The sequence below is a fragment of the Pseudomonas sp. F3-2 genome (assembly GCF_038804275.1).
Lineage (GTDB): Bacteria > Pseudomonadota > Gammaproteobacteria > Pseudomonadales > Pseudomonadaceae > Aquipseudomonas.
Window position 1 is genome coordinate 2,737,133 of the sequence record NZ_CP152388.1, and the last position, 115,343, is coordinate 2,852,475.

The following is a 115,343-nucleotide window of genomic DNA, read 5'->3' on the forward strand; positions in this document are numbered from 1 at the left end:
GTCGCGATCATCCAGCGGTGCCGGCCCATGCGGCCGATGAAGTGTTCGCTGGCGCTGCGCAGAATGTCGTGGGCCGGTTCATGCCACGCGACGTATTCGGGCAGCGTCTCCATTTCCAGCAATGCCGCCTTCGCCGCCAGGTCTTCGGCTTCCTCGCTGACGGGCAGGGCGACGAAACGCAGAAACGCATGAAGATGATGCGCTTCACGGCTGACTTGCTTGAGCCGTCGATGCAACTCGCTGCCGAGTTTGTCACCCGCCAGCATCGCGGTGCGGTCACCGTGACTGACGCGCCAGAGCACTTCATACAGCAAGCTCCAGCGCTGATCGCCGCAATATTGCCCGGCGTTCTGCAGCAGCTCCAGCAGCGCCAGGGGAATGCGCGCCTGAAACGGTCCGGCTTGCTCGGGATAATGCGTGTCGCTGGCGAACAGATCGGCATCCTGCGCCACGCTCCAACTGACCTGATCCGGATCGATCTGATGACTGAGCAACCAGCGCGCCTGCTGACGCCAGGTGTCGAAGCGGTCCTCGCAATCGAGAATGATCATGCCCAGAGCGCCATTTGCTGAGGTTGCGGACGGTCGCGCAACTGTTCGCGCAGAGCCACGCTGGAAGTCTCTGCCTGACGCGGGTGGTAGTCGCTGGTGATGATGAACGGGCGAGCCTTGGCCAGCACGCAGCGCAGGCGCGTCAGGTCTTCATAACGAATGCGCCGCTGACGGCGCAGTTCGATCAGGCGTTTGGTGGTGCGGATGCCGATCCCCGGAATGCGCGCGATCATTGCCGGTTCCGCGCGATTGAGGTCCAGCGGGAAAACCTCTCGATGCTCCAGCGCCCAGGCCAGTTTCGGATCGATGTCCAGCGCCAGATCGCCAGGACCTTGAAGCAGTTCGGTTGCGCGATAGCCATACCCGCGCAGGAGAAAGTCTGCCTGATACAGGCGATGCTCGCGCAGCAGCGGCGGGGCGGCGAGTGGCACGCTTTTCGGACTATTGGGAATGGGGCTGAACGCCGAGTAGTAAACCCGCTTCAGGCGAAAGTCGCCGTACAGCGACTCGGCAGTGTGCAACAGCGTGCTGTCGTCGGTGGCATCGGCGCCGACGATCATCTGCGTACTTTGCCCGGCAGGGGTGAAGCGCGGCGCTTTCGGCTCATTGAGAATGGTCTGCTGACCGGTGTAGATGGTTTGCATGGCCTGTCTGATCGAACCCATTTCCTTCTCGGGGGCCAGGGTCTGCAAGCCAGCCTGAGTGGGCAGTTCGATATTGACGCTGAGCCGGTCGGCGTATCGGCCGGCTTCCTCGATGAGCGCCGGGTCGGCTTCGGGAATGGTCTTGAGGTGAATGTAGCCGCGAAATTCGTGCTCTTCGCGCAGCAATCGGGCGACGCGCACCAATTGTTCCATGGTGTAGTCAGCCGAACGGATGATGCCGGAGCTCAGGAAAAGCCCGCTGACGCAGTTTCGGCGGTAGAAATCCAGGGTCAGCGTGACCACTTCTTCAGGACTGAAACGCGCTCGCGGCACATCGCTGGAGCGTCGGTTGACGCAATATTGGCAGTCGTACAGACAGAAGTTGGTGAGCAGGATTTTCAGTAACGACACGCAGCGGCCGTCCGGCGTGTAACTGTGGCAGATGCCCATGCCGTTGCTCGAGCCGATGCCGGACTTGCCCTCGGAGCTGCGTTTAGGCGCTGCGCTGCTGGCGCAGGAGGCGTCATACTTGGCCGCGTCGGCGAGGATGCTCAGCTTGTCGATCAGCTGCATGGATTTTCTCGATACTGTTTTTATGTACAGTATCGAGTTCCGGGGCGGCGAACAAGCGCCGTATGAGTGGAAGTTCGCGCGCGGTCATGCCAGATGCGCGGAATGACGACCGGAACCAAGAAGATCCGGCGATCAGCCCGGTCAGGTGCTCAACTGATGCGCTGCACCAGATCCTTCAGCTCACCGAAATCCTTCACGGGATGAAAGTTGGCGTGATCGAGAAACGCCGAAAAGTCGGTGTCGCCATAACCTGCCACCTGTGCGCCCGCGCCCAGCCCGGCCTGTACGCCCGGAATGCTGTCTTCCACCAGCAGGCACTCCGCCGCGCAGAGCCCGAGCAGTCCGGCGGCGTGCTCGATGAGAACGGGCGAGGGCTTCCACGCCTCGACCTCGTAAGCACTGACGATCAAGCCATGGAACACGTCCAGCAGGCCCACGGTGCTCAAGCAGGTTTCAATTTTACTGCGCGGACCGTTGGAGGCCACGCACTTGGGCAGCGTCAGTCCGCGCACGAAATCCACGGCGCCCGGCATCTCTTCGAGTTGGTCCTGCAGCAGCGGCAGGGTGCGGGCGCGGAAGGCGTTGACGATTTCGATGTTGGGCAGCCACGGATAATCGCGGCACAGGCCTTCCATGCACAACGCGAACTGCACGCCACGAAAGCGTTGCAGCACTTCGTCCAGGGTCAGGGAGACTTCATGCTCCAGCAGAATGTCGCGCAGAAGCCCGGCCGCGAGGCGTTCGCTGTCCACCAGGGTTCCGTCGCAGTCGAAAATGACGCCGGCAATATTCAAACAGGGCTCTCCCGTGAAGCGTGATCGTGTTCGGGGCGGTTGGACCGGCATTATCCAGAAAAGTTGAGAAAGGGGTGTGAAGACTGACCTGCGGTCGTGTGACAAAAGGCCGTCATGAACGCGACTGACCAATGTGAAATCCAGTCGGTCTGCCGAACGGCAACGATGCGCGCACCGTTGCCGTCGACAGTCAGACTCGTTGCAAGGTGGCTTACAGCGAAACGGGTGTCACCAGCGAGCCATCGGCGAAGAAGGCGCTGATGTTGGCAAACACCAGATCAGCCATGGCCTGGCGTGTTTCGTAAGTGCCCGAACCGATGTGCGGGGTCAGCACCACGCTGTCCAGCGAGAGCAGTTCGGCGGGCACGTTCGGTTCGTCTTCGAACACGTCCAGGCCCGCGCCGGCGATTTCCGACTCCAGCAGCGACGCCACCAACGCCTGCTCATCGACCACCGAACCCCGTGCGACGTTGATCAGGTAGGACGACGGGCCGAGCGCCTTGAGAACGTCGCGGTTGATCAGATGCTGGGTGTCCGGGCCGCCCGGCACGATCACGATGAGATAGTCCGACGCCTTCGCCAGCGCTTGCAGGTCGGCATAATGGGTGTAGGAAACGTCGGGATACGCTTCGCCGCGGCGGTAGTAGGCGATGTTCATCTCGAACGCTGCCGCGCGCTTGGCGATGGTCTTGCCGATCTTGCCCAGGCCGACGATGCCGCAGGTCTTGCCGCACAGGTCATTGCCCAGCGGGAACTTGCCGGTCGGCCATTTGCCCGCCCGCACGAAACGTTCGGCTTCGCTGATGCGCCGCGACACGCACAGCATCAGCGCCATGGCGGTTTCGGCGACGGCGTTGTTCAGCACGTCCGGCGTGTTGCTCAACTGAATGCCGCGGCGCGCCAGATAGTCGGTGTCGACGGCGTCGTAGCCCACGCCGAAGCTGTTGACCACTTGCAGATGGGGTAAGCGGTCCAGGATCGCGTTGTCGGTTCCGTACACACCGCTGGTGATCACGCCGCGCACCTTATCGCCATGCTCGGCCGCCCAGGCGTCGAGATCCTTGATCTCCCAGCGGTTGTGCACCGTGAAATCGCGATCCAGATTTTGCGTCAATGCCGCATGCATCGGGCCCCAGACCAGGACATCGGCTTTCTTGTCGCTCATTGTTTCCTCCTTGCGCTGCGGCTCCGTCTACCGGCCGCAGCCTGATTGCATGTGCGAATGGCGTTTTCAGCCGTTCTTGTTTAACACAGGTTGCGCCTCGGAGCGGCCCGACTTGAGCAGCTCGGCGATGGCCATGGTCAGCAGTGGCGCGAACAGGGCGAAGTACGAACTGTCGATGCCGTAAGGGTTGCCGGCCAGGAACCAGCCGATCGTCGAGATCACCGACAGGATCACGCCCGCCAGCGCGCCGCGTCCGGTGCCGAATTTCGGCGCGTAGAAGCACATCAGCACGATCACCGCGAGGGTGGCGCGCAAGGCTTTGCCGAGGAAAGCGATCAGCAGGATCTTGTCAGCGTACAGCGCCAGGATCAGCGGCAGGAAGCCGATCACCACGATCGCCAGGCGGATGAAAATCACCGATTTCTGATCGCTCTTTTCCTTGTTGAAGAAGGGGTCGTAGAAGTCTTTCATCGCCAGGGTGGCAGACGCGAGGGTGTTAGCCGAGATGCCGCCGAACAGCGCGCCGGCCAGGCCGATCACCACAAGGCTGGCCGAGAAGGTCGGCATGTGGGCGATCAGGGCAGGGAAGGCGTCAATGGATTTGATTCCCGGATACAGGTAGGCGCTGCACATGCCGATGCCAGCGGCCATGATGCCAAATGGAATCATCAGCGAGCACACATAGAAGCAGGCGCGCTTGGCGGTTTTCTCGTCCTTGGTGCTGACCAGCGCCTGAATCACATATTGGGTCGCGAAGATCGAGCCGACGCCGCCGATCATCCACGCGAAGATCTGGCCCCAGCCCACGCCCGTGAAGTCGAACATGGTTGCCGGAAGTTTTGCTTGCAGTGCCCCGATGCCGCCGCTGGCGTTGAGCGCGAAAGCAAGGGCCAGGACGATGCCGATGTACTTGATCACCGCGTGCACGAAGTTGGTGTAGACCACCGAGCGCATGCCGCCGACGCTGACGTAAAAGACCGTGATGACGCCGACCAGCAGGATCGCCAGGGTCTTGTCGATATTGAGTACGGCTGCGAGGACCGCGCCGCCGCTGGCGTATAAAGCCACCGAAACGATGCTCAGCGCGCAGATGGTGAGCACCGATGCGGCGTAGCGGGTGCCTTGGCCGTAGTTCTGCGCCAGGATCCCGGAAATGGTGTTGAGGCCGGTGTCGCGGTATTTCTTGGCCAGCACCAGAGCGAGCAACAGGAAGCCCAACGACAGCGCCACCAGGTTCCAGGCCGCGGAGATTCCGGCTTCGAAACCTTTCTGTGCGGTGCCGATGCTGACCGAACTGCCGATGAACTCCGACAGCAGCAGGGCGCCGATCAGAAAGGGAGGAAAACTGCGTCCGCCGCCGGTGAAGCCATCGCTGCTTTTGGCGTGTTTGCGCACGCTGTAGCCGATGTAGGACATGACGATGAAGTAGCCGGCGGTCAGGCAAAGGATGATTGTTATTCTTGGGTCCATGGTCTCTCCGTCCCCTGATGGCAGGGTGCGTGAAATGGTGGCGCGAGCGCGAAGGCCCGAACGTGGGACTGAGTTGTCAGACGACGTTTGAGATCAGACAGTGGCGAGGCACAGGAATAGGCTGCCAGGCATCACGATCTCGTCGTGCGAAGGTGTCTCAAAGCGGCTGGAAAATCGGGAGGGGTTGAGGCAAAGGCATGTACAGCGCGGGGGAGTGTGTGTCTTTTCATTTTTATTAGAGGCTCGTGATGAATGTTGAAAGGCAACTCAATACGAAGCATTTGTTATACGTCATCGTACAACATCACGCAATCGTACTCTTCCAGTAGGACGAATCAAGGGCCGCTGATCGTGATTGAAGGTGTCTCGGCAGCGCTGCACAGGAATCAGGGCGACGCTGTTGAAGCCGTTCATCCTGCTGTCGGAGGCAGTCAGTCTCGCTGCGGAACGGATGAGGCGGTCCGTTTTGCGGGCTGCCTGGGCTGTCACGCCGTATCAGACTCAGTCCTCGACTTCGCCGAAAATGAGTCACTCATCGTGCCACGCTGTCCATATTCCGCCACCCACTTGAGCGAACAGCGAGGATTCATGCCCGCGAAAGGATTCATCCGACACATTCCCGCCGCGATCAGCCTGATCCTGGTCACACTGCTGGCGGGCTGCAGCTCGCGGCCCGATCAGGCGCCGCCGCCAGCGCCCGAGGTGGTACGCAACGAAATCGTCCGGTTGTTGCCCGCCAGCGTGCCCGACCGCCAAGGCTGGGCCACCGATATCTATCGAGCGTTCGAAGCGCAGAAAATCAATCCCACCGTCGAAAACCTGTGTTCGGTGCTGGCCGTGACCGAGCAGGAGTCCAACTTTCAGGTCGACCCTGCGGTGCCTGGCATGGGCAAGATCGCGCAGGACGAGATCGATCGCCGGGCGAGCAAGCTGCACATTCCCAACCTGATCGTGCGCAGTGCGCTGGACATTCGCTCATCCAGTGGCAAGACCTACAACCAGCGCCTGGCGGCGGCCCGCACCGAAAAAGACCTGAGCATGATTTTCGACGATTTCATCGGGCTGGTGCCGTTGGGCCGCACGCTGTTCGGCAACCTCAATCCGGTGCACACCGCAGGGCCGATGCAGGTCAGCATCGAATTCGCCGAGCATCAGGCACAGGAATATCCATACCCCGTCGAAAGCTCGATCCGCCATGAAGTGTTCAGCCGTCGCGGCGGGATGTACTTCGGCATCGCTCATTTGCTGGGCTACCCGGTGAGTTACGACAAACCGCTTTATCGCTTCGCCGACTTCAATGCCGGCTGGTACGCCAGTCGCAACGCTGCCTTTCAAAGCGCGGTGGCCCGGCTTTCGGGCAAGCGCCTGGCACTGGACGGCGACCTGATCAGCTACGGCTTCAGCCCGTCGCTGGGACAAACGGAACTGGCGGTGCGCAGCCTCCATGAGCAGTTGAACATGCGCAACCCGACCATTCGCAGCCAGTTGGAGAAGGGTGAAACGCTGGCGTTCGAGGAGACCGAGCTGTATCGCAAGGTCTTCGCGCTGGCCGACAAGGCCGCTGGCAAGCCGCTGCCGCGGGCGATCCTGCCGGGAATCGTGCTTGAGAGCCCGAAAATCACTCGCAAATTGACCACCGCCTGGTTCGCCCAGCGCGTCGAGGAACGTCGGGTGCGGTGCATGGGGCGCGCCTCCGGAACCCTGAAATAAAAGGATCTGGACGCCGTCCGTCCATTTTTTGGCACCCCTGCGCTTCAAGTGCCTCAAACCTGCAACGCCCGGATGCTCCGGGTTCGTCCCGAGGAGGTACTTATGCCAGTCGATCCTGCCATGCCTGTCGATGTTCCACCGGTTACGCCATCGTCACCGGCCGAAGCCGACCTGGATCCGGACGCGCTTGAAGACGAGGATTACCGCGAGGAACTCAGGGAGCACGAACAGCAAAAAGAGCAGCGGCCTGATGACTGGAACGAGCCACCGTCGGCGCAGGCGCCCAAGCCTGATCAGCCGACACCGCTGTCGGACGATCTGCGTTGAGTTGCACCGCTATCGCGCCGGGCCGGGAATAACATCCGGTCCGGCGCTGCTTATTTACCGTTCAGGAGCTTCAGGTTTTGATTGGCGAGTCCCCTACATCCAGCATCATCACGAGCAGTACTCCCGTTTCCGACAGCCAGGCCGCTGATGCGCTGTTGTTCGGCTCGCCGAAAGACCGGCTGGATTTCTACCGCAAGGAAATCCAGTACGAAACCGCCATCCTGTCCAATCGCACCAACGCCTATCTGTCAGCCCAATCGTTTCTGGTCATCGCCTTCGCGTCATCGATGGCGAACCTGAACCCCGAGTGGGGCAAACTGTTCACCCTGGTGGTCCCGCCGTTTCTGACCTTGCTCGGGCTGATCAGCTCGATGCATGCCTGGCCCGGCATCCGCGCGGCCTATGAGATCATCGATCACTGGCACTTCAAGCAGAGTCAGTTGCTGCGCAGCCAGCCGGCCATGGGGCTGGCGTACGACGATTCGCCATTGTTTTCGGAGCACGAGTCAAGCGAGAAGGGCTATCGCAAGTCGCTGCTGTTCTCCATGCGTACACCCTGGCTGTTCAGTGCGTTCTGGTTCCTGCTTGGTGCGTTCTCGATTTACGCCCAGGTGACAGACAGCCTTTTGTGACGCAGCGCACAGCCTGATTGTGTGGCCGTCCCGACTGTTCACTGCGCATCTACACTCAGCCATCGGTCTGTACACCGTGATGGGTGGCCGATTTCGATCAACAAGGAGGTGGTTCGATGCTCTTTACCCCGGAACTGCGCAGGACGCTGGAAAGCAGTTTTTTGCCGTTGGCCTGTGAGTGCACGGTCAAACCCAACGGCGCATTGATGGTGAAAATCTTCGACCAGAGCACCGGGGCTGTGGCGATGCAGGTCGACGATCTGTCCATCGCCAACCTGACGACCGTGCGCGCCGTCGCTGAACTGGTTGCCGAGTTGCGTTACGACCTGCGCACTTGCGTCACGCCATTCGGCAGTCGCGCCTTCCCTAGCGCCGCCTCGCTCTGACGCCTGCCGATCTACGAAGCGCCGTTCTGCCGAGGACGGCGGGCTTTTTCAATCTCGACTGGATCCCCGACTATAGTTCTCGCGAACAGCCATCAGCGTCATAGCCGCCACGGCCTGAAAATGTTGCGTTGATCGAAAGGAATAATGGAACCATTCCTCTCGGGTGATGTTACCTTGACACCAAATCTGCGACAGCGTATTTCGTCACGCCTGTTCGCGCACGCAAAAGCGCTTTGCATTTAATAAGTTAGAACTCGATCGGGATGACTCCAGATCGGATCCCCAGCACTTTTTCGTAGGTCCGCAGTTGTCGATCAGAGCCATCGACGCGCAACCCTCAGGAGCCAACCTCATGGCAGCACTGCAACAAACCACCGTGGACTCTCTCAGACGCTCCGAGTCGCAGTTGGCGTCTCACTGGCAGGCGGACCTGGAAGCGAGCGGTGCAACGCGCAACCTCAAAGCGGACGACATCCGTCAGCAGACTGCCGAGTTCCTGCGCCTGCTCATTTCCGTGCTGGAAAAACGCAGCACGCACAACATCACCACCGCCGAGTGGGATGAAATCCGTCAGTTCCTGGAGAAGCTTTCGCACCAGCGCGCCATCGCGGGTCAGGACTCCCAGCAGACCGCCAGCTTCATCTTTGCCCTCAAAGGTCCGGTGTTTGCCCAGTTGCAGGCGCAATACGCCGACCAGCCTGCGGTGCTCGCCGAGCAGCTGTGGGAAATCTCGCAACTGCTGGACGTGCTCGGCATGCACACCATCCGCACGTATCAGAAATCCCGTGAAGCGGTGATCAAGCGCCAACAGGAAGAGCTGCTGGAGCTGTCCACCCCGGTGGTGAAGCTGTGGGAAGGCGTGCTGGCTCTGCCGATGATCGGCACCCTGGACTCCCAGCGCACCCAAGTGGTGATGGAGTCGCTGTTGCAGCGCATCGTCGACACCGGCTCGGAAATCGCCATCATCGACATCACCGGCGTGCCGACCGTCGACACCCTGGTCGCTCAGCACCTGCTCAAGACCGTGACGGCAATCCGCCTGATGGGTGCCGATTGCATCATCAGCGGCGTGCGCCCACAGATCGCCCAGACCATCGTCCATCTGGGCCTGGATCTGCAAGGCGTGGTCACTAAAGCCAACCTGGCCGATGCGCTTGCACTGGCCTTGCGCCGTCTGGGCGTGACCGTCACCAAGGCGGTATGAGCCAATGGAGCGAATTCCTATTCTGCAGATGGGTGACTTTCTGCTGGTCACTATCCAGGTCGACATGCATGACCAGCTGGCGCTGACGCTGCAGGACGACCTGTCCGAACGCATCAGCCGGACCTCGGCGCGCGGCGTGCTGATCGACATTTCCGCACTGGACATGGTCGACTCGTTCATCGGGCGCATGATCGGCATGATATCGGGGCTTTCCCGGATCATGGACGCCGAAACCGTATTGGTCGGGATGCAGCCGGCGGTGGCGATCACCCTGGTGGAACTGGGCATGACGCTGCCCGGTGTCAGCACCGCGCTGAACGTCGAACGCGGCATGAAACTGCTGCGCGAGCGGGCCTATTCCCAATGAACGTGCGCAGCAGCGGCACTCAGAGCATTCAGATCGAACAGGACGTCGTGCTTGCCCGGCAGACGGCTCGCAAGCTGGCGCAAGACTGTGGCATGCGCCTGATCGACCTGACCAAGCTAGTGACAGCGGTCAGCGAGCTGGCGCGTAACACGATGGTCTACGGCGGCGGCGGTGACATGGACTGGCAGATCGTCGAGGAGGGCACGCGCACGGGCCTGCGCCTGACCTTTCGCGACGAAGGTCCCGGCATTCCCGATCTCAAGCTGGCCATGACCGATGGCTGGACGTCGGGCGGCGGTCTGGGCCTGGGTCTGACCGGCGCCAAGCGCCTGGTCGATGACTTTGAACTGGACACGGCGCCGGGCGCGGGCACTCGTGTGACGATCTGTAAATGGACTTGAACCTGCACAGCAGCCTGACGCTTGTATTGCCGATCGAAGACAGCAGCCAGGTAGGACACGCACGGCGAACCGCGCAAAAGCTGGCCGAGCAGCAGGGTTTCGATGCCACCGACGCCGGTCGCGTGGCATTAGTCGTCACCGAACTCGCCAGCAATATTCTCAAGCATGCCAGCAACGGCGAGCTGCACTTGCGTACGCTGCCGGGTTCAGCCCCGGGCGTCGAAGTCATTGCCATTGACCGGGGCCAGGGTTTCGATCTGCAGGATTGCCTGGCCGATGGCTTTTCGACCCGTGGGACGCAAGGTATCGGCCTGGGCTCGATACTGCGTCAGGCGCAGGTGTTCGACGTGCACACCGACAACCGCGGAACCGTCCTGCTCACCCGGTTCTATCCCCGCGCCGCGCACTTCAATGACCTGCGCCTGGGCATCACCCAGCATTCGCTGCATGACGATCCTGCCTGCGGCGATGTGTGGGAAGTGGCCATTGTCGGTCAGCGTGTCAGCGTGCTGATGATCGACGGCCTGGGGCACGGCCCTGAAGCCGAAGATGCGGCAATGGCGGGCGCCAGGGCATTCAACCGGGAGCCGTTCGCCGATCCCGCTGTGCTGCTCGACGAGATTCACCACGACATGCGCGGCAGCCGCGGCGGCGCCGTTGCACTGGCGCAGTTCGACGCTGAGGCGGACAAATTGCGCTTCACCGGTATCGGCAATATCGGCGCGACGCTGCTCGGCGAGGAGCGTCCGCGCGGCTTGCCGTCGCATCCGGGCATCGTCGGTCTGCAATACCGAAAAGTGGCGGCGGTGGACTATCCTCAATGCGCGGGGCAGCTGTTGATCATGTACAGCGATGGCCTGCAATCGCGTTGGAATCTTCGCGAGTATCCGGGTCTGATGTACCGACACCCGGCGATTATCGCGGCAGTGCTGCACCGCGATTACTGTCGGGGCAAGGATGATGTAACGGTATTGGTGATGGTTCTGGAGACGCTCGATGACTGACAACCCCGCCCGCAACGCGCCCGAAGCGTCAGCCGAGCTTTCACGGCTGCGTGAAGAGGCTGACGCGCTGCGCGCCGAGCTGGACGAAACCAATCAGGGCGTTCTGGCGTTGTATGCCGAACTGGACATGCAGGCCGATCAGTTGCGTCAGGCCTCGGACCTGAAGAGCCGTTTCCTGTCTTACATGAGCCACGAATTCCGCACGCCGCTGGGCTCGATCCTCAGCATCGCCAGCCTGTTGTCGGATGAACTCGACGGCCCGCTGAGTCCTGAGCAGCACAAGCAGGTGTCGTTCGTCAGCACCGCGGCGCGCGAGCTGAGCGACATGGTCGACGACCTGCTGGATCTGGCCAAGATCGAAGCCGGGCGCATCAGCATTTCCCCCGCCTGGTTCGACATGTTCGACCTGTTCTCGGCGTTGCGTGGCATGTTCAGGCCCATCGTCGACACCTCCGCCGTGGACCTGATTTTCGAAGAGCCGGTCGGCCTGCCGAGGCTGTACACCGACGACAAGAAGCTCGCGCAGATCCTGCGCAATTTCATTTCCAACTCCCTGAAGTTCACCCAACGTGGGGAGGTGCGGGTTTCCGCGCGACTGGAAAACGAGCAGGCGGTCAGATTTGCGGTGAGTGACACCGGCATCGGCATTCCGGAAGAACTGCACGGGGCGTTGTTCGAAGACTTCATTCAGGTCGATTCGCCGCTGCAGAAACGCCTGCGCGGAACCGGGCTGGGCCTGTCACTGTGCAAGCGCTTCGGCGAACTGTTGGGCGGCCGCGTGGGCGTCGAGAGTCAGCCTGGCGTCGGTTCGACGTTCTACGTGGTCATCCCGCTGGCGCTGGCTCAGGAGCAGGTTGATGAAAGCTGAGACCCGGCTGCTGATCGTCGATGACAACGCTGCAACCCGCTACGCGCTGCGAAGGCGCATGGAGCGTCAGGGTTTCATCGTGCTGGAAGCGGGAACAGGCACCGAGGGGCTTGCGCTGATCGCGGCGCGGATTCCCGATGCGTTGATCCTGGACGTCAATCTGCCGGACATGAGCGGCTTCGACATCGTGCGCCAGTTGCGTACCGAACCGCGCACCGCGCTGCTGCCGGTGGTGCACGTCTCGGCAGCATCGATTCAGACCGGCGACATCGTTACCGGGCTGGAAGCCGGCGCCGATGCCTATCTGGTTCATCCGGTCGATCCCGACGTGCTGTTGGCAACGCTGCGCACACTGCTGCGCGTGCGCGACACCGAATTCGCATTACGCGAAAGCGAGGAGCGGTTTCGCGAGATTTTCGTCAATGTCTCCGCGCCGATCGCGGTCATGGACGGCGATCTTGCGGTCCACGAATGCAACCACGCGTTCGCGCAACTGATCAGCCAGGGCCCGGAAGAAGACAGCCTGATGCAGTGCTTCAGCGAGGATCAGGAAGCGATTCTCGACGGTCTTCGCGAGGCGCTGGCCGCTGGCGAACGCTGGAAAGGCACGCTGAGCATGCGCGTCAAGGGCGATGTGCGGGAAACCGAGTGGCAAGTGTCGCCTTACCGCGCCACCGGGCTGAGCCTGGTGTTCATCGAGGACGTCACCGAGCATCGGCGTCGCGAACAGTCGCACCTGCGTCAGCTCGATTCGGTCAACAGTCGGCTGGCCCATGAAGTCGCCGAGCGCGCCAGGACCGAAGAACAGCTGCTGCAGGCGCAGAAAATGGACGCCATCGGCAAGTTGACCGGCGGCATCGCTCACGACTTCAACAACTTGCTGACCGGCATCGTCACCGGGCTGGAGCTGATCAAGAAACGCACCGAAGACGCCCGCCCGGAAAAAGTCCTGACCTATGCCGATGCCGCGCTGGCGTCGGCCAGAAGCGCCTCGGCGTTGACTCACCGGTTACTGGCGTTCGCCCGCCAACAGCCGCTGGACACCCGACCCACCGACATCAATCAGCATGTCCGCTCGCTGGAGGATCTGCTGAGCCGGACCATCGGCAAGCGTATCGGCCTGACCCTCGAACTGACCTCGCGCAGCGCCATTGCGATGGTCGATTCCGGGCAACTGGAAAGTGCCGTGCTCAACCTGGTGATCAACGCACGCGACGCACTGCCTGAGGGCGGCAATATCTGGATCAGCACGTTCGAGGCGTATTCCCAGGGCCACTCGCGCATGGAAGACGGCGCCTACATCGCCCTCACAGTGCGCGACGACGGCGTGGGCATCGAACATCATCTGATCGACAAGGTGTTCGATCCGTTCTTCACCACCAAGCCGATTGGCGAAGGCACCGGGCTTGGGCTGTCGACCATCTACGGGTTCGCCCGTCAGTCCGGCGGCGACGTGAACATTCGCAGCGTCGTCGGCCATGGCACCGAAGTGACCCTGATGCTGCCGGCCGCCATCGAGCAGAGCGTGCCGCCGCAGTTGGCGCCCATTGCGGCCGAGCTGGGCGCCGGGGAGCATATCCTGATCGTCGAGGACACGGCCTCGGTGCGCATGTTCGTCAACGAAGTGCTCACCGATGCCGGGTATCGCTGCACGCAGGCCGCGGACGTCAACACCGCGCTGTCGATCATGGAGCAGGACCGGTCGATCGACCTGTTGCTGACCGACGTCGGCATGCCGCAGATGAATGGCCGCGAGATGGCCCGCCTGGTGCGCGGCTGGCGCCCGGAACTGCCTGTGCTGTTCATGACCGGCTACGCCGAAAACGCCCTGAACCGCCAGCACTTTCTCGGCGAGGGGATGGACATGATCATCAAGCCTTTCCAGCTGGTCGAGTTCCTGTGCAAGGTGCGGGCGATGCTCGACGGTGGAGCCGCTCACTAGAAATTTCTCCCGCCAACGCGCATCCGGGTGTACTGGTACGCGCCTGTTTTTGTTACCGTATATGCCAATTCATTCAGTGCCAGCCCCTTGGGCACACACCGCTGATGCCTGAAGACGCAGAAAAGGCGCGGTGAAGGAGATCTAGTTTTGACCCTCAGCCAGGAACTCCATCAGAGCGCGATCGACAATTGCGCACGAGAGCCGATTCAGATTCCCGGCAGTATTCAGCCGCAGGGTTTCCTGCTGGTCATCGATGAGGCGGCGATGCGCGTCGTTCAGGTCAGCGCCAACGTTCAGAGCTGGCTGGGCCTTGACCCGCAGGCATTGATCGGTGCGGCATTGAACACCGTGTTCGCCGACTGCGAGCAGCTGTTCAAACGTTTGCAGGCACTGCCCGAGGACGACCAGAACCCGTTCCACGTGGGCGACGTGCGCTTCCTCGAAGGTTCGCGGGCCGGCCTGCCGATGGCGATGATGGTGCACCGTCACGACAAGGTGCTGATTGCCGAATTCGAACCGGCCAGTGACATGAGCTCGGCGTACGGCAACGTGTACCCGCTCATGCGCGGGTTCATTAGTCAGATGAACGAGCACGAAACCATCGAGGCGCTGTGCCAGCGCTCGGCGGCGGAGGTCAAGCGCATCACCGGTTTCGGTCGGGTCAAAGCCTATCAGTTCGATGCCGACGGCAACGGGCTGGTCAACGCTGAAGTGGCCGATGAGGGCTATGCGAGTTTCCTCGGCCTGAGCTTTCCGGCCGCCGACATTCCCCGGCAGGCGCGTGCGCTGTATGTCGCCAACCGTATCCGCGTCATCGAAGACGCCAACTATCAGCCTTCGCCGCTGGTGCCGGTCAACAATCCGCTGACGGGCGCGCCACTGGACCTGAGTTTCGCCACCCTGCGCAGCGTCTCCCCGGTGCACCTGCAATACATGCGCAACATGCAGACGCTGGGATCGATGTCGATCTCGATCGTGGTGCGCGGCCAGCTGTGGGGCTTGATCTCCTGCCACCATGCCTCGCCAAGGCCCGTCAGTTTCCAGACCCGTACCGCCTGCGAACTGCTGGGCAGCGTGCTGTCCCTGCAGATCGAGACCAAGGAGGCGCAGGTCAAGACCCAACGCATGCTCAGCCTGCGTCGGCAGATCGTGCAGATGCTCGCGGCGATGGCGGATCTGGACAGCGTGGTGGGCGGGTTGCGTTCGATGCCAGACGTGTTGCTGGCGTTCGTCGGAGCCAGCGGCGCGGCGGTGATCTCTGAATCCACCATCGACACCTACGGCGACACGCCGGATCGCGAGCAGATCAAGGCGCTGACGCAGTGGCTCAGCCAGCGTGGCAGCCACGAGGTTTTCCAGTCCGATAACGTCGGCCGGGACATCGCGCAATTGCCCGAGCTGGCCGCATCGGTCAGTGGCGTGCTGGCGATGGCGATTTCCGAATTGCATTCGAACTACATCATCTGGTTCCGCCCCGAGCAGACCCGCGTGGTGAAGTGGGCAGGCAAGCCGGATAAAAGCGTGGGCGAGGCCGGTGCGCTGAATCCGCGCAACAGCTTCGAAATGTGGCAGCAGACCGTTCGCGGCTTCTCGCGCCCATGGGACGAGCTCGATTGCGAAGGCGTCATCGAGCTGCGCGCGGCCGTGTTGGGCATCGTCCTGCGCAAGGCCGAAGAGATGGCGTCGCTGGCCGAAGAGCTGAAGAAGTCCAACAAGGAACTCGAAGCCTTCTCCTACAGTGTCTCTCACGACCTGCGTGCGCCGTTGCGGCACATCGCCGGGTACGCTGAATTGCTCAGCGACATCGAGGGCAGCAAACTGTCCGATCGCGGCGTGCGCTTTCTGGAAAACATCGGTGAGTCGGCGCGCTTCGCCGGCACGCTGGTGGACAATCTGCTGAGCTTCTCGCAGATGGGGCGCTCGGCCATGCGTTATTCGGAAGTCGACCTCAATGCCATGGTCGAGGCAATCCGCCGGGAAATGCTCCCCGATTATGAAGGTCGTGACCTGCAGTGGCGCATCTCCGAACCGTTACCGGTGGTGATCGCCGACGCGGCGTTTCTGCATCTGGCGATGCGCAACCTGCTGTCCAACGCCATCAAATACAGCCGCACGCAAAGCGCTGCGGTGATCGAAATCGGCAGCTATGAAGAAGACGGCAAGGTCGTGGTGTACATCCGCGACAACGGCGTGGGCTTCGACATGGACTACGCCGGCAAGCTGTTTGGCGTGTTCCAGCGCTTGCATCGCATGGAGGAATTCGAAGGAACGGGGATCGGCCTTGCCAGCGTGCGCCGGATCATCGAGCGGCATGACGGCTCGGTCTGGGCGCAGAGCCAACTGGGGCAGGGCGCCACATTTTATTTTGCGCTTCCCAAGCGCAGTCTGACAGTAACCATTTGAGTGTCCGAGGAGACGCCCAATGCTCAAACCCATTCTTCTGGTGGAAGACAATCCGAACGACCTCGAACTGACACTGGTCGCGCTGGAGCGTAGCCAGTTGGCCAACGAGGTGATCGTGCTGCGCGATGGCGCCGAAGCGCTGGATTACCTGCTGCGGCGCAATCAGTTCCACGACCGGGCCGCAGGCAATCCGGCGGTGTTGTTGCTGGACCTGAAACTGCCGAAACTCGACGGTCTGGAAGTGCTCAAAGTCATTCGCGAGACGGATGAATTGCGCAGCATTCCAGTGGTCATGCTGACGTCGTCCCGCGAGGAACCGGATCTTCAACGCGCCTACGCCCTCGGAGTGAACGCTTACGTGGTCAAACCGGTCGAATTCAAGGAATTCGTCTCGGCAATCTCCGATCTGGGGATTTTCTGGGCCGTACTCAACGAGCCGCCACCAGGTTCATTGCGACTGTCACGCCGTCCGGGCTCCTGACCCTTACGACTTTCGGCCTGCGTCGTCATGCACACTGCTGGCGGCACAGGCCTTCGAAACAATCGACGATTATTCATGCCCGTATCGCTGCTCAAGTTGCTCCTGGTTGAAGACAGTTCGCACGACGCCGAACTGACCCTGCTCACGCTGGAAAACAGCGGGCTGAAAATCGACGCCACCCTGGTCTATAACCATCAGGACGTGGAGCGCGAGCTGTCAGCCGCACGTTTCGATCTGATCCTCAGCGATTACCTGTTGCCCGGTTCCTCCGGTGCTGAGGTCCTCAACTGCGCGTTACGGCTCGCGCCTCAGACCCCGTTCATTTTCCTGTCGGGCATTTTCGGCGAGCAGCATGCGGTCGAGATGATGCGCATGGGCGCCATCGACTACGTTCTCAAACAGAACATGAAGATGCTGCCCAAGGCCGTCATGCGCGCCGTGTCCGAAGTGCACGAGCGGGAAAAACGCCTGCACGCCGAGCAGACACTGCAAGACGCGGAAGTGCGGGCGCAGCTGGCGATCGAGGCGGCGGACATGGGCATCTGGACCTACGACCCGCGCACCGACACGCTGCTCTGGGACGAGCGGTGCAAAGCGCTTTATGGGGTCGCGGCCGATACTCAGGTGAGCATGGCCTTCATGTTCTCGCGCTGTCATCCGGATGATCGCGACCTGCTGCAAAGCCGGGTCAGGTCTGCACTGGAGGCCGACACCGGCTACCAGATCGAACATCGCCTGCTGACCGATGACGACAGCGAACGCTGGGTGTTTTCCAATGGTCGTTCGTTGTTCGAGGACGGCAAGTGCGTGCGCTTCACGGGTGTCATGCAGGACATCAGCGAGCGCAAACAGGCCACTCAGGCGCTGCATCAGCTCAATGAAATCCTCGGCGAACGCGTGGTGCAGCGTACCCGTGAGCGCGACCGGACCTGGGAGCTGTCCCGCGAATTGCTCGGCGTGCTGCGTTTCGACATGACCCCAATCGCCCTCAACCCTGCCTGGGAGGCGACGCTGGGCTGGGCGCGAGGTGATTTGAACGAACGGCCGCTGGGCGCGCTGATTCACCCGGATGATCTGGATGCGACCCTGCACGAGACCGCCAGCGTCGCCAAGGGCAACGTCTCGACGCGCTTCGTCAATCGCATGCGCCACGCCGACGGCGGCTTCCGCTGGTTGTCCTGGACCATCGTTCCTGACGAGGGGTTGATGTACGCGGCAGTGCGCGACATCACCAGCGAGCGGGCAGTGGTCGATGAGTTGGCGGCGACCAACAAGCGGCTGCGTGACCAGATCCGGGAACGTGAGCGCGTCGAAGCGGCGTTGCAGCAGATGCAGCGTCTTGAAGTGGTCGGCCAGCTCACTGCAGGCGTGGCCCATGACTTCAACAACCTGCTGACGGTCATCCTCACCAGCGCCAACTTCCTGTCCCGGGATCTCGAAAAGGGCGTGTTCACCAAGTCGCCGCAGCGCTTGCAGAACATCCGGGAAGCCGGTGAGCGCGGCGCCAAACTGACCAGCCAGTTGCTGTCGTTCTCGCGGCGTCAGCGTCTGGAGCCGGTGGCGCTGAACCTCAATGACACCATCGCCGGGATGCGCGAGCTGCTCGGCCGTGCGCTGGGTGGCAGTGTCTGGGTGGAGACGCAGCTGGCCGACGACTTGTGGAGCGCGCTGGTCGACCCGACCCAGACTGAGATGATCATCCTGAACCTTGCGATCAACGCCCGCGACGCGATGGCGCAGGGTGGGCAATTGCGCCTGAGCACCTGGAACGAGATGGTCTACCGCCTGCCGCAGCGGCCCGAGGACCCGGACCCGGGCGCGTATGTCGTGCTGTCGGTCAGCGATTCGGGCTGCGGCATGAGCGAAGAAGTGCTGGCAAAAGCGTTCGAACCGTTCTTCACCACCAAGGCGGTGGGCAAGGGATCGGGGCTGGGGCTTGCACAGGTCTTCGGCTTCGCCAAACAGTCGGGTGGCGGGGTGAGCATCGACACGGCCGAAAACGCCGGCACGACGATCCGGGTGTACCTGCCCAGCGTCGCCCGGACCGCCACCCCGGTGGTCAGCGTGTCGGACATGCCCGGTCATGCCGATGCCGACGACTTGCACCGAACCATCCTGCTGGTGGACGACGATCCGGATGTGCGCTCGGTGACATCGATGATGCTCGGCTCGTTGGGGTATTCGGTGGTCGAGGCGGAAAGCGGCGACGATGCGCTGAAGAAGATCGACACCGGCATCGAGCTGGTTTTGACCGACTTTGCGATGCCGAACATGACGGGCGCTGAGCTCGCTGAAATCATCAGGCGCAACTACCCGGAACTGCCGGTGATGTTCATCACCGGGTTCGCCGACATCGACATCCTTGACGTTGACCAGCAGCTGATCGTGCAGAAGCCCTACAAAGAGGAAGAACTCGCGCGCAAGCTGGCAAACGTGCTGATGAAAAACGGCATGGGCGTCGCTTCCTGATTAGCCCCTCGCCGACCGCGTTCGGCGATAGGCTGCCGGTTTCGGCGTCGCGAGCAAGCTCATTTCCACAGGTTTTGTGGCCTGTATCTCGATACCAACATAACCCTGTAGGAGCGCGCTTGCTCTGGGCCGCACTCGGACGATCGGCTGCGCAGCAGCCGCAAAACCGGCCGCCTCGGAACACCTGACACACCACCTGCAGCGGATTTGCTGCCAATCCCCGGCACTACGCCAGCAAGCCAGACTCCCGGTCGCTTTTTACCCATCAACCACCGCTGATCTCAACCAGCACCGTTCCCTCACTGACCATCTCGCCCTCAGCGCAATACAGCGCGGCGACGGTTCCGGCCTGGCTGGCGCGGATGCTGTGCTCCATTTTCATTGCTTCCAGTACCACCAACGGCGTCCCGCTGTCGACGGTGTCGCCGACGTTCACCAGTACCCGCACGATGCTGCCGTTCATGGGCGCGCTGAGCCCGCCTTGCTGGACATGACTGGCGGCGGCGTCCGCGATCGGGTCGACCCGTTGAACCGCGTGCAACTCGCCGTGCCAGCGCAGATACAACGTGTCGCCACGACGCAGGGCCAGAGTCTGCCGACGCACCCCTTGCTGTTCCACCGTCAGTTGCTCGCCCTGCAAGGCCACGGCATGGTCAAGGCCGCGTAACCGCACGCTGCGGACTTGGCCCGCGCATTGAAGATGAACGTCCACTTCGCTCGGTGCACCCAGGCGCAGGCCATCGACGCGGGACCATGGCGAGTACGGATCATCCTCACGCACCCGGTTCGCGGTGCTTTGCTGCCAGGCGAGGGCGGCGGCGTTCCAGAAGTCATCCGGCAAAGATTCGGCCTGCGGCAACAGATCTGCCTGATAGCGCGGGATGAAATCAGTGTCCAGCTCGGCCTGGGCGAAGGCGGGGTGGGCGATGATCCGGCGAAGAAACGCAAGGTTGGTGCGCACGCCGCCGATGGCGAATTCGTCGAGCATGGCCAGCAACCTCAATCGTGCCTGCTCGCGATCCTCGCCCCAGGCAATCAGTTTGCCGAGCATCGGGTCGTAGAACGGCGACACTGCATCGCCCTCGGCCACACCGCTGTCGATGCGGCGACCGGCGCCTGCGCTGGATTCCCGATACACCTGAAGCGTGCCGGTGGCCGGGAGGAAATCGTTGGCCGGGTCTTCGGCGTACAGACGCACTTCGATGGCATGGCCCTTGAGCGGTACCTGATCCTGCGTCATCGGCAGCGGTTCGCCTTGGGCCACGCGGATCTGCCAGGCGACCAGATCCAGTCCGGTGATCGCCTCGGTGACCGGGTGTTCGACCTGCAGGCGGGTGTTCATCTCCATGAAGAAAAACTCGCCGCGCGTGTCCAGCAGAAACTCGACCGTGCCGGCCCCCACATAACCGATCGCCTGCGCCGCCCGCACCGCCGCTTCACCCATCGCCCGACGCAGCTGCGCGGTCAATCCCGGCGCAGGGGCTTCTTCGACGACTTTCTGGTGGCGCCGCTGGATCGAACAGTCGCGTTCGTTGAGGTACAGGCAATGGCCGTGTTGATCGGCAAACACCTGAATCTCCACATGGCGGGGTTTGAGGACGTACTTTTCGACGAGCATGCGTGAATCACCGAACGATGACTGCGCCTCGCGCTGCGCCGAAGCGAGTGCGTCGGCGAGGTCTTCATCGCGCTCCACCACTTTCATGCCCTTGCCGCCGCCCCCGGCGGTCGCCTTGAGCAGCACCGGATAGCCGATTCGCGCGGCGGCTTCGCGAAACGTCGCCGCGTCCTGAGCGTTGCCGTGATAGCCGGGCACCAGCGGAACACCGGCGGCCTCCATCAAGGACTTGGCCGCAGACTTGCTGCCCATGGCCTCGATGGCTGACGCAGGAGGGCCGAGAAATATCAGCCCGGCTTGCTCCACAGCGCGGGCGAAAGCGGCGTTTTCCGAGAGAAATCCGTAGCCCGGGTGAATGGCCTCGGCGCCACTGGACTTTGCCGCGGCGATCAATTTATCGATCTGCAGGTAACTGTCCGCGGCCTTGCTGCCACCCAGCGCGACGGCCATGTCGGCCTCGCGCACATGCCGGGCATCGTGATCGGTGTCGCTGTACACGGCAATGGTGCTCAATCCCATGGCCTTGGCGGTGCGCATGATGCGGCAAGCGATCTCGCCTCGGTTGGCGATGAGTACGGACGTGAGTGAGGTGCCTGACGCGCCGGTCATGATTGAGATTCTCCTGGTGGTGTCGGTCCGGCGTCTCGCCAGGCCGGCTCGCGTTTCTGCAGGAACGCCCGCAGGCCTTCCTGCCCCTCGGCGCTGACGCGAATCCGCGCGATGGTGTTCTCGCAGTAGCGGCGCAGTGCAGGGCTGAGTTCGCCGTGGGCGGTTTCGCGCAGCAAATCCTTGCTCACGCGCATGGCCTGCGGGCTGTTGAGCAGCAGGTTGGCCACCCAACGCTGCACGTGGGATTCGAGCTCGGCCGCCGGGTAACACTCGGCCAGCAGGCCGATCTCCCGTGCCCGTGTGCCGTTGAAACGCTCGGCGGTGAGGGCGTAGCGGCGGGCGTGACGCTCGCCGATTGCCTGCACCACGAACGGGCTGATGACCGCAGGCGCCAGGCCGATCTTCACTTCCGACAGGCAGAACTGCGCGTCGTCGCTGCCGATGGCCATGTCGCAGCAACTGATCAGCCCCAGCGCACCACCGTAGGCTGCACCTTGCACGACGGCGAGCGTCGGGCACTTGAGCTTCGCCAGGTTGTACATCAATTCGCCCAGTTCACGGGCGTCACCCAGATTGGTATTGAAATCCAGGTTGGCCGATTCCTGCATCCACGCCAGGTCCGCGCCCGCGCTGAAATGCCGGCCTCGGCCGCGCAGCAGCACGAAACGCAGGCTGGCGTCGCTTTGAATTCGGTCCAGGGCGATGATCAGTTCGCGGATCATCTGCGCGTTGAAAGCGTTGTTCTTCTCGGGCCGATCGAGCCAGAGCGTGACGAACCCTGTTGGGTCGCGCTCAAGCTCCAGCGTGGCGAAATCGTTCATGGGGGCAGTCCTGGGTCACATCCGGAACACGCCGAAGCGCGTCGTTTCGATGGCAGCATTGAGCGAAGCGCTGATCGCCAGCGCCAGAATGTCGCGGGTCTGGGCCGGGTCGATCACGCCGTCGTCCCACAGCCGTGCGCTGGAATACCAGGGATGGCCCTGATGTTCGTACTGATCGAGGATCGGCTGCTTGAGGGCGGCCTCCTGCTCGGCGCTGAAGCCATCGCCACTGCGCTGGGCCTGTTCGCGCTTGACCTGGACGAGTACGCCGGCGGCCTGTTCGCCGCCCATCACGCCAATCCGTGCGTTGGGCCACATCCACAGGAAACGCGGGTCATAGGCGCGCCCGCACATGCCGTAATTGCCGGCGCCGAAGCTGCCGCCGATGATCACCGTGAATTTCGGCACTTTCGCGCAGGCCACGGCGGTGACCAGCTTGGCGCCGTGTTTGGCGATGCCGCCGGCTTCATATTTCTGGCCGACCATGAAGCCGGTGATGTTCTGCAGAAACAGCAACGGGATGCCGCGCTGGCACGCCAGCTCGATGAAGTGCGCGCCTTTCTGCGCGGCTTCGGCGAACAAGATGCCGTTGTTGGCCAGGATCGCGACCGGGTAGCCGTGCAGGTGCGCGAAGCCGCACACCAGTGTGGTGCCGAACAGCGCCTTGAACTCATCGAACACCGAGCCGTCGACCAGCCGCGCGATCACTTCGCGCACGTCGAAAGGCTGCTTGGCGTCGGCCGGGATCACGCCGTACAGCTCATCGCTTGAATACAGCGGCGCAACGGGCTGTCGGACCTGCACCTGACCGTGCTTGCGCCAATTCAGATGAGCGATGCTGCGGCGCGCCAGTTCCAGCGCGTGAGCGTCGCTTTCGGCGTAATGATCGGCTACGCCTGAGACCTTGCAATGCACATCGGCACCGCCCAGGTCCTCGGCGCTGACCACTTCACCGGTCGCCGCCTTGACCAGCGGTGGCCCGGCAAGAAAAATCGTGGCCTGTTCCCGAACCATGATGGTCTCGTCCGCCATCGCCGGGACGTACGCGCCCCCCGCGGTGCAAGAGCCCATGACCACCGCGATCTGCGGAACGCCTTCAGCGCTCAGGTTGGCCTGATTGAAGAAAATGCGACCGAAGTGCTCGCGGTCCGGAAACACCTCGTCCTGGCGGGGCAGGTTGGCACCGCCCGAATCCACCAGATAAATACACGGAAGACGGTTTTGTTGCGCAATGGTCTGCGCGCGCAGGTGTTTCTTCACCGTCAGCGGATAATACGTGCCGCCTTTCACCGTCGCATCGTTGGCGATGATCATGCATTCCACGCCCTCGACGCGGCCGATGCCAGCGACGATGCCCGCCGCTGGCACGTCTTCGCCATACACCTGATAGGCCGCCAACGGGCTGATTTCCAGAAACGCCGAGCCAGTGTCGAGCAAGCGATTGATACGTTCGCGCGGCAGCAGTTTGCCCCTCGACGTGTGGCGCTCCTGCGCCTTGATACCGCCGCCCTGCTGAACCTGGGCGAGGAGGGTGTCGAGCGCATCCAGCTGACCGCGCATGGCCTGGCTGTTGATCGCGAAGTCCGGCGAGCGCGGGTTGATATGGGTCGTCAAAATGGCCATTCGAGCCTTACTCCTGAGGGCGTCCATTCTTCGAAACAGCGACGTCGGGATGTCGCCGATGCCTGGTGCTCATCGCGCGCAAGGGCCTCATCTGGTTTCGTTGAACAGTTCGCGGCCGATCAGCATCCGGCGGATTTCGCTGGTGCCAGCGCCGATCTCGTAGAGCTTGGCGTCACGCAACAGCCGGCCTGCGGGAAATTCGTTGATGTAGCCATTGCCGCCGAGAATCTGGATGGTATCGAGGGCCATTTGCGTGGCCCGTTCGGCGCTGTAAAGGATGACGCCGGCCGCGTCCTTGCGCGTCGTCTCACCGCGTTCGCATGCCTGAGCGACAGCGTACAGATAGGCGCGGCTGGCGTTGAGCTGGGTGTACATGTCGGCGACCTTGCCCTGAATCAGCTGAAACTCGCCAATGCTCTGGCCGAATTGTTTGCGGTCGTGGATGTAAGGCAGTACGAGGTCCATGCAAGCCTGCATGATGCCGGTCGGGCCTCCCGACAGCACGACGCGCTCGTAATCCAGTCCACTCATCAACACCTTGACGCCGCCATTGAGCGTGCCCAGCAAGTTTCCCTCGGGGACTTCAACGTCATCGAAAAACAACTCGCAGGTGTTCGAGCCGCGCATGCCCAGCTTGTCGAACTTATTGCCGCGCGAAAAACCCTTCCAGTCGCGCTCGACGATGAAAGCGCTGATGCCGTGGGGGCCTTTTTCCAGATCGGTCTTGGCGTAGATCACGTAGGTGTGGGCGTCGGGCCCGTTGGTGATCCAGGTCTTGCTGCCATTGAGGACGAAGCGATCGCCGCGTCGGTCGGCCCGCAGTTTCATCGACACCACATCGGAGCCAGCGTTGGGCTCGCTCATGGCCAGGGCGCCGATGTGTTCGCCGCTGATCAGGCTGGGGAGGTAGCGGGCTTTCTGCTCGGGATTGCCGTTGCGATTGATCTGGTTGACGCAGAGATTGGAGTGAGCGCCGTAGGACAATGCCACTGACGCCGAACCGCGGCTGATTTCTTCCATGGCCACGACATGCGCCAGATAGCCCAGCCCGGCGCCACCGTATTGCTCATCGACCGTGATGCCGAGCAGGCCCATCTCGCCGAACTTGCGCCACATGTCGGCCGGGAACAGGTTGTCTTCGTCGATCTGCGCGGCGCGGGGCGCCAGTTCTGCCGAGACGAAGGCCCGAACCTGATCGCGCAGCATGTCGATGGTTTCGCCGAGGCCGAAATTGAGCGTGGGGTAATTCATGAGACTGCGTTCCCTTATTGTTTTTGGAGGAGCTGTCAGGGGTCATAAAATGTATCACCTTTACGTTAACGTAAACCTGCGACCGCAGGCCTGTCAACGGAGGATTCATGGATGCAGGAGGGGTTGCAGGTTGACCTCGGTGGCTAGGCGATACCGCATGCAGCGCCAGCCCGATTGATGGGGAGCACAGTGTTGGAGGCGGGAGAGGCGGGTGGTTGAACGACAGATAGCACGAAGGGGAGCCTGGGCTCCCCTTCAAGTTCAGTTGCATGCTCTTTTTTGTTTTCAGGTGGCCTGTTGTTGTTTTTGGCAGCCATACCTTTCTGGTTTTCTGAGCGACCCCCATCCGGGGTCCAAGAGCAAACGTATTTTTTTGAGCGCTGATACAGCTTCGATCTGTCGATCCAACCGGTCGGGTCGCTACCTTAAGGCAGTTTTATTGTTCTCTGTCCGGTCGTGGGGCCTGAGCCTCACAAAGCAATCCACTCCAAAAAAATCAGTTAGCTGCGCCTCTGTCCGTGTTGTTCTTGTTATGTCAGAGCCGATACGTCTTGTTTTTATTGGGTTGCTGCATTTTGTTATTTTTGTTGTACGTAAGACATAGCAGAAGCCATGCCAATTTTTAAGAAGTGCCGGAATCCGGGGCTTTGAGGGATATTCACCTGCTGACGAATCCTGAGATTCTTTGCCAAGTGTTTCCGTGTTACCCGTTTCCATCACCACAATGCCGAGCAGGGTAACACTGTGTGACAACATGTCGCACGTCAGGCCGACAAACGTGCCTTTGCCACCCGCGAACCATTGCTGCGGCCGACGGCTTCGCTGATCCGTTGGCCCGCGGCAATCAGCTTGTCCAGGTCGATCGACGTGGCGATGCCCAGCCCATTGAGCATGTACAGCACGTCTTCGCTGGCGACGTTGCCGGTCGCGCCCTTGGCGTACGGGCAGCCGCCCAGGCCTGCGACGGAGCTGTCGAACACCTGGATGCCTTCCAGAAGCCCTGCGTAGATGTTCGCCAGCGCCTGACCATAGGTGTCGTGAAAGTGCCCGGCGAGCTTGCCCCGCGGGATCTGTCCGGCGACCACGTCGAACAGCCGGCGGGTCGCGCCCGGCGTGCCGGTACCGATGGTGTCGCCGAGGGACACCTCATAACAGCCCATCGCATAAAGCTCATTGGCCACGGCGGCGACCTGTTGCGGCGAGACGTCGCCTTCATAAGGGCAGCCCAACACGCAAGACACATAACCGCGCACCTGCACGCCATGCAGATGTGCGGCTTCCATGATCGGCAGGAACCGGTCCAGGCTCTCACTGATCGAGCAGTTGATATTGCGTTGGGAAAACGACTCGGAGGCAGCCGCGAACACGGCGACCTCTTTCACGCCTGCGGCCAATGCATCCTCGAATCCGCGCAGATTGGGGGCGAGGGCGGCATAGGTGACCCCGTCCTTGCGCTGAATGCTGGCGAACAGCTCGGCAGAACCGGCCATCTGCGGGACCCACTTGGGAGACACGAAACTGCCGACTTCGATGTAGCCGACGCCTGCATCGGTAAGATCGTTCACCAGCCGCACCTTGTCTTCCAGACTCACAGGGCGGGCCTCGTTTTGCAGGCCGTCACGCGGGCCGACTTCTACCAGACGTACACGTTGAGGGAGCAGCATGGCAGGGATATCCTGAATTGAACCTATAAAAAACATGAGAAAAAGACGCTAAACAGCTGACTTCATGGAGTTTTATCCAGCGCCGCTCGACAGCGTTCCTCGGCAGTGTCCAGCTCGAGCTGCATCTGCTGAATGTCCAGCAACTGCTGATCGAGTTGCGCGCGGCGTTCGACGATTTTCTCCAGCATCGTATTCAGTTGCTTCTGATTACCGCCGGATGGGTCGTACAGGCCGATCAGATCACGGCACTCGGCCAGGGAAAAGCCGATGCGCTTGCCGCGCAGAATCAGCTTGAGCGTGACCTTGTCGCGGGCCGAGTAGATCCGCTCAAGGCCGCGTCGCTCGGGGCTCAGCATGCCTTGTTCTTCATAAAAGCGGATGGTGCGGGTGGTGATGTCCAGCTCACGGGCCAGATCGGAAATGCTGTAGGTCGGGTTGCTCATGAGGAAGCTCGAACGAGGAAGGCGTCGAGCTAACCTACGGCGACCTTGACGTAAACGTCAAGCAGGCTTATCGAATGGCCTCTTCCAATTCTTTCTCCAGCTTGCGCTCATGGGCGGTGACCAGCTGGCACAGCTCGATGATCTGCTCGCGCATCCAGCGGTTGGCCGGGTCCTGGTCGGTGCTTTCGTGCCAGTACAAATGGGTCTCCACAGTGGGCACGTCGTGCACCGGCAGGTAGACGAAATGCAGATCGTTGCGGCGGGCGAAGCGCTCTGGAACGGTCATGACCATGTCGGTCTGCTGCAGCACCTGCGAGGCCATCAGGTAATGCTGCGAACGCAGCGCGATCTTGCGCTGAATGCCCATTTTGCCCAGCGCCAGGTCCACATAGCCCAATCCGCTGCGCCGGCTCGAAATATGGATGTGGGCGACGCCCAAGTAATCGTCCAGAGTGATGGACGACTTGTGCGCAAGCGGGTGCCCCTTGCGCATGACGCACACGTAGTTGTCTTCCATCAGCTTGACGTGACGAACCTGCGGGTCGGTATTGAGCGGTGCGTCGACGGCGAAATCCAGACGCCCGGCCGCCAGTTCCTTGGTGGTTTCGCGACGCTTGGACAGGAAGCTCTCGATGGTGACCGCCGGCGCCAGGCGACGCAGGCGCTGAAACAGCGCCGGCAGAATCACGGCTTCAGTGAGGTCGGTCATGCTGATGCGGTAATTCTTGCTCGCCTGTAGCGGGTTGAAGATACGGCTTTCCTGCACCGACACGCGAAGCAATGAGAGCGCGTTGCGCACTGGGCCGATGATGTTCTGAGCCATGGGCGTCGGCACCATGCCCTGCGCGGTACGCACGAACAGCGGATCGTTGAAGGTCTCGCGCAGACGGGCCAGTGCGTTGGACACAGCGGGCTGGGTAATCCCGACGATCTGACCGGCGCGGGTGAGGTTGGCCTCGGTATAGATGGCGTCAAACACAATAAAGAGATTGAGATCGACCTTGCTCAGGTTCATTGCTGTGCGCCTCGTGCTGTTTTTTTGTTGTTCGGGGTGCTCCGATCATATATCGGTTATGAATGTTTATACACGCCGAGAATAGGTTAGATAAATGAAAGGCGCTGTTCTAGCATCGGTTCACGCCTTAACAACACCTCATAGAAGGTAGTCGCCCGATGGATTTCGCTTATTCTCCGAAGGTTCAGGAACTGCGCGAGCGCGTTACCGCGTTCATGGATGCCCATGTGTATCCGGCTGAACCGGTGTTCGAGCGCCAGGTTGCCGAAGGCGACCGCTGGCAGCCGACCGCGATCATGGAAACGCTCAAGGCCCGCGCCAAGGCCGAGGGGCTGTGGAACCTGTTTCTTCCCGAGTCTGAACTGGGCGCAGGCCTGACCAACCTCGAGTACGCGCCGCTGGCGGAAATCATGGGCCGGTCGCTGCTGGGGCCTGAGCCCTTCAACTGCTCCGCGCCTGACACCGGCAACATGGAAGTCCTGGTGCGATACGCCAGCGAGGCGCAGAAGCAGCAATGGCTTGAGCCGTTATTGCGCGGCGAGATCCGCTCCGCATTCGCCATGACCGAACCGGACGTGGCGTCCTCGGACGCCACCAACATGGCCGCCACCGCCATTCGCGAGGGTGACGAGTGGGTGATCAACGGGCGTAAATGGTGGACATCGGGCGCGTGCGACCCGCGCTGCAAGATCATGATTTTCATGGGGTTGAGCAATCCGGACGGGCCGCGCCACCAGCAACACTCGATGATCCTTGTCCCCACCGATACACCGGGCGTCAGGATCGTGCGCCCGTTGCCGGTCTTCGGCTACGACGATGCGCCCCATGGACACGCCGAAGTGCAGTTCGACAACGTGCGCGTGCCATACGAAAACGTCCTGTTGGGTGAAGGACGCGGCTTCGAAATCGCGCAAGGCCGCCTGGGCCCGGGGCGGATTCATCACTGCATGCGTTCGATCGGCATGGCCGAGCGAGCGCTGGAACTGATGTGCAAACGCTCGGTGCAGCGCACCGCGTTCGGCCGCCCGCTGGCGCGGCTGGGAGGCAACATCGACAAGATCGCCGACTCGCGCATGGAGATCGACATGGCGCGGCTGTTGACCCTCAAGGCTGCGTACATGATGGACACCGTCGGCAATAAAGTGGCGAAAAGCGAAATTGCGCAGATCAAGGTCGTCGCGCCCAATGTCGCGTTGCGCGTGATTGACCGGGCGATCCAGATTCACGGCGGAGCAGGGGTGTCGGGCGACTTCCCGCTGGCCTACATGTACGCCATGCAGCGGACCTTGCGCCTGGCTGACGGCCCGGACGAGGTGCATCGGGCGGCCATCGGCAAACACGAGGTGGGCAAATACGTGCCTAAAGAGCTGCTGCGCAGCGAGCACCGCTGATTCGCCAACAGCCACCGGCATCGTTCAAGGGCGTGACGTTCACCTGCGGCCGGTGCATCCAGAGCCTGTTCACCGGATGCACCGAGGCCTTGGCGGACACGCGCTCGCGCTGCGTTCAGCAATCGCGCCGGTTTGCGTAGACCCTATTCCACCCACACCTCGACACGCCGGTTCTTGATTCGACCTTCGTCGCCATCGTTGGTCGCGACCGGCATTTCGTCGCCGAAACCGAGCACATCGCGCAGGATCACCTGACGTTTCATCAATTCCCGGCGAACTGCCATCGCTCGCAGCCTGGACAGCAACTGCGCGCGTGCCGGATCGCTTTTGGCGTCGCCAAATCCCACCAGCGTCACTTTCTGATCCAGCTTGTCGTGGGCTTTCAGGTAATCCGCCACCCGCTTGAGGTCAAGCCTGGCTTTGTTGTCCAGCGTCGCGCTGCCTTGGGCGAAGCGAAAGTTCACCGACAGACGTTCGGCCTGCCGCGCCAGATTCTGGTACTCGGCTGGCATCTGCGGGGTCGCTCGCACCTTGACCGCTTGAACGGTCTGCGCCACAAAGCCGTTCTGCGCAACGATGGACTGGCCTTGCGGGCTTTGGGCGAATCGCACCAGCGCCTTGGCCCAGCGCTGTTCGGTGCCCGGCGGCAGGTAAAAATACAGGCGGCGTGACAGCGGATAGTCCTCGGTGGCGATGAGGCTGGTGCTCGGCAGCATGGGTTTGGAGTCGCCATCGATGATCGCGACGGCTTTCGCGTTGTGTACGTAGGGCAAGCCGATGAAGCCGATCCCCTGACGATCCTGGCTCACTTCGTCGGAGAGCGTTTCGCTGGCCTCGAAGCGCTTCGCAGCCGAAGCCAGTGCTTTTCCGGCTTTGGTCAGCACCAGCTCGTTGAACGTGTCGAACGTGCCTGATTGCTGGTCTCGCGCATATAAATGAATGGCGCCTGCCGGGCCGCCCAGTTGTTCCCAGTCGCGGATGTCGCCGGAAAACACCTTCGCCAACTGGTCAGTGCTCAGTTCGCGCAATGGATTGCCCGGATGAACGATCACCGCGACGCCATCGATGGCAATCACCTGCTCGGCCTCGGCGCTGTGCAAGTCGCCCAGCGCCGTCAGCTCGCTGGCTTCGCCGGGTTTGATGGGCCGGGATGACGCGGCGAGATCGGCGTGTCCGGCGTTCAGCGCAGAAAAACCGGTGGTGGAGCCATGTGCGGCGATATCGATGCTCACGGTTTGTCCGGTAGGCAACTGGCCGACGATGCGAGTTTCGTTGGGCCGCGCGCCGGTGTGTTGGGTGATGGCTTGAGCGCCTTGCTGCTCGAGCAGGCCTTTTACCAGCGCCGGGCCCAACTGCGCGCCGATGGTGTTGGAGCCTTGAATGCGCAACACAGGGCTGCCGTCGGGTGAGGCGGGCAATGCGCTCGCAGCGGAACACAGCGAGCTGAACAGCGCCGCGAAGGCGACAAACATGAGCTGAAAGAGGCGGGTGCGCTGCATGGCGACATCTTCTTATGGCCGGAAGTCGCCGGAGAATAAGACAGATGAATGACAGTCATGTGACCGACGCGGGTTCGCTGCGACAGGTGTAACGCGTCGGCTCGTCGGCGGCAGCATTGCGGGCCTGCCACTGCCGACGAGCCGTGTGATTCAGGCAGCCTGCTTACTCGAGTTCGAGCCAGATGGGCGCGTGATCCGATGGTTTTTCCATCGCACGCAGGTCGTAATCGACACCGGCCGCCTTGATGCGCGGTTGCAGTCCGTGGGAGGCCAGAATCAGGTCGATGCGCAGCCCGCGCTTGGGCTCGTCCTCGAAACCGCGGCTGCGGTAGTCGAACCAGCTGAATTGATCGATCACTTCCGGGTACAAGTGGCGGAAGCTATCAACCAGCCCCCAGCTTTTGAGCTTGGCCATCCACTCGCGCTCTTCCGGCAGGAAGCTGCACTTGCCGGTTTTCAGCCAGCGCTTGGCGTTGTCCGGACCGATGCCGATGTCGCTGTCTTCGGGAGAAATGTTCACGTCACCCATGACCACCAGTGGCTGGTCATTGCTGAAACGGGTTTCCAGCAGCTGCTGCAGATCGGCATAAAAGCGCAGCTTGGCGGGAAACTTGGTGGGGTGGTCGCGGCTTTCGCCCTGCGGGAAATAACCGTTCATCACAGTGACCGGCAGGCCGTTGCGGTCGGCGAACGTGCCCCAGATAAAGCGCCGCTGCGCTTCTTCATCGTCCGTGTCGAAACCCTTGTGCAGCGCGATCGGCGGCTGGCGCGACAGCAGGGCGACGCCGTAGTGGCCTTTCTGACCGTGGAAGTGCACGTGATAACCCAGCGCTTCGATTTCCGCCTGCGGAAACTGATCATCCGAGACCTTGGTTTCCTGCAGGCCGATGACGTCGGGCTGGTGTTTTTCGATCAGCGCCGCCAGCTGATGCGGACGGGCGCGCAGACCGTTGATGTTAAAAGACACAATTTTCATAGGCGGCAGTCCTGGCAAAAACAAAAAGCGATGCTAGCCGACCTGCCTGCCAACGGCCAGCGCCAACGTGCACCGATGGCGCTGGCGCCGGCTGCTACGCTGTCCAAACGGGGTGAAAACTCATGGGAACTGCGCCGGCGGGCCGCCACTCGAACGCTGTACAGCATGATCCCGAGCGGCCGCACCGGGGCGTATCTGAAGGGACCATTCCATGCCTGAATCCATGCCTCATTCTTCCAGCGTCACGGCTGAAATCCGCCAGCTCGACAGTGGTTATTCCCGCGAAGCACGCTCGTTGCTCTACCACGCCTACCGACAGGAGCCGAGCTTTGGCTATCTGTTCGAGTCTGGACGCTCGGGCTACGAGCACCGGGTACGCGCGACGATTCGCGAACTGGTCAAACAGCATTTTCTGCAGGACATGCCGGCCTTGGGCCTGTTCGTCGAAGACCGCCTGGTGGGCGTTGCGCTCATTGCGCCGCCCCAGCGGCGGCTGGGCATCACCGAGAGTTGGGCCTGGCGTTTGCGCATGGTCATGAGCACCGGTCTGCGCTGCACTCAGCGCTATCTGGACTACTACCATTCGGTGCTCGCCTGCCTGCCGTCCGAAGCGGTTCATGTGCTGCCGCTGATGGGCGTACACCCCGATTTTCAGGGTCAGCACTTCGGCGAGCAGTTGCTGCAGGCGTTACACGACTGGTGTGCCGTTGACGAGCATTCTCAGGGCATCGTGCTCGACACGGGAAATGGCCATTATCTCGAGTTCTACAAACGACACGGTTACGAGGAAATCGGTGAAGTCGCTGTAGGACCTATCCGAGAGCACGTTTTTTTCCACCCAAATCCTCAGGTTTCGATGGGTTCGATGGCTTGACCTGCGCACACTTCCCTCTATCCGCGGGCTGCAGTCGTTCCCGCAGCTCGTGTTAGCATCCGCGCCTATGACGTTTTTCCATCGATTCACCAGTGGTTTTCTCCTGATGTTCTCCAGCTGCGCAGCGTTCGCCGATGCCCAGCTGGATGTGCGGATCAAGCCTGCCAATGCGGCGCTCAAATCCAATATCGAAGGGTATGTGGGCACATTGGGCGAGCGCGACGAGCAGGCGCTCGAGCGTTTCAGTGTCGGCGCCGTCGAGCAGGCGCAAAAGGCTGCCCAGGCACTGGGTTATTACCAGGCCCGGATCGACAGCGAAGTCACCCACGCCGACAAAAACCTGCACCTGGTTCTCAACGTTCAGACAGGCGAGCCCGTGCACTTGCGTAACGTCGTCGTGCGCATCGAGGGGCCTGCCAGTCAGCTCAAGGCTTTCCGCGTGCCCAAGAGCGATGTGCTCAAATCCGGCGCGGTGCTCAATCATGGCCACTACGAAGACGCCAAGCATCTGATCCAGAATCAGGCCGCGCGCTACGGCTTTTTCAAGGGACGTTTCGTCACTCAGCGGCTGTCGGTCGATCCCCGCGCAGGTGTTGCCGATATCGAACTGGTCTACGACAGCGGTCCGCGTTTTTCGCTGGGCAAAGTGTCGTTCAGTGGCGACGCTCCGTTCGACGAGGACCTGCTGCAGCGCATGGTGCCGTTCAAACAGGACACGCCCTACGATTCCGAGCTGATTGCCGAGCTCAACCAGGCGATGCAGTCCAGCGGTTATTTCGAAGGCGTGCGGGTGAATGCATCACCCACTGACGCGCAGGGCCAGGTCATTCCGGTGGACGTTCAGTTGCAGACACGCAAACCCCGCACCATGGGGCTCGGTGTCGGCTATTCCACTGACGTGGGGCCCAGGGTCAAGGCCAACTGGACGCGGCACTGGGTCAATCCGCAGGGTCACAGTTACGGCGCCGAGGCCGAGGTTTCAGCGCCACGGCAGAACGTCGGGCTGTTCTATGACATCCCGCTCGACCCGCCGCTGACTGACAAACTGCGCTTCGCCGGCGGCTATCAATATGAAGAAATTGCCGACACTGACAGCCTGAGCAAATTGCTGACGGTCGGCCCTGAATGGCACAGCAAGCTGCCCAGCGGCTGGGAGCGGGTCATCTCGCTGAAGTGGCAACGAGAGGAATACCGGCTTGGCGATGACTCGGGTCTGAGCACCTTGCTCATGCCCGGCATCAGTTACGCGTACCTGCGCAGCGACAACCGTATCGATCCGCACAACGGCTATCGACTGCAGTTCGACACGCAAGTGGCCAAAGAGGGGCTTGGCTCCGACGCCAACGTCGTGCACAGCACGGCGCTGGTCAAAGGCCTGACCACGCTGGCGCAGAACCACCGGTTTCTGGGTCGTCTTCAGGTGGGCGGTACGGCCACCAACGGTTACAAATCCATTCCGCCGTCGCTGCGATTTTTTGCCGGTGGCGACCAGAGCGTGCGCGGCTATGACTATCAGTCGTTGTCCCCGGAGAACTCCGACGGTGACAAGATCGGCGGCCGTTACATGATCGCCGGAAGTGCCGAATACCAGTATTCGATCGCCGAAAAATGGCGCGTCGCGGCCTTCGTCGATCAGGGCAATTCCTTCAACTCGCTGGATTTTCCGAGCCTCAAGACCGGCGTCGGCATTGGTGTTCGCTGGGTCTCTCCGGTCGGGCCGCTGCGCCTGGACCTGGCCCATGCGCTGGATGATGAGGGCGGCATTCGTCTGCATTTCTCGATGGGACCTGAATTGTGACGAACAAGGCTTTGGCAAAACGTGTCGCCGTCATCGTGGCAGCGACTGTACTGACCCTCATGCTGCTGATCACGCTGGCGCTGGGCGTACTGCTGGGCACCCAGTCAGGCAGTCGCTGGGCATTGGGCCTGGTGCCGGGCCTTGAACTCGACAACTTCTCCGGGCATCTCGGCGGCCAGTGGCAAGCTGACCGGCTGATCTGGCAGCAGGGGGAGAGTCGTGTCGAAGTCGATGCGCCGGTGTTCGACTGGTCGCCGTCCTGCCTGACCCGCATGACGCTGTGCATCGACACGTTGCAGGCTGGCGATGTCCGTCTGCACTTCGCGCCCTCCAGCGGCGAGCAGAGCAGTGGGCCCATCACATTGCCGGATCTGAAACTGCCGCTGGCCATCGAACTGGGGCATGTGCAGGTCGGCAGCCTGTACCTTGACGGTTCCGAGCAGGTCCGTGATCTGCAGTTGGCCGCGCACTGGACGGTTGACGGGCTGAAGATCGATACCCTGCACGCGCAACGTGACGACATCGTGCTGGACCTGGCCGGACTGCTCAAACCTGGCGGCGACTGGCCGCTGACGGCGCAGGGGCAAGTGAAGTTGCCCGATATCAGTGGTCAGCCGCTGTCCCTGGCACTGAACATCGAGGGCGATCTGCTCAAGACCTTGCAACTGAATGCCCGCAGCAGCGGCTATCTCGACGCCACGCTGGTGGGGCAATTGCAGCCGCTGGTGACCGACCTGCCGGCTGAAGTGACGATCTCCAGCGACGGGTTCAAGCCGGCACCCGACCTGCCCGACACGCTGCAACTCAACCACTTGACGCTCAACGCCAAGGGCGACCTGGCCACAGGTTACTCAATTCTTGGCAACGCCAGCCTGCCCGCCGAACAAGGGCCTGTTGCCTTGGCATTACAGGGCCGGGTCGACGCCAAGGGCGCGCAGATCAAAGCGCTGGACCTGAACGCCAGCGCCGACCAGCGCCTTGGGCTCAGTGCGGATGTTGACTGGCAGACGGGCCTGACCGCCAACGCCCGCGTCGACTGGCTGGATTTTCCCTGGCACCGTCTGTACCCGGTGATCGATGAGCCTCAGGTCAGCATCCACACCTTCAAAGGTGAAGTGTCCTACACCGACGGCAAATACCTGGGCCATTTTGCCGGTGACTTCAAAGGACCTGCCGGCCCTTTTACCCTGCAAAGCCCGTTCAGCGGCGACTTGCAAAACGTGTTTCTGCCACAGCTGGAACTGGCGGCCGGGCAGGGCAAAGCCAGTGGTTTCCTGAAACTGCAATTCGCCGACGGGGTCGCCTGGGACACCTCGCTCGACCTCAGCGCCATCGATCCGGCGTTCTGGGTGGCCGAGTTGCCGGGGTCGCTGGCCGGGCCGCTGCGCAGCCAGGGTGCATTCAGAAATGAGCAGTTGAGTCTGAACGCCGATCTGAACCTCAAGGGCCGCTTGCGAGGCCAACCCGCCGTGCTGCAGGCCAAAGCGGACGGGGCGGCAGACAAATGGAATGTCACTGCGCTGGACATTCGTCTGGGCGACAACCGCATCAACGGTTCGGGCAGCCTGCAACAGAAGTTGCTTGGGCAACTGGACCTGAATCTGCCGCGTCTCGGACAGCTCTGGCCGGGCCTGCAAGGGCAGGTCAAAGGTCGCCTGGATCTGGCCGGCACGCTGCAGGCGCCGCAAGGGCAACTGAATCTGCAGGGCGCTCGACTGGCTTATGAGACCCATCAGTTACAGAGCCTGAACCTTGCCGCCAGGCTGGACAGCGCCCAGCGTGGCAACCTGGATCTGAACGTCCGGGGCATCCAGACGGGCGACACCGCGTTGGGCAACCTGAACGTCGATGGCTCCGGGGATATCAAGCGTCAGCAGGTCAAACTGGATCTTCAAGGCCCGCTGCTGAAACTGGCGCTGGCCCTTGACGGAAATCTGGACAAAGGCAACTGGCGGGGCCGGCTTGCCAGCGGCGACATTCAAAGCGGTGGTCAGGACTGGAAGCTCCAGCAGCCGGCGAAACTGGAGCGGCTGGCCGATGGCAAGGTCAATTTCGGTGCGCACTGCTGGACCTCCGGCCCCGCCAGCCTGTGCGGCGAAGATCAACGGCTGATGCCGGATCCGCGCCTGCGTTATCACCTCAAGCAATTTCCGCTGGACAGCCTCGCGCAGTGGCTGCCCAAGGATTTCGCCTGGAAAGGCGCGCTCAATGCCGATGTTCAGCTCGACTTGCCCGCCTCGGGGCCCAACGGGCAGATCGTCATCGATGCCAGCGGCGGCACGCTGCGGGTGAAGGACAAGACCCAGTGGGTCGACTTCCCCTACGACACGCTCAAGCTGAGCAGCACCCTGACGCCGAAAAAGGTCGACAGCAGCCTCGATTTTCGTGGCGGCAAGCTGGGACAGTTGCTGGCGCGTCTGAGCATTGATCCCGTCGCCAAGGCTAAACCGGTCAGCGGCACGTTCAATCTGAGTGGCCTGGATGTGTCGGTGGCGCGTCCGTTCGTGCCCATGGTGGAAAAACTCAACGGCAAGCTCAACGGCGACGGGCGCATCTCCGGCACGCTGCTGGCGCCCCAGATCAACGGCAACGTGGTCCTGAGCGAAGGCGAAGTGTCGGGTCCGGAGTTGCCGGTCAGTCTGGAGAAGCTCAATCTGCAGGCGCTGATCGCTGGCGAAAGCGTGCAGCTCAAGGGCAACTGGAGCAGCGGGCCGACCGGGCAGGGCAGTCTGGCGGGTCAGGTGGCATGGGGGCAGGCGCTGGATGTGGACGTCCGTCTGCAGGGTTCCAGGCTGCCGATCACGGTGGAGCCCTACGCCAAGCTTGAAGCAGCGCCGGACCTGAAAATCACCCTGCAGGGCGATCGTCTGGCAGTGTCGGGCAAAGTGCTGATTCCCAAAGGCGATATCACCGTGCGGCAGTTGCCGCCCTCCACGGTCAAGGTGTCGGATGACACGGTCATCGTCGGCGAGCAGACGAAACAGGGCAAGCCGCCCATGGCGATGGCGATGGACGTCAACGTGGAAGTGGGCCAGGACAAGCTCGGTTTCAGCGGCTTCGGCCTGACCGCCAATCTGGCAGGGCACGTGCACATCGGCGACAACCTCGACACCCGCGGCGAACTCAACCTCAACGACGGGCGCTACCGGGCCTATGGTCAGCGCCTGACGATCCGCAAGGCGCGGCTGCTGTTCGCCGGGCCCATCGATCAGCCGTATCTGGACATCGAGGCGATTCGCCAGACCGACGACATCATCGCCGGCATCCGCCTGAGCGGCAGCGCCGAGCAGCCGACCACCACAGTGTTTTCGGAACCGGCCATGAGTCAGGAGCAGGCGCTGTCTTACCTGGTGCTGGGGCGACCGTTGAGCACCACCGGCGAGGACAACAACATGATGGCGCAGGCGGCATTGGCGCTGGGACTGGCCGGCGGGTCGTCGACCGCAGGCAAACTCGCGTCGGGCCTGGGCATCAAGGACTTCGAGCTGGACACGTCGGGCAGCGGCGACAAGACCGCGGTCGTCGCCAGCGGCAAGATCACCGACAAGCTCAGCTTGCGGTATGGCGTAGGCGTATTCGAGCCCGCCAATACCATCGCGCTGCGTTACCTGTTGAGCAAAAAGGTGTACCTGGAAGCGGCGAGTGGCGTCGCCAGTTCGCTGGATATTTTCTACAAGCGGGATTTCTAGCAGCGGTCCACGGCTGGGGCTTTTCTCAGGCCTGAGCGTGTCTGCGCAACGGCCGGTCGGTCATGTCACTGATCGAACCGGCAACTGCGCAGACGCGTTCGTGGCAGTGGGTTGATACGCGAGGGTTATCCGTTGACCAGTTTCAGGCCCGATTCCGGATAGCGACCACCGGCAACGGCGGCCACCGGGAACAGGTCTCTCAACGCCTGCAGTTCCGCCGGGCTGAGTGTGACGTGCAGTGCCGCGACATTCTCCTGCAGGTATTTACGCTGCTTGGTGCCCGGGATCGGGATGACGTCGCTGCCTTGCGCCAACACCCACGCCAGCGCCAGTTGGCCAGCGGTGATGCCTTTGTCGGCTGCCAGCTGCTGAACCTTCTCCACCAGCAACAGGTTCTTGCCGAAGTTTTCTCCCTGAAAGCGCGGGCTGCTACGGCGGTAGTCATCGGCGGCGAAGTCATCGGGGCTTTTCAGCGTACCGGTCAGAAAGCCACGGCCCAAGGGGCTGTAAGGCACGAAGGCGATGCCCAGACGACGGCAGGTTTCCAGCGCGCCGTTTTCCTCCGGCTCACGGCTCCAGAGGGAATACTCGGTCTGTAACGCGGCGATCGGGTGGACCTTGTGTGCGCGTTCGAGCGTTGCGGCCGAAGCCTCGCTCAGGCCCAGATAACGCACCTTGCCCGCCTTGACCAGTTCGGCCATGGCACCGACCGACTCTTCAATGGCGATGTTGGGGTCGATGCGGTGCTGGTAGTACAGGTCGAGGGTGTCGATTTTCAGACGCTGCAAGGTGCCATCGATGGCCGCCCTGATGTACTCGGGGCTGCCGTTGACGCCACGCGCACCCGCGTCGCCGGGGGTGCGGACGATGCCGAACTTGCTGGCGATGAAGGCCTGATCGCGCTTGCCGGCCAGGGCTTCGCCGAGCAGTTGTTCGTTGGTATGGGGCCCGTACATGTCGGCGGTGTCGAACAGCGTGACGCCCAGTTCCAGCGCCTGATGAACCGTCGCGATGGCCTCTCTGGTATCGCCGCCGGTGGTGTAAAAATCGGTCATGCCCATGCAGCCAAGGCCGAGTGCCGAGACCTGCGGTCCATTCTTGCCCAATTGACGCGTCTGCATAATGGATTCCTTGTGGTGTTGAGGAGATCACTATTCTTGCTGCTCGACAGCGCCACGATAAACCGGCTAAAAGTGCTTTCACTATTGGCAATATCTAAACAATCAAACAGGACCGACGGGCACGGTTATGGATAAATTCAACGCCATGCGCGCCTTCACGCGCATCGTCGAGCTGGGCGGTTTCGCCCGGGCGGCGGACAGCCTGCACATGCCACGAGCCTCGGTGACCATCCTCATCAAACAACTGGAAGCCCATCTGGGCGTTCAATTGCTGATGCGCACCACCCGACAAGTCACGCCGACGCTCGATGGTCAGGCGTATTACCAGCGCTGCGCCAGCCTGCTCAACGACCTGGATGACGCCGAGTCGGTCTTTTCCACGGTCGCCAAGGCTCCCGAAGGTGTGCTGCGTGTCGATATGCCCGCCGGGTTCGGTCGGCTGATCATCATGCCGATGTTGCCTGAGTTCACCGAGCGCTACCCCAGGCTGGAACTCGAAGTGGGGATGTCGGACCGCCCGGTGGACTTGATTCGCGAGGGCTTCGATTGCGTGGTGCGCGGCGGACAGCCACTGGATCACTCGCTGGTGGCTCGGCCGCTGGCGCAGATGCGTCAGGTGGTGTGCGCCAGCCCTGCGTATCTGCAGCGTCGTGGCACGCCCCGAACGCTGGACGACCTCGGCCAACACACCGTCATCGAGTATTTTTCAGCCACCTCGAACAAGCGCTATGGTCTGGAGTTTGTCGTCAACGGCAAGAACCAGGAACTGGAGCTGCCGAAAAGTCTGGCGACCAACAGTGCCGATGGTTATCTGGCGGCCTGCAGTGCCGGTTATGGCCTGGTGCAGACGCCGTACTACCATGCCGCCGAGGCACTGCGCCGCCAGGAACTGATCGAAGTGCTGGGCGACTACCCGCAACCGCTGCTGCCGTTGACCGCGCTGTACCCGGCCCACCGCCAGATGTCGCGCAGGGTGCGGGTGTTCGTCGACTGGCTGGTGGAACTGTGCGCGCGGCCCGGTTTGCTCGACAAACGCGGGGGCGAGCGCTGAACCTGACAACAAATTCATGTATACCGGTAGGTCGCTAACCGCTTTCGTGGTTAACTTCCGGCTTTCCCGCAACCTCAGAATAAGGACTCAGCTCATGGCTCAAGTGACTCGTAGAGGCTCCCCGGTACAAATCAGTGGCGAGCTGCCAACCGTCGGCAGCAAGGCCCCGGCCTTCAAGCTGGTCGGCGGCGATCTGGCGGACGTGACCCTGGAAACCTTTGCCGGCAAGCGCAAAGTGCTGAACATCTTCCCAAGCGTCGACACCCCGACATGCGCCACCTCCGTGCGCAAATTCAATGCCCAGGCCAATGACCTGAACAACGCGGTCGTGCTGTGCATCTCCGCCGACCTGCCGTTCGCCCAGGCGCGTTTCTGCGGAGCCGAAGGCCTGGAAAACGTGAAAAACCTGTCGACCATGCGTGGCGCCGAGTTCATGGAAAACTACGGCGTAGCCATTGCAGATGGCCCGATGGTCGGCCTGACAACCCGCGCGGTGGTCGTGCTGGATGAAAACGACAACGTGCTGCACGCTGAACTCGTGCCGGAGATTGGTCAGGAGCCAAACTACGACGCAGCGCTGGCGGTATTGAAGTAAGTTGTCGCCTGCGTATCGCCGTTAAAATCCCGGCAATACCCGGCAACATTTAAGCGGCCTGACTCGTTCAGGCCGTTTTCATTTGCACGTCAGCACCTTATCCAAAGTAAGCACTGGGTAAATTGCCGGTAAAGGCTCTTTGCTTGGCACGTAACTATGCTTATTGTTCAGCCTCCCGAAGACGCTCACGCGCACACTGGTTGACTTATTCATGCAATCGTCTGGTTCTCGTAATTCCCGTCGCTGGCTGATTAGCCTGTTGGTCCTGTTGATTGTCGCTGGCCTCTGCTGGCGTTTCTGGCCCAGTTCCACTGCGCCTTCGGACGCTTCAGCGCAAAAAAGCGAACAGGCCCACAAAGGCGCCAGCCGCAGCGGCGGTGCCGGGAAAGTCGTTTCTCAGCGTCCCGGCTTCGGCGGCTCGACCGGTCCTGTGCCGGTACGCGTGGCGGCCGCCACCACCGGCGATTTCCCGATTTATTACAAAGCCCTCGGCACCGTTACGGCGTTGAACACCATCAACGTGCGCAGCCGGGTGGCGGGCGAACTGGTCAAGATCAATTTCCAGGAAGGGCAGCAGGTCAAGTCTGGCGACCTGCTGGCAGTCATCGACCCGCGCAGCTACCAGATCGCCCTGCAACAGGCCGAGGGCACGCTGATGCAGAACCAGGCGCTGCTCAAGAATGCGCAGATCGACGTACAGCGTTATCGGGACCTGTACAAGGAAGACAGCATCGCCAAACAGACCCTGGACACCGCCGAGTCGCTGGTGGGTCAGTATCAGGGCACTATCAAGACCAATCAGGCAGCGGTCGGCGATGCCCGACTGAACCTGGATTTCACGCAGATCCGCGCGCCGATCTCCGGGCGCATCGGCCTGCGCCAGCTGGACGTCGGCAACCTCGTGGCCGCCAACGACACGACCGCGCTCGCCGTGATCACCCAGACCAAGCCGATCACGGTCAACTTCACGCTGCCGGAAAAGGATCTCGCCGACGTCATTGGCCGCTACCGCAGTGGCGCCAGGCTGCCGGTCGAAGCCTGGGACCGTGGCGATGTGAAGTTGCAGGCCAACGGGGTACTGGCGAGCATCGACAACCAGATCGACATCACCACCGGAACACTGAAGTTCAAGGCGCGCTTCGATAACGACGACGAAACCCTGTTTCCCAACCAGTTCGTCAACGCGCGTCTGCTGGCCAATACGCTCAAGGGCGTGGTGCTGGTGCCGACGGCTGCCGTGCAGTTCGGGGTCGATGGCACCTTCGTCTACGTGATGGACGGCGACAAGACAGTGCGCATCCGCTCGCTCAAGACCGGCCCGGGTGACGAAAACTCGACGGTGATCACCCAAGGCCTTGCCGCGGGCGACCGCGTCGTGCTGGAGGGCACGGACCGTCTCAAGGACGGCAGCGCCGTTGAAGTGGTCAACGACAGCAAGGATGTGCCGACCACGCCGGGCGGCAAACTGCAGGGCCAGCCGGCCAAAGACAAGGAGTCCGGTGAGTCGGCGGACGCCGCCACCGCGCAGAAAGGCAACGTATGAACCTGTCACGGCTGTTCATCCTTCGGCCTGTCGCCACCACGCTCAGCATGCTCGCCATCGTCCTGGCGGGCCTGATCGCCTACAGCCTGCTGCCGGTGTCGGCCTTGCCTCAGGTGGATTACCCGACCATCCGGGTGATGACGCTGTACCCCGGCGCCAGCCCGCAAGTGATGACCAGTGCCGTGACCGCGCCGCTGGAGCGGCAGTTCGGGCAGATGCCGGGCCTGACGCAGATGGCGTCCACCAGTTCTGGCGGTGCCTCGGTCATCACCCTGCGTTTCAGCCTGGACATCAACATGGATGTCGCCGAGCAGGAAGTGCAGGCCGCGATCAATGGCGCGACCAATTTGCTGCCCACCGATCTGCCCGCGCCGCCGACGTACAACAAGGTCAACCCGGCCGATACGCCGGTGCTGACGCTGGCGATCACCTCGAAAACCATGTTGTTGCCCAAACTCAATGACCTGGTCGACACGCGCATGGCGCAGAAGATCGCGCAGATCAGCGGCGTCGGCATGGTCACCATCGCGGGCGGGCAGCGTCAGGCAGTGCGGATCAAAGTCAATCCCGATGCGCTGGCGGCCAACGGCTTGAACCTGTCGGATGTGCGCACGCTGGTCAGCAATTCCAACGTCAACACACCCAAGGGTAACTTCGACGGCCCGACCCGGGTGTCGATGCTCGATGCCAACGATCAACTCAAATCGCCCGAGGAGTACGCCAATCTGATTCTGGCGTACAACAACGGCGGCCCGCTGCGGCTCAAGGATGTCGCGCAGATCGTCGATGGCGCCGAGAACGAACGCCTTGCCGCCTGGGCCAATGAGAACCAGGCCGTGCTGCTCAATATTCAGCGTCAGCCGGGTGCCAACGTCATCGAGGTGGTCGACCGCATCAAGGCGTTGCTGCCGAGCATCACCGACAACCTGCCGGCAGGGCTGGATGTGGTGGTGCTGACCGACCGCACGCAGACGATCCGCGCATCGGTCAGCGATGTGCAGCATGAATTGCTGATTTCCATCGTGCTGGTGGTGCTGGTGACGTTCCTGTTCCTGCGCCGTTTCAGCGCCACGATCATTCCGTCGGTCGCGGTGCCGCTGTCGCTGATCGGCACCTTCGGGGTCATGTACCTGGCCGGGTTCTCGGTCAATAACCTCACGTTGATGGCGATGACCATTGCCACCGGGTTCGTGGTCGACGATGCCATCGTGATGCTGGAGAACATTTCCCGGCATCTGGAGGAGGGCGAAACGCCCTTGCAGGCGGCGCTCAAGGGCGCCAGACAAATCGGGTTCACCCTGATTTCGCTGACCATCTCACTGATCGCGGTGCTGATTCCCTTGCTGTTCATGGCTGACGTGGTGGGTCGTCTGTTCCGCGAATTCGCCATCACGTTGGCTGTCGCGATCCTGATTTCGCTGGTCGTGTCGCTGACCCTGACGCCGATGATGTGCGCGCGCTTGCTCAAGCGCGAACCCGAGGAGCACCAGCAAGGCCGCTTCTACCGCGCCAGCGGCGTCTGGATCGACTGGCTGATTGCAGCGTACGGGCGCAAGTTGCAGTGGGTGCTCAAGCACCAGCCATTGACCCTGCTGATCGCCATCGCCACGCTGGGCGTCACGGTGTTGTTGTACCTGGCGGTGCCCAAAGGCTTCTTCCCGGTGCAGGACACCGGCGTCATTCAGGGCATTTCCGAGGCCCCGCAATCGGTTTCGTTCAGCTCGATGAGCGAGCGGCAGCAGGCACTGGCGAAGATCATTCTCGAGGATCCGGCGGTGGCCAGCCTGTCGTCCTACATCGGTGTGGACGGCGACAACGCGACGCTCAACAGCGGTCGCATGCTGATCAACCTCAAGCCTCACAATCAGCGCGATGTCACTGCCACCGAGGTGATCCAGCGCTTGCAACCGGAAGTCGATCAGCTGTCGGACATCCGCCTGTTCATGCAACCGGTGCAGGACCTGACCATCGAGGACCGTGTCAGCCGCACGCAGTATCAGTTCAGCATGTCATCGCCGGATGCCGAGCTGCTCAGTCTGTGGAGCGGCAAACTGGTCGATGCACTGGCTCAGCGTCCGGAACTCACGGACGTCGCCAGCGACCTTCAGGACAAGGGCCTGCAAGTGTTCCTGAACATCGACCGCGACGCGGCCAGCCGTCTTGGTGTCACCGTGGCCACGATCACCGATGCGCTGTACGACGCATTCGGCCAGCGGCAGATTTCTACCATCTACACCCAAGCCAGCCAGTACCGCGTGGTGCTTCAGGCCGCGTCGGCCAACGATCTCGGGCCTCAGGCGCTGGAACAGATCCACGTCAAGACCACTGACGGCGGGCAGGTCAAATTGTCGAGCCTGGCGAAGGTCGAACAGCGTCAGGCGCAGCTGGCGATCGCGCACATCGGCCAGTTTCCGGCGGTGATGATGTCCTTCAACCTGGCACCGGGCGTGGCGCTGGGCAAGGCGGTCGAGGTCATCGAGCAGGTGCAGAAGGACATCGGCATGCCGATTGGCGTGCAGACCCAGTTCCAGGGCGCGGCCGAAGCGTTCCAGGCGTCGTTGTCCAGTACGCTGCTGCTGGTGCTGGCAGCGGTGGTCACCATGTACATCGTGCTCGGCGTGCTCTACGAGAGCTACATTCACCCGATCACCATTCTCTCGACGCTGCCGTCGGCGGCCATCGGCGCATTGCTGGCGCTGATCCTGAGCGGCAACGATCTGGGCATGATCGCGATCATCGGCATCATTCTGCTGATCGGTATCGTCAAGAAGAACGCGATCATGATGATCGACTTCGCCCTGGACGCCGAACGCAACCGCGGCATCGATCCACAGACCGCCATTTACGAAGCCGCGCTGTTGCGTTTCCGGCCCATCCTGATGACCACACTGGCGGCGCTGTTCGGCGCGATCCCGCTGATGTTCGCCAGCGGCTCCGGGGCCGAACTGCGTCAACCGCTGGGGCTGGTGATGGTCGGCGGCCTGTTGGTCAGCCAGGTGCTGACGCTGTTCACCACGCCAGTCATCTATCTGTATTTCGATCGCATGGGACGCAGGTTCCGCCGTTCGGGCAAAGCCGAGGTGGCGGTGTGATGAACAGCCTCACGCTTCCAGCCTCTGGTTTGGTGCGCTCTGCTGACAGAACGTCGTCAAGCGACGTGTCGGCTGCCGCCTGGAGCTGTCGCCCATGAACCTGTCCGCTCCGTTCATCAAACGGCCAGTGGCGACCATGCTCCTGAGCCTGGCGATCATGTTGCTGGGTGGCATGAGCTTCGGGCTGTTGCCCGTCTCGCCGTTGCCGAACATGGACTTCCCGGTGATCGTGGTCAGTGCGTCCTTGCCCGGCGCCAGCCCGGAAATCATGGCGTCCAGCGTGGCGACGCCGCTCGAGCGGTCGCTGGGCACCATTGCCGGCGTCAACACCATGAGCAGCCGGTCAAGCCAGGGTTCGACGCGGATCATTCTGCAGTTCGACCTGGATCGCGACATCAATGGTGCAGCCCGTGAAGTCCAGGCCGCCATCAACGCCTCGCGCAGCCTGCTGCCCAGCGGGATGCGCAGCATGCCGACCTACAAGAAGGTCAACCCGTCGCAGGCGCCGATCATGGTGCTGTCGCTGACCTCCGACGTGCTGGAAAAGGGTCAGCTGTACGACATGGCCTCGACGATTCTGTCGCAGAGCCTGTCCCAGGTGAACGGCGTGGGGGAGGTGCAGATCGGCGGCAGTTCGCTGCCGGCGGTGCGAGTCGAACTGGAGCCCAAGCTGCTCGACCAATACGGCGTCTCTTTGGACGACGTGCGCACGACGATTTCCGGCTCCAACGTGCGCCGGCCCAAGGGCTCCGTGGAAAACAGCGAGCACAACTGGCAGGTTCAGGCCAACGACCAGCTGGAGAAGGCCAAAGATTACGAGCCCCTGATCATTCGCTACCAGAACGGCGCCGCGCTGCGCCTCAAAGATGTCGCCACGGTCAAGGACTCGGTGGAGGACCGCTACAACAGTGGTTTCTTCAATGACAAGGCGGCGGTGTTGCTGGTAATCAACCGCCAGGCCGGCGCCAACATCATCGAAACCGTAGCGGCGATCAAGGCACAACTGCCGGCCCTGCAGGCGGTGCTTCCGGCCAGCGTCAAGCTCGACCTGGCGATGGATCGCTCACCGGTGATCAAGGCGACCTTGCATGAGGCGGAAATGACCCTGTTGATCGCAGTGGTGCTGGTGATCATGGTGGTGTTTCTGTTTCTCGGGAATTTCCGTGCGTCGCTGATTCCCACCCTCGCTGTGCCGGTATCGCTGGTGGGCACGTTCGCCATCATGTACCTGTACGGTTTTTCCCTGAACAACCTGTCGCTGATGGCGCTGATCCTCGCGACCGGGCTGGTGGTGGACGACGCCATCGTCGTGCTCGAGAACATTTCGCGGCACATCGACGAAGGCGTCGCGCCGATGCAGGCCGCCTACCTGGGTGCCAAGGAAGTCGGCTTTACCCTGTTGTCGATGAACGTGTCGCTGGTGGCGGTGTTCATTTCGATTCTGTTCATGGGCGGGCTGGTGGAAAGCCTGTTCCGCGAGTTCTCGATCACCTTGTCGGTGTCGATCATCGTGTCGCTGGTGGTCTCGCTGACATTGACGCCGATGCTCTGCGCGCGCTGGCTGAAGCCTCATGTTCCGGGCAACGAAAACCGCTTGCAGCGCTGGAGCGCACGGGTCAACGACCGCATGATCGCCGGCTATGATCGCAGTCTGGTCTGGGTGCTGCGTCATCGTCGCCTGACCCTGCTCACGCTGCTCATCACCATCGGCGTGAATATCGCGCTGTATGTCGTGGTGCCCAAAACCTTCCTGCCGCAGCAGGACACCGGGCAGTTGATGGGCTTCGTGCGCGGCGATGACGGCCTGTCGTTTTCGGTGATGCAGCCGAAGATGGACATCTACCGCACCGCGCTGCTCAAGGACCCGGCGGTGGACAGCGTTGCCGGTTTCATCGGCGGCAACGGCGGCACCGGCAACGCCTTCATCATCGTGCGGCTCAAGCCCATTCAGGAGCGCAAGATCGGCGCGGCGCAAGTGGTCGAGCGGCTGCGCAAGGAAATGCCTCAGGTGCCGGGTGGACGTCTGTTCCTGCAACCCGATCAGGACCTGCAACTGGGCGGCGGTCGTGAGCAGACCACGTCGCAGTACCAGTACATTCTGCAGAGCGGCGATCTGGAAAGCCTGCGCCTGTGGTACCCCAAGGTGGTGGCTGCACTCAAGTCGCTCAAGGAGCTGACCGCCATCGATGCCAACGATGGCGGCGGCACGCAACAGGTGACACTGGTGGTGGACCGCGACGCGGCCAAGCGTCTGGGCATCGACATGAACATGGTCACTACGGTGCTGAACAATGCGTACAGCCAGCGGCAGGTGTCGACCATTTATGACCCGCTGAACCAGTATCAGGTGGTGATGGAGGTCAATCCCAAGTACGCCCTGGACCCGGTCACGCTGGAGCAGGTGCAGGTGATCACTGCCGATGGCGCGCGGGTGCCGCTGTCGACCATCGCTCACTATGAGCGCACGCTGGAAGACGACCGGGTGACCCACGATGGCCAGTTCGCCTCCGACAACATCTCGTTCGACCTGGCCGACGGCGTGACCCTCGACCAAGCCACGGTGGCCATCGAACGCGCGGTGGCGGCGGTCGGCCTGCCCGAGGACGTGATCGCCAAGATGGCCGGCACCGCCGACGCCTTCGCGGCCACGCAGAAGAGCCAGCCGTGGATGATTCTCGGCGCCCTCGTTGCGGTCTATCTGGTGCTGGGCATTCTCTATGAAAGCTACATTCATCCGCTGACGATTCTGTCCACGCTGCCGTCGGCGGGCGTCGGCGCGCTGCTGAGCATTTACCTCACCGGAGGGCAGTTCAGCCTCATCTCGCTGTTGGGGTTGTTTCTGCTCATCGGCGTGGTGAAGAAGAACGCGATCCTGATGATCGACCTGGCGCTGCAACTGGAGCGGGTCGGCGGCATGACCCCGGTCGAGTCGATCCGCAACGCTTGCCTGCAACGCCTGCGTCCGATCCTGATGACCACGCTGGCGGCGATTCTCGGCGCCGTGCCGTTGCTGCTGAGCAGCGCCGAGGGCGCCGAAATGCGCCGTCCGCTGGGCCTGACGATCATCGGCGGCCTAGTGCTGAGCCAGATCCTCACGCTGTACACGACCCCTGTGGTTTACCTTTATCTTGACCGTCTGCGCCATCGCTTCAATACCTGGCGCGGTGTGCAGACGGATGCCGCCCTGGAAACTCCGCTATGACCGACCCCATCAACGCTCCCGTACCACAGCGCACGCTGCCTTTTCGCCGTACGTTCGGCATCGGCCTCTGCGCGCTGCTGCTGAGCGCCTGCGCGGTCGGCCCCGATTACCAGCGGCCGGACATGCCCACGCCGGCGCACTTCAAGCAGGCCGAAGGCTGGACGCAGGCCAACCCCAGCGATGCGATCGCCCGTGGCGCCTGGTGGGAGATCTACGGCGACCCGCAGCTCAACGCGCTGGTGGAAAAGCTCAATACCTCCAACCAGACCGTCGCTCAGTATGAAGCCCAGTACCGGCAGGCTGCCGCACTGGTGCGCAGCGCCCGGGGCGCTTTCTTCCCGACGCTGGACCTGACCACCAGCAAGAACCGTTCGAGCCAGGGCACAGGTAGCAGCAGTTCGAGCCTGAGCAGTTCCAGCAGCGGGATCCGCGACACCTACAACGCGCAACTGGGCGTGAGCTGGGAAGCCGATATCTGGGGCAAGCTGCGCCGGGGCCTTGAGGCCGATAAAGCCAGCGCCCAGGCCAGCCTTGCCGACCTTGCGTCAATGCAGCTGAGCCTGCAGTCGCAGCTCGTCCAGAACTACCTGCAACTGCGCGTCATCGATGAGCAGAAGCGCTTGCTGGAAAAGACCGTCGACACTTACCAGCGCTCGCTGACCATGACGCAAAACCAGTATCGCGCCGGTATTTCCGGGCGTGACGCCGTCGCTCAGGCGCAAACCCAGCTCAAGAGCACCCAGGCGGACCTGATCGATCTGGCCTGGCAGCGTGCCCAGTACGAGAGCGCGATTGCCGTGCTGATGGGCCAGGCGCCGGCTGATTTCAGCCTGGCCACAAGCGAAACAGTGCCCGCGCTCCCGCAGATCCCGGTGCAACTGCCTTCGCAACTGCTCGAGCGTCGTCCGGACATCGCTGCTGCCGAGCGCTCGGTCATGGCCGCCAACGCCAACATTGGCGTGGCCAAGGCTGCGTATTACCCGGACCTGACCTTGAGCATGAGCGGCGGCTACAGCAGCAGCACCTTCAGCAACTGGATCTCGTTGCCCAACCGTTTCTGGTCGGTCGGCCCGCAACTGGCGATGACCCTCTTCGACGGTGGCCAGCGCGCTGCGGAAGTGGACCGCACCGAAGCCGTCTACGATCAGACCGTGGCGCAATATCGCCAGACCGTGCTCGACGGCTTCAAGGAAGTCGAGGATTACCTGGCGCAACTGCGCGTCTATGAACAGGAGGCCGGCGTGCGCGCCGAGGCGCTGGCCTCGGCCCGCGACTCGTTGCGTCTGACCAGTAACCAGTACAAAGCCGGTTTGATTGGCTATCTTGATGTGGTCAACGTTCAAACCACGGCGTTGAGCAACGAACGCAGCGTGCTGACCTTGCTGGAAAGCCGTCTGGTCGCCAGCGTTCAGTTGATTGCTGCACTGGGTGGTGGCTGGGATGCCGAGACCGGCTTGACGCGTGATCCGCAGTTGTCGGGACGTCAGCCCAAGGAAAGTGGCGCATTGCCATAATTCTGACGAGACGGCCGCGACATTCTTGCGGATTTCGGTACAATCGCCACCGAATTTTTCAGGCTGAAAAGCCCATCTGTCGAGTCAATAGCCAGCATGCTGATCGGCCAATACACGTTTTCCCTGGTCCTGATTTCCGTCCTCGTGGCGATTCTGGCGTCCTACACTGCGCTCGATCTGGTCGGCCGCATCGGCTCCGCCACCGGCAAGGCCGTGATGATGTGGATCGGCGGTGGCGCGCTGTCCATGGGCATCGGCATCTGGTCGATGCACTTCATCGGCATGCTCGCGTTCCAGTTGCCGATCGATCTGGGCTTCGATCTCGGCCTGACACTCCTGTCCCTGCTGATCGGTATCCTGTCTTCGGGGTTTGCCTTGTGGCTGGTCAGTCACGAGCGCGTTCCGGTCCTGCATATTCTCTTCGGCGCACTGCTGATGGGCCTGGGCATCAGCGCCATGCATTACACCGGCATGGCGGCATTGCGCATGCAGCCGGGGATCGATTACGACCCCACGCTGTTCGGCGTGTCGCTGCTGATCGCCGTCGGTGCTTCTGCCGCGGCGTTGTGCATTGCCTTGCGCCTGCGCCGGCAGACGCCGTACGTGCGTCTGGCCCGGGGCGGGGCGGCCATCATCATGGGCTTCGCCATCGTCGGCATGCATTACACCGGCATGGCCGCCGCCGGGTTCCCCGAGGGCAGCGTCTGCGGGGCGGCGCTGACCGGCCTGCGCACTGACGGTCTGGACAAGCTGGTGCTGGTCACCAGCCTTGCGGTGTTGAGCATCACGTTACTCACCTCGGTGCTGGATGCGCGCATGGAAGCCCGTACCGCCGCGCTGTCGCAGTCGCTGAGCGAGGCCAACCGCGAGCTCACGCAACTGGCCTTGCACGACACGCTGACCGGTCTGCCGAACCGTATCCTGCTGGCCGACCGCATCGAACAGGCGATGCGCAAGGTCGACGCCCACGGCGGCATGTTCGCGGTCATGTTCATGGATCTGGACGGCTTCAAACCGGTCAACGACGCGTTCGGTCATCACGTGGGCGACCAATTGTTGCGCGAGGTGGCGCTGCGCATGCGCGAGAATTTCCACCGCCACGACACGCTGGCGCGCATCGGCGGCGACGAGTTTGTCCTGCTGGTGGAACTGGAAGAACTCGATGACGTAGCGACGGTGGCGGCGCGGCAGGTTTCGCTGGTGGCAAGGCCCTTCAGCGTGCAGGACCATGACCTGCAAGTGACCGTCAGCATCGGCATCAGCCTGTACCCCGGCAATGGCCAGAGCCAGCAGGAATTGCTGATGAACGCCGATGCCGCGATGTATCACGCCAAGAGCGCGGGCAAGAATGGCTACAGCTTTTTCGACGCTTCGATGAACACCAACGCGCGTAATCAGTTGCAACTGCTGCAGGATTTACGCGCCGGGCTGCGTGAAGGCCAGTTCTGTCTGCATTATCAGCCCAAGTTTTCCGCTGGCACCCGCGAGCCCGTCGGCGCCGAAGCGCTGGTGCGCTGGAATCATCCGCAGCACGGCTTGCTGATGCCGGACAAATTCATCGGGCTGGCAGAGAAAACCGGCCTGATCATCAACATCGGTGAATGGGTGCTCAACGAGGCCTGCCGGCAAATGCGCGTCTGGTATGACGGCGGATTCACCCATTGGCGGATCGCCGTGAACCTGTCGGCCTTGCAGTTCTGTCATGCGGGACTGGTGGATACCGTGGCCCGGGCGCTGGCGACCCACGGCCTGCCAGCCAACTGCCTGACCCTGGAAATCACCGAAACCACGGCCATGAATGACGCCGACGCCAGTATGACGGTGCTGCAGAAGTTGTCGGACATGGGCGTGGACCTTTCCATCGATGACTTCGGCACCGGTTATTCGAGCCTGATGTACCTGAAACGCCTGCCGGCCAACGAACTGAAAATCGACCGGGGCTTCGTGCGCGACCTGGAGCACGACAGCGATGATGCGGCGATCGTTTCCGCCATCGTGGCGTTGGGTCAGGCGCTGAACCTGCGCATCGTCGCGGAGGGCGTCGAGACCGCCAGCCAGCAAAGCTTCCTGACCCGTCTGGGTTGTGATTCGCTGCAGGGTTATCTGCTGGGCCATCCATTGCCAGCGGACCGGTTCATGGCTGATATTAGCGCGGCGCAGCAACACGAATCCGAAAACACCCACTGACGCTTCACGCTGTGCCAACACATAACAATAGAAAACACACAACACGTCACGAGCATCGATCGATTCGGAAACTCCATGGATAAAAACCTCCTCATCACTGGCGGCTCCCGAGGTATCGGCGCCGCCACGGCAGTTCTGGCGGCTTCACAGGGATATCGCGTTTGCATCAATTATCTGTCCGACCACACCGCTGCCGAGCGCGTGTGCGGGCAGATCCGCGAGGCGGGGGGACACGCCATCGCGGTTCAGGCCGATGTCAGCAACGAAGACGAAATCATTCGTCTGTTCTCGCGTGTGGATGCCGAACTCGGGCGGATCACGGCGCTGGTCAACAACGCCGGCACCGTGGCCGAGACCTCGCGCGTCGACGCGATGTCGGAGTTTCGCCTGCTCAAGATCATGATGAGCAACGTGGTCGGGCCGATGCTGTGCAGCAAACACGCACTGTTGCGCATGCTGCCGCGCCATGGCGGACACGGCGGCAGCATCGTCAACGTGTCATCGGTGGCGGCGCGTCTGGGCTCGCCCGGCGAGTACGTGGACTACGCCGCCTCCAAAGGCGCGCTGGACACCTTCACGGTCGGGCTGGCCAAAGAAGTGGCGGGCGAGGGCGTTCGGGTCAATGCGGTGCGGCCCGGGTACATCTTCACTGAATTTCACGCGCTGAGCGGGGATCCGCAGCGGGTAAGCAAGCTGGAGCCGACCATTCCCATGGGCCGGGGCGGGCTGGCCGATGAGGTGGCCGAAGCGGTCCTTTGGCTGCTGTCGGACAAGGCGTCGTACTCTACCGGAACGTTCATCGATCTCGGCGGCGGTCGTTAGGTCCGCGTCGACGAAACACACCTGCGGGAGCGCACAGATCCGCTTCCGCAGTTTTGATGTCTTGAGTTCGATGTCATGAGTTTGATGTCATGGAATCGAAGTCACGCAGACCTCTCGTTTAACCTACCATCATTGACCGGATGATCTTGCCCAGGGTCTCCATCGCACGTTCGCTGGTGTCGCTCCAAGGCGTGCCGTAGTTCAGGCGGATGCAGTTCTTGAACCGGCGCGTAGGCGAGAAGATCGGCCCCGGCGCGACGCTGATGCCCTGCGCCAGAGCTATCTGGAAGACCTTCAGGGAATCCACCTGCTCAGGCAGTTCCAGCCAAAGGAAATAGCCTCCCGACGGTTGGCTCACGCGTGTCTGCGCGGGGAAATATCTCGCCACCGCACCCAGCATGGCGCGCAACTGATCTTCCAGACTGTTACGCAGCTTGCGCAAATGACGGTCGTATCCGCCATGTTGCAAGTAATCGGCAATGGCCGCCTGAGCGGGCATCGAGGCACACAGCGAGGTCATCAGTTTCAGGCGCTCGACTTTCTGCACGTAACGTCCTGCCGCGACCCAGCCGACGCGATAGCCTGGGGCCAGGCTCTTGGCGAACGAGCCGCAATGCAGCACCAGGCCCTCGGTGTCGAACGCTTTCGCCGGTTTGGGCGCGTGCTGGCCGTAATAGAGTTCGGCGTACACGTCGTCTTCGATCAGCGGCACGTCATGCTTGCGCAGCAGTTCCACCAGTTCGCGTTTGCGGGATTCGGAAACCGTCGCGCCCGTGGGGTTCTGGAAGCTGGTCATGCTCCAGCAGGCCTTGACCGGATAGCGCTCCAGCGTCTGCGCCAGGATGCCCAGATCAATGCCGGTCTGTGGATGCACCGGGATTTCCACGGCCTTGAGCTTCAGCCGTTCCAGCACTTGCAGGCAGGCATAGAACGCAGGCGCCTCGATGGCCACCAGATCGCCCGGTTCGGTGACCGCTTGCAGGCACAGGTTCAACGCTTCGAGCGCACCATTGGTGATCAGCAATTCTTCCATCGGCAGCATCTGCCCGGCCACCATGTAGCGCAGGGCAATCTGCCGCCGCAACACAGGATTGCCCGGCGACAGGTCACTGACCACCATGCGCGGGTCCATGTCTCGGGTCGCGCTGGCCAGCGAGCGGGCCAGCCGTTGCAGCGGGAACAGCCCGGCGCTGGGGAATGCCGAACCGAAGGGCACGGTGTTGGGATCCTTGATCGATTCCAGCACCGAAAACACCAGTTCACTGACATCGACCTCGGTGGATTCGCTGACATGAGCCTCCTGCGAGGCATGCGCCGGGCTCTCCGGGTCGAAACCCTGGGTGGCAAGGCCCTCGCGGCTGAAGCTGTCGTTGACGAAGTAACCCGACCGCGGGCGTGCGCGAATCAGGCCGCGTCGTTCCAGCAGGTAATAGGCCTGAAAGACCGTCGACGGGCTGATGCCGTGGGTCTGGCTGGCGTAGCGCACCGAGGGCACGCGTTGACCGGCGGCCAGCACACCGGAGCGGATCAGCTCGGCGATGTCGTCGGCAAACTTTTCATAACGCTTCATGGAGGGCTCGCGAATGTCCGGTGCAGGGCAGGGAGGCGTTGGGGAACGACCGGCACTATGCGCGGGAAAGAGGTTTCAGTACAGGTGCAGTTTTTTCGATAAACAGCAGATCAGATGAACTGGCTTCGACGCTCCGAGCGAATCCATGGGCCACTCCATGAGCGGCTCTGCCTACGGAAACGCGCCGTGATCCCACGACATGTCCCTCGCAGGGCGGTTTCCCTCACCAGGCGCATGGTGCGCCCGATTTCGTCAGTCCCGATCAGATGACCGGCGAATCTTCACCCGGCTCGACGCCGACCGTGTGATGGCGCAGGTCGCGGGCCTTGTACACCGTCAGCGCGTCGGCTTCAGCCTCGGTGATCGGGACTTTCCTGCCGCCGATTTCGGCTTCTGACATGTGCGTCGCGTCATTAGTGGTGATGACCACATCGACCACCGCGCTGCGGTATTCGACGCCGTCGATGAGGGCTGAGCAATGCTCGTGGGTGCCATCGAATTCCAGTGGCATGATCGTTCTCCTGCACGGGTTGATGAAGGTACGACTGCACCTCCAGAGCATCGTTTCCGCCATCCGACCGTGGGCATCATGCCTTGGCGCGGAATTTCGTCCGAGGCGCCGCGGTCCATAGCTCTGATCGCCCGCAACGGGAAAAAGGAATGCCTATGAATGCCTGGTGGCAAGAAGTCGTGGACACGCTGCAAGCCGAATTTTCCGACATCACGGACGCCGCTCAGCTGACCCGGGTGACCGTACGCTTGGTCATTGCCGCGCTGCTGGGGGCGGTGCTGGGATTTGAGCGCGAGCATAAGGGCAAGGCAGCGGGGGTTCGCACGCACATGCTGGTGAGCATGGGGGCCGCGCTGTTTGTCCTGGTGCCGCGACTGGCGGGGGCTGACGACGCCGCATTAAGTCGCGTGGTGCAGGGCATCGTCGCCGGAATCGGTTTTCTTGGCGCCGGCACCATTCTCAAGGGCGAGAACCTCAATACGCATCAGGTCAAAGGGCTGACCACCGCGGCCGGTCTGTGGATGACCGCCGCCATTGGCATCGCCGCAGGCATGGGCAGGGAAATGACCGCTGTGCTGAGCACGATTCTGGCGTTGGGGATTCTCAGTCTGATGCCGTACATCGTTGATCGCTTCGATCCGCCAGAGAACCGGGAAAAGCGCCCGGACCGCAAGACCGGCGGCGATTCCCAGCAACCCTGAACGTGTCCGACCTTGCGGGGCTGAGCACGCGTCAGCGTGCCCAGGCGAGGATCATTCCGGAAAGTTGTCGTCCAGAACCGCAGGTGGCTCCTGGGAAGGAGGATCGCCTTTGGGCTGCTCGATCACCGGCGGCATGTTCGGCGGTGGCGGCTCCTCGGGTTTGGGCACCGGCAATTCCGGGTCGTCGATGTTTGGATCGGGTGTTTCTGCGGGAATGGGAATGTTCATGGCTTCACCTTCCTTGAGCGCAGTGTCGAGAGGCGTCATTGCCGGTTTTTCAAAGCGCTCGCAGGCTTCGACCCGTCGCCGCTTTGAATGATTCAGCACAATTCTCAAGCGCGGATCAAACGGCTGACTAAGCTGGCATTGCGTCGATTTTTTTGCAGCACAAGCTCTTTGAACTTTTCCCCAAGGCTGGCGTTCGGAACCTATGCGGCCACGTCGGGATGCAGTGAATCCGGTGGCTCCCCCTATTGTTTCTATGGATAAGACGTTGCTGGAACGGACTCTTACAAGGAGCGTCCCTGGGGCGTGAGGAGTGATGCTCGATGAATGTGACTGCAGATCAGCCATACGGTCCGGATTCCCTGGCCACCGATGTACCGCACCCAACCCAGCCTTTACCCCTGACTCAGGCCTTGCAGCTGCCGCGTATCGTGATTGAAGACACGCAGCCGGTGATCGATGCCGGGCAGCTTGCGGCCAAGGCCATTGTCGGCCAGCCGGTGGTGGTCACCAGCAAGGTATTCGCCGACGGCCACGACAAGATGGCCGTGCGCATTCGGTACCGCGCAGCCGACGAGCAAGAGTGGCACCAGGCGCCCATGCGCGATCTGGGTAATGACAGCTGGATCGGCGAATTCACCCCGACGTCCGTGAGCCGATATGTGTTCCGCCTAGAGGCCTGGATCGACCAGTTCGCCAGTTATCGCTACGAACTCGAGAAGAAGTATTCAGCCGGCGTGCCCATCGGCCTTGAACTGGAAGAGGGGCGTCTGCACCTGGTCCACGCGGCCGAACGCAGCCAGCACGAATTGCGCGGCCAGCTCGACAGCCTGCTGCAGCGTCTGGGTGAGAACACCGAGCACGAGGCGCAGGTGGCGCTGCTGCTCAACAGCGAAACCGCGGCGATCATGGCCAAGGCCGACAACCACGCGTTTCTGAGCCGCAGCATTGAATTCCCGCTGGAAGTCGAGCGCGAGCTTGCCCAGTTCGCCAGCTGGTACGAACTGTTCCCGCGTTCGATCACTGACGACAAGCATCGCCACGGCACCTTCAATGACGTGCACAGCCGGCTGCCGATGATTCGCGACATGGGTTTCGACGTGCTGTATTTCCCGCCGATTCACCCGATCGGTCGTGCCCATCGCAAAGGTCCGAACAACTCGCTGCAGGCAGGCCCGGACGATCCCGGCAGCCCGTACGCCATCGGCAGCGCTGACGGCGGCCACGAAGCGATTCACCCGCAACTGGGCACGCGGGAGGACTTCCGCAATCTGGTCGCGGCCGCTACAGAACACGGGCTCGAGATCGCGCTCGATTTCGCCATCCAGTGTTCCCAGGATCACTTGTGGCTCAAGGAGCACCCGGGCTGGTTCTCGTGGCGCCCGGATGGCACGATTCGTTACGCCGAAAACCCGCCAAAGAAATATCAGGACATCGTCAACGTCGATTTCTACGCCCCGGACGCGATCCCGAGTCTGTGGCTGGAGTTGCGCGACGTGGTGCTGGGCTGGGTCGAGGAGGGCGTGAAGATTTTTCGCGTCGACAACCCGCACACCAAACCGCTGCCGTTCTGGCAATGGATGATCGCCGATATCCGTGCTCAGCACCCGGACGTGATGTTCCTCGCCGAGGCGTTCACCAAGCCTGCGATGATGGCGCGGCTGGGCAAGGTCGGTTATTCGCAGAGCTACACCTACTTCACGTGGCGCAACACCAAGGCCGAGCTGGCCGAGTATTTCACTCAGCTCAACGAGTCGCCGTGGCGCGAGTGCTACCGGCCCAACTTCTTCGTCAACACGCCGGACATCAACCCGCACTTCCTGCACGATTCAGGGCGTCCGGGGTTTCTCATCCGCGCGGCGCTGGCGACCATGGGCTCAGGCCTGTGGGGCATGTATTCGGGTTTTGAGTTGTGCGAGTCGGCGCCAGTGCCGGGCAAAGAGGAATACCTGGATTCGGAGAAGTACGAGATTCGTCCGCGGGACTTCACCCAGCCCGGCAACATCATTGCCGAGATCGCCCAGCTCAATCGCATCCGTCGCCAGAATCCGGCGCTGCAGACGCACCTTGGCCTGCGCATTTACAACGCCTGGAACGACAACATTCTGTACTTCGGCAAACGCAGCCATGACGGCAGCAACTTCATTCTGATCGCGGTCAGTCTGGATCCGGTCAACCCTCAGGAAGCTCACTTCGAGCTGCCGCTCTGGGAGCTGGGCCTGCCGGACGATGCCGCGACCCTGGGCGAGGACCTCATGACAGGGCACACCTGGACCTGGTACGGCAAGACGCAGTGGATGCGCATCGATCCGTCATATCAGCCGTTCGGAATCTGGCGCATCAAAACCACAAACCAATAATTCAAAGGATGTGGTCATGGCGAAGAAGCCTCGCAACGCTGCCTTTATCGAAGACCCGCTCTGGTACAAGGATGCGGTGATTTACCAGGTCCACGTGAAGTCGTATTTCGATTCCAACAATGACGGAATCGGCGATTTCCCTGGCCTGATCGCCAAGCTCGATTACATTGCCGAGCTTGGCGTGAACACCATCTGGCTGTTGCCGTTCTATCCTTCGCCTCGCCGCGACGATGGTTACGACATCTCCGATTATCGGGGCGTGCACAGCGATTACGGCACCATGTCCGATGCCAAGAAATTCATCGCCGAGGCGCACAAGCGCGGACTGCGGGTGATCACCGAACTGGTCATCAACCACACCTCCGACCAGCATCCCTGGTTTCAGCGGGCGCGCCATGCGAAAAAAGGCTCTAAGGCCCGGGACTTCTATGTCTGGTCCGACGATGACCAGAAATACGACGGCACGCGGATCATTTTTCTCGACACCGAGAAATCCAACTGGACCTGGGACCCCGTGGCGGGCCAGTACTTCTGGCACCGGTTTTACTCGCACCAGCCGGACCTGAATTTCGATAATCCGCAAGTCATGAAAGCGGTGCTGGAAGTCATGCGCTATTGGCTGGACATGGGCATCGACGGCCTGCGTCTGGACGCGATTCCTTACCTGATCGAGCGCGACGGCACCAATAACGAGAACCTGCAGGAGACGCACAACGTCCTCAAGCAGATTCGGGCCGAAATCGACGCCAATTACCCGGACCGCATGCTGCTGGCCGAAGCCAATCAGTGGCCTGAAGACACGCAGCTGTACTTCGGCGATCGCAAGGGCAAGGACGGCGACGAGTGCCACATGGCCTTTCACTTCCCGCTGATGCCGCGTATGTACATGGCGGTGGCGCAGGAAGACCGCTTTCCGATCACCGACATTCTGCGTCAGACCCCGGAAATTCCGGAGAACTGCCAATGGGCAATTTTCCTGCGCAACCACGATGAGCTGACCCTGGAAATGGTCACCGATCGTGAGCGTGACTATCTGTGGAATTACTACGCCTCTGATCGCCGCGCGCGGATCAACCTGGGCATCCGTCGTCGCCTGGCGCCGTTGCTCGAGCGTGACCGACGCCGAGTCGAACTGCTCAACAGCATGTTGTTGTCCATGCCAGGCACGCCGACCCTGTATTACGGCGACGAAATCGGCATGGGTGACAACATTTATCTCGGCGACCGCGACGGCGTGCGCACCCCGATGCAGTGGTCCATCGACCGCAACGGCGGGTTTTCCCGGGCCAACCCGGCCAGTCTGGTCCTGCCGCCGATCATGGACCCGCTCTACGGCTACCAGTCGGTCAACGTCGAGGCGCAGGACCACGACCCGCATTCGCTGCTCAACTGGACCCGACGCATGCTCGCCGTGCGCAAGCAGCAGAAGGCGTTTGGCCGTGGCACGCTGAAAATGCTCTCGCCGAGCAACCGTCGCATCCTTGCCTACACCCGCGAATACACCGGGCCCGACGGCAAGAGTGAAATGATCCTGTGTGTCGCCAACGTCTCCTCGGCGTCCCAGGCGGCCGAACTCGAACTGTCGCAGTACGCCGGCACCGTGCCGGTGGAGATGCTTGGCGGCAGCGCCTTTCCACCCATTGGCCAGCTCAATTACCTGCTGACGTTGCCGCCGTATGGCTTCTACTGGTTCTTGCTGGCCGCGGAGAATCAAATGCCCAGCTGGCACGTCGAACCCGCTCAAAGCATGCCGGACTTCCCGACACTGGTGCTCAAACAGCGCCTGGAGGAACTCCTCGATCAACCGCTGCGCCAGACCATGGAGCAGACGTCATTGTCGGTCTACCTGCCCAAGCGACGCTGGTTCGCGGGCAAAGGCACGGCCATCGACAAGGTCAACATCGCCTACGCGGTGCGCTTCGGCACCACGGTACGCCCGGTCTTGCTGAGCGAGATCGAAGTCACGTCGGGGGACGAAGTGGTTCGCTATCAGCTGCCGTTCGGCCTGTTGCCCGAAGACGACATCAGCAGCGCGCTGCCGCAGCAACTGGCGCTGGCTCGTGTGCGGCGCGGGCGTCAGGTCGGCTTGATCACCGATGCCTTCACGCTGGAGCCGTTCATTCGCGCCATCATCAAGGGCATGCATGAAGAGACCGTGCTGCCCACCAGTGATGGCGAACTCAGGTTCCAGCAAAGCTCGAAACTCGCGCCTCTGGGCCTGAACGAAGAGTCCGAAGTCCGCTATCTGTCTGCCGAGCAATCCAACAGCTCGGTGGTCGTGGGCAAGGCGCTGGTCCTGAAAATGATCCGTCGTGTTGCCGCCGGCACTCACCCCGAACTCGAAATGGGCGCCTATCTGACCGAGGCCGGTTACTCGCACATTTCGCCATTGCTTGGCGCGGTGGTGCGGGTGGATCAGCAGGGCGAAAGCAATCTGTTGATGATCGCGCAGGGTTACCTGAGCAATCAGGGCGATGCCTGGGAGTGGACGCAGAACAATCTCGAGCGCGCAGTGCGCGATGAGATGGCTCACGGTCATTCCAATCTCGAACAACACGCCAACGCGCTGCTGGAGCTCAAGGATTTCGCGGGTCTGCTGGGCCAGCGGCTGGGCGAAATGCACGTGGTATTGAGCGCGCCCACCGAAAATCCGGACTTCAAGACCGAGGTCACCAGCGTCAAGGACAGTCAGGCGTCAGCCAAAAGCGTCTCGGCGCAGATCGAGCGCGCGCTGGGTTTGCTCGAACAACATCGAGATTCTCTGGAACCGCAGGATCAGCAACTGGTCAGTGAACTGCTGAGTAAACGCAAAGCGCTGCTGGCCCAGGTACAAACCCTGGCCAGGCAGTCGGTGGGCGGGTTGCGGATGCGGGTGCACGGTGATTTGCATCTGGGGCAGATGCTGGTGGTCAAGGGCGATGCCTATCTGATCGATTTCGAGGGTGAACCGGCTCGGCCGCTGCAGGAAAGACGGGCCAAATACAGCCCGTTCAAAGATGTCAGCGGCGTGTTGCGATCCTTCGACTACGCTGCCGCGATGGCTGTACGCAATGCGCAGAGCGCCGACACGTCGCCTCAGGCGCAAGCGGCGCGCAAACATGTTGCCGAAACGTATTTGAGTCAGGCACGGGAAGCATTCCTCGAGGGCTACGCCAAAGCCACGGGCGAGGTCGCCCATGCCTGGAAAGATGCCAAGGGAGAAGCCGCCGCACTGGCGTTGTTCACCCTGGAAAAAGCCGCTTATGAAGTGGCCTACGAGGCCGAGAATCGGCCGACCTGGTTGTCGGTTCCGCTTCAAGGTTTGCGCGGGCTGCTGGACCTGTCTGATGGAGAATGAAAATGAGTGCGTCTGACCAATTCGGCAAAGGCAACCATGAGTTGTTGCCCAACGCCGCCGATATGGACGCGTTGATCCGCGCCGAACACCGTGACCCGTTCTCCATGCTCGGCCCTCACAGCGACGGCAAGGAGGGCCAGGTCATCCGTGCCTACCTGCCTAACGCGCTGGGTGTGCGGGTGCTGTCTCGCGATGGCGAGCGTGATCTGGGCGAGCTGAGCATGAGCGACAAGCCGGGCTTCTTTGCCGGGCATTTTGACGTTCGCGAGCCGTATTTGCTGAAGATCACTTGGGCCACCGGCGAGCAGATCACCGAAGATCCCTACAGCTTCGGCCAATTGCTGGGCGAAATGGATTTGTACCTGTTCGCCGAGGGCAATCACCGCGACCTGAGCAGCGCGCTGGGCGCGCAGGTGAAGAACGTCGACGGCGTCGACGGCGTGCGGTTCTCCGTCTGGGCGCCGAACGCGCGCCGCGTGTCGGTGGTAGGCGACTTCAACAGCTGGGACGGCCGCCGCCATCCGATGCGTTTGCGACATCCCACCGGCGTCTGGGAGATCTTCATCCCGCGCATTAAGCCGGGTGAGTCGTACAAATATGAAATCCTCGGTCAGCACGGCGTTCTGCCGCTCAAGGCTGACCCGATGGCCCTGGCCACCACGCTGCCGCCGGACACTGCCTCGAAAGTGGCGGCGCCGCTGAGTTTTGACTGGCAGGACAACGACTGGATGCAGTCGCGCGGTGACAGGCAGGACATTCACAAGCCGCTGTCGATCTACGAGCTGCACGCGGGTTCGTGGAAGTGGCACCACGGTGGCGAAGACGAGCCGGATCGGCCGTTCAACTGGCACGAACTGGCCGAGCACCTGATTCCGTACATCAAGGATCTGGGTTTCACCCACATCGAGCTGATGCCGATCATGGAGCACCCGTTCGGCGGTTCGTGGGGTTATCAGTTGCTTTCGCAGTTCGCACCGAGTGCGCGCTACGGCACGCCTGAAGATTTCGCGGCGTTCGTCAACGCCTGTCACCAGAACGACATTGGCGTGATTCTCGACTGGGTGCCCGCGCATTTCCCGACCGATACCCACGGCCTGGCGCAGTTCGACGGCACGGCGTTGTACGAATACGGCAACCCCCAGGAAGGCTTTCATCAGGATTGGGACACGCTGATTTACAACCTCGGTCGTACCGAAGTGCATGGCTTCATGATTGCCTCAGGCTTGCACTGGCTGAAGAATTTTCACGTGGACGGTCTGCGCGTCGACGCGGTGGCCTCCATGTTGTATCGCGACTACTCGCGCAAAGCCGGTGAATGGGTGCCCAACCGTTATGGCGGCCGGGAGAATCTGGAGGCCATCGATTTCCTGCGTCACTTGAACGATGTCGTTGCGCTGGAAGCACCAGGGGCGCTGGTTATCGCTGAAGAGTCGACCGCCTGGCCGGGTGTCAGCCAGCCGACCCAGCAGGGCGGCCTGGGCTTTGCCTACAAGTGGAACATGGGCTGGATGCATGACACGCTCAAGTACATCGAACAAGACCCGATTCATCGCCAGCATCACCACGATCGGCTGAGTTTCGGGTTGGTGTATGCCTGGTCGGAGCGCTTCATTCTGCCGATCTCTCACGACGAGGTCGTGCATGGCAAACACTCGCTGATCGACAAGATGCCGGGCGACCGCTGGCAGAAATTCGCCAACCTGCGCGCCTATCTGTCGTTCATGTGGACCCATCCGGGCAAGAAGTTGCTGTTCATGGGCTGTGAGTTCGGGCAGTGGCGTGAATGGAATCACGACACCGAGCTCGACTGGCACTTCCTCCAGTATGCCGACCACAAGGGCGTGCATACGCTGGTGGGGGATCTGAACCGCCTGTACAAATCGGAAAAGGCGCTGCACGAGCAGGACTGCCAGCCCCAAGGATTCCAATGGGTCATTGGCGACGATGCCGGCAACAGCGTTTACGCGTATCTGCGCTGGAGCAGGGAGGGCGAGCCGCTGCTGGTGGTGGCCAACCTGACGCCCGTGCCGCGTGAAGATTATCGCGTGGGTGTGCCGTTCAGCGGCAAGTGGGCTGAAGTGCTCAACTCCGATGCCGACGTTTACGCGGGGTCGAACTTCGGTAACGGCGGCGCAGTGACGGCGCAGGATGTCAAAAGTCATGGCCAGCCCTGTTCGCTGCCGCTCAGGCTCCCTCCGCTGGGGGTTGTGGTGTTCAAGCCCATAGCCGACCAGTGATTCGGCAGCCGCCACAGCCAGTCTGTGGCGGCATCCTTTCTAAAGCGCGTTTGTTTGTGCAAGGGTGTGCAGCCGCTGCAGTGGGGGTGATTGGAAGTCACTCTTCGCGGGCAAGCGCGCTCCTACAGAGTCCAGGTCGGCCGCAACCAGACCAGGCCGCGCCGCACGACTGTTTACGCAATGCCAATTTTCCACTGTGCCGGTGGCGGGGTGCCGTTGACGGCGAAGTCGCCGACGATGCGGTCCTTGTAGATGCGCGGGTTGTGCGATGCCAGGGTGCGGGCGTTGCGCCAGAAGCGGTCCAGACCGTTCGGTCGCAAGGTCGCGGAGGCGCTTACGGCGTCGAACATCCGCGAGCTGGCGTCGATGATCAGGTCGCTGACGATGGTTTGCGACTGGGCGATTTCCAGTTCGGCGATGTCCACGGCCTGTTTCAGCTTTTCCGCGTCGCCATGGGCGCCCGCTTCATAGGCGCGCTGGATCGCCTCGGCATTCTTCAACACGATGGCGCCTGCGCTGTAGGCCGCCGCTCTGAGGCTGCCCACCACCTGCAGGACTTGCGGATCCTGCGCCACCCTGGACGCGTTGCCGTTGCTGAAACTGCGGGTGCGCTTTGCCACCGCATTGGCCACTTCGCCGCTGAGGGCCCGGCCGATGCCGGCCAGGTTGGCCAGATGAATGATCTGGAAAAACGCCGGCGAATACTGGAAACGCTCCTCGTTGCTGACGATGTTGCGAGGATCGACAGCCACCTGACGGAAATACGCCGTGCCGCTGGCGGTCAGGGTCTGACCGAAGCCGTTCCAGTCGTCGACGACTTCGACGCCCTGTGCATCGCGGCGTACGGTCACGAACACCCGCTTGCCGTCATGGTCGCTGACCGCCACGTCGATCCAGTCGCTGTAGAGGCTGCCGGTGGTGTAGAACTTCTCGCCGTCGATGCGCCATTGCTCGCCGTCCAGGTACAGCCGGGAACTGAGCTGCGATTGCGGCGTCTGGCCGACTTCGCCCGTCGCCGGGCCCACGGTTTCGCCGCGTCCGATACGTTCCAGCCAGAGGTTACGCCGGGCCTCGTTCGGGCTGTTGAGCACGCTTTCGGTAAAGCCCAGGTGGCCACGTAAAGCCTGCACCAGGTTGGAGTCCGCCTCGCCCAGTTCAATCAGCAGGTTGGTCAGCTCCGGAATGCTGACGCCCGAACCGCCAAAGGCCTTGGGCACCCGCAAAGCCGTGAAACCGGATGCCTTGAGCAACTGGATTTCTTCAAACGGCAGACGCCGCTCCAGCTCGCGGGCGACGGCGCCTTCGCGCAGCGTGGCGAACAGAGGGCGAAAGCGCTCGGCCAGTTGTTCGTAGTCGGCGGAAGGGCCGGCGCCCCATGCGGCGTTGATTTGGTGGGTCATGCGGGATTCTCTTTGCAGTCGAAAAAGGTCAGGCGAACGCCGAGTTCAAGGCCGATCGCCTTCATCGGGGCGATCAGATCGCCAGGGAAACTTCTCGCTTGAGTGTCGCCGGATGCGCCGGGCGCGGCAGGCCAAGGCGCTCACGCAGGGTGTTGCCGACAGGCCCATCGGCTGGCACCAGGCCCCGACGTTTGAGCTCTGGCAGGATCAGCGAAATGAAGTCGTCGAGGCCCTCGGGATACGTCGGCGGCAGGATATTGAAGCCGTCCGCGCCGTAGCCTTCGAACCACGCCTGCAGCTGATCCACCACTTCTTCCGGCGAGCCGACCAGCGTCCAGTGCCCGCGTGCACCGGCCAGACGCAGGTACAGCTGGCGAATGCTCAGGCCTTCGGCGGCCAGTTGCAGAATCAGTTGCTGACGGCTTTTCGAGGCGTTGGTAGCGGGCAGGTCCTGTGGCAACGGCCCGTCGAGGGGCAAGTGCGACAGGTCGACACCGCCGAGAAGACCGGACAGCAGGCTCAAGCCGACCTGCGGATGCACCAGGTCCTGCAGGCGCTGGTGTTTGGCGTGGGCCTGAGCGGAAGTCGGTGCGGTGAAGATCGTCACGCCGGGCAGAATCTTGATGTGCTCGGGCTTGCGCCCGAGCACGGCCGCGCGGGTCTTGATGTCGCTGTAGAAGGCCTGCGCATCGGCCAGGCTCTGGTGGGCGGCGAAGATCGCCTCGGCCGTGGCAGCGGCCAGCGCGCGGCCATCGTCGGAGGCGCCGGCCTGTACCAGCACCGGCTTGCCCTGGGGCGAGCGCAGCACATTGAGCGGTCCGCGAACGTGAAAATGTTCGCCCTGATGATCGGCCAGGTGCAGCTTGCTGCGATCCAGAAACACGCCACTTTCCTTATCCAGCAGCAGCGCGTCGTCTTCCCAGCTGTCCCAGAGCTTGTCGACCACCTGATGAAATTCCCGGGCCCGGCTGTAGCGGTCGGCGTGGGCCGCCTGGGCGCCCTGCGCCGAGGTGCCGAAATTCTTCGCCGCGTCCGGGTCGCTGCTGGTCACCAGGTTCCAGCCGACGCGGCCCCCACTGATCTGGTCGAGGGAAGCGAATTGCCGGGCCAGGTTGAACGGTTCGCTGTAGCTGGTGCTGGCGGTCGCGATCAGGCCGATGCGCGAGGTGACGGTCGCCAGTGCCGAGAGCAGTGTCAGCGGTTCGAAACTCAGACTGGGCGCAATCACGCGATCGAACGTCGGCGCATCGATCCCCCGCACCGACACGCTGTCGGCCAGAAACAGCGTGTCGAAGCCCGCCGCCTCGGCCTTGCGCGCCTGATCGATGAAGTGGTCAAGACGAATCCCTGCGTCGGCCTGAGAGCCACTGTCGCGCCAGGCGGCGATGTGGTGACCGGTGGCCCGCAGGAAGAGGCCGAGCTTGAGCGTGTCTTTGCGTTGAGTCATGGAGGGCTCCTTGATGGCGTAGTGGCGCTAGCAGGCGACAGCGAACGAAAGGCTGCTGCTCAGCGGGATCGAGGGTTGCCGGTGGCCGGGAATGGCCGCCAGCAGGCGTTGGGTGTAGCGGTGTTGCGGGTCTTGCCAGAGCCGGTGCGGGGTCGCCTGTTCGACGATGTGCGCGTCGTGCATGACCAGCACGCGGTCGGAGAAATAGCGCACCACCGACAGGTCATGGGAGATGAACAGGTACGAGAGATCGAACGCCTCGCGCAGCTCCACCAGCAGATTGAGGATCTGCGCCTGAGTGGAGACATCCAGCGCCGACACCGGCTCGTCGCAGATCACCAGTTTGGGCCTGACGATGAGCGCGCGGGCGATGCCGATGCGTTGACGCTGGCCGCCGGAAAACTGGTGGGGCAGGCGGTCCAGGCTGTTGCGCGCCAGACCCACGGCGTCGAGCATGTCTTCGCGGGCCTTGCGCCTCAGGCGAGCGTCCGACTGGCCGTGCTGGCGTTGCACGCGGTCCAGCAGGGTGTCGATGGAGTGCCGTGGGTTGAGGGCCGCGTAGGGATCCTGAAAGATCATCTGCAGCTGACCGCGCCACGTCAGTTGCTCGGTGGCGGTGAACGTGGCGATGTCGCGACCGCCAAAGGCGATGTGGCCCTGACGGGGCTTGAGCAAGCCCAGCAGCGCTTTGCTGAGGGTTGATTTGCCACAGCCGGACTCACCGACCAGTCCTACGGTTTCCCGCTTGCCGATGTCGAAAGACAGCCCGCTGAGAACGTCACGCGCGCCGTAGCCCAGGCTCAGGTTGTCCACTTGCAACAGCGGCGGCGTGTCGTGACTGGCCGGCCGCGGTGCATGACCTGGCAGGTACCGCGTGCTGCTGACGCTGTACGCGTTGGGCTGACCCGGCGTGCGCGTCACCTGTATTTCCGGCAGGCGACTGGCAAGGTAATGCTGCCCGTGATCGCGGCCCAGCGAGGCATTGAGCAGGCCTTGGGTATAGGGATGACGGGCAGCGCTGAACAGATCGGCGTTGCTGCGCCGTTCCAGCGCCTGACCGTCGTGCATGATGATGACGTGATCGGCCTGTTGCGCCACCACGCCCAGATCATGCGTGATCAACAGCAAGCCCATGCGCAGTTCGCGGCGTAAACGGTCGAGCAACGCGAGGATCTGCGCCTGAACACAGACATCCAGCGCGGTGGTCGGCTCATCGGCAATCAGCAAGCGCGGCTGACAGGCGATGGCCATGGCGATCATGACCCGCTGGCGCTGCCCCCCTGACAGATGCTGCGGGTATTCGCCGAGGTGCGCGCGCGGGCGCGGCAGTTGCACCAGACCGAAGAGCTCCTCCGCCCGTTTCGCCGCCTGGCGCCGCGTCAGGTCAGTGTGGGTGAGCAGCGTTTCAGTCAACTGTTCACCCAGCGTCAGCACCGGGTTCAGGCTCGATAATGGCTCCTGAAACACCATCCCCAGCGCGTTGCCCTGCAATTGGCGCATGTGCCGGGGCGACAGTTGCAGCAGATCGCGCCCTTCGAACAGCGCCTGGCCACCCAGGCGGGCGTTGCCCGGCAACAGCCGCAGCAATGCCAGTGCCGTGGTGGATTTACCGCAGCCGGACTCACCGACCAGGGCCAGTGTTTCTCCGGCGTCCAGAGTGAAGTCCAGTCCGCGGACGGCGTCGACACCTTCGTAACTCACGCGCAGCCCGCGTACGTCGAGCAGGCTCATGGGATGTACCGGCGCAGGCGTGGATTGAGCGCATCGTTCAAGCCGTCGCCGAGCATGTTGAAGGCCAGCACCACGCTGATGATCGCAAGGCCGGGCAGCGCGGTCAGGAACCAGGCGCTGGCGATCTGTTCACGGCCGCTGCCGATCATGCCACCCCAACTCGGCGTGTTCGGATCACTCATGCCGAGAAACGCCAGCCCCGCTTCGATCAGAATGGCCGACGCCACCAGAATCGACGCCGTGACCACCAGCGGCGCCAAGGCATTGGGGAGGATTTCGTGGACGATGATCGCGCGGTGACTGAAACCCTGGCTGCGCGCGGCGGTGACGAAGTCGGCTTCACGCAGGGTGCGGAATTCGGCGCGAATCAAGCGGGCAATCGTCGGCCAGGACGAGACACCGATCGCCAGGGCAATGACGTGCACCGTCGGGTTGCCGATGGCGACGATCACGATCACCAGCAGGAACGACGGCACGGTCTGGAACACTTCGGTAATGCGCATCAGCACGTCGCCCAAGCGGGCGCCGTGGTAGCCGGCCAGTGCGCCGACCAGCACTCCGATGACCACGCTGATCAGCGTGCCGTACAGCGCGATCAGCAGTGAGGCCCGTGCGCCGTAGGCTATGCCGGCCGCGACGTTGCGGCCCAGTGAGTCGGTGCCCAGCGGATACGCCGGATCGCTGCCGGGCCAGAGCATGGGCTCGGCGACCATTTCCGAGGGGTCGCCGGGGAAGAAGTAGCCGGCGCTCGCGGCCATGGCCAGCGTCAACACGAGGATGGCGCTGCCGGTCAACGCTGCCGGGCTGCGACGCAGCGCTGCCCAGAGGCCTTCGCTGTGGCCTGACCTGATCGATTCAATAGCCGTTGTGGACATCGAACACTCACTCATCGAAATAAAGGGTTAATCCGCCTGGATACGCGGGTCGAGCCAGGCTTGCAGCAGGTCCATGGACACGTTGATGACCACCACCAGCATCGAGGACAGCAGCAGAATGCCGAGCAGCAGGTTGTAGTCGCGCGACAACACGGCATCGAGGGTCAGGCGGCCCAGGCCGGGCCAGCCGAACAGTGTTTCCGTCACCGCCGCGCCGCCTAGCAGCGCCCCGAAATGCAGGCCGGCCAGGGTCGTGACCGGCAACAAGGCGTTGCGCAGCACATGACGGATCGCCACCCGCGCAGGGCTCAGGCCTTTGGCGCGGGCAGTGCGGACGAAGTCCTGACGCTGCACTTCCAGCATCGAGGCGCGGGTCAGGCGTGCATACAGCGCGATGTAGAAGGTGGCGAGCGTGAGCACCGGAAGCACGGCGTGACGGACGCGGTCGAGCACCCAGTCCACGCCGTGCAGGTCCATGCCCAGCGTCTCGCTGCCATCGCTGGGCAGCCAGCCAAGGGTGACCGAGAACAGCACGACGGCCATCAGGCCGATCCAGAACCCCGGCGTGGAATACAACAGCAACACGGCCAGCGACAGCACCCGGTCCGGCCAGCGCCCGGCCTTGCTGGCCATGACCGCACCGGCGGCGATGCCGACCACCAGCGCCAGGGCCAGCGCGCTGATCATCAACACCAGCGTGTTGGGTAGCCGCTCGAGCACCAGCTGGATCACCGGCACGTTGAAGCGCGGCGACAGGCCCAGATCCAGGTGCGCCAGATGATTGAGGTAGGCGAGCAGTTGCTGCCACAGGTTCAGGTCCAGGCCAAAGTGCGACCGCCACTGCGCCAGCGTCGCCTCGGTCGCGCCGCCCGATTCGCTCGCCAGCACATCCACCGCATCGCCGGGAATCAGCCGCAGCAGGAGGAAGTTCAGCAGCAGAATGCCGAACACCGTCGGCACCGCTTGCCACAGCGTTCGCCGGGCCATTTGCAGGATGCGCAGACGATCAGCCATGGGCCAGCGCTTCCCCGCCGAGGCGCACGTCGGCCAGGCAGCCGTCCAGGCCGTTGCCGTCAGCCTCGAACCCGGACACCCGGGCGTTGAACACCGTCACCTGTTGCTGCATGACCAGCGTGATGTTCGGCAGCTCCTCGATGACGATCTTCTGAAAGGCCTTGAACAACTCGCCGCGCTTGTGCTCGTCGGTTTCCACCGCAGCGGCTTCCAGCAGACGATCGACCTCGGGATTGTTGTAGTGCGAGCCGTTGGAGAAGGGCAGGCCTTTGCGAAAGTTCTTTGACCAGAACAGCCGCTGCACGCCGACAGTGGGGTCGAACATGGTCCCCATGCCCACCACCGCAAAGTCGAAATCCCGGTCGGTGTAGATGCGTTTGGTGTAGGTTGGGAAGTCTTGCGAGCGCAACTGCACGTCGATGCCGATCCGCGCCAGCGCCGTGCGGATGTACGCTGCCGTACGCGCGTAGCTGTCGCCATAGGGCAGCGGATCGAGGGTCAGGCTGAACCGCGACGTGCCTTTTCTCGGCAGTCCGGCAGCATCGAGCAGCGCGTTGGCCCTGGCAATGTCGAACGGGTAGGGATCGGGGCCTTCATACACATACTGGGCGAAGTTCTTCGGAATCGGCGAGACGCTGACATCGGCGTAACCGTAGTAGACGACTTTTCGGATGACTTCTCGATCGATCGCATGGGCGATGGCCTGGCGCACCTCGTGGCGCGCCAGCAGCGGGTTGTCCAGATTGAACTCGAGCATCGTCGGGGTGATGCTGTAGGCATACCCCCGGGTGGTGAACTGCAGTTTCCCGGACTGAGTGATGCGCTTGAGATCGCTCAACGGCACCGGACTCTGACCACCGGCATCCAGGCTGCCGTTTTCGAACGCGGCCAGCCGCGCGGCCGAGTCGGGCACCACTTTGAGGAACAGCGCGTCGACCCCCGGCAAGCTGCTGTCCCAGTAATCCGGATTACGCTCATATTCGATGAAACTGCCACGCTGCCACTGCTTGAAGCGGTAAGGCCCCGTGCCCACCGGCGCGTTGTTGTGCGGGTTGCTCAGCGGGTCACCCGAGGCGTACAGGTGCTTCGGCACGATGGGCGTCTCGCTGCCGGCAAACGCGCGAATCAGGTACGGCGCAGGTTTGCCCAGGCGCACGATGGCGGTGTGGTCATCGGGCGTCTCGACGCTCAGCAGGTTGGCGAAAGTGCTGCCGCCTCGCGGGTGGTAGCGTTTGTTCAGGTCCAGCGAAAACGCCACGTCCTGAGCGGTGAACGGCTGGCCGTCGTGCCATTTCACCCCTTGGCGCAGAGTGAAGCGGTAACTCAGGCCGTCGGCGGCCGCTTCCCAGGCCACCGCCAGCCCGGGCTGCGGCGTCAGGTTCTCGTCGTAACGAAGCAAGCCTTCGAGCACCTTGCTGCTGGCGGTGATGGTGGTGCCAGCGGTGGTGTTGAACGAGCTGAGCGACGGCGGTTCCGGGTTCACCAGCAGGTTGAAGATGCGCCGGCCGCTGACGGCTTCGGCCGTGGCCGCTGCCAGGGCGCTGGGCAGAAAAGGCACGCTGGCACCCAATAGCGGCAGTGCCGACAGGCCGGCGATGAATTGACGACGAGAGAAGGGCATTGACGGTTTTCCTTGCAGAATGTCAGTGGCGCAAACCGGCTTGATAGAGCAGGGGCAGCACGCGTTCGGCGAACTGCTCCAGGTCCGGCGCAAAGTCGAAAAAGCTCAGTTGAATGCCGTCGATGCCGGCCTGCTTCAGCCGGACGATGTCGCGCACCACGGTTTCCGGGCTGCCGACCAGCTGGATATTGCCGCCCACATAACGGTGGTCAGCCTTATGCCCGCGCCAGGCGTGGGCGTCGCTGGCTTCGCGGGCGTGACCTTCCAGCGTGCCGGGATCCCCTGCGGCGGTGATCGCAGCGTGCACTTCCCAGGCTTCGGCGTCGCTGTCGCGGCAGATCACCAGCGGGTTGATCAGCGTGCGCACCTGACGGCCGTGGCTGAGCGCCGCCTGTTTGATGCGCAGCAGGTGCTCGGGCAGCTTGCTCAGGGCGTCCTCGATTTCCGCGCTGCCGGGGCTGGTGGTGAAGACAATGTCGGAGTGACGGGCCGCAAAGTCGATTCCGGCGGTGGAACCGGTGGCATTGACCAGCACCGGCCGACCGTAGCGCGGCTTGACGCTGCTGTAGGCTTCCTGCAGACGGTAATAGTCGCCGTTGAAGTCGACGTTTTCATCGCTGGCCCAGAGCTGCTGCACCACACGAATGAACTCGTCGGCCTGTTGGTAGCGCTGGTCGTGCTCGATCGGCGCGTGACCGAACCGCCGGTGTTCGCGATGGCGGTGGCCGGTGACCAGATTCAGGCCCCAGCGACCGTTGCTGATGTGGTCGAGCGTGGCACCGAACTTCGCCAGATGCAGCGGATGCCAGGGCCCATAGAGCACGTGCAAGGTCGAAATCAGCAGGATGCGCTCGGTCACCGACGCGAGGGCGGCCTGGGTGATGAAGGCGTCGAGGGATTCGTCGTGGTAGCGAATGTCCCCTCCATAGCCGCCTTTGCCCAGCCATTCGGCGAGCGCGAACACCAGGTCGAAACCCAGTGCCTCGGCGCGCAGCGTCAGTTGTTTGTTGTAATCGAATGTCCAGTCAGTGCCACGTGGCAATGCCGAAGCGCTCCAGCCGCCCGATTGAATGGGAAGAAACAGACCCAGTATCAAGGGCTGATTGAATGTCCGCGATAACGGGCTGTCTGGGAAGTCGAGCGGCGACGTAAATAAAGACAAGAGAAACACTCCGGCAATGAATGTTGTCGCTGAACAATTGCAAGGCGTATGCCGCCGCTGACAACTTGTCAGTGAACGTCCGTAACTAAAGGGGTATGGAGGCGAAATCGTTGAAGCGCGCGTGACCCCGCTGCTGCGCTGGTTTGGCAGCATCTGCGGGACTGCTGTTGCTGGAGAAACAGTTGCAAGAGGGTGCGTGCCGTCGAGTCATAACATTAGTTTAAAACGTTATAGGCAATCCATTAGTTGTGATTGACGATGAATAACGACGCTCTTTATTGTCGCCTCGATTCTTTATTTGCGCACGTCGTTCAACAGGGCATCCGTTATCCGCTTGTTCTGTGAAGTGTTGTATTCGCGTGCCTGTTTTTTAATGTTGTTGGAAGATTGGAGTGGTCATGAGCGCTATCGAATATCGTCCCTTGGGTCGTCATGGAATCAAAGTTTCCCCACTGACGCTGGGCACCATGATGTTCGGCGGGCAGACGGATGAGGCGGTCTCCCGGCGAATCACCGACAAGGCGTTCGAGCAGGGCGTCAACTTCATCGACACCGCCAACGGGTACAACGCCGGCGCATCGGAGCAGGTCGTCGGTCGATTGATCGCCGCACGTCGCCGCCAGTGGGTGCTGGCGACCAAGTTCGTCAATCCGGATCCCGACGGCGCAGGCCCGAACAATCGTGGCGCGTCGCGCAACAACGTCATTCAGTCGGTGGACGCCAGTCTCAAACGGCTCAACACCGATTACATCGACCTGTTCTACCTGCACCGTGAAGACCCGGAAACGCCGGTCGAGGAAACGCTGCGAGCGCTGTCCGACCTCATCCGGGCCGGCAAGATTCGCGGCTATGGTCTGTCGAACCATCGCGGCTGGAAGCTCGCGGAGTTCAGCCGCACCGCGGACCTGCTCGGCATCGAGCGACCGACCGCGAGTCAGCCGCTGTACAACCTGGCCAACCGGCAGATTGAAGTCGAGCATTTGCCGGCCGCCGACTACTACGGCATTGGCGTGGTGTCCTACAGCCCGCTGGCCCGTGGTGTGTTGACCGGCAAGTACGTGCCGGACCAGCCAGCGCCGGAGAACACCCGCGCCGGGCGCAACGATCCGCGTCTGAAACAGACCGAGTGGCGTCCCGAGTCCCTGAACCTGGCCCAGCGCATCAAGGATCACGCTCAGGCCCGGGGCATCAGCAGTGGTCAGTTCGCGCTGGCCTGGGTGCTCAACAATCGCCTCGTCACCTCGGCCATCGCAGGGCCGCGCACCGAGGCGCAGTGGGACGATTATCTGCCTGCGCTGGAGTATCGCTTCACGGCCGAAGACGAAGCGTTCGTCAACGATCTGGTGGTCACCGGCCACGCGTCGACGCCCGGCTACAACGACCCCAGCCATCCATTCTTCGGACGTCAGTCGCGGGTCTGAGCCTCGATTGCAGCCACCCGATTGCAGCCACACGCCTGCGGGCAAAGGAACAGCGACATGCAAGCACACAACAGCCGCAGGGCATTCATCAAACAGGTCGCACTGCTGAGTGCCGCCGGCGCCGCAGGGCTGATCCTGCCAGGCTGCGACAAGCCGCCCAAGGTTGTCGACGGCGCGCCCGCGGTGATCAAACAGCGCGCCGATCAGGTGGTGAAGTTCAAATACCCGGACAACCCGTCGTTCGATCTCGTGTACCTGGCGGATTCGCTGGGTTACTTCGACGGCTCGCGCACCCGGCCCGACTACATCGGCAAGATTGCCGCGCCTCAGATCATCCCGCTGGTGGGCACCGGGGAAATCGACTTCGGCACGCGGATGGTGCCATTGGTGATTTCCGCCATCGCCAGCGGGCTGGACCTCAAGGTGGTGGCGGCCGGGGGCAAGACCCTGCAGGAAGCGCCGCACATGAAGTACTTCGTGCGTGCCGATTCCGGGATCTTCACGCCCAAGGACATGGAAGGCAAAACCGTCGGCTTCAACAGCTTCGGTGCCTGTGCCGAGTTCGTGACCAAGAAATACCTGCGTGAGCATCAGGTCGATGTCGACAAGATCAACTGGGTGGTGATCCCCGACAATCAGGGCGAACAGACGCTGGTCAGCCGTAACGTCGACATCGCGATCATTCATCCGCCGGCCTCCGGCGGGGCAGAGCACAACCCGGAACTGCGCAAGCTATGGAGCGATTACGATCTGGACAAGGGCCTGGGCGGCATGGCGCCTTACAGCGGCTACGGCAAGTTTATCCGCGCCAATCCCGAAGCCACGCAGGACTTCGTCGCGGCCATCGCCAAGGCGGCCAACTGGGTCAACGCCAATCCGGACGAGGCGCGCAAGATCGTCTCGCAACGCATCGGCACCCGGCTTGAACTGGTCGAGCGCTATGCCTACATCGACGACCTGATCATCACCGAACCGCCGATCCAGTACTACATCGACATCTTGCAGAGCGAACAGAAGATCCGTCCGGGTGCGGTGTCGGTGAAGGACGTGTACACCAACGATTTCAACCCCTTCGCCAAAGCCAAAGCGTGATCGCAGGGTGTTCTGGCGGATGCAACGACGGGTGCGCGGTGGCGCGCCTGTCGCGGGTTTTGGTTTTGCAGGGGATCAGGCGTGGCAGTGAAGATTTCGGCATCAGGCGTGAGAATGGACTACCAGGCTCAGGATGAGGCGGGGCGCAGCGAGCGGGTAGAGGTGTTGAAGGATTTCGACCTGGACGTGCGCGAAGGCGAATTCCTGTCGATTCTTGGCCCGTCCGGCTGCGGCAAATCGACGTTTTTGAACATCCTTGCGGGGCTTGCGAACAAGACCGGTGGCTCGCTTTCCATCGACGGCAAAGCGTTGCAGGGCATCAATAAAAATCAGGGCGTGGTGTTCCAGGGCTATGCCTTGCTGCCGTGGCGAACGGTGCTCGACAACATCGCCGTAGGGCTTGAAATTCGCGGCGTCGGCAAGGCCGAACGGCTCGAGCGGGCGCGCGAGTACCTTGATCTGGTGGGCCTGAACGGCTTTGCATCGCGCTATCCCCACGAGCTCTCCGGCGGCATGCGTCAGCGGGTCGCCATTGCGCGGTCGCTGGTCTATGAGCCGGACGTGCTGTTGATGGACGAGCCTTTCGCCGCGCTGGATGCGCAAACCCGCGAAAGCCTGCAGGACGAATTGCTGCGCATCTGGGACCTGCACAAGAAAACCATCGTGTTCATCACCCACAGCCTGGATGAGGCGATTTTCCTGTCGGACCGCGTGGCGGTCATGACGCCGAGGCCGGGACGAATCAAGGAGATCATCGACATCGATCTGGCACGTCCGCGGCTGCCGCAGTTGCGCAACAGCCACGCGTTCGTGCAACTGCGCCAGCGCGCCTGGACCTCTCTGCGCGAAGCGATGGGAGCCGCAGTGGACGAACTTGCGCTGGAGCAGGCGCTGGGCCGTCATGAAAGCTGGCAGCACGTCGCGCAACGCAGCGGTTATCGGATCGGAGTGTAGTCATGACCTTGAACAGAACCTGGCGTCGGGTGCTCGACAGCTCCATCGGTATCCTCGCGTTTCTGGCGCTATGGGAAGCGCTGCCGCGACTGGGGGTGGTCAACCCGGGCTATCTGAGCCCGCCCTCGGACGTCGTCGGGGCGATCATCGACATGGCCGGCAACGGCCAGTTGGTCAGGCACCTGCAGGCCAGCCTCATCCGTTCGCTGGCCGGACTGGTGCTGGCGATTTTCGCCGGCGTCACGCTGGGCCTGTTAATGGGCTGGTTCGCCCGGCTGGAACGGATGCTCGACCCACTCCTGCAGCTCTTTCGGCAGACCTCGGCGCTGGCGCTGTTTCCGGTGTTCATCCTGTTTCTGGGGATCGGCGAGCTGTCCAAAGTGGCGATCATCTTCTGGGCGTCGTTCTGGCCGATCCTGTTGAGCACCATCAGCGGCGTCAAACAGGTGGACACCTTGCTGATCAACTCGGCGCTGTCGATGGGTGCGAGCCGGCGTTTTCTGTTTCTGAAGATCGTCCTGCCTTCGGCATCGCCCTCGATCTTCACGGGCGTGCGGCTGGCGGGCGCTTACTGCATCACGGCGCTGGTGGCCGCGGAGATGATCGGCGCGCATTCGGGGCTCGGGTTCCTGACCCTCAATTCGCAGGAAGTGTTCCAGATCCCCAGCATGTACGCCGGCATCCTGCTGCTCGCCGTGGTGGGGCTGCTGCTCAACTTCCTGCTTGCGCTGCTGGAGCGCCGCTTCACCCGCTGGCGTCGCGGCCTCAAACATGCCGGCTGAGCAACGGGGCGGCCGTGCGCGACAGGGCCTGCGCTATGGCCTTGCGCTGTTGACCGGGCTGGCGGTCGTCTGCGGCGTCTGGCTCTTGCCGCTGCTGGACACGGCGGATCTGCAGGGCGGTCCGGTGCTGCAGAATGCGCGCAGCCACAACGTGTTGCGCATCGGCGTGCGCAGCTATCCGCGCCCCGGAAACAGCACAGAGGCGCTGGTGTCCCAACCCGACGACATGGACGCCGAGCTGGCCCGGGCGCTGGGTCGCTATCTGGGCATCGACGTGCGCCTGAGCGCCATTCCCAATGAGGCACTGGCGGATTACCTGGGCAAAGGCGAAGTCGATGCCGTACTGGTCGGCAGCCTTGAGGTTCCCGCCCTCGAACGTCAGCGCGCCGCGTTGAGCGAGCTGCCACGGGCTTACCGCGAGGGTGGCTTGCTGAGCTTGCGCAATGCGCCGGCGCATTCGGGTATCAGCGGCCAGACCGTGTGCATTGCGTTCGGCAGCCCATGGGCGGCAACGTTGCAACGCCAGGGCGCGCAGTTGCAGACCTTCGCCTCGAACATCCGGGCAGCCACCGCATTCATGGCCGGTGAATGTCGGCTGCTGGCGGACGAGCGCAACGTGCTGGCGAGCCTGTTGCAAACCCCGGACTGGCGCTTTTACCGCCTGCTGCCCCAGGTACTCGACGCCAGCAGCGACGCGCGCGTGTACCTCGCTCGACCGGATCAGAAAACCCTGCGCGTCCTGCAGGCCGGATTGCGCGACTGGCAATCGCGCGGCGGCCAGACCAAGGCGTGGGACCTGCACAGCAATGCCTTTCTGGTGGACAGCTTAAAGGTCGGCGACGGTCTGGTCTGTCACTGACCTGACCTGACCTGACCTGACCTGACTGCAGCGAGGCGAGGAACGCTGCTGTTGCTGGAGCAACAGCGAGCCAGCAGTTGCCAGTAAAAACAGACAGTTACGACACGTTCGCACGGCCAGCCAGACCCATCGTATGGGCGGTTTGTCGATGTTTTCGGGAGTGGCACAAAGCCTGCAGTCAGCGACAGATCACCTTTCGATTCAGGAGCTTTTGTGTCCCGCGTGCTGCCCCCGCAACCCCTCGTTCAAGGTCGACGCTGACATGGAATTCGACGTCGCGTTTGCCTTGTCAACGCTTCCAGCCTTCATCACCGCCGTGGGCGTGACCTTGCAGGTCGGCCTGATCGCCATCGCGACCTCGCTGTGCGTCGCGCTGATCAACGCTGCAATCGCGGCCTTTCAGATCCGCCCGCTTCAGCCCGTCGTGCGTGCGTACGTCGAGCTGGCGCGCAATACGCCGCTGCTGATTCAACTGTTCTTCATCTACTTCGCGCTGCCTGCGCTGGGCGTCAAAGTGTCCGGATTCGCCTCGGCGATCATCGCCATGACCTTCATGGGCGGCGCGTACCTGACCGAGATCCTGCGTGCCGGCATCGAGGCGGTGCCCAGGTCGCAGATCGAATCGGGCCTGTCGATCGGCTTGTCGCGCTGGCAACTGCTGCGCCATGTGGTGCTGCCGCAAGCCGGCATCCTCAGCCTGCCGGCGCTGTTCGCCAACTTCGTGTTCCTGCTCAAGGAAACCACGGTGGTGTCGGCGGTGGCGGTGCCGGAAATCCTCTACACCACCAAGAGTTACATCGCGTTGTACTACAAGACCTACGAAATGCTCGCCGTCATGACCGGCCTCTGCGTGCTGCTGTTCGTGCCGCTTTCACTGTTGCTGCGGGTTGTGGAAAGGAGGCTCCAGCATGGCCAGTTCGGGTCTTGAGCTGTTATGGATCAGCGCCCCGCAGCTTGCACAGGGCATTGGCCGCACGCTGGGGATCTCGGCGCTGGCCATCGTCTTCGGTGCAGTGGGTGGCCTGATCTATGGTGTGCTGCGCAATCTGGGCATTCGCTGGATCGATTGGCTGCTGCTGGTTTACCTGGAGCTGTTCCGGGCGATTCCGGTGCTGGTCTGGCTGTATCTGTTTTTCTTCGGACTGCCGATCTTTCTCGGCTGGAGCATTCCGGGATTCTGGTGCGCGGTGCTGGTCCTGTCGCTGTGGGGCGCGAGCGAAACCGGTGAGGTGGTGCGCGGTGCGTTGCGCTCTATTCCTCGCGGTCAGCGCGAAGCCGGCCTGTCGATTGGTCTGGGCCAGGTTCAGCTGTACGGCCGGGTGCTGTTGCCGCAGGCGCTGCGGCGCATGACGCCGCCGATGATCAACGTCTTCACCCGCCTGATCAAGACCAGCTCGCTGGCGGTGCTGATTGGCGTGGTGGACGTGATCAAGATCGGCCAGCAGATCATTGAGCGCACCTACGAGTCGGTGCTCATCTACGGCTTTCTGTTTGTTTTTTTCTTTCTGGCCTGCTACCCGCTGTCGGCGGTGTCGCGGGTGCTCGAACGGCGTTGGAATCATTCATGAGTGCGTTGATAGAACTGTCCGGTTTCAGCAAGCGTTTCGGCGCGGTGCCGGTGCTGCAAGACATCGACCTGAGCGTGCGCGAAGGCGAAGTGGTGGTGATCCTCGGCCCCAGCGGCTGCGGCAAGAGCACCTTGTTGCGCTGCCTCAACGGCCTTGAGCTGGGCCATGCCGGGCAGTACCGCTTCGGCGGACTTGAGTTGTCGGCCAATGCCGACTGGCGTCAGGTGCGCCAGCAGATCGGCATGGTGTTTCAGAGCTACCACCTGTTCCCGCACATGACCGTGCTGGACAACATTCTGCTGGGACCGGTGAGCGTGCAGAAACGCGCGCGCAACGAGGCGCGTCAGCAGGCCGAAACCCTGCTCGCGAGGGTCGGCCTGCTGGACAAGCGCGACGCCTTCCCCCGCGAGCTGTCCGGTGGGCAGCAGCAGCGGATCGCCATCGTCCGCTCGCTGTGCATGAACCCCCAGGTCATGTTGTTCGATGAAGTCACCGCCGCCCTTGACCCGGAAATGGTCAAGGAAGTGCTGGAGGTGATTCTGGACCTTGCCCGCAGCGGCATGACGCTGTTGATCGTCACCCACGAAATGGCCTTTGCCCGCGCGGTGGCCGATCGAATCCTGTTCATGGACGGCGGACGCATCGCCGAACAGAGCGACCCCGAAACGTTTTTCAGTAACCCGCAGACCGCACGCGCGCAGCAGTTCCTGGAGAAGTTCTCCTACGTAGAAAACATGCCAAAAAGGAAAGCATCGTGACGTTTAAATCTGCCCTCGTTCTCCCGCTGATCGCCCTCGGCTTGCTGGCCGGCACTGCCGCTGCCCACGCCGAAGGCTATCTGGACAAAATCAAGGCGCGCGACAAACTCGTCGTTGGCGTCTTCAGCGACAAGCCGCCGTTCGGTTTCGTCAACGAGAAGGGCGACTATGTCGGTTTCGATACCGATCTGGGACGCCGCTTCGCCAAGGACCTGCTCGGCGACGAGAAAAAAATCGAGTTCGTGGTGGTCGAGCCGGCCAGCCGCATTCCGTTTCTGCAGAGCGACAAGGTCGATCTGATCCTGGCCAACATGACCGTCACCCCCGAGCGGGCTCAGGTGGTGGACTTCACCCATCCGAACCTGCGGGTGGCAGTTCAGGCGCTGGTGCCGGACAACAGTGCGGTGAAGAACCTTGACGATCTGGCCAGCAAGACGGTGATCGTCACCACCGGTACCACGGCGGACATCTGGCTGACCAAGCATCATCCTGACTGGAAGCTGCTCAAGTTCGAGAAAAACTCCGAATCGCTTCAGGCGTTGGCGAACGGGCGCGGTGATGCCTACGCGCAGGACAATCTGGTGCTGTTCAGCTGGGCGAAACAGAACCCCGGCTATCGGGTGCTCCCGCAGAAGCTTGGTGAAGAAGCGCCTATCGCCCCTGCGGTGAAGAAGGGCAATACCGAGCTGCGCGATTGGGTCAACACTGAGCTGGCGACACTGGGTCAGGAAAAATACCTGCTCACGCTGTACAACCAGTACGTGCGCGACCAACTGGCCGAGGGCACCGACCCGGCGGCGGTCATCGTTGAAGGTGGCGCCTGGAAGCCCTGACCGGCTGCTGCGTCGAGCCATGAGTTGAATGCGGCCTGTCGACAGTTGTGCGTGACGCGCCTGACTGCCCACAGGCCGTTTTGCATTCGGCGACCAGGGCGCAGGCGCGACAGCGCAGGCCATGCTGCCGAACGGTTTCACTGTCATCGGCACGGTGGCTGTGGCGTACTGGGCCCCCGAGACTTCTTGCTACACACCCTTTTTGATGAGGAAGCAGACAGATGAATGCGTTCGCGACGAAGGTAGTGCTCATTACCGGTGGTTCCAAAGGTATCGGTCTGGCCTGTGCCCGACAGTTTGTCGAGCAGGGCGCACGCGTGGTGATCAGCTCGCGTTCGCAGGCCAATATCGATCAGGCGCTCAGTGAACTGCCCGGGGCGCAAGGCTTTGCCGCCGACCTGAGCGACGATACGGCTGCGGCCAATCTGGTCAGGCAGGTGGAAGAGCAGGTCGGTCCCATCGACGTGCTGATCAGCTCGGCGGGCGCGGCGAAGCGTTCGCCGCCCGAGGACCTGACCCCGGCGTTCTGGCGCGCCGCCATGGACGCGAAATTCTTCTCGACGATCAACGTGGTCGATCCGGTGATCAAGCTCATGGCCCGGCGCGGGCGCGGTGTGATCGTCAATGTCATCGGCGCGGGAGGCAAGGTCGCCAGCCCGATTCACCTGGCTGGCGGTTCGGCCAACGCAGCACTGATGCTCGCCACCGCCGGGCTGGGCAATGCCTATGCGGCGTCGGGCGTGCGGATCATCGGTGTCAATCCGGGGCTGACCGAAACCGGCCGGGTCGGCGAAGGCATGGCCGCCGATGCCCGTCATGCGGGGATCAGTCCTGAGGCGGCGAAAGAGCGCGCCGTGAGCAAGATACCGCTCGGGCGCATGGCGCAGCCGGAAGAGGTCGCGCATCTGGTGCTGTTCCTGGCGTCCGGCAAGGCCAGTTACATCACCGGCACGACCGTGACGATGGATGGCGCGCAGCACCCGGTGGTGGTGTAGGCGACATTACGCCTCGGCCAGCCGGCACAACTGATAACCGATGCCGTAGATCGTGTGGACGAGGGGAAAAGCAGCGCCGTCATCCACGATTTTTCGGATCTCGTGTAGCCGGGTGCCAACGCCGCTGGTGTTCTTGACGACGTTTTCGCCCCACAGGATCGTGGAAATCTCCTCGCGCCTGACCACGCCCGGGCTGCGGCGCATCAGCAGGGTGAGTATCTCGATGTTGGTCGGGTTGAGCCTCAGCGGCCTGTCATTGCGAAACGCCCTGAGTTTTTCCGTGTCGAGCATCAAGTCTTCCACGATCAACATTTCTACATCCGTCACCGAGACAATCCGGGCATGGTAGGCAGGCAGATGTAAAAAATTGGTTTGGTCGTCGTGAACGGCGTGTCATTTTGCCCAGTGCGGCTGGCAGGCGGTTTCAGCGGCGGCTGACCAGTCGGTGCATCATGAACCGGTGATCGGCTGCGAACAGCCGCAAGAACGTCAGCAACACTGCGCAGACAGTGCCCAGTGCCGAGGACGCGGCAATCAGAAACATCACCACGATCTGGTAGCGCACGGCACTCATCGGGCTTTCGCCAGCCAGCACCTGGCCGGTCATCATGCCCGGCAGGCTGACGATGCCGACCACCGTCATCTGATTCAGCGTCGGCATCATTCCGGCCCGCACCGCTTGCCGGGCAGCCAGTTGCGCAGCTTCCCAGCGGGATCCGCCCAGGGCCAGGATCATCTCCACCGTGTTGCGCCCCGAGGTCAGTTCCTGGGTCATGCGCTCGATGCCCAGCGACACGCCGGTCAGGGTGTTGCCCAGGATCATGCCCAGGATCGGGATCGCGTACTGCGGTTCGTACCACGGCCGGATGCGGATGATCACGAACAGTCCGATGGCGGTCACCAGCCAGGAGCTGGCCCAGACCGAGACGATGCTGTCGGCCAGTTGCCCGGCGTAGGTACGCTTGCCCCGGCCCGCGGCGGAAATGCCCGCGACCACAGTCATCAGGCACATCAGCGGCAGCACGACATACCAGTAAGCGAACGCGAACACCCAGCCCAGCACGTAACCGACCGCCAGCAATTGCACCACCGTGCGCAGCGATGCCCAGAGCAACTGCCGCTCAAGACCGAGCTTCAACATCAGCGACAGCGCGCCGTTGATCAGGATCAGCGAGGCGGCAATCGCCAGGTCAGCTGCAGAAAGGTCCTGATAATTCATGGCCGGGCCTCAGTGTCGAGCACGCCCTTGGTCATGGTCAGGTGGCGTGTGCTCATGCGCCGCGCCTGTTGATGATCGTGGGACACCCAGATGTAGGCACGTTGCAGACCGCCGCTGACGTCCGCCGGGGAGCAGACAGCTTCGGCGCGGAACCAGTGCCGGACCAGATCCTCGACCGCCGTGGCCGATTCAGGGTCCAGTGCCGCGGTGGGTTCGTCCAGCAGAATCACCTGCGGCGAGAGCTGCAACGTGCGCACCAGCGCCACGATCTGTGCTTCGCCGCCGGACAGCTCACTGGCTTGCCGGTTCAGGAATGACGCCTCTTTGCCAGCCTGTGCAAGCAGATCGCGGGCGAAATCCAGGTTGAACATGCGCGCGCTCAGGCTTTTCAGGGTGAAAGGGAATTGCAGGTTTTCCAGCACGTTGCCTTCGATCATGGCGGGACGCTGCGCCAGGTAGCAGATACGGCTGCGAAACGTGGGGATCTTGTCGTTCGGCACGGGATTTCCCTGCCAACAGACCTGGCCGGTAGCGGGCTGATCGAGCAGTGCGAGCAGGCGCAGGAAAACGCTTTTGCCCGAACCCGATGAGCCGGTGATCGCAACCTGAGCGCCGGCACTCAAGACGAAATCCGTAGGCTGCAGCAATACCGTCTGCCCCGACGGATCGACGCGACTGAGGTTTCTCGCCTCCAGCAGAGGCGCAGCTGTAGCAGCGATCGTTGGCGCATTGGACGACACGGAAATTCCTTTTGGGCGATTTTGCAAAGGGCGCTGGACAGCACGGCAACTGACCCGGCCCGCTCGTGAGCGGGTCAGGCGCCCGAACGGACGCCGTGTGCGAGGCGGAGAATAAAGCAAAGGCGGCCAATGCGGAATGCAGCGATCACGCCGTGAACCCGGGCTGTGTGCCGGGCTTCGTTCGGGCGCCCTGCGTCGCGGCTATGTGCAGGATCAATGCGCCGGATTGCCCGGCGCGCAGCGGCAGAAGGTCAGAGCAGCCGACCACTCGCCAGGGCCGGAAAGACGCTCCAGCGCTTTTGCGGAATCGGCAGATTGCAGGATTCGCCACGGCCCATCGGGAAGTACTGAAAGCCTCGTCGGGCGAGCCGTTGCGGGTCATACAGGTTACGGCCGTCGAAGATCACCGGGGCGTTCAGGCGCTGCTGGATCAGCTCGAAATCGGGCGCCTTGAAGGCTTGCCATTCGGTGCAGACGATCAGCGCGTCGGCACCTTCCAGCGCCGCTTCCGGCGTGCCCAGCAGCATGAGGTCGTGGCGGCGACCGTAGATCCGCTGGGTTTCGCCCATTGCCTCCGGATCGAACGCCCGCACGTTCGCCCCGGCATCCCACAGTGCCTGCATCAGCACGCGGCTGGGCGCGTCACGCATGTCATCGGTGTTGGGTTTGAACGCCAAGCCCCACACAGCAAACGTCTTGCCGCGCAGGTGACCCTGGTAGAACGCGTTGATGCGCTCGAACAATTTGTGCTTCTGCCGTTCATTGATGGCTTCGACCACCGAGAGCAGGTCGTTCGAGCAGTCGGCTTGCCGTGCGCTGTGAATCAGCGCGCGGATGTCCTTGCCGAAGCAGGAGCCGCCGTAACCGCAGCCCGGGTAGATGAAGTCATAGCCGATACGTGAGTCGGCGCCGATGCCGCGGCGCACGGATTCGACATCCGCGCCCAGGTGCTCCGCCAGTTCTGCGATCTGGTTGATGAAGCTGATTTTGGTGGCGAGCATGCAATTGGCGGCGTACTTGGTCAGCTCGGCGCTGCGCAGGTCCATGAACAGGATCCGCTCATGATTGCGATTGAACGGTGCGTACAGTTCATGCATGACCTGGCGGGCGGCTTCGTTGTCGCTGCCAATGATGATGCGGTCGGGCCGCCGGCAGTCATTGACCGCGGAGCCTTCTTTGAGAAATTCGGGGTTGGAGACGATCTCGAATTGCAGCAAGCGCCCGGCCTGACGCAATGCTCTGTCGATGTGGCTGCGCAGGGCGTCGCCGCTGCCGACCGGAACGGTGGACTTCTCGACGATGATCAGTGGCTGACTGCGATGCCTGGCGATGGCCTCACCGACGGCGAAGAAGCCGCTCAGATCGGCCGAGCCATCTTCGCGGGACGGCGTGCCGACGGCAATGAACAGCACGTCGGCGTGTTCGACCGCCCATTGCGCGTCGGTGGTGAATTGCAGGCGCCTGTTGTCCAGGTTGTCGCGCACCAGAGCGGCAAGCCCAGGCTCGTAAATGTGCACCTGGCCCTGACGAAGGTGATGGACCTTGGCCTCATCGATGTCCATGCAGACGACGTCGTGTCCCACCTCGGCAAGCACGGTGGCTTGCACCAGACCGACATAACCACTTCCGAATACGCTGATTTTCATGTGACGAGTCCCTGCAAGACGCGCGGAAAGTCGGGGCGCAAGACGCCCACCGGTTTCAGCGTGCCACTGGCAGTTGTCGTTCCTGTGACGCTTTCATGCCTATCCGATGTTGCAGCGGTTGCGTCGGACGTGCGTCAGACGCTGCCTTCGCTTTCCACGACCAGGATTCGCGCCTCGCCAATAGGATGGGCGACGTGTGCCGTTCCAACGGAGGCATAAAAGATATCGCCGGTTTCCAGCCGTACGGTGTTCTCGATGTTTTCTTCTTTGTAATGCATGTCGACGCGCCCATCCAATACCACGAACACTTCCTGGCCATCATTGACGTGCCACTTATAAGGTTGGTCAGTCCAATGCAGGCGCGTGGTTATTCCATTCATGTTGGCAATGTCCAACGCTGCCCATGGACGTTCGCCGGTAAATGTCTTACTGCGGATGATTTTCAAACGAATACCTTCCTGAATGAGTCGTTCTGAACGTGCGGCCGGGTGATGTTGATATACCCGGCGTCAGCGTCGTGATGATACGTGGGCTGACAATGGCTGCAACGGGATCGCCAACGCGCTGGGCAATAACCGCAAGATTGCGCAAGTCGCGACCGTTTTTCCCATCTGTCCCGCGGCCTTTTACTCGCCATTGTCGCGATTCGGCGACCGGTAAGCCGCGAATGTAGCGGAGGACAACCGCCTTCGGCAGTCGATGTCCGGAATCCTTGCGGATTCGTCATTGTTGACCCATTTGATCGCCCCTAACATTCATTTCAACGGATTAGACGACTGGTCTACTCCGAAGTAATCACAGCGACAGTGAATCAACGTAGTTCTAAAGACGGATAAGCAAAGTTGTGTTCCAGGTCATCGGGTGCCATGCGCATAGAGGGCCTGATACATACAACCTCCGAACTTTCGAGCTGACTGTCGTTGCACTTCTTATATAACGACCCATGCTTCTGGAGATTAATGATATGGCCACTGCATCCCGTTCACCTGTATCTGCCAGCCTGTTCGATGGTCCTTATTACCTGAGCATTGCCGGCAAACTGGTCGAAACCCGTGACGCATTCGATGTGATGAACCCGGCGACCGGCCAGGTTCTGGCTCAGGCACCGGCCGGCACCGCCGAACAACTGGAAGACGCCATTGCCGCTGCCAAATCGGCATTCAAAGGCTGGTCTGCGCTGAGCTATGACGAGCGCGAGCAGTACCTGATTGCCTACGCCGACGCCTTGCAGGCGCATCGCGATGAATTGTCCGTGCTGTTGACCCTGGAGCAGGGCAAGCCGCTCAAAACCATGGCGGAGCCTGAAGTGGATCAGGCGATTTCCTGGATTCGCCAGATCGCCGCGCGTCGTATTCCGGTCGAGATCGTGGAAGAGAACGACAGCCACATCGTCGAGCTGCACCATACGCCGCTGGGCGTCGTCGGCGCGATCACGCCGTGGAACTTCCCGGTGCTGCTGGCGTTGTGGAAGGTCGCGCCAGCGCTGCTGACCGGCAACACCATGGTGATCAAGCCGTCACCGTTCACCCCGCTGACCACCCTGCGTTTCGGGCAGATCGCCCAATCGGTACTGCCGGCCGGCGTTTTGTCGGTGGTCTCCGGCGGCAACGAACTCGGCCCGCAGATGACCGCTCACCCGGACATCGCCAAAATCAGCTTCACCGGCTCGACCGAGACCGGCAAGCACGTGATCCGCTCGGCTGCCGGCACGGTCAAGCGTCTGACCCTGGAAATGGGCGGCAACGATGCGGCCATCGTCATGCCTGACGCTGACTGGAAGTCAATCATCCCGCAGCTGTTCTGGGGCGCCATCGGCAACTCCGGGCAGTGGTGCGTCGGCATCAAACGCCTCTACATCCATCGCTCGTTTCATGCGCCGTTCGTGGCGGCGTTCGTCGACTACGCCCGTCAGCAGAAGCTCGGCAACGGCCTGGACGCCGAGGTCACGGTCGGACCGGTGCAGAACAAGATGCAGTTCGACAAAGTCCGCACGTTCCTGGACGACATCAAGGCCAACGGCCAGAACATCGTTCTGGGCGGCGAGGTCGATGACAGCCGTCCGGGCTACTTCATCCCGGTGACGGTAGTGGACAACCCGCCCGAGCAATCGAAGATCGTCCAGGAGGAGCAGTTCGGCCCCATCGTCCCGATCATCGTTTACGACGATGTGGATGACGTGATCGAGCGTGCCAACGACAGCCCGTTCGGCCTCGGCGGCTCGGTCTGGGGGCGTGACACCCGCGCGGCGGTGGCGGTGGCCAATCGCCTGGAGACCGGCATGGTCTGGGTCAATGAAATGCACACCCAGGGCGTGGACATCCCGTTCGGCGGCCACAAGCAATCCGGGGTCGGCACCGAGCAGGGGCATGAAGGCCGACTCCTGTTCACCAACCCCAAGACCGTCCTGATCAAGAAGTAAGCCGGCTGCTGGCCTCTCGCACAGAGAGGCCACTCGGCACTCGATTCATTCCCTCTTTCGCAATCGGAATACCGCCATGTCTCATCACGCTCTGTTTACCCCCGTGGAACTGGGTCGCCTGACCCTCAAGAACCGTATCGCTTTCCCGCCCCTGACCCGGCAACGCAGCGCCCAGCCGGGCGATGTCGCCTCCGAGCTGATGTCGGTGTATTACCGCCAGCGCGCTTCGGCGGGATTCATGGTCACCGAAGGCACGCAAATCGAGCCGCGCGGACAGGGCTATGCCTGGACGCCGGGCATCTATACCCAGGCGCAGATCGAGGGCTGGAAGAAAGTCACTGACGCGGTGCACGCAGAAGACGGCGTGATTTTCGCTCAGCTCTGGCACGTCGGACGGGTCTCTCATTATGCGCTGCAGCCTGATGGCGCCGCGCCTGTGGCTCCTTCGGCCATCCGTGCCGAAAACGCCAAAGCCTTCATTCAGACCGGTCCGGGCACCGGCGAACTGGTTGCGCCGTCGCTGCCGCGTGCACTGAGCATTGCCGAGATCGAAACCCTGGTCGGGCTGTACGCCACCGCCGCGCGAAATGCGATTGCTGCCGGTTTCGACGGCGTCGAGATTCATGCCGCCAACGGCTATCTGGTCAATCAGTTCATCTCCGAGCATTCCAACCAGCGCGATGACCAATACGGCGGCTCGCTGGAAAACCGTCTGCGTTTTCTCCGCGAGGTGGTTCAGGCCGTCGCCAACGCTGTCGGTCCTGAACGTCTGGGCGTGCGCTTCACGCCGCTGTTCACCAGCACCGATCAGGACCGCGTGTACATCGGCATGGTGGAAAAGGACCCGCACCATACCTACATCGAGGCGATCAAGGTGTTGCAGGACGCGGGCGTTGCCTATGTGTCGATCGCCGAGGCGGACTGGGACAACGCACCCGATCTGCCCGAGCAGTTCCGTCGCGACGTGCGCAGCACCTTCAGCGGCCGGATCATCTACGCCGGTCGCTACACCGCCGAGCGCGGCGCCCGGCTGGTAGAGGCGGGGCTGGCGGACCTCATCGCGTTCGGCCGTCCGTTCATTGCCAATCCGGATTTGCCGGCGCGTATCTCCAATGGCTGGCCGCTCAACCCGTTGATCCCGTCGACCCTCTACGGCGGCACCGCAGCGGGCTTCACCGATTACCCGGCCTACGCCGGCTGACCGCAACCCTTCGCCGGGCCGACACGCGTCGGCCCGGCCCGTTCTGGAGATCGCATCATGTTGGTGACCAGCAGAGTTCCGCTTGCCGAACCCGAGAATGTCATGACCGCGCAGCCGCCGCGCCTGCACCTGTGCGCGCCGGCAACCGTGTCCGGCAATACGCCGTCGCTGTTGGTCGCAATCGTCTGTATCGTGCTGGTGGCCTTGACGCTGCGTCCGGCGATCGTGTCGGTCGGGCCGTTGCTGCCGGGGATGATTCGCGATTTCGGCCTTTCCCACACTCAAGCGTCGCTGCTGACGGCCATTCCGACCCTGCTGATGGGGTTGATGGCGCTGCCGACGCCGTGGCTGGCTCGGCGCTTCGGTCGTGACCGGGTCATTCTCGTGGCGTTGGTTGTGCTGCTCGCGGCGACCGCTCTGCGCGCGGTTGCAGGTTCTGTCGGCACGCTGTTTCTGACCACCGTGGGCATTGGCGCGGGGATCGCCGTGGCCGGGGCGCTGCTGGCCGGGTTCGTCAAAGCCAGCTACCCGCAGCAGACCGCGTTGCTGATGAGCATTTACGCCACCTCGCTGGCGCTGGGCAGCACCGCAGCGGCGGCGATCACCGGGCCGGTGGCAAGTACGTCTGCAAGCTGGCGCCTGGGCGCCACGGTGTGGACCGTGCCCGCCGTCGTCGCCATCGCCGCGTGGCTGTTCATCGAGCGCAAACGGCTGACGCCGGGCGTGAACAGTGGCTCGGGCCGGCGGTACGCAATGCCGATCCGTAACCGGACGGCCTGGCTGATCGCGCTGTTCTTTGCCAGCAACAACATCGTGTTCTACGCGTTCATCTCGTGGATCGCGCCGATGTACGTGGAATACGGCAGAACGCCGACCATGGCCGGGCTGATTCTGGCGAGCTTCACCCTGGCGTTCATGGTGTCCAACCCGGTGTTCGGCATTCTCAGCCGCAACGAGGACCGGCGTCTGGCGCTGGCAGCAAGCTCGGCGATTGCGCTGGCAGGCACGCTGGCCATCGCGGTTGCGCCGAATGCCATGCCATTCGTGGCGGTGCCGATACTGGCGTTTGGCACGGGCGGGGCGTTCACCCTGGCCATGACGCTGCCGCTGGATAACGCGTCCAACGCCGAAGAAGCCAACGCCTGGAACGCCTTTGTCCTGCTGTTCAGTTACATCGTCGCGGCGGCGGGTCCGTTGTTGATGGGCTATCTGCGTGATATGACCGGTGGCTTTCATGTGTCGCAATGGTTGATGGTCGCCGTGAGCGTCGTGATGCTGGCCGCCACGCCGTTTCTGCAGCCGCATCACCACAAGGCCCGCGCCAGAGCAGGGCGCGCGAGTGGCGAGGTGGCAAGCGTTGGACTGCAGCGGTCGTGAAGCGCTGCAGCCCAGCAAATGCGCGAATTTCGGATCCAATGAGCCACCAAAATGCCACTAGACGGAAGGTCGTTTCAACCTATTGAGTTAGTAGTGGCGCAATGACATATTCGCGCCGTCTCCACTACTTCGTCGTGTACAAAAATGCGCCCCCTCAAGTCGCTTGTAGCAGCCTCAGTGCTGATCAGCGGGTGCAATGGAATGCCAGTCGCTTTTACCCAGGATCCAGTCTATGACCAAGCGTTCGTCGTTCATTCCGGAGCGCCGCTGCCCTACATGCTGATGGGCACGGCGATCCAGTGGAATGAAGACTACGCCGTGACGGTCAAGCACATTCCTTACCTGTCAGGCTCGGTGTATCAGGGGCAGGGCGACGTGCAGTTTTTCCGCCACAAGGCCAATGGCGTCCCGCTCTGGCGTGCGTATCAGCCGGGTGAAGCGGTCACGGCGGTGGGTTTCAACTCCGTGTACATGTCGGTCAAGGGCAGCGGTCATGCGCTGCCGGCGATGGTCCGGCTGGACAGCAAAGAAGGCAACGTCATGTATGGCACCCACGATGGCCCGACCGCCAAGGGGATGTCCGGCGGGCCGGTGTTCGCCGCCGATGGCAAAGTGGTCGGCATCACCGTGGCGTTTCTGACGTCCGGTGACCTGACCGCCCTGAAGCGTCCGGATCTGGCCAACCAGCCGCGGGTCAGCATTTTCATGCCGTATGCCGAGATCAACCGCGAATGGAACCGGTATCTGGCGCAGGCCACACCTGTGGCTGCGCCAGCCACCCACCTGGCCAGCCGCTGATCAACGCTCACGCAAGGCTTCGCGGGCGCGGTTGAGCGGCTTGATCAGGTAATCGAGCACGGTCTTTTCGCCGGTGCGGATGTCCACCGTGGCAATCATGCCGGGCACGATGGCGAAGCTTTTACCGGCCTTGTTGCGCAGTACATCCGACTGGGTGCGGATGTACACGCGGTAATAGAAGATCTCGGGTTTGACTTCGTCCTGGATCGTGTCCGGCGAGATGGTCACGACCTTGCCGTCCAGGCTTCCGTAGATGGAATAGTCGTAAGCGGTGATCTTGACCTTGGCTTCCTGATCCGGATGGATGAAGGCAATGTCGCGCGGCGAGATGCGCGTCTCGATCAGCAACTGCTCATCCAGCGGCACGATCTGCATCAACTGCCCATTGGGCGGCACCACGCCGCCAATGGTCGTGACCTCAATGTCCTTGACGATGCCGCGCACCGGTGAGCGGATCGTCAGGCGTGACAGCGAATCGGTGCGGCCGCGAATGACCGCGATCAGCGTCTGCGCTTCGGCGTTGGCCTTGGCCAGATCCTCACGCGCGCGCACCATGTAATCCGATTTCGCTTCGGTGACTTTCAACTCAAGCTCCGATCGCTGACGGTTCAGCCGCAGCACTTCGACGCGACTGGAGGCGCCGATCTTGGCCAGGTTCTCAGTGATGGCCAGCTCGTCGCGCACCAGCTTGAGCGAGCTCTGAATGCCTGCCAGGGTTTCTTCCAGGCCCTTGCGCCGAGTGGTGTACAGCTCGGTTTCGGCGCGGATCAGCTCGGGGTATCGGCTCAATGAATCGTCGAACTTCAGCGGTTTCTCGCTCACTTCGGCCTGCAGTCGATTGACGCTCGCCAGCGCGGCCCGGTACTTGGCTTCGCTTTCGCCGACATTGGACTCAGTCTTCACGGCGTCCAGTTGCGCGAGCACCTGACCGCGCTCGACGAGGGCGCCCTCGGTGACATTCATCTCCTTGATGATCCCGCCTTCCATCGACTGGATGAGCTGCTCGCGGGAGCTGGGCACGACTTTGCCGGTGCCGGTGGACACCTCCACGACTTCGAACCACGCCGCCCAGGCGAAAAAACACGCCAGCATCAACGCGCATCCCCAGATCACCCGCACGCCGCCGGCGATGCTGCGCTCGTCGCTGCCGTCCAGATACGTCACCTGGTCGGGCAGGCGTGGCGTCTGGTCAGTGGTGAGTGCGTTCATGCCTGAGCTCCTTGCGGCTGACGCAGTCGGGTCAGGGCGGCATCGCGATGGTCATCAATGACGATTCTGCCGTTGTCGACCACGATGATGCGTTCCACCAGTTGCAGCACGCTGACCCTGTGCGTCGCCACGATCAACGTGCGCCCCTGACACCAGGTCGTGAGCTTTTCCAGCAGCAGGCGTTCGGTGATGTCATCCAGCGACGCCGTCGGCTCGTCCAGCAACAGCACCTGCGGCTGGCGGATCAGCAGGCGTGACAGCAGCAGGCTCTGGCGCTGCCCGCCGGACAAGCCCAGCCCGCCTTCCAGAATCAGGTGGTCCATGCCTTTGGGCAACTGGCGAACGAAGTCCAGTGCGCCGGTGACCGCCAGCGCGGCGATGATTTCCTGATCGCTGGCCTGACCGGCGCCCAGGGTGATGTTGTCTCGCAGCGTGCCGTGGAACAGCCGCGCCTGCTGGGACATCAGGCCGACATCGCGACGCAGGTCGGCCGGGTCGATGTGAGCCAGGGCGATGCCGTCGAGGGTGGTTTCGCCACTGCTCAGGTCCATGGCCCCCGCGAGCGCTTGCAAAAGGGTCGATTTACCCGCGCCGTTGCGGCCCAGAACAGCGATGCGTTCGCCTGGACGGATTTTCAGATCGATGCCGCTCAGCGCTGGCGAGGCTTCTTCGCTGTAGCGAAAGCCGGCCTGACGCAGCTGATAGTCGCCGCGGATCGCCGGCAGGTGCACGCGCTGGCTGCCCTCAGGATGGTCCACCGGCATCTGCATGATCCGGTTCAAGCCCTGCAACGCGACTTTGGCCTGTTGCCAGCGGGTCAGCACGTGAGTCAGTTGGGCCATCGGGCCCATCATGCGCGAAGACAGGATCGACGCGGCCACCAGACTGCCCGTGGTCAGGTCGCCGGAAATGACCATGGGCGCACCGAAGACGATGACGATGGCGAACACGCCGCCTTGCACGTTCTGGGTCCAGGCCACCAGGCTGTTGGTCAGCGAGCGCAAGCGCAGGCTGCTGTCGGCCGATGCCGCGTTGTAGTGGTTCCACTGTTGCTGAAAACGCTGCTCGGCCTGCAGCGCCTTGATGTCGTCCATGCCCTGAACGCTTTCCACCAGCATCGCGTTGCGCAGCGCGGCCTCGCGCATCGAGGCGTTGGCCAACTTCGCCAGCTTGCGCTGGGCGAGCATGCCCGGCAGCACCATCGCCACCAGCGCCAGCAACGGGATCAGCACCAGATTCCCGCCGATCAGATAGAACACCAGCAGAAACAGGAAAAAGAACGGCATGTCCGCCAGCGCCGTCGCGGTGCTGGAGGTGATCAGGTCGCGGATCTGCTCCAGCTCGCGCAACTGTGAAATGAACGAGCCGGTGGATTTGGGGCGTACTGAATTGCGCAGGCGCAGGGCGTGGCCGAACACCAGGTCGGACACCCGCAGATCGGCCCGCTTGCCGAGTACATCGGTGATGCGCAGGCGCATGATGCGCATGACGAAATCGAAGACCAGCGCCAGCATCACGCCGCCAAACAGCACATAGAGCGTCGGTAGCGACTCGGCCGGGATCACGCGGTCATAGACCTGCATGGAAAACAGCACGCCTGCCATGCCGAGCAGGTTGGCGACCAGCGAGGCGAGCATCACCTGGCTGTAAGGTCGCAGGTCGCTGAGCACGATGCGCCTGAACCAGTGCTCGTCGTACGGCTTGATGTAGTCGTTGGTGCGCACATCGCTCAGTGGCTGGGTGGGTCGCAGAATCACCGTGCGCAGCGCCTGGCTGGCCAGCGCCGCCGGATCGATACGACTCTGCAGGCCCTGATCGCCGCTGTAGGCGATGCCCAGTTCGCCGTGCTCGCTCACGCTTTCGATGACGCCAATCTGGCCGTCCTGCAACTGCACGATCAGCGGCGTTCGCCAGCGGCTCAGGCTCTTGTGGTCATAGCGGGCGAACTTGACGCTCAGGCCGGCCTGGCGGGCCATGTGCCGGACGACTTCCTCGACCCGGCCTTCGCTGCGGATCGAGGCGAGGCGAATGCTTTCCGGCGAAACATCCAGCCGGTAGTGCCGCGCGACCTTGAGCACCGCTTCCAGCCACGGCGAATAATCCTGGCGCTGCGGCCCGGCTGCCGGGTCCTGAGGGATGACGACCGAATCGTTCATGGCAGGATCTCCACATGCTGGATGGTGCTGTGATCGATACCGAAGGCACGTCGCAGCGCGCCGCTGTTGTACAGGCAGTCGATCTGCAGACGACGCAGGTCGGCCTGGGTGTTGGCCAGGTCGAAACGCGACTGATGGATTTCCTGCTCGGCGTTGAGCAGGTCGAGCAGCGGTCGCGTGCCCAGCTCCAGGTATTGCCTGCCATACAATTCGCGGGCTTCGGTGATGCTGGTCTGGCGGTATTCCAGCGAATTGAGCCGGCGCGTCAGTCCGGAGGTTTGCGCCTGTGCTTCGCTCAGCCCCTGGCGTGCCTGCAGGCGGGCGGCGTCTTCGGCCGAGTCGGCGGCGGTCAAGGCGTACCCGGCCGCGCGGCTGCGGGCGCTGATGGCGCCGCCCTGATAGATCGGCACCTCCAGATTGAGGAAGATGCCGACCTGGGTGCGGTCGATGGCCGGGTTCTGATTGTCATAATTGTTGTCCAGGTACTGGTTGAACGACGGCTGCAGTGACAGCGTCGGATAGGCCTCGGACCTGGCCTGCGCCAGTTCCGCCTGCGCCTGAGTGCGTTGCGCGGCGGCCTGCAGCACGGCGGGCAGCGCATCGGTGATGACCGGCGCGTTGCAGGCCTGTCCCAGCGACGGCGTAAACTCATCATTGACCTGCGGCGGCGTCTGGCGGCCGAGCAGGTTGGTCAGGGTGGCGAGCCAGCGGGCGTACTGCGCCTTGAACTCCTGCAACGTGGCCATGCCGCCCTCGGCGCGCGACTGGGCCTGAACGACGTCGGAACGGGTGCTGGCGCCCATGTCGCTGCGCTGCCTGGCAAGCTCGACGATGTCGCCGATGCCGCTGATCTGCTGGCGGGCGATCTCCAGCAAGTGCTGATAGCGCTGCACTTCGATGTAGGCGAATGCCGTGTCGCGTCCGACCTGATCGATTGCCAGCAGAATCCCGGCCTGGCTGCGGGCGGCCCGGGCTCTGGCGGCATCGACGGCGTTGGAGACCTTGCCGAAGTCGTAAAGCATCTGCTTGAGCGAGATGCTGACCGACTGGCTGCTCGCATCGCTGCCGGTTCCGCTGCTGTAGCCGCCTTTCACGCCACCGGAAATCTGCGGGTAATAGCCGGCTTCGGCGACGTTGATGCCTTCGGCCTGTTGATACAGGGTGCCGATGGCCTCGCTGATGCTGGGGTGCCAGTCCACCGCTAGCCGCACCGCCTGCTCCAGGCCCAGTGTCTGGTTGTCCTCGCGCGCCGGCACGGGTGAGGCGGGCAACACCAGGCTTTTGCGTTTATCGGCCGCCGGCTGGGTCTGCAGGCGGGAAGGGCTGATGCTGCGCAGGCCGGGATCGATGTGATCCTGCGCCGTTGCAGCGGTAACGATCGGGTGGTACAGGCCGAGGGTCAACATCACCATCGGCCATTTCTGACGACGAACGCCTCTCACATTATTCCCTTACTGTTCAAAAACCGGCTTTCCTGGCAACTGCGTCAGACGACATGAATGCCGTTCTGTACCCATAAATGGTGAGTCGGGTCCTCCTGAGGTGTGTATTGGGTGTAGTCGATGCCGTTGGCCTGATGCACGCCATCCGCGGCCCATGTGTTGGTGAGGTGCACGCTGTCCTCGCTGCCGCCCTTGATCAGCAGGGTGCTGGTGTCTGCCGAGGTGATCGCCAGCAGATCGGCGAGGCTCACCGTCAGCGAAACCGCGCTGGTGTGATTCAGGTCCAGCACCTCGATGTTGTGAATACGGCTCTGCAGATCGCCGAGGTTGATCGTCGCATCGCCGCCGGCCCACAACAGCGTGTCAGTGCCGGTGCCGCCATCCACCGACGCGAACTTCTGGTCGGCGATGATCAGCGTGTCGTTACCGGCGCCGCCCTGCAGGGTGATGGCGCCGCCATGCGAACCGTCCAGCGTGTCGTTGCCATCGGTGCCTTGGATCAGCTCGGTGCCCGCCGCCGATGCGACAGTGGCTGCGCTGTGATCCTCGACGCTGGCCAGTGTGCTCAACGAAGCGACCGAGGTGCTGGCCAGGGCGCCGGCCTGGTCCAGATCGATGGTCAGGGTGGCCGTGTCGGTGGTGCCGTTGGGGTGAGTCAGCTGGTAAGTGAACACGTCTTCATGACCGATCACGGCGTTGGTCTGACCGGGGGTGAGCGTGTAGGTGTAGCTGCCGTCGGCGTGTACCAGCAGCGAGCCGTACGTCCCGGCGATCGTGGTGCCGTTGTAACCCGGCGTCACATAAGTGCTGCCGACGAGGACGCTGAGCACGGTGTACGCCGAGCCCAGTACGTCAGCCCCGGCGCCCGCCGCATCAGTCAGCAGGTTGCCGGCCACCGGCGTGTAGCTGCCGACCACGAACTGGTTGGTGTACGTCGCAGCATTGATGACGCTGGTGTTGACCGTGCTGAGCACGCCCAGCCCACCCACCGACACCTTCACCTGGTACGTGCCGGAGGTCTGGTCGTCGAAGCGGATGCCGTAATTGCCGCCGCCCAGGTTCAACAGCGCCGAGCCGCCATAGCTCTTGACCAGCACGTACTGGTTGGTGGCGGTGTTGAGCTTGTAGAGACCGACTGTCATCGACCCGAGCAGGCTCAGCAGATTACTGGCATTGACCACCACGGTGAGGTCGCTGACGGTATTGGCCGCCACGCTGGTGGTGTAGGTGCCGCTGCCACCGCCGAGCAAGACGCCGAAGCTGCCCAGATTCGACGTGGTGGTCACCTCCTTGTTGACCAGCGTGATGTCTGTGTTGGCGAAGTCGTTGGTGGCGTCCACCAGCGTGGCGGGCGCGCCGAGGTTGCTGTCGCTCCAGATCTCGGTGGCCTGCGGGCTGTCGATGCGCACATAAAGATGTGCCGAGTCGCTCAGGCCGTTCGGGTGCACCAGTTGATAGTCGAACACATCGACCTTGCCGACGCTGCTGACCGCGCCGTTCGGCGTGTAGGTGTAATGCCCGCTGGCGTCGATGGTCAGCGTGCCGTAAAGCCCTTGCACGGTGACGCCAGTGCCGGCGCTGACGTAGCTGCCGCCTTTCAGGATCTGCAGCTGCGCGCCGTGATCAGGACCGGTCTGATCGGCCTGACCGTCGGTGCCGACGTCGCTGATGACGTTGCCAGTGACCGGGGCGCCGGCGGTGCCGTTGAATTGCGTCAGGCTGGTGATGTCCAGCTGCAGCTGGGTGTTGACCGTGGTCAGCACGCCGATGCCGGTGCTCGCAACCGTCAGCCGATAGTCGCCACTGAGCAGGTCGCCGATGTTGACCCGCAGCCCTTGTCCGGCCAGGGCGACGAGGTCGAGCAGCCCCCCGTTGCCGTTGACGTCCAGGGTGATCCACGCGCCGCTGGCGCTCTTGACTTGCAGCGTGTAGACCACGCCATCCAGCAGCGATACCAGACTGCCGGTGGTGAGGGTCAGGGTCGGATCGACGCTGGTGCCGCTGCCGACGGTGAACGCGAAGGTCTTGGAGAACCCCGCCAGCAATGTGGTGAACGAGTCCGCGAAGTTCTGCGTGACCTTCACCGGCGCAATAACCACCGTGGCGGTGGCCAGATTGTCGCTGGCCACCACGGGCGCGTTGGCGTCGACGTCGGGCGCCGTGACCGTGCCGGAGACCGAAACGTTTCCGCGACTGTCGGTGAGGCTGACAGTCAGCCGCTCGCCGTTGATCTGCGCGGCGCTGAGTGTGACGCCGAAGCTGCCGGTCGGGCCGACGGTGGCGGTGCCGAGCACGGTGCCGCTGGCCGACTTGATGGTCACCGTCGAGCCGATTTCGCCCGTGCCACTGACCGTCGCTCCGTCGGCGCTGACCAGCAGAGCGGCGGGCGCGGCGGGCGGCGTGAGGTCTGGCGCGGTGGCGGTGGCCGACACCGACACGTTGCCGGCCGGGTCGGCCTGGGTCACGGTCAGCACCTGATTGTCGATCTGCGCCGTGGCCAGCGCGACGGAGAAGCTGCCGTTGGCGGCGACGGTCGTGGTGCCCAGCACCGTGCCTGCGGCGTTGCGCACGGTCACGGTCGACCCGGCCACGCCGCTGCCCGTCACCACCGAGCCGCTGCCGTTGATGGTCACTGCGGTGGGCGCTGCGGGTGCCGTGATATCAGGTGCGGTCAGTGTGGAGGCGGCGGAGACGTTGGTGGCGCCGTCGACTTGCCGCACGGTCAGCACCTGGCCGTCCAGTTGCGCGCTGTTGAGGGTGAGGTTGAAGGTGCCGCCACTGCCTACGGTGCCGGTGCCCAGCAAGGTGCCAGCAGCGTTGTAGACGTTGACCGTGGCGCCCGCTTCGCCAGTGCCGGTCAGCGTCAGACCGTTTGCAGCCAGGGCCAGCGCCGTCGGTGCGGCAGGGGCCTGAACGTCGGCGGCGGTCAGATCGGCGACCGGCGACGCATTACCGGCTGCGTCGGTCTGCTGAACATGCAGCAATTGCCCATTGAGTTGCGCGGCGGACAGCGACACCGTGAAGGTGCCTGCGGCGTTGACCGTGGCCGTCCCCAGCACGGTCCCGGCGGCATTGGTGACACGAACGGTCGCACCGGCTTCGCCGCTGCCGCTCACCTGCAGCCCCGCGCTGTTGAGCGCCAGGTTGCTCAGCCCGGCAGGCGGCGTGGTGTCGGCGGCATTGAGGCTGGCGTTCGTCGAGACGTTGCCGGCGGCATCGCTCTGACTCACGGTCAGCGCCTGTCCGTTCAACTGCGGACCGGACAACGAAACACTGAAACTGCCGTCGGCGGCAACCAGTGCGGTGCCCAGTACCACGCCGGTGGCGCTGCGCACCGTGACGGTCGCGCCGGCTTCCCCGGTCCCGGTCAGCGCAGTGCCTGCGCCGTTCAGGGTCAGCGATGCAGGCGCGCCAGGGGCCGTGATGTCGGGCGCTGTCAGCGGTTGGTTCGCCGAGCTCAGGCCAGCGGCATCGGTCTGGTGGACGTTAATGCCCTGACCGTTTGCCTGTGCCGGCGTCAGCGTGGCGCTGAAGGTGCCGTTGGCGCCGACGGTTGCGGTGCCCAGCGTCGCGCCGTTGCTGGCGGTAACGGTGACGGTGGCGCCGATCTCGCCGCGCCCGGTCACTACGGTGCCCGTGGCGTTCACCGCAAGGTCAGTCAGTGGCGTGGGCGCGGTGGTGTCGCCCGCCACCAGCGGTGTCGGCAGGGAGGCCCCGCCAGCCACGGTGCTGGCAGTAACGCCGAGGTTTTCACCGTTGGTCTGCGGCGTTTGCAGCGTGATGGTGAAAACACCGTTGCTGGCGGTGAGTCCCGTGCCGAGCACGGTACCGCTCGGGCCGTACACGGTGATGGTCGTTCCCGCCGCCGCTGTCCCGGTCAGGGTCAAGCCGTTGGTGGCCAGCGACAGATTGGTCGGTGCGTCGGGCGCAGGCGTCACAGGAACGGTGAGCGTTGCCTCTTCGGATGGGTTCAGCGCCGCGTCCAGCTGGACGACCGTGAGCTCCTGGTTGGCCGTGATGCCAGGCGCCAGATCGATCAGGAAGCTGCCGTTGGCACCCACCACGCCGTTGCCGACCGTGACGCCCGTGGCGTTGGTCACCACAATGCTGGCGCCGACTTCGCCGCGCCCGGCAAGGACGCTATGGTCGGCGCTGATGGTCAGGTTGGTGACCGCTGCCGGCGGGAGGGTGTCGAGGGTGGTGTATACCAGCGGCGCGGACTGATTGTTCGAGCCGTCGCTGGCGACCACGGTGAGGACCTGGCCGTTGTTCTGGGCAGCGTCGAGGGTCACCGAGTAATTGCCGTCGTCGTCGGCCACCGCCGTGCCCAGCACCGTCCCGTTCGCCGAGGTCACGGTAATCGTGCTACCGGCTTCGGCGGTGCCTGCCAGGGTGACGCCATTGGTCAACGAGGTCACCGCAGGCAGCGCGGGCGGCGTGGTATCCGGCGCCGACACCGTGGCAGGCGCAGCGTCGTTGCCGGCGACATCGGCCTGGACGACGGTCAGTGTCTGGCCATTCACCTGAGCACTGGACAGCGTCACGCTGAAGGTTCCGTCGGCACCCACGGTGGCGCTGCCGAGCGAGGTGCCGGCCAGCGATACGCTGACCGTTGCCCCAGGCTCGCCGGTGCCGGTCACCACCAGACCGTTCTGGCTCACTGCCAGATCGTCGACCGGCACCGGATCCGTGACATCGCTCACCTGATAAGTGGCCTCGGTCGAGACGTTGCTGCCGGTATCGGTCTGCGTCAGGTGCAGCGTCTCGCCGTTCAGTTGCGGCGTGTTCAGCGTCACGCTGAAGGTGCCATCCGCATTCACCGTTGCCGAGCCCAGGCTGACCCCGTCGGCAGTGGTCACGCGAACCGTCGCACCGGCTTCACCCGTGCCGCTAAGGGTGATGCCGTTGCTGGTCAGCGCGGTGGCGACGGGCGGCGCGGGCGGCGTGACATCGGGGGCGGAAATCGTCTCGCCGACCGACGGGTTGCCCGCCGCATCGCGCTGTACCACCGAAAGCTGCTCGCCATTGAGCTGGGCCACCGGCAAGGTCACGGTAAAGGTGCCGTTCGCACTGACGGTACCGGTGCCGACGATGTTGCCGGCCGGATCGGTGACGTAGACGCTGGCACCGGCTTCGCCCGTGCCGCTGATGACATTCCCCGCGTCGTTGATCTGCAGGCCGGCGACCGTGGCAGGTGGCGTGGTGTCCGGCGCCAGGAGGCTGCCCGCCGCCGAGGCATTGCCCGCGGTGTCGGTGAGCACGACGAACACCTGTTCGCCGGCGTTCTGTGCCTGGGTCAGATTGATCAGGAACGTGCCGTCGACCCCGACTGTGCCGGCGCCGACTGGCGTGCCGTCGGCCAACGTCAGGCTCACCGTTGCACCGGCTTCGCCCGTGCCGGTCAGGACGTCGCCGGTGGCATTGAACTGCAACTGCGCGGCAAGCGCAGGCGGCGTCAGGTCCGGCGCGGTGACGGTCGCAGGTTCGCTGACGTTGCCGGGCGGATCCGCCTGCTGAACGCTCAGCACCTCTTTGTTGATCTGTGGCGTGCTCAACGTCACGCTGAACGAACCGTCGCCCAGCACCGTGCCGGTGCCCAGAAGCGTGCCACTGGCGTCCTTGACCGTGACGGTTGCGCCGGGCTCGCCCGTGCCGGTGACCACGGCCCCGGAGGCATTGATCGCGACATTGTCCAGTGGATCGGGCGGGGTGAAGTCTGGCGTGGTCAGGCTTGCCGCTGGTGAGGCATTTCCCGCGCGGTCGGTCTGTACCAGGGTCAGCACTTCAGCGTTGGTCAGCGGGTCGGCCAACACCAGCGTGAAGGTGCCGGTGCTGCCTACCGTCGCGGTGCCCAGCACATTGCCGGCGCTGTCGGTGACGGTAACGGTCGCGCCCGCTTCGCCATGGCCGCTGAGTGTGGCGCCGTCGCTGGAAATCACCAGTTGGCTCAACGCTGCAGGCGCTGTGGTGTCGCCCGCATTGAGACTGGTCGCGGTCGACGTGTTGCCGGCTGCGTCGGTCAGCGTGACCGACAGCAGCTGCCCGTTTGCCTGCGCAGAACTGAGGGTGACCTGAAACGAGCCGTCGATGCGCACGCTGCCCGTGCCGAGCAGCGTGCCGTTGGCGCTGTATACGTTGACCGTCGAGCCCGGCTCGCCGGTGCCGGTCAGCAGCGTCCCTTCGACGCTCACCGCGAGCGCCGCAGGCGCGGTCGGCGCCACCAGGTCCCGGGCGACGACGTTGAGGCTGGCGGACTCGTTACCCGACGTGTCGGTCTGGCTGACGCTCAGGGTCTGGCCCTGAATCTGCGGCGTGGTGAAGGTGATGCTGAAGGCGCCGTTGGCCGCCACCTGGCCGGTGCCGACGATCACACCGCCTGCGCCCAGTACCGTGACCGTCGACCCGGCCTCGCCGTGCCCGGTCAGCGTGGCGCCGTTGGGAGCAAGCACCAGGTTGCTCAAGGGATCCGGCGCGGTAACGTCGGCGGCGACATAGCCAGTTGGCAGGGAACTGACGCCGCCGGGAGACGTGGCCGTTGCGGAGAGCGGCTCACCATTCAATTGCGCTGCATTCAGCGCGGCCGTGAACGTGCCGTCGCTGGCCACCAGCGCGGTGCCCAGCAGTACGCCGGAGGCGCTGCGCACACTGACAGTGCTGCCTGCGGTCGCGGTGCCCGTCAGCGTAAGGCCGTTGCCGCTGAGGGCCAGGTTCAGCGGAGCAGGCTCGGCCAGATTGCCGGGGGCGGTGACGGGGCTCGAAGGCGATGCGTTGCCTGCGGCGTCCGTCTGCACGACCGTAACGGTCGAACCGGCAGGCGCCGCCGAGGTCAGCGTCACGCTGAAACTGCCGTTGCTGTTCACCGTTGCCGTGCCGAGCGTATTGCCATTGGCGTCACGCACGACAACGTTCGCGCCCGGCTCGCCATTGCCGGCGAGGGTCAGGCCGTCGCCGCTGAGCGCCAGGTTACTGGTCGCCACCGGCGCTGTGGAATCCGCCGCGGTATAGGGCGCGGACGCCGAGACGTTGCCCGCCGCATCGCTGGCCGTGACAGTCAGGGCCTGACCATTGAGCTGCGTGCTGGACAACGTCACCTGGAACGTGCCGTTGGCCGAGGCGGTGCCGGTGCCCAGTACGTTGCCGCCGGCGTCGCGCACGATCACCGTGCTGCCCGCTTCGGCATTACCGGTCAGTTGCGACCCGGTGTTATTGAGGGCCAGCGCGGTGGGTGCGTCGGGCGCGGTGAGATCGACCGACACGACGTTCACCGCTGTAGACACATTGCCCGGCGGATCTTCCTGAGTGACGGTCAGGACCTGGGCATTGATCTGCGCCGTGCTGAGGGTGAGGGTGAACGCGCCGTCCGTGCCGACGCGTTCGGTGCCCAGCACCGTGCCGTCAACGCTGCGCACCGAAACCAGCGCGCCCGGCTCGCCATGACCGGTGACGGTCAGGCCATCGGCATTCACGGCCACCTGAGTCAGGGCGGCAGGCGGGGTGATGTCGGGCGCGGAGACCGTGGCCGATGGCGAGACGTTGCCCGCCACGTCAGTCTGACTGACATCCAGGGTCTGTCCGTTGCTGGGTGCGGACGGCAGGGCGACACTGAACGTGCCGTCCGCCGCGACCACGGCGCTGCCGAGCACGGCACCGCTGCTGTCGGTGACCTTGACCGTCGCGCCCGCTTCGCCCGTCCCGGTGAGCACAGCGCCGCTGGCGTTGACCTGCAGATTCTGCACGGCCGACGGCGGCGTCGTGTCGACGGTCGCAACGGCGGTGGGCGGCGAGACATGGCCGGCCGCGTCGGTCAGCGTGACTTGCAGAGCAGCGCCAGTGGTTTGCGCGGTCGGCAGCGTGACCTGAAAGTGGCCGCTCTGATCGACGATGCCGGTGTTGAGGATGTTTCCTGCCGCATCGCGCACGGTCACGGTTGCCCCGGCTTCGCCCAGGCCACTGACCACAGTGCCGACATTGTTGATGGTCAGGCCCGTCGCGGCAGCGGGGGCCTGCAAGTCCGGGGCGATGACGCTGTCGGGTTGCGACACGTTGCCCGCAGCGTCGGTTTGCGTGACGGTCAACGGTTGCGCGTTGATCTGTGCCGGGGTCAGCGTCACGTTGAACGTGCCATTGCTGGCAACCACCGCGCTGCCCAGCACTGTCCCCGATGGATTGGTGATCGTCACCGTCGCCCCGGCTTCGCCGCGACCCGACACCACGCTGCCGCCAGCGTTGATGCTCAGAGCGGTCGGTGCGTCGGGCGCTGTGCTGTCGGCGGCGATGACCGTGCCAGGCACAGACGTGTGGCCGTCCGCATCGGTTGCAGTGACATGCAGCGATTGCGCGTTGAGCTGCGCAAAGCGCATCAGGATGCTGAACCGACCCAGACTGTCGACCCGGCCGCTGCCGACGTTCTGGCCGGTGCCGTCGAAGACATTGATGGTGGTGCCGGGTGTGCCCGAACCGGTCAGCGTGAAGCCGTCACCGCTGATGGCCAGGTCCGAGGGCGAGGCCACCTGCGTGCCGTCCGGTCCCGGTAAGGTGACCGGGGTCGAACCGTTGCCGCCGGCGTCGGTACTGACCACGTCCAGGTTGCTGCCGGCGGCTGCGGGCGGATTGAGGCCGATGACGAACGTGCCGTCGCTGCCGACTGTTCCGGAACCCAGCACCGTTCCGTCAGGCGCGCTGACCGTTACTGTTGTACCTGCTTCGCCGGTGCCTGAGACACTGCTGCCGTCCGGGCTGATCGCAAGGTTGTCCACTGGCGCGGGAGGTACGTTGTCCGGGGCGTTCGTGTCGATGGGAGTCGAATCGTTGCGGCCATCGGTGGCGATGACCTGCACCGGTTGTCCGTTGTTCAGACCGGCAGGCAGAGGGAAGCTGAACGTTCCGTCAGGCCCGGCCGTCACGGTGCCGATCGTGTTGCCGTTGGCATCGACGATTTTCACTTCACCGTCTGCTTGCGTGGTACCGGTCAACACGCCGTTTGCGTCGACGGCGACATCGGTGGGCGCGGGCGGCGCGGTCACATCCGGTGCGGTCACGGCGGCAGGTGAGGAGGGCAGGTTGCTGGCGTCGATCTGGGTGATGTTCAGTTGCTGACCATCCAGCTGCGCCGGGTTCAGCGTGACCGTGAAGGTGCCGTTGCTTTCAACGGTCGCAGTGCCGAGCAAGGTTCCGCCTGCGTTGCGCACCTCAATGGTATCGCCCGCAACGCCGTTGCCGGAGACGCTCTTACCGTCCGCGCTGATGGCGACGGCGGTGGGCGCCGTCGCCGGTGTGGTGTCCGGAACTGGCAGCGGCGTAGACGATCCGGCATTGCCTCGCACATCCGATTGGGACACCTGCAACGTCTGCCCGTTGTTCTGGGCGGTGGGCAGGGTGACCTCGAATTGTCCGGTGACCGGGTCGGCGGTCGCGGTTGCCAGGACGTTGCCTGCCGCGTCGCGCACGGTCACAGTCGCGCCCGGTTCGCCCTGACCGGTCACCAGCGTGCCGGTCGGATCCAGCGTCACCCCGGTGGGCGCTTCAGGTGCCTGAATGTCCGGCGCTTGCACGGCCACAGCGCCCGATGGCGTCGGCGACGCGTCGGCCTGACTGACGTTGAGCGTCTGGCCGTTGATCTGCGCGGCAGAAAGATTGACCTCGAAGCGGCCGTTGCTGCCCACCACGGCGGAGCCCAGCGCCACGCCATTGGCGTCCGTCACCGTTACCGTGGCACCCGCCTGGCCATTGCCGCTGAGGACAAGACCGTTCGCGGAAATGACAGCATTGGTCACCGGGTCCGGCGTGCTCTGGTCCGGAGCGTTCACCCTCACCGACGTGGACTGGTTGCCCGCGTTGTCGGCCTGGGTCACTTGCAGTTGTTGGCCATCGGTCTGAGTGGCGTTCAGTGTCAGCGTGAATTGACCGTTGCTGCCCACGTTCCCAGTGCCGATCACCGTGCCGCTTGCGTCGCGTACGGTGACGGTCGCACCAGCCTCCCCGAAACCGGTCAAGACCCGACCCTGACCGTCTAGCGCCAGTTGCGTCAGCGGCGCCGGCGCCTGGGTGTCGGGCGTGTGGTAGGTCAGCGGCGGCGCGGTATTGCCGGCGCTATCGCTGGCATTGATCGTCAGGGTCTGGCCGTTGTTCTGCGCACTGCTCAGCGTCACGCTGAAGGTGCCGTCGGCCGACACCACGGCTGAGCCAAGGACACGACCGCCCGCGTCGGTCACGGTGATGCGTGAACCGGCTTCACCGGTGCCGCTCAACACCGTGCCGTTGGCACTGGTAATGACATTGGCGGGTTGCAGAGGGCCGTCGAGGTCCGGTGCGGCAACGGGTGTGGTGGCCGACGGGTTGCCCGCAGGGTCGGTCAGCACCACTTGCAACGACTGACCATTGGTCTGCGCGGCGTTGAGCGTCACGGAGAAACTGCCCGTCGGCGAAACCGTGGCGGTGCCCAGCACGTGGCCTTGGGTATCCGAAACTGTCACCGTTGCGCCTGCCTCACCGCGGCCACTCACGGACAAGCCGTTGTTGGCGACGGTGAGGCCGCTGGCAGCGGTCGGACCGGTGATATCGGGCGCGCTGACGGGCACGGTCACCGAGCTTTCGCCTGATGTGTCGGTGGCCTGGACATCGAGCACTTCGCCATTGGCCTGGGCGGGCACGAGGGTAATCGTGAATCTGCCATCGCTGCCGGCCGTTGCGCTGCCCAGAACGTTGCCATCCGCGTCGCGCACTTCGACCCGCGAGCCCGGCGAAGCGGTGCCGGTCAGTTGCTCGCCGTTTGCGCTGACGAGCAGGCCGGACGGCGTCGCCGGGCCGTCGGCATCCGGTGCGATGACACTGAGCCCCGGCGAATGATTGCCGGCGGCGTCGGTTTGCGAGACCTGCAGCACGGCGCCAGTTGCGACCGGCGTCGTCAGGATGATCTGGAAGGTGCCGTTGGTACCCACCACGCCAGTGCCGATGGGATTGCCGTTGGCGTCATTGACCGTGACAGTTGCGCCAGGCTCGCCGCGGCCCGACAGTTGAGTGCCGTCCGCACTGATGACGACGCTCTGGACCTGGGCGGGCAAGGTCGTGTCGTTGGCGGTGAGCGCCACCGTCGAGGTATTGCCGGCCGCGTCGATGACGCTGACATCGAGTTTTTCGCCGTTGACCTGCGCGGCACTGAGCGCCACCGTGAAATTGCCATCGAGCCCGGCCTGCGCGGTGCCCAGCACCACGCCCCGTGCGCTGCGGATGACGATGCGCGCGCCTGCTTCGGCATGCCCGCTCAGCGACAGGCCGTCGGCCGACAGGGTGAGGTTGGTCGGTTGCGCCGGTGGAGTCGTGTCGGGTGATGTGATCGCCACGTTACTGGAGACGTTACCGGCCGCGTCAGTGAGGGTGACTTGCAGCACCTGGCCGGCCGTCTGTGGCGGGTTGAGGGTGATGTTGAACAACCCGTCCGCGCCGACGACCGCAGTGCCCAGCACCGTCCCGTTGGCATCGATCACGCTTGCGGTGCTGCCGGCCTCGCCGCGGCCGCTGACCAGCTGCCCGCTGTGGCTGATGGTCACGCCGGTCGGCGCTGTCGGCGGGGTGACATCGCCACCCGGTGGGTTGACGTCGATATCCGGAGCCTGTGTCTGGGCGGGCACCGAGGTGTTGCCGGCGGCATCGGTGGCGCTGACCGACACGACCTGTCCGTTGGTCTGCGGCGGATTCAACGTCAGGCTGAAGGAACCATCGGGGCCGACCACGCCGGTGCCCAGCAGTGTGCCATCCGCCCCGCGCACCTGAATGGTCGCGCCTGCTTCGCCGTTGCCGGTGAGGAGGGTGCCTGTGCTGTTGATCAACAGGTTGCTGGGCGCCAATGGCGCCGTGGTATCCGGTGGCGTCGTACCGCTGCCGCCACCGCTTGACCCACCGCCACCGCCGCCCCCGCCACCCGACGCGGCGGCCGCACCGCCCGCGCCCAGCAAGCCCAGCCCGGCAATGGCCCAGGCCGGCGTGGCGCTGCCAACCACCCCAGCCCCCGCGATCAATTCATCCAGGGAGTCGACCTCAGCGAAGGTGAACCCGTTGAAAGATTCGGCGCTGTACTGAGCCTGCCAGAGCGTCCCGTCTTCACCCTGAAAGACCATGTCGCTGGCGACACCTTCCTGGGCATTGAAGAAGTTGGCGACTTTGACGTGTTCACCGTTCTTGAGAGTGACCACTAGGTCCTGGCCGCTGCGGGTAACCGACGCGACTTGGCTCGGGGCAACGGGCATTTGGATGACGGCAGGTTTGTCGAGGGCCAGGTCGCCCCAGGATTTGGCAGTGAGTTGAGAGGTTGATTTGTCGGCAACAACAATGTTGTCCATTTCAGGCAGTCCCTTTCATCGCAATTACGTTTCACGACAACGCAATGTTGACGCTCATGCCGCCGTGCAGCGTCGTGACGCAGCAAATACCGGCGGGGCTCTTTTTTGAGTGGAATCCGTTTGAAGGAAAATCTAGATTGGATCCACCCGACTTCAATGGTCAGGGGTTTGACGCAATTGAAATCTTTGCAAAAAAGGCGTCGTAACTGACTGGTGAGAAAGGAAGAGCCGTTAGTTCATTCGAGGGATACCGGTCGTCGGAGGAGGCGTAATAAACCTTCAAACGAGGGTTTTCTGATGTTTGGTCGGATTGCACTTTTTGCGGCGCGCTATGACAGCCAAAGTGCGCGATTAGTTGCACTGAGCTCGATTAATTTGGAAGTTACGAATGATTAAGCGCACAGGCACCAAGGTCTTTCGGCTTCAAATCTGTTGCACTTACGCGTTTGTGCCGTGGAATAGATCAGTCCCACAGTGTGGGATTAACAATCACATATTGAGGAGCATGGTCTTCTGGTCTAAGGTGGCCCTGTCGTCATCAGTCTCATAACAACAACAGAGAGGTGATATGCAACAGCCATCGATGCAATCGGGCTTGCACGCCAGCACCATGAAGCGACTGAATCTCAAGCTGATTCCGTTTCTGATGCTGCTGTACATGGTTGCCTACATAGACAAATCGAATATCTCGGTCGCAGCGTTGCAGATGAATGCGGAGCTGGGGCTGACGGCGCGGATGTATGGCATCGGGGTCGGTCTGTTCTTCCTCACTTACATCCTGTTCGAAGTCCCGAGCAGCGTCATTCTCACCCGGGTCGGTGCGCGGCGCTGGATCGCGCGGATCATGATCACCTGGGGCATCGTTGCCGCGGGCATGTCGCTGGTGCAGAGCGCCAATCAGCTGTACGGCATGCGCTTGCTGTTGGGTGCTGCCGAAGCGGGCTTCACGCCAGGCATCATTTACTACCTCTCGCAATGGTATCCGCGCAGCGACCGGGCCAAGGCCATGTCGTTCTTCTACATCGGTGCTGCGCTGGCCTCGGTCATCGGGCTGCCTCTGTCCGGCGCGTTTCTTCATCTGGACGGCTACTACGGCGTCAGTGGCTGGCGCTGGTTGTTCCTTCTGGAAGGCATTCCTGCTGTCGTGCTGGGCGTTGTGGTGTTGCGTTACCTGCCGGATTCGCCGCAAACCACTCACTGGTTACAGCCAGATCAAAAGCAGTGGCTCAGTCAGACTATTACAGCGGAACAGGCCAGGACGCCGATTTCCCATCATGCTGGCTGGCAGACGGCGTTCCGCAGTCCTCAGGTGTGGCTGCTGAGCCTGTTCTGGCTGCTTCAGGCCTTCGGTACCATCGGCATCACCCTGTTCCTGCCCCTGATCGTGAAGTCGGTTTCCGGCCAGGAATCGTTCACCGTCAGCGCGTTGTCGGCATTGCCGTTCCTGTTCGCCTGCGTGTTCATGTACTTTAACGGGACCCATTCGGACCGCACGCGGGAGCGGGGCTGGCACCTGGGTTTGCCGTTGATGCTCGCAGGCGTATTGCTGGCGGGCGCTGTGGCCACGGCCAATGCCTGGCTGGCGTACGTGTTGCTGGTGATCGCGGTAGGGTTGAACTGGGCGGCGACGCCGGTGTTCTGGGCGACCACCACCGAATACCTGTCCGGTGCGGCGGCTGCAGCATCCATCGCCTTGATCAACTCCATTGCCAACATTGCCGGTCTCGGCTTGCCGCCGGTCATGGGCTGGATCAAGGACGCGACACAAAGCTACGACTACGCCTTGCTGATGGTCGCTGCGGCGCTGCTGGCGGGCGGTGTTCTGGGTTTGTATCTGGTCAGGGCGCCTCGTCCGGTACCGGCAGCGGAACAGGTCGAGGATCCCTTGGCCGAGGCCCATACGCGATGACGAGCGCCAAGAGACGCTGACGGCCTGATTGGGATGATCTGGATGATCAGGTGGTCAGCGGCGCAGATCGGCGGTGACGGATCTGCGCCACGCGGCGCCCGCGATGGGCGCTCTGGTTGGCGGATCGCTTACTTTTTCTCGTCGTTCTGCTGCATCTGCACCGATGCCTTGGACGTGTCCTTGTCCTTGCTCTGATCGTTGTCAAAGCACCCGTTTAGCGACGCCAGTACGCAGCAGATGCCTGCCAACGCGCACACTTTCCTGATCATCTCGATTCACTCCTGCTTGAAGAGGGACATGCGCCGTGCGCATGCAAACGTGTTTTCGCCACGCTCAAGACAGGGATGCCGCGATGCCCGAAAAATTCAGCGGATCCGCCCACCTGCGCCATGGCAGACCGCTCATCCCTCGGCAGCCGCAGACTGGAGGCAGGTCGTCGCGCCAAAACCCGGCGCGACGACGGCACACTCAGGGCAGGCGGACGTCGTCGGCGTACGGCGTTTGCAGGTCTCGCTCGGGAATTTCCCAGACCACCAGTTTCGGTGGTGTCTGCGTGAAGGCCGGGCTCTCCAGATAGCCCTTCGCTGCGCCGGAGAACTCGCCGCCATCCTTGGCAAAATTACCCACCGGAGCCCCCAGAGCCGCCTCCAGGAAACCCACGAAATTGGAGTTGCGCGAGAACGACGTGCCGATCAGCGCGGTGTTCGGCAGATTGTTGTCGCCGAACAGATCGTCCAGATCATCGGCACCGCCGGTGGCCTCCATCCGTTCCTTGATCTGGGTTGCCGCGATGTATTCAGGCTTGGGTTGCCAGGACACCGGCAGCCAGTCGATACCGGCCAGGCGAACCAGGTCGCCCGGGCGGACGGCACTGGCTTGTGCCGTCAGGTCGAAGGCCTTGTGCGGCGTGGCGCTGAACTTGAGTGCGCTGATCGCCTGAGCGACACGGCCGGCCGCCGCCTTGGCGCCGGTCTCGCTCCAGTGCGTGTCGGTGCGCAGGTAGGCCGATTCGCCCATAGGTTGCAGCGTCGGCGTAAGGTCCACGGCAGGCACGCCCGCGCCTTGCAGCATCGTGAGCCAATCGCCGATGCGCGGCGCCAGTGATGCCGGGCGCGTCAGAGAGCACAGTTGCGCAGCGGCGATACGGCTCTTGTCGGGGACCACGGCGACAACCAGTTGAATGCCTCGGCTCGCCAGGCTGTGCTGCAGATCGATCACCGCCTGAGCCTTGGCCCGGGCGTTGAGCGGCGCATTGCGATTGAGGCGCAGCTCATCGGTGAGAAACAGCCAGTCCGCGCAGCCTTCACGGACCCGAGGGCCCAGGTCGCCGAACGCCAGCCAGCTGGCGCCGCGCTCCAGGTCCGCTGCGCGTTTGGGAATCACGGCATCGGACAGGGTTTTGGCGAAGCGGTGAGTGAGGTCGCCGTGCAGCAACATGTCCTGAGTGACGACCTTGGGCACGAATTCGATCGGGCCTTTGATCATCAACCAGGCGCAGGAGGCAAATGCAGCGGCGATAAACAGGGAAAAGGTCACGCCGGCCAGCGGGCTGACGCGAAGCGCCAGCTCGGATGGCGGGGTGGGTGCAGTGCTCGGGGATTGCGTTGGCTTGGTCATCAGAACTGAAAGTACAGAAAGGGCACGGCTTCACGGCTGGCGATCAAAGCGAACGACAGGGCAAATCCGAGCACGGGCCAAAGGGCTGCAGCCAACGCAAAAACCGTATTGTCTGCGAATCGTCTTTCACAACGGATCTGAAGCAACGGCGCAAGGATGCACAGCACGCCGAGCAACGCGGCCAGACCGTGTACCGGCCGCAGCGTCACTGCCAGCGCATCGCCCAGGGCAAAACCGTGTTGCCCGAACTGACCGCCGTACATGCTCAGGGCCGTGGCGAAATCCGGGGCGCGGAACAACGTCCAGGCCAGGCACACGAACAACAGTGTGCCGGTGTGCGATGCCCAGAGCGGCACCCGTGGCAGTGTCGAGCGTGACCAGGCGCGGTCCACGCACAGGGCGATGCCGTGGGCCGAACCCCACAACAGGTAGTTCCAGCTGTCGCCGCCGTGCCAGAGGCCTGCGATGGCCATGGTCAGGAACAGGTTGCGGTAGGTCTTCCATGCCCCTTTGCGGTTACCGCCCAGTGCGATGTAGAGGTAGTCGCGCAGCCAGCTGGACAGCGAAAGGTGCCAGCGCCGCCAGAAATCCTGAATGCTGTAAGCAAGGTACGGACGATTGAAGTTTTCCGGAAAGTGGAATCCCAGCATCAGCCCCAGACCGATGGCCATGGCGCTGTAGCCGGCGAAGTCGAAGAACAGCTGCAGCGAGTACGCCAGGCACCCGATCCAGGCATCGACGAACGACGGTTCCGGCAGATGGAAGGCCACGTCGACCAAGGGCGACAGGGTGTCGGCCACCAGCACTTTCATGCACATGCCGATCATGAATCGACGCGCGCCGAGCGAGAAATTCTGCCAGTTGAAATAGCGCTGGTTCAGTTCCCGGCGCACCCAGTCGTAGCGAATGATCGGGCCGGCAATCGAGTGACCGAACATCGAAATGTAGGTCGCGTAATTGACGAAGCTGCGCTCAACCGGCACCACGTGCCGATGCACGTCCACCAGATAGGAGATCGCCTGCAACACGATGAATGACAATCCGGCAGGCAGCGCGACTCGCTGCCAGCTCATCGGCATGGCGCCGTAGTAGGTGATCAGGTCATTCCAGGTGCCCGCAAGGATGTTCGCGTATTTGTACCAGCAGAGCACGGCGGTGTTGATCACGATCAGGCTGACCAACAGGCGGATGCGTCCTCTGGAGTCTTCGCGCGAGCGATCCACCAGCAGACCACCGATCCAGGCAAGAACGGTCAGCACCATGTGCAGGAACAGAAACAACGGGCTCAGCCAGCCGTAAAACAGCCAGCTGCCAATCAGCAGAATGACGTTGCGCCATGCCGGTTTCGCCAACGCGTAAACGAGCAGAAAAGCAGGCAGGAACAACGTCAGGAACTCGAGCGAGGCGAAAACCATGGCGGCGCGGTATTCCGATCAGTTGGACACAGCGTCCGTGGCGGTCAGGAGGCGAGGGCCGGTGGCCGATGGCAGCAGCAACAGGCTGTAACGCTTGTTCGCCTCCAAAGGACCGAGCTCGACGGCGGGGCCGACTTTGCTGCCCGCGCAGACCAGTTGCACGGCCAGCGAAGGACGTGGATTGAGCTCCTGACGACGAGGGTTGCCCTCGGGGGCTTTCTGGAACAGGTCGACATCGCGGTCTGCCAGGTTGACCTTGGCGTCTACGCAGCCCGGATCGGCGTTGAACAGCGCCAGCGAGGCCTTGAGCTGGTTGGGGATGTCGAACGCTTCGTTCACCACGACCTGCCTGATGCCTTTATGACCGTCGTCCAGCGCGAACACAGTGGCGAAGTCGCCAGCGGCCACGCTGACGTCCAGCGGCACGCGGTTGCCGTCGCGGCTTAGCGTGCCTTTGATGGTCTGGCCGCCCGGGACCGGAATGAAATCGGTGACCGCCTTGGCGCCTTCAAGCTTCAGCGTGGCGCTCGAACCGTCAGGCGCCAGTTCCAGCGCGCTCTCGGAGGCGTTGACGAAGCGAAGGTATGCCGAATCCTGAGAAGGACCGGTCGGGTAGAG

At 62.9% G+C, this 115,343-nt stretch carries 82 protein-coding genes (2 of these 82 running past the window's edge); 44 read left to right on the forward strand and 38 right to left on the reverse strand.

The window, feature by feature from the left end:
• The 5 genes from AAGQ88_RS12635 to AAGQ88_RS12655 all read right to left on the reverse strand — a co-directional run.
• Nucleotides 1–551: the 5' portion of a TIGR03915 family putative DNA repair protein gene (locus AAGQ88_RS12635; protein ID WP_342655552.1), read on the reverse strand. Its footprint begins 319 nt before the window's first position; the window shows 551 of its 870 coding nt (coding positions 1–551); its start codon is at nucleotides 549–551; the stop codon falls past the left edge of the window.
• Nucleotides 548–1,768, reverse strand: a complete 1,221-nt coding sequence (locus AAGQ88_RS12640; RefSeq protein ID WP_342655553.1) for a putative DNA modification/repair radical SAM protein — start codon at nucleotides 1,766–1,768, stop codon at nucleotides 548–550. Before AAGQ88_RS12640 ends, AAGQ88_RS12635 begins: the two co-directional genes overlap by 4 nt.
• Nucleotides 1,769–1,917: 149 nt before the next feature.
• A complete protein-coding gene (locus AAGQ88_RS12645) occupies nucleotides 1,918–2,562 on the reverse strand; it encodes an HAD-IA family hydrolase (RefSeq protein ID WP_285423922.1) in 645 nt (214 codons plus the stop codon).
• Nucleotides 2,563–2,773: 211 nt separating this feature from the next.
• Nucleotides 2,774–3,727 (reverse strand): 2-hydroxyacid dehydrogenase, encoded by a 954-nt coding sequence (locus AAGQ88_RS12650; protein ID WP_342655554.1) that lies wholly within the window; start codon nucleotides 3,725–3,727, stop codon nucleotides 2,774–2,776.
• Between the two features lie 66 nt (nucleotides 3,728–3,793).
• Nucleotides 3,794–5,197 carry a sodium:solute symporter family protein gene (locus tag AAGQ88_RS12655; RefSeq protein WP_342655555.1) on the reverse strand — a complete coding sequence of 468 codons (1,404 nt, stop codon included), beginning with the start codon at nucleotides 5,195–5,197 and terminating at the stop codon, nucleotides 3,794–3,796.
• A 588-nt stretch (nucleotides 5,198–5,785) separates the two neighbouring features.
• Here AAGQ88_RS12655 and AAGQ88_RS12660 point away from each other — a divergent pair.
• From AAGQ88_RS12660 to AAGQ88_RS12720, 13 genes are all read left to right on the forward strand, one after another.
• The gene (locus AAGQ88_RS12660; RefSeq protein ID WP_342655556.1) at nucleotides 5,786–6,907 is read left to right on the forward strand and encodes a DUF1615 family protein; all 1,122 of its coding nucleotides are present in this window, start codon (nucleotides 5,786–5,788) and stop codon (nucleotides 6,905–6,907) included.
• A gap of 102 nt (nucleotides 6,908–7,009) precedes the next feature.
• The gene (locus tag AAGQ88_RS12665) at nucleotides 7,010–7,234 is read left to right on the forward strand and encodes a hypothetical protein (RefSeq protein ID WP_285423916.1); all 225 of its coding nucleotides are present in this window, start codon (nucleotides 7,010–7,012) and stop codon (nucleotides 7,232–7,234) included.
• A gap of 104 nt (nucleotides 7,235–7,338) precedes the next feature.
• The gene (locus AAGQ88_RS12670; protein WP_285424074.1) at nucleotides 7,339–7,866 is read left to right on the forward strand and encodes a hypothetical protein; all 528 of its coding nucleotides are present in this window, start codon (nucleotides 7,339–7,341) and stop codon (nucleotides 7,864–7,866) included.
• Nucleotides 7,867–7,982: 116 nt separating this feature from the next.
• A complete protein-coding gene (locus AAGQ88_RS12675) occupies nucleotides 7,983–8,252 on the forward strand; it encodes a DUF1652 domain-containing protein (RefSeq protein ID WP_342655557.1) in 270 nt (89 codons plus the stop codon).
• Nucleotides 8,253–8,604: 352 nt separating this feature from the next.
• Nucleotides 8,605–9,456, forward strand: a complete 852-nt coding sequence (locus AAGQ88_RS12680) for an STAS domain-containing protein (protein ID WP_342655558.1) — start codon at nucleotides 8,605–8,607, stop codon at nucleotides 9,454–9,456.
• 4 nt (nucleotides 9,457–9,460) lie between these two features.
• On the forward strand, nucleotides 9,461–9,823 hold the full coding sequence (locus AAGQ88_RS12685) for an STAS domain-containing protein (RefSeq protein WP_037010489.1): 363 nt from the start codon (nucleotides 9,461–9,463) through the stop codon (nucleotides 9,821–9,823).
• Entirely contained in the window at nucleotides 9,820–10,224 is a 405-nt protein-coding gene (locus AAGQ88_RS12690; RefSeq protein WP_285423913.1) for an anti-sigma regulatory factor, read from the forward strand. The genes AAGQ88_RS12685 and AAGQ88_RS12690 overlap by 4 nt, the downstream gene beginning before the upstream one ends.
• Complete coding sequence (locus AAGQ88_RS12695) at nucleotides 10,215–11,228, forward strand: ATP-binding protein (RefSeq protein WP_342655559.1); 1,014 nt, start codon at nucleotides 10,215–10,217, stop codon at nucleotides 11,226–11,228. The genes AAGQ88_RS12690 and AAGQ88_RS12695 overlap by 10 nt, the downstream gene beginning before the upstream one ends.
• Entirely contained in the window at nucleotides 11,221–12,096 is an 876-nt protein-coding gene (locus AAGQ88_RS12700) for an ATP-binding protein (RefSeq protein WP_342655560.1), read from the forward strand. Before AAGQ88_RS12695 ends, AAGQ88_RS12700 begins: the two co-directional genes overlap by 8 nt.
• Entirely contained in the window at nucleotides 12,086–14,038 is a 1,953-nt protein-coding gene (locus AAGQ88_RS12705) for a response regulator (protein ID WP_285423910.1), read from the forward strand. The genes AAGQ88_RS12700 and AAGQ88_RS12705 overlap by 11 nt, the downstream gene beginning before the upstream one ends.
• A 147-nt stretch (nucleotides 14,039–14,185) precedes the next feature.
• Entirely contained in the window at nucleotides 14,186–16,441 is a 2,256-nt protein-coding gene (locus tag AAGQ88_RS12710; protein WP_342655561.1) for an ATP-binding protein, read from the forward strand.
• 19 nt (nucleotides 16,442–16,460) lie between these two features.
• Entirely contained in the window at nucleotides 16,461–16,922 is a 462-nt protein-coding gene (locus AAGQ88_RS12715; protein ID WP_285423908.1) for a response regulator, read from the forward strand.
• A gap of 75 nt (nucleotides 16,923–16,997) precedes the next feature.
• Nucleotides 16,998–19,391, forward strand: a complete 2,394-nt coding sequence (locus AAGQ88_RS12720; protein WP_342655562.1) for a response regulator — start codon at nucleotides 16,998–17,000, stop codon at nucleotides 19,389–19,391.
• A gap of 265 nt (nucleotides 19,392–19,656) precedes the next feature.
• Here the strand turns inward: AAGQ88_RS12720 and AAGQ88_RS12725 are convergent, their stop codons facing one another.
• The 7 genes from AAGQ88_RS12725 to AAGQ88_RS12755 form a co-directional block, all read right to left on the reverse strand.
• Nucleotides 19,657–21,618 carry an acetyl/propionyl/methylcrotonyl-CoA carboxylase subunit alpha gene (locus AAGQ88_RS12725; RefSeq protein ID WP_342655563.1) on the reverse strand — a complete coding sequence of 654 codons (1,962 nt, stop codon included), beginning with the start codon at nucleotides 21,616–21,618 and terminating at the stop codon, nucleotides 19,657–19,659.
• On the reverse strand, nucleotides 21,615–22,439 hold the full coding sequence (locus tag AAGQ88_RS12730) for a gamma-carboxygeranoyl-CoA hydratase (RefSeq protein ID WP_342655564.1): 825 nt from the start codon (nucleotides 22,437–22,439) through the stop codon (nucleotides 21,615–21,617). The genes AAGQ88_RS12725 and AAGQ88_RS12730 overlap by 4 nt, the downstream gene beginning before the upstream one ends.
• Nucleotides 22,440–22,454: 15 nt before the next feature.
• The gene (locus AAGQ88_RS12735) at nucleotides 22,455–24,062 is read right to left on the reverse strand and encodes a carboxyl transferase domain-containing protein (protein WP_342655565.1); all 1,608 of its coding nucleotides are present in this window, start codon (nucleotides 24,060–24,062) and stop codon (nucleotides 22,455–22,457) included.
• Between the two features lie 87 nt (nucleotides 24,063–24,149).
• Nucleotides 24,150–25,313 carry an isovaleryl-CoA dehydrogenase gene (locus tag AAGQ88_RS12740; RefSeq protein WP_342655566.1) on the reverse strand — a complete coding sequence of 388 codons (1,164 nt, stop codon included), beginning with the start codon at nucleotides 25,311–25,313 and terminating at the stop codon, nucleotides 24,150–24,152.
• A 764-nt stretch (nucleotides 25,314–26,077) separates the two neighbouring features.
• Nucleotides 26,078–26,977, reverse strand: a complete 900-nt coding sequence (locus tag AAGQ88_RS12745) for a hydroxymethylglutaryl-CoA lyase (protein ID WP_342655567.1) — start codon at nucleotides 26,975–26,977, stop codon at nucleotides 26,078–26,080.
• A 62-nt stretch (nucleotides 26,978–27,039) separates the two neighbouring features.
• On the reverse strand, nucleotides 27,040–27,420 hold the full coding sequence (locus tag AAGQ88_RS12750; protein ID WP_285423901.1) for a MerR family DNA-binding transcriptional regulator: 381 nt from the start codon (nucleotides 27,418–27,420) through the stop codon (nucleotides 27,040–27,042).
• A gap of 67 nt (nucleotides 27,421–27,487) precedes the next feature.
• A complete protein-coding gene (locus tag AAGQ88_RS12755) occupies nucleotides 27,488–28,435 on the reverse strand; it encodes a LysR family transcriptional regulator (protein ID WP_342655568.1) in 948 nt (315 codons plus the stop codon).
• Nucleotides 28,436–28,593: 158 nt separating this feature from the next.
• On the opposite strand from AAGQ88_RS12755, the gene AAGQ88_RS12760 reads away from it, so the two are divergent.
• On the forward strand, nucleotides 28,594–29,826 hold the full coding sequence (locus AAGQ88_RS12760; protein ID WP_342655569.1) for an acyl-CoA dehydrogenase: 1,233 nt from the start codon (nucleotides 28,594–28,596) through the stop codon (nucleotides 29,824–29,826).
• 143 nt (nucleotides 29,827–29,969) lie between these two features.
• On the opposite strand, the gene AAGQ88_RS12765 is transcribed toward AAGQ88_RS12760, so the two are convergent.
• Together AAGQ88_RS12765 and xthA are read right to left on the reverse strand one after the other, a co-directional pair.
• Nucleotides 29,970–31,298 (reverse strand): phosphate ABC transporter substrate-binding/OmpA family protein, encoded by a 1,329-nt coding sequence (locus AAGQ88_RS12765; RefSeq protein ID WP_342655795.1) that lies wholly within the window; start codon nucleotides 31,296–31,298, stop codon nucleotides 29,970–29,972.
• 190 nt (nucleotides 31,299–31,488) lie between these two features.
• Nucleotides 31,489–32,301, reverse strand: coding sequence for an exodeoxyribonuclease III (xthA, locus tag AAGQ88_RS12770; protein ID WP_285423899.1), 813 nt, complete (start codon nucleotides 32,299–32,301; stop codon nucleotides 31,489–31,491).
• Between the two features lie 223 nt (nucleotides 32,302–32,524).
• On the opposite strand from xthA, the gene AAGQ88_RS12775 reads away from it, so the two are divergent.
• From AAGQ88_RS12775 to AAGQ88_RS12785, 3 genes are all read left to right on the forward strand, one after another.
• Complete coding sequence (locus AAGQ88_RS12775; RefSeq protein ID WP_342655796.1) at nucleotides 32,525–33,175, forward strand: GNAT family N-acetyltransferase; 651 nt, start codon at nucleotides 32,525–32,527, stop codon at nucleotides 33,173–33,175.
• A 67-nt stretch (nucleotides 33,176–33,242) separates the two neighbouring features.
• Nucleotides 33,243–34,973, forward strand: a complete 1,731-nt coding sequence (locus AAGQ88_RS12780) for an autotransporter assembly complex family protein (RefSeq protein WP_342655570.1) — start codon at nucleotides 33,243–33,245, stop codon at nucleotides 34,971–34,973.
• Nucleotides 34,974–35,032: 59 nt separating this feature from the next.
• Nucleotides 35,033–38,662 carry a translocation/assembly module TamB domain-containing protein gene (locus tag AAGQ88_RS12785; RefSeq protein WP_342655797.1) on the forward strand — a complete coding sequence of 1,210 codons (3,630 nt, stop codon included), beginning with the start codon at nucleotides 35,033–35,035 and terminating at the stop codon, nucleotides 38,660–38,662.
• A 125-nt stretch (nucleotides 38,663–38,787) separates the two neighbouring features.
• Here AAGQ88_RS12785 and AAGQ88_RS12790 read toward each other — a convergent pair whose 3' ends face one another.
• Nucleotides 38,788–39,783: an aldo/keto reductase gene (locus AAGQ88_RS12790; RefSeq protein ID WP_342655571.1), complete on the reverse strand. Its 996-nt coding sequence runs from the start codon at nucleotides 39,781–39,783 to the stop codon at nucleotides 38,788–38,790.
• 127 nt (nucleotides 39,784–39,910) lie between these two features.
• Between AAGQ88_RS12790 and AAGQ88_RS12795 the strand changes: the two genes are divergently transcribed.
• From AAGQ88_RS12795 to AAGQ88_RS12830, 8 genes are all read left to right on the forward strand, one after another.
• Nucleotides 39,911–40,834, forward strand: coding sequence for a LysR family transcriptional regulator (locus AAGQ88_RS12795; protein ID WP_342655572.1), 924 nt, complete (start codon nucleotides 39,911–39,913; stop codon nucleotides 40,832–40,834).
• Nucleotides 40,835–40,928: 94 nt separating this feature from the next.
• Nucleotides 40,929–41,429: a thiol peroxidase gene (gene tpx, locus AAGQ88_RS12800; RefSeq protein ID WP_342655573.1), complete on the forward strand. Its 501-nt coding sequence runs from the start codon at nucleotides 40,929–40,931 to the stop codon at nucleotides 41,427–41,429.
• A 211-nt stretch (nucleotides 41,430–41,640) separates the two neighbouring features.
• Nucleotides 41,641–42,972 carry an MdtA/MuxA family multidrug efflux RND transporter periplasmic adaptor subunit gene (locus AAGQ88_RS12805; RefSeq protein WP_342655574.1) on the forward strand — a complete coding sequence of 444 codons (1,332 nt, stop codon included), beginning with the start codon at nucleotides 41,641–41,643 and terminating at the stop codon, nucleotides 42,970–42,972.
• Nucleotides 42,969–46,064, forward strand: a complete 3,096-nt coding sequence (locus AAGQ88_RS12810; RefSeq protein WP_342655575.1) for an MdtB/MuxB family multidrug efflux RND transporter permease subunit — start codon at nucleotides 42,969–42,971, stop codon at nucleotides 46,062–46,064. Before AAGQ88_RS12805 ends, AAGQ88_RS12810 begins: the two co-directional genes overlap by 4 nt.
• Nucleotides 46,065–46,158: 94 nt before the next feature.
• Nucleotides 46,159–49,266 carry an efflux RND transporter permease subunit gene (locus AAGQ88_RS12815; RefSeq protein ID WP_342655576.1) on the forward strand — a complete coding sequence of 1,036 codons (3,108 nt, stop codon included), beginning with the start codon at nucleotides 46,159–46,161 and terminating at the stop codon, nucleotides 49,264–49,266.
• Entirely contained in the window at nucleotides 49,263–50,780 is a 1,518-nt protein-coding gene (locus AAGQ88_RS12820) for an efflux transporter outer membrane subunit (protein WP_342655577.1), read from the forward strand. The genes AAGQ88_RS12815 and AAGQ88_RS12820 overlap by 4 nt, the downstream gene beginning before the upstream one ends.
• 96 nt (nucleotides 50,781–50,876) lie before the next feature.
• Nucleotides 50,877–52,967 carry an EAL domain-containing protein gene (locus AAGQ88_RS12825; protein ID WP_342655578.1) on the forward strand — a complete coding sequence of 697 codons (2,091 nt, stop codon included), beginning with the start codon at nucleotides 50,877–50,879 and terminating at the stop codon, nucleotides 52,965–52,967.
• Between the two features lie 75 nt (nucleotides 52,968–53,042).
• Nucleotides 53,043–53,789 (forward strand): SDR family oxidoreductase, encoded by a 747-nt coding sequence (locus AAGQ88_RS12830; RefSeq protein WP_342655579.1) that lies wholly within the window; start codon nucleotides 53,043–53,045, stop codon nucleotides 53,787–53,789.
• Nucleotides 53,790–53,907: 118 nt separating this feature from the next.
• Here AAGQ88_RS12830 and mapR read toward each other — a convergent pair whose 3' ends face one another.
• Nucleotides 53,908–55,359, reverse strand: a complete 1,452-nt coding sequence (mapR, locus tag AAGQ88_RS12835) for a GntR family transcriptional regulator MpaR (protein WP_342655580.1) — start codon at nucleotides 55,357–55,359, stop codon at nucleotides 53,908–53,910.
• Nucleotides 55,360–55,621: 262 nt separating this feature from the next.
• The gene (locus AAGQ88_RS12840; RefSeq protein ID WP_285423884.1) at nucleotides 55,622–55,870 is read right to left on the reverse strand and encodes a DUF3203 family protein; all 249 of its coding nucleotides are present in this window, start codon (nucleotides 55,868–55,870) and stop codon (nucleotides 55,622–55,624) included.
• Nucleotides 55,871–56,025: 155 nt separating this feature from the next.
• On the opposite strand from AAGQ88_RS12840, the gene AAGQ88_RS12845 reads away from it, so the two are divergent.
• Entirely contained in the window at nucleotides 56,026–56,571 is a 546-nt protein-coding gene (locus AAGQ88_RS12845) for an MgtC/SapB family protein (protein ID WP_285423883.1), read from the forward strand.
• 51 nt (nucleotides 56,572–56,622) lie between these two features.
• On the opposite strand, the gene AAGQ88_RS12850 is transcribed toward AAGQ88_RS12845, so the two are convergent.
• Nucleotides 56,623–56,799, reverse strand: coding sequence for a hypothetical protein (locus AAGQ88_RS12850; protein ID WP_285423882.1), 177 nt, complete (start codon nucleotides 56,797–56,799; stop codon nucleotides 56,623–56,625).
• Nucleotides 56,800–57,119: 320 nt separating this feature from the next.
• Between AAGQ88_RS12850 and AAGQ88_RS12855 the strand changes: the two genes are divergently transcribed.
• Genes AAGQ88_RS12855 through glgB form a run of 3 tightly spaced genes read left to right on the forward strand, consistent with a single transcriptional unit; the run spans nucleotide 57,120 to nucleotide 64,730 of the window.
• A complete protein-coding gene (locus AAGQ88_RS12855; protein WP_342655581.1) occupies nucleotides 57,120–59,156 on the forward strand; it encodes an alpha-1,4-glucan--maltose-1-phosphate maltosyltransferase in 2,037 nt (678 codons plus the stop codon).
• Nucleotides 59,157–59,172: 16 nt separating this feature from the next.
• Nucleotides 59,173–62,493 carry a maltose alpha-D-glucosyltransferase gene (treS, locus tag AAGQ88_RS12860; RefSeq protein ID WP_342655582.1) on the forward strand — a complete coding sequence of 1,107 codons (3,321 nt, stop codon included), beginning with the start codon at nucleotides 59,173–59,175 and terminating at the stop codon, nucleotides 62,491–62,493.
• Between the two features lie 2 nt (nucleotides 62,494–62,495).
• A complete protein-coding gene (glgB, locus tag AAGQ88_RS12865) occupies nucleotides 62,496–64,730 on the forward strand; it encodes a 1,4-alpha-glucan branching protein GlgB (protein ID WP_342655583.1) in 2,235 nt (744 codons plus the stop codon).
• Nucleotides 64,731–64,903: 173 nt separating this feature from the next.
• Here the strand turns inward: glgB and AAGQ88_RS12870 are convergent, their stop codons facing one another.
• The 7 genes from AAGQ88_RS12870 to AAGQ88_RS12900 form a co-directional block, all read right to left on the reverse strand.
• A complete protein-coding gene (locus AAGQ88_RS12870) occupies nucleotides 64,904–66,130 on the reverse strand; it encodes an acyl-CoA dehydrogenase family protein (protein WP_342655584.1) in 1,227 nt (408 codons plus the stop codon).
• Nucleotides 66,131–66,203: 73 nt separating this feature from the next.
• Nucleotides 66,204–67,577, reverse strand: coding sequence for an LLM class flavin-dependent oxidoreductase (locus AAGQ88_RS12875; RefSeq protein WP_285423877.1), 1,374 nt, complete (start codon nucleotides 67,575–67,577; stop codon nucleotides 66,204–66,206).
• Between the two features lie 27 nt (nucleotides 67,578–67,604).
• Nucleotides 67,605–69,308 carry an ABC transporter ATP-binding protein gene (locus tag AAGQ88_RS12880; protein ID WP_342655585.1) on the reverse strand — a complete coding sequence of 568 codons (1,704 nt, stop codon included), beginning with the start codon at nucleotides 69,306–69,308 and terminating at the stop codon, nucleotides 67,605–67,607.
• Complete coding sequence (locus tag AAGQ88_RS12885; protein ID WP_285423875.1) at nucleotides 69,305–70,183, reverse strand: ABC transporter permease; 879 nt, start codon at nucleotides 70,181–70,183, stop codon at nucleotides 69,305–69,307. The genes AAGQ88_RS12880 and AAGQ88_RS12885 overlap by 4 nt, the downstream gene beginning before the upstream one ends.
• 27 nt (nucleotides 70,184–70,210) lie before the next feature.
• Nucleotides 70,211–71,197, reverse strand: a complete 987-nt coding sequence (locus tag AAGQ88_RS12890) for an ABC transporter permease (protein WP_342655586.1) — start codon at nucleotides 71,195–71,197, stop codon at nucleotides 70,211–70,213.
• Nucleotides 71,190–72,818: an ABC transporter substrate-binding protein gene (locus AAGQ88_RS12895; RefSeq protein WP_342655587.1), complete on the reverse strand. Its 1,629-nt coding sequence runs from the start codon at nucleotides 72,816–72,818 to the stop codon at nucleotides 71,190–71,192. Before AAGQ88_RS12895 ends, AAGQ88_RS12890 begins: the two co-directional genes overlap by 8 nt.
• Before the next feature lie 22 nt (nucleotides 72,819–72,840).
• Nucleotides 72,841–73,980: an LLM class flavin-dependent oxidoreductase gene (locus tag AAGQ88_RS12900; protein ID WP_342655588.1), complete on the reverse strand. Its 1,140-nt coding sequence runs from the start codon at nucleotides 73,978–73,980 to the stop codon at nucleotides 72,841–72,843.
• A 398-nt stretch (nucleotides 73,981–74,378) separates the two neighbouring features.
• Between AAGQ88_RS12900 and AAGQ88_RS12905 the strand changes: the two genes are divergently transcribed.
• From AAGQ88_RS12905 to AAGQ88_RS12950, 10 genes are all read left to right on the forward strand, one after another.
• Nucleotides 74,379–75,401: an aldo/keto reductase gene (locus AAGQ88_RS12905; protein WP_342655589.1), complete on the forward strand. Its 1,023-nt coding sequence runs from the start codon at nucleotides 74,379–74,381 to the stop codon at nucleotides 75,399–75,401.
• Between the two features lie 57 nt (nucleotides 75,402–75,458).
• Nucleotides 75,459–76,493, forward strand: a complete 1,035-nt coding sequence (locus tag AAGQ88_RS12910; protein WP_342655590.1) for an ABC transporter substrate-binding protein — start codon at nucleotides 75,459–75,461, stop codon at nucleotides 76,491–76,493.
• Nucleotides 76,494–76,607: 114 nt separating this feature from the next.
• Nucleotides 76,608–77,447 (forward strand): ABC transporter ATP-binding protein, encoded by an 840-nt coding sequence (locus tag AAGQ88_RS12915; protein WP_342655591.1) that lies wholly within the window; start codon nucleotides 76,608–76,610, stop codon nucleotides 77,445–77,447.
• 2 nt (nucleotides 77,448–77,449) lie between these two features.
• Nucleotides 77,450–78,229 (forward strand): ABC transporter permease, encoded by a 780-nt coding sequence (locus tag AAGQ88_RS12920; protein WP_342655592.1) that lies wholly within the window; start codon nucleotides 77,450–77,452, stop codon nucleotides 78,227–78,229.
• The gene (locus AAGQ88_RS12925) at nucleotides 78,219–79,088 is read left to right on the forward strand and encodes a transporter substrate-binding domain-containing protein (protein ID WP_342655593.1); all 870 of its coding nucleotides are present in this window, start codon (nucleotides 78,219–78,221) and stop codon (nucleotides 79,086–79,088) included. Before AAGQ88_RS12920 ends, AAGQ88_RS12925 begins: the two co-directional genes overlap by 11 nt.
• 262 nt (nucleotides 79,089–79,350) lie before the next feature.
• Entirely contained in the window at nucleotides 79,351–80,016 is a 666-nt protein-coding gene (locus AAGQ88_RS12930; RefSeq protein WP_342655594.1) for an amino acid ABC transporter permease, read from the forward strand.
• The gene (locus tag AAGQ88_RS12935) at nucleotides 79,997–80,656 is read left to right on the forward strand and encodes an amino acid ABC transporter permease (protein ID WP_342655595.1); all 660 of its coding nucleotides are present in this window, start codon (nucleotides 79,997–79,999) and stop codon (nucleotides 80,654–80,656) included. Before AAGQ88_RS12930 ends, AAGQ88_RS12935 begins: the two co-directional genes overlap by 20 nt.
• Nucleotides 80,653–81,414 carry an amino acid ABC transporter ATP-binding protein gene (locus tag AAGQ88_RS12940; RefSeq protein WP_285423864.1) on the forward strand — a complete coding sequence of 254 codons (762 nt, stop codon included), beginning with the start codon at nucleotides 80,653–80,655 and terminating at the stop codon, nucleotides 81,412–81,414. Before AAGQ88_RS12935 ends, AAGQ88_RS12940 begins: the two co-directional genes overlap by 4 nt.
• The gene (locus AAGQ88_RS12945; protein WP_342655798.1) at nucleotides 81,408–82,247 is read left to right on the forward strand and encodes a transporter substrate-binding domain-containing protein; all 840 of its coding nucleotides are present in this window, start codon (nucleotides 81,408–81,410) and stop codon (nucleotides 82,245–82,247) included. The genes AAGQ88_RS12940 and AAGQ88_RS12945 overlap by 7 nt, the downstream gene beginning before the upstream one ends.
• Nucleotides 82,248–82,468: 221 nt before the next feature.
• A complete protein-coding gene (locus AAGQ88_RS12950; protein WP_285423863.1) occupies nucleotides 82,469–83,242 on the forward strand; it encodes an SDR family oxidoreductase in 774 nt (257 codons plus the stop codon).
• Nucleotides 83,243–83,248: 6 nt separating this feature from the next.
• Here the strand turns inward: AAGQ88_RS12950 and AAGQ88_RS12955 are convergent, their stop codons facing one another.
• From AAGQ88_RS12955 to AAGQ88_RS12975, 5 genes are all read right to left on the reverse strand, one after another.
• Nucleotides 83,249–83,533, reverse strand: a complete 285-nt coding sequence (locus AAGQ88_RS12955) for a winged helix-turn-helix domain-containing protein (RefSeq protein ID WP_285423862.1) — start codon at nucleotides 83,531–83,533, stop codon at nucleotides 83,249–83,251.
• 133 nt (nucleotides 83,534–83,666) lie between these two features.
• Complete coding sequence (gene fetB / locus AAGQ88_RS12960) at nucleotides 83,667–84,461, reverse strand: iron export ABC transporter permease subunit FetB (protein WP_342655596.1); 795 nt, start codon at nucleotides 84,459–84,461, stop codon at nucleotides 83,667–83,669.
• The gene (locus tag AAGQ88_RS12965; RefSeq protein ID WP_342655597.1) at nucleotides 84,458–85,201 is read right to left on the reverse strand and encodes an ATP-binding cassette domain-containing protein; all 744 of its coding nucleotides are present in this window, start codon (nucleotides 85,199–85,201) and stop codon (nucleotides 84,458–84,460) included. The genes fetB and AAGQ88_RS12965 overlap by 4 nt, the downstream gene beginning before the upstream one ends.
• A gap of 251 nt (nucleotides 85,202–85,452) precedes the next feature.
• Nucleotides 85,453–86,847 carry a UDP-glucose/GDP-mannose dehydrogenase family protein gene (locus AAGQ88_RS12970; RefSeq protein ID WP_342655598.1) on the reverse strand — a complete coding sequence of 465 codons (1,395 nt, stop codon included), beginning with the start codon at nucleotides 86,845–86,847 and terminating at the stop codon, nucleotides 85,453–85,455.
• Nucleotides 86,848–86,981: 134 nt separating this feature from the next.
• Entirely contained in the window at nucleotides 86,982–87,293 is a 312-nt protein-coding gene (locus AAGQ88_RS12975) for a cupin domain-containing protein (protein ID WP_342655599.1), read from the reverse strand.
• A gap of 518 nt (nucleotides 87,294–87,811) precedes the next feature.
• Between AAGQ88_RS12975 and AAGQ88_RS12980 the strand changes: the two genes are divergently transcribed.
• The 4 genes from AAGQ88_RS12980 to AAGQ88_RS12995 all read left to right on the forward strand — a co-directional run bounded on the left by AAGQ88_RS12980 (nucleotide 87,812) and on the right by AAGQ88_RS12995 (nucleotide 92,642).
• Complete coding sequence (locus tag AAGQ88_RS12980; RefSeq protein WP_285423859.1) at nucleotides 87,812–89,266, forward strand: aldehyde dehydrogenase family protein; 1,455 nt, start codon at nucleotides 87,812–87,814, stop codon at nucleotides 89,264–89,266.
• A 76-nt stretch (nucleotides 89,267–89,342) separates the two neighbouring features.
• The gene (locus AAGQ88_RS12985) at nucleotides 89,343–90,467 is read left to right on the forward strand and encodes an alkene reductase (protein ID WP_342655600.1); all 1,125 of its coding nucleotides are present in this window, start codon (nucleotides 89,343–89,345) and stop codon (nucleotides 90,465–90,467) included.
• Between the two features lie 57 nt (nucleotides 90,468–90,524).
• Complete coding sequence (locus AAGQ88_RS12990; protein ID WP_342655601.1) at nucleotides 90,525–91,844, forward strand: MFS transporter; 1,320 nt, start codon at nucleotides 90,525–90,527, stop codon at nucleotides 91,842–91,844.
• Nucleotides 91,845–92,045: 201 nt separating this feature from the next.
• Entirely contained in the window at nucleotides 92,046–92,642 is a 597-nt protein-coding gene (locus tag AAGQ88_RS12995) for a trypsin-like peptidase domain-containing protein (protein ID WP_285423856.1), read from the forward strand.
• On the opposite strand, the gene AAGQ88_RS13000 is transcribed toward AAGQ88_RS12995, so the two are convergent.
• The 4 genes from AAGQ88_RS13000 to AAGQ88_RS13015 are packed head-to-tail and all read right to left on the reverse strand — an operon-like array spanning nucleotide 92,643 to nucleotide 109,784.
• Nucleotides 92,643–93,851, reverse strand: a complete 1,209-nt coding sequence (locus AAGQ88_RS13000; RefSeq protein ID WP_342655602.1) for an HlyD family efflux transporter periplasmic adaptor subunit — start codon at nucleotides 93,849–93,851, stop codon at nucleotides 92,643–92,645.
• Entirely contained in the window at nucleotides 93,848–96,007 is a 2,160-nt protein-coding gene (locus tag AAGQ88_RS13005; protein ID WP_342655603.1) for a type I secretion system permease/ATPase, read from the reverse strand. The genes AAGQ88_RS13000 and AAGQ88_RS13005 overlap by 4 nt, the downstream gene beginning before the upstream one ends.
• A complete protein-coding gene (locus tag AAGQ88_RS13010; protein WP_285423852.1) occupies nucleotides 96,004–97,449 on the reverse strand; it encodes a TolC family outer membrane protein in 1,446 nt (481 codons plus the stop codon). The genes AAGQ88_RS13005 and AAGQ88_RS13010 overlap by 4 nt, the downstream gene beginning before the upstream one ends.
• 44 nt (nucleotides 97,450–97,493) lie before the next feature.
• Entirely contained in the window at nucleotides 97,494–109,784 is a 12,291-nt protein-coding gene (locus AAGQ88_RS13015; RefSeq protein ID WP_342655604.1) for a BapA/Bap/LapF family large adhesin, read from the reverse strand.
• 568 nt (nucleotides 109,785–110,352) lie between these two features.
• Between AAGQ88_RS13015 and AAGQ88_RS13020 the strand changes: the two genes are divergently transcribed.
• Nucleotides 110,353–111,693, forward strand: coding sequence for an MFS transporter (locus AAGQ88_RS13020; RefSeq protein ID WP_342655605.1), 1,341 nt, complete (start codon nucleotides 110,353–110,355; stop codon nucleotides 111,691–111,693).
• 128 nt (nucleotides 111,694–111,821) lie between these two features.
• On the opposite strand, the gene AAGQ88_RS13025 is transcribed toward AAGQ88_RS13020, so the two are convergent.
• The 4 genes from AAGQ88_RS13025 to AAGQ88_RS13040 all read right to left on the reverse strand — a co-directional run.
• On the reverse strand, nucleotides 111,822–111,962 hold the full coding sequence (locus AAGQ88_RS13025) for a hypothetical protein (RefSeq protein WP_177182031.1): 141 nt from the start codon (nucleotides 111,960–111,962) through the stop codon (nucleotides 111,822–111,824).
• Between the two features lie 199 nt (nucleotides 111,963–112,161).
• On the reverse strand, nucleotides 112,162–113,310 hold the full coding sequence (locus AAGQ88_RS13030; protein ID WP_342655606.1) for a cell division protein FtsQ: 1,149 nt from the start codon (nucleotides 113,308–113,310) through the stop codon (nucleotides 112,162–112,164).
• Nucleotides 113,310–114,725, reverse strand: a complete 1,416-nt coding sequence (locus tag AAGQ88_RS13035; protein ID WP_342655607.1) for an MBOAT family O-acyltransferase — start codon at nucleotides 114,723–114,725, stop codon at nucleotides 113,310–113,312. The genes AAGQ88_RS13030 and AAGQ88_RS13035 overlap by 1 nt, the downstream gene beginning before the upstream one ends.
• 18 nt (nucleotides 114,726–114,743) lie before the next feature.
• Nucleotides 114,744–115,343: the 3' portion of a cell division protein FtsQ gene (locus tag AAGQ88_RS13040; RefSeq protein WP_342655608.1), read on the reverse strand. It continues 78 nt past the right edge of the window; 600 of the gene's 678 nt are visible here — the last part of the coding sequence; its start codon lies beyond the right edge, outside the window — the gene reads right to left on this strand; its stop codon occupies nucleotides 114,744–114,746.

What these genes read in the sequence shown, in the direction of transcription:
- AAGQ88_RS12640 (WP_342655553.1), bottom strand. Translation starts at nt 1,768, where the DNA reads ATGCAGCTGATCGACAAGCTGAGCATCCTCGCCGACGCGGCCAAGTAT.
- AAGQ88_RS12650 (WP_342655554.1), bottom strand. Translation starts at nt 3,727, where the DNA reads ATGAGCGACAAGAAAGCCGATGTCCTGGTCTGGGGCCCGATGCATGCG.
- AAGQ88_RS12655 (WP_342655555.1), bottom strand. Translation starts at nt 5,197, where the DNA reads ATGGACCCAAGAATAACAATCATCCTTTGCCTGACCGCCGGCTACTTC.
- AAGQ88_RS12660 (WP_342655556.1), top strand. Translation starts at nt 5,786, where the DNA reads ATGCCCGCGAAAGGATTCATCCGACACATTCCCGCCGCGATCAGCCTG.
- AAGQ88_RS12665 (WP_285423916.1), top strand. Translation starts at nt 7,010, where the DNA reads ATGCCAGTCGATCCTGCCATGCCTGTCGATGTTCCACCGGTTACGCCA.
- AAGQ88_RS12675 (WP_342655557.1), top strand. Translation starts at nt 7,983, where the DNA reads ATGCTCTTTACCCCGGAACTGCGCAGGACGCTGGAAAGCAGTTTTTTG.
- AAGQ88_RS12680 (WP_342655558.1), top strand. Translation starts at nt 8,605, where the DNA reads ATGGCAGCACTGCAACAAACCACCGTGGACTCTCTCAGACGCTCCGAG.
- AAGQ88_RS12685 (WP_037010489.1), top strand. Translation starts at nt 9,461, where the DNA reads ATGGAGCGAATTCCTATTCTGCAGATGGGTGACTTTCTGCTGGTCACT.
- AAGQ88_RS12690 (WP_285423913.1), top strand. Translation starts at nt 9,820, where the DNA reads ATGAACGTGCGCAGCAGCGGCACTCAGAGCATTCAGATCGAACAGGAC.
- AAGQ88_RS12695 (WP_342655559.1), top strand. Translation starts at nt 10,215, where the DNA reads ATGGACTTGAACCTGCACAGCAGCCTGACGCTTGTATTGCCGATCGAA.
- AAGQ88_RS12700 (WP_342655560.1), top strand. Translation starts at nt 11,221, where the DNA reads ATGACTGACAACCCCGCCCGCAACGCGCCCGAAGCGTCAGCCGAGCTT.
- AAGQ88_RS12705 (WP_285423910.1), top strand. Translation starts at nt 12,086, where the DNA reads ATGAAAGCTGAGACCCGGCTGCTGATCGTCGATGACAACGCTGCAACC.
- AAGQ88_RS12715 (WP_285423908.1), top strand. Translation starts at nt 16,461, where the DNA reads ATGCTCAAACCCATTCTTCTGGTGGAAGACAATCCGAACGACCTCGAA.
- AAGQ88_RS12720 (WP_342655562.1), top strand. Translation starts at nt 16,998, where the DNA reads ATGCCCGTATCGCTGCTCAAGTTGCTCCTGGTTGAAGACAGTTCGCAC.
- AAGQ88_RS12725 (WP_342655563.1), bottom strand. Translation starts at nt 21,618, where the DNA reads ATGACCGGCGCGTCAGGCACCTCACTCACGTCCGTACTCATCGCCAAC.
- AAGQ88_RS12730 (WP_342655564.1), bottom strand. Translation starts at nt 22,439, where the DNA reads ATGAACGATTTCGCCACGCTGGAGCTTGAGCGCGACCCAACAGGGTTC.
- AAGQ88_RS12735 (WP_342655565.1), bottom strand. Translation starts at nt 24,062, where the DNA reads ATGGCCATTTTGACGACCCATATCAACCCGCGCTCGCCGGACTTCGCG.
- AAGQ88_RS12740 (WP_342655566.1), bottom strand. Translation starts at nt 25,313, where the DNA reads ATGAATTACCCCACGCTCAATTTCGGCCTCGGCGAAACCATCGACATG.
- AAGQ88_RS12745 (WP_342655567.1), bottom strand. Translation starts at nt 26,977, where the DNA reads ATGCTGCTCCCTCAACGTGTACGTCTGGTAGAAGTCGGCCCGCGTGAC.
- AAGQ88_RS12750 (WP_285423901.1), bottom strand. Translation starts at nt 27,420, where the DNA reads ATGAGCAACCCGACCTACAGCATTTCCGATCTGGCCCGTGAGCTGGAC.
- AAGQ88_RS12755 (WP_342655568.1), bottom strand. Translation starts at nt 28,435, where the DNA reads ATGAACCTGAGCAAGGTCGATCTCAATCTCTTTATTGTGTTTGACGCC.
- AAGQ88_RS12760 (WP_342655569.1), top strand. Translation starts at nt 28,594, where the DNA reads ATGGATTTCGCTTATTCTCCGAAGGTTCAGGAACTGCGCGAGCGCGTT.
- AAGQ88_RS12765 (WP_342655795.1), bottom strand. Translation starts at nt 31,298, where the DNA reads ATGTTTGTCGCCTTCGCGGCGCTGTTCAGCTCGCTGTGTTCCGCTGCG.
- xthA (WP_285423899.1), bottom strand. Translation starts at nt 32,301, where the DNA reads ATGAAAATTGTGTCTTTTAACATCAACGGTCTGCGCGCCCGTCCGCAT.
- AAGQ88_RS12775 (WP_342655796.1), top strand. Translation starts at nt 32,525, where the DNA reads ATGCCTCATTCTTCCAGCGTCACGGCTGAAATCCGCCAGCTCGACAGT.
- AAGQ88_RS12780 (WP_342655570.1), top strand. Translation starts at nt 33,243, where the DNA reads ATGACGTTTTTCCATCGATTCACCAGTGGTTTTCTCCTGATGTTCTCC.
- AAGQ88_RS12785 (WP_342655797.1), top strand. Translation starts at nt 35,033, where the DNA reads ATGCTGCTGATCACGCTGGCGCTGGGCGTACTGCTGGGCACCCAGTCA.
- AAGQ88_RS12790 (WP_342655571.1), bottom strand. Translation starts at nt 39,783, where the DNA reads ATGCAGACGCGTCAATTGGGCAAGAATGGACCGCAGGTCTCGGCACTC.
- AAGQ88_RS12795 (WP_342655572.1), top strand. Translation starts at nt 39,911, where the DNA reads ATGGATAAATTCAACGCCATGCGCGCCTTCACGCGCATCGTCGAGCTG.
- tpx (WP_342655573.1), top strand. Translation starts at nt 40,929, where the DNA reads ATGGCTCAAGTGACTCGTAGAGGCTCCCCGGTACAAATCAGTGGCGAG.
- AAGQ88_RS12805 (WP_342655574.1), top strand. Translation starts at nt 41,641, where the DNA reads ATGCAATCGTCTGGTTCTCGTAATTCCCGTCGCTGGCTGATTAGCCTG.
- AAGQ88_RS12810 (WP_342655575.1), top strand. Translation starts at nt 42,969, where the DNA reads ATGAACCTGTCACGGCTGTTCATCCTTCGGCCTGTCGCCACCACGCTC.
- AAGQ88_RS12815 (WP_342655576.1), top strand. Translation starts at nt 46,159, where the DNA reads ATGAACCTGTCCGCTCCGTTCATCAAACGGCCAGTGGCGACCATGCTC.
- AAGQ88_RS12820 (WP_342655577.1), top strand. Translation starts at nt 49,263, where the DNA reads ATGACCGACCCCATCAACGCTCCCGTACCACAGCGCACGCTGCCTTTT.
- AAGQ88_RS12825 (WP_342655578.1), top strand. Translation starts at nt 50,877, where the DNA reads ATGCTGATCGGCCAATACACGTTTTCCCTGGTCCTGATTTCCGTCCTC.
- AAGQ88_RS12830 (WP_342655579.1), top strand. Translation starts at nt 53,043, where the DNA reads ATGGATAAAAACCTCCTCATCACTGGCGGCTCCCGAGGTATCGGCGCC.
- mapR (WP_342655580.1), bottom strand. Translation starts at nt 55,359, where the DNA reads ATGAAGCGTTATGAAAAGTTTGCCGACGACATCGCCGAGCTGATCCGC.
- AAGQ88_RS12840 (WP_285423884.1), bottom strand. Translation starts at nt 55,870, where the DNA reads ATGCCACTGGAATTCGATGGCACCCACGAGCATTGCTCAGCCCTCATC.
- AAGQ88_RS12845 (WP_285423883.1), top strand. Translation starts at nt 56,026, where the DNA reads ATGAATGCCTGGTGGCAAGAAGTCGTGGACACGCTGCAAGCCGAATTT.
- AAGQ88_RS12850 (WP_285423882.1), bottom strand. Translation starts at nt 56,799, where the DNA reads ATGAACATTCCCATTCCCGCAGAAACACCCGATCCAAACATCGACGAC.
- AAGQ88_RS12855 (WP_342655581.1), top strand. Translation starts at nt 57,120, where the DNA reads ATGAATGTGACTGCAGATCAGCCATACGGTCCGGATTCCCTGGCCACC.
- treS (WP_342655582.1), top strand. Translation starts at nt 59,173, where the DNA reads ATGGCGAAGAAGCCTCGCAACGCTGCCTTTATCGAAGACCCGCTCTGG.
- glgB (WP_342655583.1), top strand. Translation starts at nt 62,496, where the DNA reads ATGAGTGCGTCTGACCAATTCGGCAAAGGCAACCATGAGTTGTTGCCC.
- AAGQ88_RS12870 (WP_342655584.1), bottom strand. Translation starts at nt 66,130, where the DNA reads ATGACCCACCAAATCAACGCCGCATGGGGCGCCGGCCCTTCCGCCGAC.
- AAGQ88_RS12875 (WP_285423877.1), bottom strand. Translation starts at nt 67,577, where the DNA reads ATGACTCAACGCAAAGACACGCTCAAGCTCGGCCTCTTCCTGCGGGCC.
- AAGQ88_RS12880 (WP_342655585.1), bottom strand. Translation starts at nt 69,308, where the DNA reads ATGAGCCTGCTCGACGTACGCGGGCTGCGCGTGAGTTACGAAGGTGTC.
- AAGQ88_RS12885 (WP_285423875.1), bottom strand. Translation starts at nt 70,183, where the DNA reads ATGTCCACAACGGCTATTGAATCGATCAGGTCAGGCCACAGCGAAGGC.
- AAGQ88_RS12890 (WP_342655586.1), bottom strand. Translation starts at nt 71,197, where the DNA reads ATGGCTGATCGTCTGCGCATCCTGCAAATGGCCCGGCGAACGCTGTGG.
- AAGQ88_RS12895 (WP_342655587.1), bottom strand. Translation starts at nt 72,818, where the DNA reads ATGCCCTTCTCTCGTCGTCAATTCATCGCCGGCCTGTCGGCACTGCCG.
- AAGQ88_RS12905 (WP_342655589.1), top strand. Translation starts at nt 74,379, where the DNA reads ATGAGCGCTATCGAATATCGTCCCTTGGGTCGTCATGGAATCAAAGTT.
- AAGQ88_RS12910 (WP_342655590.1), top strand. Translation starts at nt 75,459, where the DNA reads ATGCAAGCACACAACAGCCGCAGGGCATTCATCAAACAGGTCGCACTG.
- AAGQ88_RS12915 (WP_342655591.1), top strand. Translation starts at nt 76,608, where the DNA reads ATGGACTACCAGGCTCAGGATGAGGCGGGGCGCAGCGAGCGGGTAGAG.
- AAGQ88_RS12920 (WP_342655592.1), top strand. Translation starts at nt 77,450, where the DNA reads ATGACCTTGAACAGAACCTGGCGTCGGGTGCTCGACAGCTCCATCGGT.
- AAGQ88_RS12925 (WP_342655593.1), top strand. Translation starts at nt 78,219, where the DNA reads ATGCCGGCTGAGCAACGGGGCGGCCGTGCGCGACAGGGCCTGCGCTAT.
- AAGQ88_RS12930 (WP_342655594.1), top strand. Translation starts at nt 79,351, where the DNA reads ATGGAATTCGACGTCGCGTTTGCCTTGTCAACGCTTCCAGCCTTCATC.
- AAGQ88_RS12935 (WP_342655595.1), top strand. Translation starts at nt 79,997, where the DNA reads ATGGCCAGTTCGGGTCTTGAGCTGTTATGGATCAGCGCCCCGCAGCTT.
- AAGQ88_RS12940 (WP_285423864.1), top strand. Translation starts at nt 80,653, where the DNA reads ATGAGTGCGTTGATAGAACTGTCCGGTTTCAGCAAGCGTTTCGGCGCG.
- AAGQ88_RS12950 (WP_285423863.1), top strand. Translation starts at nt 82,469, where the DNA reads ATGAATGCGTTCGCGACGAAGGTAGTGCTCATTACCGGTGGTTCCAAA.
- AAGQ88_RS12955 (WP_285423862.1), bottom strand. Translation starts at nt 83,533, where the DNA reads ATGCTCGACACGGAAAAACTCAGGGCGTTTCGCAATGACAGGCCGCTG.
- fetB (WP_342655596.1), bottom strand. Translation starts at nt 84,461, where the DNA reads ATGAATTATCAGGACCTTTCTGCAGCTGACCTGGCGATTGCCGCCTCG.
- AAGQ88_RS12970 (WP_342655598.1), bottom strand. Translation starts at nt 86,847, where the DNA reads ATGAAAATCAGCGTATTCGGAAGTGGTTATGTCGGTCTGGTGCAAGCC.
- AAGQ88_RS12980 (WP_285423859.1), top strand. Translation starts at nt 87,812, where the DNA reads ATGGCCACTGCATCCCGTTCACCTGTATCTGCCAGCCTGTTCGATGGT.
- AAGQ88_RS12985 (WP_342655600.1), top strand. Translation starts at nt 89,343, where the DNA reads ATGTCTCATCACGCTCTGTTTACCCCCGTGGAACTGGGTCGCCTGACC.
- AAGQ88_RS12990 (WP_342655601.1), top strand. Translation starts at nt 90,525, where the DNA reads ATGTTGGTGACCAGCAGAGTTCCGCTTGCCGAACCCGAGAATGTCATG.
- AAGQ88_RS12995 (WP_285423856.1), top strand. Translation starts at nt 92,046, where the DNA reads ATGCCAGTCGCTTTTACCCAGGATCCAGTCTATGACCAAGCGTTCGTC.
- AAGQ88_RS13000 (WP_342655602.1), bottom strand. Translation starts at nt 93,851, where the DNA reads ATGAACGCACTCACCACTGACCAGACGCCACGCCTGCCCGACCAGGTG.
- AAGQ88_RS13005 (WP_342655603.1), bottom strand. Translation starts at nt 96,007, where the DNA reads ATGAACGATTCGGTCGTCATCCCTCAGGACCCGGCAGCCGGGCCGCAG.
- AAGQ88_RS13015 (WP_342655604.1), bottom strand. Translation starts at nt 109,784, where the DNA reads ATGGACAACATTGTTGTTGCCGACAAATCAACCTCTCAACTCACTGCC.
- AAGQ88_RS13020 (WP_342655605.1), top strand. Translation starts at nt 110,353, where the DNA reads ATGCAACAGCCATCGATGCAATCGGGCTTGCACGCCAGCACCATGAAG.
- AAGQ88_RS13025 (WP_177182031.1), bottom strand. Translation starts at nt 111,962, where the DNA reads ATGATCAGGAAAGTGTGCGCGTTGGCAGGCATCTGCTGCGTACTGGCG.
- AAGQ88_RS13030 (WP_342655606.1), bottom strand. Translation starts at nt 113,310, where the DNA reads ATGACCAAGCCAACGCAATCCCCGAGCACTGCACCCACCCCGCCATCC.
- AAGQ88_RS13035 (WP_342655607.1), bottom strand. Translation starts at nt 114,725, where the DNA reads ATGGTTTTCGCCTCGCTCGAGTTCCTGACGTTGTTCCTGCCTGCTTTT.